At 69.9% G+C, this 112,985-nt stretch carries 106 protein-coding genes, 2 tRNA genes and 2 riboswitches (2 of these 110 cut by a window edge); of the genes, 47 read left to right on the top strand and 61 right to left on the bottom strand.

The window, feature by feature from the left end:
• Positions 1-477, bottom strand: the beginning of a protein-coding gene (locus ACWA14_RS05280) for a CDP-glycerol glycerophosphotransferase family protein (RefSeq protein ID WP_463796467.1). It extends 777 nt beyond the left edge of the window; 477 of the gene's 1,254 nt are visible here — the first part of the coding sequence; its start codon is at positions 475-477; its stop codon lies beyond the left edge, outside the window.
• A 46-nt stretch (positions 478-523) separates the two neighbouring features.
• Complete coding sequence (locus ACWA14_RS05275; protein ID WP_463796464.1) at positions 524-2,041, bottom strand: S1C family serine protease; 1,518 nt, start codon at positions 2,039-2,041, stop codon at positions 524-526.
• A 98-nt stretch (positions 2,042-2,139) separates the two neighbouring features.
• Between ACWA14_RS05275 and ACWA14_RS05270 the strand changes: the two genes are divergently transcribed.
• On the top strand, positions 2,140-3,342 hold the full coding sequence (locus tag ACWA14_RS05270; RefSeq protein ID WP_463796461.1) for an aminotransferase class I/II-fold pyridoxal phosphate-dependent enzyme: 1,203 nt from the start codon (positions 2,140-2,142) through the stop codon (positions 3,340-3,342).
• A 7-nt stretch (positions 3,343-3,349) separates the two neighbouring features.
• On the opposite strand, the gene ACWA14_RS05265 is transcribed toward ACWA14_RS05270, so the two are convergent.
• Positions 3,350-4,159, bottom strand: coding sequence for a carbon-nitrogen hydrolase family protein (locus tag ACWA14_RS05265; RefSeq protein ID WP_463796459.1), 810 nt, complete (start codon positions 4,157-4,159; stop codon positions 3,350-3,352).
• Between the two features lie 90 nt (positions 4,160-4,249).
• Here ACWA14_RS05265 and ACWA14_RS05260 point away from each other — a divergent pair.
• Positions 4,250-4,323: transfer RNA gene (locus ACWA14_RS05260), tRNA-Met, on the top strand.
• 159 nt (positions 4,324-4,482) lie between these two features.
• Here the strand turns inward: ACWA14_RS05260 and ACWA14_RS05255 are convergent.
• Together ACWA14_RS05255 and ACWA14_RS05250 are read right to left on the bottom strand one after the other, a co-directional pair.
• Complete coding sequence (locus ACWA14_RS05255; protein WP_463796456.1) at positions 4,483-7,416, bottom strand: UPF0182 family membrane protein; 2,934 nt, start codon at positions 7,414-7,416, stop codon at positions 4,483-4,485.
• 57 nt (positions 7,417-7,473) lie between these two features.
• Positions 7,474-8,559, bottom strand: a complete 1,086-nt coding sequence (locus tag ACWA14_RS05250; RefSeq protein ID WP_463796454.1) for a YlbL family protein — start codon at positions 8,557-8,559, stop codon at positions 7,474-7,476.
• A gap of 117 nt (positions 8,560-8,676) precedes the next feature.
• Between ACWA14_RS05250 and ACWA14_RS05245 the strand changes: the two genes are divergently transcribed.
• Entirely contained in the window at positions 8,677-10,116 is a 1,440-nt protein-coding gene (locus ACWA14_RS05245) for a zinc-dependent metalloprotease (RefSeq protein ID WP_463796452.1), read from the top strand.
• An 815-nt stretch (positions 10,117-10,931) separates the two neighbouring features.
• Here ACWA14_RS05245 and ACWA14_RS05240 read toward each other — a convergent pair.
• Both ACWA14_RS05240 and nudC read right to left on the bottom strand, forming a co-directional pair.
• Positions 10,932-12,653: an ATP-dependent helicase gene (locus ACWA14_RS05240; protein WP_463796449.1), complete on the bottom strand. Its 1,722-nt coding sequence runs from the start codon at positions 12,651-12,653 to the stop codon at positions 10,932-10,934.
• Positions 12,650-13,531 carry an NAD(+) diphosphatase gene (gene nudC / locus ACWA14_RS05235; protein WP_463796447.1) on the bottom strand — a complete coding sequence of 294 codons (882 nt, stop codon included), beginning with the start codon at positions 13,529-13,531 and terminating at the stop codon, positions 12,650-12,652. The genes ACWA14_RS05240 and nudC overlap by 4 nt, the downstream gene beginning before the upstream one ends.
• A gap of 64 nt (positions 13,532-13,595) precedes the next feature.
• Between nudC and ACWA14_RS05230 the strand changes: the two genes are divergently transcribed.
• A complete protein-coding gene (locus tag ACWA14_RS05230; protein WP_463796446.1) occupies positions 13,596-15,005 on the top strand; it encodes a phosphotransferase in 1,410 nt (469 codons plus the stop codon).
• On the opposite strand, the gene ACWA14_RS05225 is transcribed toward ACWA14_RS05230, so the two are convergent.
• Positions 14,951-18,436 carry a UvrD-helicase domain-containing protein gene (locus tag ACWA14_RS05225; protein ID WP_463797371.1) on the bottom strand — a complete coding sequence of 1,162 codons (3,486 nt, stop codon included), beginning with the start codon at positions 18,434-18,436 and terminating at the stop codon, positions 14,951-14,953. The two genes, ACWA14_RS05230 and ACWA14_RS05225, sit on opposite strands and share 55 nt — an antisense overlap.
• A gap of 38 nt (positions 18,437-18,474) precedes the next feature.
• A complete protein-coding gene (locus ACWA14_RS05220) occupies positions 18,475-21,708 on the bottom strand; it encodes an ATP-dependent helicase (RefSeq protein WP_463796444.1) in 3,234 nt (1,077 codons plus the stop codon).
• A 180-nt stretch (positions 21,709-21,888) separates the two neighbouring features.
• Here ACWA14_RS05220 and ACWA14_RS05215 point away from each other — a divergent pair, with 180 nt between their 5' ends.
• Both ACWA14_RS05215 and ACWA14_RS05210 read left to right on the top strand, forming a co-directional pair.
• Positions 21,889-22,113 carry a DUF3107 domain-containing protein gene (locus tag ACWA14_RS05215; RefSeq protein WP_463796441.1) on the top strand — a complete coding sequence of 75 codons (225 nt, stop codon included), beginning with the start codon at positions 21,889-21,891 and terminating at the stop codon, positions 22,111-22,113.
• Between the two features lie 7 nt (positions 22,114-22,120).
• Positions 22,121-22,408, top strand: coding sequence for a hypothetical protein (locus ACWA14_RS05210; protein WP_463796438.1), 288 nt, complete (start codon positions 22,121-22,123; stop codon positions 22,406-22,408).
• A 15-nt stretch (positions 22,409-22,423) separates the two neighbouring features.
• Here the strand turns inward: ACWA14_RS05210 and ACWA14_RS05205 are convergent, their stop codons facing one another.
• A complete protein-coding gene (locus ACWA14_RS05205) occupies positions 22,424-23,137 on the bottom strand; it encodes a ferritin-like fold-containing protein (protein WP_463796436.1) in 714 nt (237 codons plus the stop codon).
• Positions 23,138-23,333: 196 nt separating this feature from the next.
• On the opposite strand from ACWA14_RS05205, the gene ACWA14_RS05200 reads away from it, so the two are divergent.
• A complete protein-coding gene (locus ACWA14_RS05200) occupies positions 23,334-24,848 on the top strand; it encodes a DEAD/DEAH box helicase (RefSeq protein ID WP_463796435.1) in 1,515 nt (504 codons plus the stop codon).
• A gap of 19 nt (positions 24,849-24,867) precedes the next feature.
• Here the strand turns inward: ACWA14_RS05200 and ACWA14_RS05195 are convergent, their stop codons facing one another.
• Positions 24,868-25,773, bottom strand: coding sequence for a DUF817 domain-containing protein (locus tag ACWA14_RS05195; RefSeq protein ID WP_463796433.1), 906 nt, complete (start codon positions 25,771-25,773; stop codon positions 24,868-24,870).
• Between the two features lie 104 nt (positions 25,774-25,877).
• Positions 25,878-26,753, bottom strand: coding sequence for a PHP domain-containing protein (locus tag ACWA14_RS05190; RefSeq protein ID WP_463796431.1), 876 nt, complete (start codon positions 26,751-26,753; stop codon positions 25,878-25,880).
• A gap of 109 nt (positions 26,754-26,862) precedes the next feature.
• Here ACWA14_RS05190 and ACWA14_RS05185 point away from each other — a divergent pair, with 109 nt between their 5' ends.
• Complete coding sequence (locus ACWA14_RS05185; RefSeq protein ID WP_463796429.1) at positions 26,863-27,885, top strand: endonuclease/exonuclease/phosphatase family protein; 1,023 nt, start codon at positions 26,863-26,865, stop codon at positions 27,883-27,885.
• Positions 27,886-27,922: 37 nt separating this feature from the next.
• The gene (locus tag ACWA14_RS05180) at positions 27,923-29,332 is read left to right on the top strand and encodes an aminopeptidase P family protein (RefSeq protein WP_463796427.1); all 1,410 of its coding nucleotides are present in this window, start codon (positions 27,923-27,925) and stop codon (positions 29,330-29,332) included.
• A 164-nt stretch (positions 29,333-29,496) separates the two neighbouring features.
• Here the strand turns inward: ACWA14_RS05180 and ACWA14_RS05175 are convergent, their stop codons facing one another.
• Genes ACWA14_RS05175 through ACWA14_RS05165 form a run of 3 tightly spaced genes read right to left on the bottom strand, consistent with a single transcriptional unit; the run spans position 29,497 to position 31,480 of the window.
• Entirely contained in the window at positions 29,497-30,150 is a 654-nt protein-coding gene (locus ACWA14_RS05175; protein ID WP_463796425.1) for an alpha/beta hydrolase family protein, read from the bottom strand.
• Positions 30,147-30,728, bottom strand: coding sequence for a DUF4870 domain-containing protein (locus ACWA14_RS05170; RefSeq protein WP_463796423.1), 582 nt, complete (start codon positions 30,726-30,728; stop codon positions 30,147-30,149). Before ACWA14_RS05170 ends, ACWA14_RS05175 begins: the two co-directional genes overlap by 4 nt.
• Complete coding sequence (locus tag ACWA14_RS05165) at positions 30,725-31,480, bottom strand: YflT domain-containing protein (protein ID WP_463796421.1); 756 nt, start codon at positions 31,478-31,480, stop codon at positions 30,725-30,727. Before ACWA14_RS05165 ends, ACWA14_RS05170 begins: the two co-directional genes overlap by 4 nt.
• A gap of 87 nt (positions 31,481-31,567) precedes the next feature.
• Between ACWA14_RS05165 and ACWA14_RS05160 the strand changes: the two genes are divergently transcribed.
• From ACWA14_RS05160 to ACWA14_RS05150, 3 genes are read left to right on the top strand one after another with little or no spacing between them, the layout of a single operon-like run.
• Positions 31,568-32,836: a magnesium transporter MgtE N-terminal domain-containing protein gene (locus ACWA14_RS05160; RefSeq protein WP_463796420.1), complete on the top strand. Its 1,269-nt coding sequence runs from the start codon at positions 31,568-31,570 to the stop codon at positions 32,834-32,836.
• A complete protein-coding gene (locus ACWA14_RS05155; RefSeq protein WP_463796418.1) occupies positions 32,836-33,363 on the top strand; it encodes a DUF1003 domain-containing protein in 528 nt (175 codons plus the stop codon). The genes ACWA14_RS05160 and ACWA14_RS05155 overlap by 1 nt, the downstream gene beginning before the upstream one ends.
• Entirely contained in the window at positions 33,311-34,471 is a 1,161-nt protein-coding gene (locus ACWA14_RS05150) for an Mrp/NBP35 family ATP-binding protein (protein ID WP_463796415.1), read from the top strand. Before ACWA14_RS05155 ends, ACWA14_RS05150 begins: the two co-directional genes overlap by 53 nt.
• Positions 34,472-34,522: 51 nt before the next feature.
• Here ACWA14_RS05150 and ACWA14_RS05145 read toward each other — a convergent pair whose 3' ends face one another.
• Positions 34,523-34,897, bottom strand: coding sequence for a twin-arginine translocase TatA/TatE family subunit (locus tag ACWA14_RS05145; RefSeq protein ID WP_463796413.1), 375 nt, complete (start codon positions 34,895-34,897; stop codon positions 34,523-34,525).
• Positions 34,898-34,985: 88 nt separating this feature from the next.
• On the opposite strand from ACWA14_RS05145, the gene ACWA14_RS05140 reads away from it, so the two are divergent.
• Positions 34,986-35,624, top strand: coding sequence for an O-methyltransferase (locus tag ACWA14_RS05140; RefSeq protein WP_463796411.1), 639 nt, complete (start codon positions 34,986-34,988; stop codon positions 35,622-35,624).
• 84 nt (positions 35,625-35,708) lie between these two features.
• Here ACWA14_RS05140 and ACWA14_RS05135 read toward each other — a convergent pair whose 3' ends face one another.
• The 3 genes from ACWA14_RS05135 to dapE form a co-directional block, all read right to left on the bottom strand.
• Positions 35,709-35,882: a DUF3117 domain-containing protein gene (locus ACWA14_RS05135; RefSeq protein WP_017203323.1), complete on the bottom strand. Its 174-nt coding sequence runs from the start codon at positions 35,880-35,882 to the stop codon at positions 35,709-35,711.
• A gap of 94 nt (positions 35,883-35,976) precedes the next feature.
• Positions 35,977-37,194: a hypothetical protein gene (locus tag ACWA14_RS05130; protein ID WP_463796409.1), complete on the bottom strand. Its 1,218-nt coding sequence runs from the start codon at positions 37,192-37,194 to the stop codon at positions 35,977-35,979.
• On the bottom strand, positions 37,176-38,249 hold the full coding sequence (gene dapE, locus ACWA14_RS05125; protein WP_463796408.1) for a succinyl-diaminopimelate desuccinylase: 1,074 nt from the start codon (positions 38,247-38,249) through the stop codon (positions 37,176-37,178). Before dapE ends, ACWA14_RS05130 begins: the two co-directional genes overlap by 19 nt.
• A gap of 95 nt (positions 38,250-38,344) precedes the next feature.
• On the opposite strand from dapE, the gene dapD reads away from it, so the two are divergent.
• The 3 genes from dapD to ACWA14_RS05110 all read left to right on the top strand — a co-directional run bounded on the left by dapD (position 38,345) and on the right by ACWA14_RS05110 (position 42,110).
• Positions 38,345-39,289, top strand: a complete 945-nt coding sequence (gene dapD / locus ACWA14_RS05120) for a 2,3,4,5-tetrahydropyridine-2,6-dicarboxylate N-succinyltransferase (RefSeq protein WP_463796406.1) — start codon at positions 38,345-38,347, stop codon at positions 39,287-39,289.
• A 67-nt stretch (positions 39,290-39,356) separates the two neighbouring features.
• Positions 39,357-40,460: a YihY/virulence factor BrkB family protein gene (locus ACWA14_RS05115; RefSeq protein WP_463796404.1), complete on the top strand. Its 1,104-nt coding sequence runs from the start codon at positions 39,357-39,359 to the stop codon at positions 40,458-40,460.
• A 267-nt stretch (positions 40,461-40,727) separates the two neighbouring features.
• Positions 40,728-42,110 carry a DEAD/DEAH box helicase gene (locus ACWA14_RS05110; RefSeq protein ID WP_463796403.1) on the top strand — a complete coding sequence of 461 codons (1,383 nt, stop codon included), beginning with the start codon at positions 40,728-40,730 and terminating at the stop codon, positions 42,108-42,110.
• Positions 42,111-42,214: 104 nt separating this feature from the next.
• Here ACWA14_RS05110 and ACWA14_RS05105 read toward each other — a convergent pair whose 3' ends face one another.
• The 6 genes from ACWA14_RS05105 to ACWA14_RS05080 all read right to left on the bottom strand — a co-directional run bounded on the left by ACWA14_RS05105 (position 42,215) and on the right by ACWA14_RS05080 (position 46,740).
• Positions 42,215-43,510 (bottom strand): citrate synthase, encoded by a 1,296-nt coding sequence (locus tag ACWA14_RS05105; RefSeq protein WP_463796402.1) that lies wholly within the window; start codon positions 43,508-43,510, stop codon positions 42,215-42,217.
• A 199-nt stretch (positions 43,511-43,709) separates the two neighbouring features.
• Complete coding sequence (gene dapC / locus ACWA14_RS05100) at positions 43,710-44,816, bottom strand: succinyldiaminopimelate transaminase (protein ID WP_463796401.1); 1,107 nt, start codon at positions 44,814-44,816, stop codon at positions 43,710-43,712.
• A gap of 8 nt (positions 44,817-44,824) precedes the next feature.
• Positions 44,825-45,145, bottom strand: coding sequence for a ferredoxin (gene fdxA, locus ACWA14_RS05095; protein ID WP_463796400.1), 321 nt, complete (start codon positions 45,143-45,145; stop codon positions 44,825-44,827).
• A gap of 9 nt (positions 45,146-45,154) precedes the next feature.
• Positions 45,155-45,655, bottom strand: a complete 501-nt coding sequence (locus ACWA14_RS05090) for a histidinol dehydrogenase (protein ID WP_463796399.1) — start codon at positions 45,653-45,655, stop codon at positions 45,155-45,157.
• Between the two features lie 63 nt (positions 45,656-45,718).
• Positions 45,719-46,033, bottom strand: a complete 315-nt coding sequence (locus ACWA14_RS05085) for an AzlD domain-containing protein (protein ID WP_463796398.1) — start codon at positions 46,031-46,033, stop codon at positions 45,719-45,721.
• On the bottom strand, positions 46,030-46,740 hold the full coding sequence (locus tag ACWA14_RS05080; RefSeq protein ID WP_463797369.1) for an AzlC family ABC transporter permease: 711 nt from the start codon (positions 46,738-46,740) through the stop codon (positions 46,030-46,032). Before ACWA14_RS05080 ends, ACWA14_RS05085 begins: the two co-directional genes overlap by 4 nt.
• Positions 46,741-46,841: 101 nt before the next feature.
• Between ACWA14_RS05080 and ACWA14_RS05075 the strand changes: the two genes are divergently transcribed.
• Positions 46,842-47,390, top strand: a complete 549-nt coding sequence (locus ACWA14_RS05075) for a helix-turn-helix domain-containing protein (protein ID WP_463796397.1) — start codon at positions 46,842-46,844, stop codon at positions 47,388-47,390.
• An 81-nt stretch (positions 47,391-47,471) separates the two neighbouring features.
• Here ACWA14_RS05075 and ACWA14_RS05070 read toward each other — a convergent pair whose 3' ends face one another.
• Both ACWA14_RS05070 and typA read right to left on the bottom strand, forming a co-directional pair.
• Positions 47,472-48,293 (bottom strand): aggregation-promoting factor C-terminal-like domain-containing protein, encoded by an 822-nt coding sequence (locus ACWA14_RS05070; protein ID WP_463796396.1) that lies wholly within the window; start codon positions 48,291-48,293, stop codon positions 47,472-47,474.
• 283 nt (positions 48,294-48,576) lie between these two features.
• Positions 48,577-50,490, bottom strand: a complete 1,914-nt coding sequence (typA, locus tag ACWA14_RS05065; RefSeq protein ID WP_463796395.1) for a translational GTPase TypA — start codon at positions 50,488-50,490, stop codon at positions 48,577-48,579.
• A gap of 102 nt (positions 50,491-50,592) precedes the next feature.
• On the opposite strand from typA, the gene ACWA14_RS05060 reads away from it, so the two are divergent.
• Positions 50,593-51,393, top strand: a complete 801-nt coding sequence (locus ACWA14_RS05060; protein ID WP_463796394.1) for a CPBP family intramembrane glutamic endopeptidase — start codon at positions 50,593-50,595, stop codon at positions 51,391-51,393.
• 10 nt (positions 51,394-51,403) lie between these two features.
• Here ACWA14_RS05060 and ACWA14_RS05055 read toward each other — a convergent pair whose 3' ends face one another.
• The 8 genes from ACWA14_RS05055 to ACWA14_RS05020 form a co-directional block, all read right to left on the bottom strand.
• Positions 51,404-51,970, bottom strand: a complete 567-nt coding sequence (locus tag ACWA14_RS05055) for a PH domain-containing protein (RefSeq protein ID WP_463796393.1) — start codon at positions 51,968-51,970, stop codon at positions 51,404-51,406.
• Entirely contained in the window at positions 51,967-53,646 is a 1,680-nt protein-coding gene (locus tag ACWA14_RS05050; RefSeq protein ID WP_463796392.1) for a dipeptide ABC transporter ATP-binding protein, read from the bottom strand. The genes ACWA14_RS05055 and ACWA14_RS05050 overlap by 4 nt, the downstream gene beginning before the upstream one ends.
• Complete coding sequence (locus ACWA14_RS05045) at positions 53,643-54,587, bottom strand: ABC transporter permease (protein WP_463796391.1); 945 nt, start codon at positions 54,585-54,587, stop codon at positions 53,643-53,645. Before ACWA14_RS05045 ends, ACWA14_RS05050 begins: the two co-directional genes overlap by 4 nt.
• Entirely contained in the window at positions 54,580-55,506 is a 927-nt protein-coding gene (locus ACWA14_RS05040; RefSeq protein ID WP_463796390.1) for an ABC transporter permease, read from the bottom strand. The genes ACWA14_RS05045 and ACWA14_RS05040 overlap by 8 nt, the downstream gene beginning before the upstream one ends.
• A 102-nt stretch (positions 55,507-55,608) precedes the next feature.
• Positions 55,609-57,246: a peptide ABC transporter substrate-binding protein gene (locus ACWA14_RS05035; RefSeq protein ID WP_463796389.1), complete on the bottom strand. Its 1,638-nt coding sequence runs from the start codon at positions 57,244-57,246 to the stop codon at positions 55,609-55,611.
• 225 nt (positions 57,247-57,471) lie between these two features.
• Complete coding sequence (gene gcvP / locus ACWA14_RS05030; protein WP_463797366.1) at positions 57,472-60,300, bottom strand: aminomethyl-transferring glycine dehydrogenase; 2,829 nt, start codon at positions 60,298-60,300, stop codon at positions 57,472-57,474.
• Between the two features lie 61 nt (positions 60,301-60,361).
• Positions 60,362-60,739 (bottom strand): glycine cleavage system protein GcvH, encoded by a 378-nt coding sequence (gene gcvH / locus ACWA14_RS05025; protein ID WP_463796388.1) that lies wholly within the window; start codon positions 60,737-60,739, stop codon positions 60,362-60,364.
• Positions 60,736-61,923 carry a glycine cleavage system aminomethyltransferase GcvT gene (locus tag ACWA14_RS05020; protein ID WP_463796387.1) on the bottom strand — a complete coding sequence of 396 codons (1,188 nt, stop codon included), beginning with the start codon at positions 61,921-61,923 and terminating at the stop codon, positions 60,736-60,738. The genes gcvH and ACWA14_RS05020 overlap by 4 nt, the downstream gene beginning before the upstream one ends.
• Positions 61,924-61,977: 54 nt before the next feature.
• A riboswitch (glycine riboswitch) is annotated at positions 61,978-62,075 on the bottom strand.
• Between the two features lies 1 nt (position 62,076).
• Positions 62,077-62,171, bottom strand: a riboswitch (glycine riboswitch).
• A 113-nt stretch (positions 62,172-62,284) separates the two neighbouring features.
• On the opposite strand from ACWA14_RS05020, the gene ACWA14_RS05015 reads away from it, so the two are divergent.
• The 7 genes from ACWA14_RS05015 to ACWA14_RS04985 all read left to right on the top strand — a co-directional run bounded on the left by ACWA14_RS05015 (position 62,285) and on the right by ACWA14_RS04985 (position 69,681).
• The gene (locus tag ACWA14_RS05015) at positions 62,285-63,001 is read left to right on the top strand and encodes an NUDIX hydrolase (protein ID WP_463796386.1); all 717 of its coding nucleotides are present in this window, start codon (positions 62,285-62,287) and stop codon (positions 62,999-63,001) included.
• Positions 62,998-64,332, top strand: a complete 1,335-nt coding sequence (nadA, locus tag ACWA14_RS05010) for a quinolinate synthase NadA (RefSeq protein WP_463796385.1) — start codon at positions 62,998-63,000, stop codon at positions 64,330-64,332. Before ACWA14_RS05015 ends, nadA begins: the two co-directional genes overlap by 4 nt.
• Entirely contained in the window at positions 64,332-65,864 is a 1,533-nt protein-coding gene (nadB, locus tag ACWA14_RS05005; RefSeq protein WP_463796384.1) for an L-aspartate oxidase, read from the top strand. The genes nadA and nadB overlap by 1 nt, the downstream gene beginning before the upstream one ends.
• Positions 65,864-66,715, top strand: coding sequence for a carboxylating nicotinate-nucleotide diphosphorylase (gene nadC, locus ACWA14_RS05000; RefSeq protein ID WP_463796383.1), 852 nt, complete (start codon positions 65,864-65,866; stop codon positions 66,713-66,715). The genes nadB and nadC overlap by 1 nt, the downstream gene beginning before the upstream one ends.
• Positions 66,715-67,851 (top strand): cysteine desulfurase family protein, encoded by a 1,137-nt coding sequence (locus tag ACWA14_RS04995; RefSeq protein ID WP_463796382.1) that lies wholly within the window; start codon positions 66,715-66,717, stop codon positions 67,849-67,851. Before nadC ends, ACWA14_RS04995 begins: the two co-directional genes overlap by 1 nt.
• A gap of 83 nt (positions 67,852-67,934) precedes the next feature.
• Positions 67,935-68,882 (top strand): glycosyltransferase family 2 protein, encoded by a 948-nt coding sequence (locus tag ACWA14_RS04990; RefSeq protein ID WP_463796381.1) that lies wholly within the window; start codon positions 67,935-67,937, stop codon positions 68,880-68,882.
• A 25-nt stretch (positions 68,883-68,907) separates the two neighbouring features.
• Entirely contained in the window at positions 68,908-69,681 is a 774-nt protein-coding gene (locus tag ACWA14_RS04985; protein ID WP_463796380.1) for an SDR family NAD(P)-dependent oxidoreductase, read from the top strand.
• A gap of 63 nt (positions 69,682-69,744) precedes the next feature.
• On the opposite strand, the gene ACWA14_RS04980 is transcribed toward ACWA14_RS04985, so the two are convergent.
• Positions 69,745-71,799 (bottom strand): ABC transporter ATP-binding protein, encoded by a 2,055-nt coding sequence (locus ACWA14_RS04980; protein ID WP_463797362.1) that lies wholly within the window; start codon positions 71,797-71,799, stop codon positions 69,745-69,747.
• A 165-nt stretch (positions 71,800-71,964) separates the two neighbouring features.
• Between ACWA14_RS04980 and ACWA14_RS04975 the strand changes: the two genes are divergently transcribed.
• Positions 71,965-73,440, top strand: coding sequence for an MDR family MFS transporter (locus ACWA14_RS04975; RefSeq protein WP_463796379.1), 1,476 nt, complete (start codon positions 71,965-71,967; stop codon positions 73,438-73,440).
• Positions 73,441-73,470: 30 nt separating this feature from the next.
• Here ACWA14_RS04975 and ACWA14_RS04970 read toward each other — a convergent pair whose 3' ends face one another.
• Positions 73,471-73,617: a hypothetical protein gene (locus ACWA14_RS04970; protein ID WP_463796378.1), complete on the bottom strand. Its 147-nt coding sequence runs from the start codon at positions 73,615-73,617 to the stop codon at positions 73,471-73,473.
• A gap of 75 nt (positions 73,618-73,692) precedes the next feature.
• Between ACWA14_RS04970 and ACWA14_RS04965 the strand changes: the two genes are divergently transcribed.
• Positions 73,693-74,286, top strand: a complete 594-nt coding sequence (locus ACWA14_RS04965; protein ID WP_463796377.1) for a 1-acyl-sn-glycerol-3-phosphate acyltransferase — start codon at positions 73,693-73,695, stop codon at positions 74,284-74,286.
• Positions 74,287-74,390: 104 nt separating this feature from the next.
• On the top strand, positions 74,391-74,978 hold the full coding sequence (locus ACWA14_RS04960; protein ID WP_463796376.1) for a DUF6328 family protein: 588 nt from the start codon (positions 74,391-74,393) through the stop codon (positions 74,976-74,978).
• Here the strand turns inward: ACWA14_RS04960 and ACWA14_RS04955 are convergent.
• Positions 74,944-75,483 (bottom strand): Dps family protein, encoded by a 540-nt coding sequence (locus ACWA14_RS04955; protein ID WP_463796375.1) that lies wholly within the window; start codon positions 75,481-75,483, stop codon positions 74,944-74,946. The two genes, ACWA14_RS04960 and ACWA14_RS04955, sit on opposite strands and share 35 nt — an antisense overlap.
• Positions 75,484-75,571: 88 nt before the next feature.
• On the opposite strand from ACWA14_RS04955, the gene ACWA14_RS04950 reads away from it, so the two are divergent.
• From ACWA14_RS04950 to ACWA14_RS04940, 3 genes are all read left to right on the top strand, one after another.
• Positions 75,572-76,054, top strand: a complete 483-nt coding sequence (locus ACWA14_RS04950) for a GNAT family N-acetyltransferase (protein ID WP_463796374.1) — start codon at positions 75,572-75,574, stop codon at positions 76,052-76,054.
• Between the two features lie 106 nt (positions 76,055-76,160).
• Positions 76,161-76,457 (top strand): Fe-S cluster assembly protein HesB, encoded by a 297-nt coding sequence (locus tag ACWA14_RS04945; protein ID WP_463796373.1) that lies wholly within the window; start codon positions 76,161-76,163, stop codon positions 76,455-76,457.
• Positions 76,458-76,605: 148 nt separating this feature from the next.
• Positions 76,606-76,950 (top strand): LysR family transcriptional regulator, encoded by a 345-nt coding sequence (locus ACWA14_RS04940; protein ID WP_463796372.1) that lies wholly within the window; start codon positions 76,606-76,608, stop codon positions 76,948-76,950.
• A 4-nt stretch (positions 76,951-76,954) separates the two neighbouring features.
• Here ACWA14_RS04940 and abc-f read toward each other — a convergent pair whose 3' ends face one another.
• A complete protein-coding gene (gene abc-f, locus ACWA14_RS04935; RefSeq protein WP_463796371.1) occupies positions 76,955-78,619 on the bottom strand; it encodes a ribosomal protection-like ABC-F family protein in 1,665 nt (554 codons plus the stop codon).
• Between the two features lie 67 nt (positions 78,620-78,686).
• Positions 78,687-79,349, bottom strand: a complete 663-nt coding sequence (locus tag ACWA14_RS04930) for an alpha/beta fold hydrolase (RefSeq protein ID WP_463796370.1) — start codon at positions 79,347-79,349, stop codon at positions 78,687-78,689.
• 181 nt (positions 79,350-79,530) lie between these two features.
• On the opposite strand from ACWA14_RS04930, the gene ACWA14_RS04925 reads away from it, so the two are divergent.
• Entirely contained in the window at positions 79,531-80,376 is an 846-nt protein-coding gene (locus tag ACWA14_RS04925; RefSeq protein WP_463796369.1) for a transposase, read from the top strand.
• On the opposite strand, the gene ACWA14_RS04920 is transcribed toward ACWA14_RS04925, so the two are convergent.
• Positions 80,364-80,522, bottom strand: coding sequence for a hypothetical protein (locus ACWA14_RS04920; protein ID WP_463796368.1), 159 nt, complete (start codon positions 80,520-80,522; stop codon positions 80,364-80,366). The genes ACWA14_RS04925 and ACWA14_RS04920 overlap by 13 nt on opposite strands.
• A gap of 39 nt (positions 80,523-80,561) precedes the next feature.
• A complete protein-coding gene (locus ACWA14_RS04915) occupies positions 80,562-82,322 on the bottom strand; it encodes a GNAT family N-acetyltransferase (protein ID WP_463796367.1) in 1,761 nt (586 codons plus the stop codon).
• Positions 82,323-82,406: 84 nt separating this feature from the next.
• Between ACWA14_RS04915 and ACWA14_RS04910 the strand changes: the two genes are divergently transcribed.
• Positions 82,407-83,186 carry an alpha/beta fold hydrolase gene (locus tag ACWA14_RS04910; RefSeq protein WP_463796366.1) on the top strand — a complete coding sequence of 260 codons (780 nt, stop codon included), beginning with the start codon at positions 82,407-82,409 and terminating at the stop codon, positions 83,184-83,186.
• Between the two features lie 25 nt (positions 83,187-83,211).
• Here ACWA14_RS04910 and ychF read toward each other — a convergent pair whose 3' ends face one another.
• Both ychF and ACWA14_RS04900 read right to left on the bottom strand, forming a co-directional pair.
• Positions 83,212-84,285 (bottom strand): redox-regulated ATPase YchF, encoded by a 1,074-nt coding sequence (gene ychF / locus ACWA14_RS04905; RefSeq protein WP_463796365.1) that lies wholly within the window; start codon positions 84,283-84,285, stop codon positions 83,212-83,214.
• A gap of 48 nt (positions 84,286-84,333) precedes the next feature.
• Positions 84,334-85,074, bottom strand: coding sequence for a class I SAM-dependent methyltransferase (locus tag ACWA14_RS04900; protein WP_463796364.1), 741 nt, complete (start codon positions 85,072-85,074; stop codon positions 84,334-84,336).
• A 60-nt stretch (positions 85,075-85,134) separates the two neighbouring features.
• Here ACWA14_RS04900 and ACWA14_RS04895 point away from each other — a divergent pair, with 60 nt between their 5' ends.
• Together ACWA14_RS04895 and ACWA14_RS04890 are read left to right on the top strand one after the other, a co-directional pair.
• Positions 85,135-85,728: a 3'-5' exonuclease gene (locus tag ACWA14_RS04895; RefSeq protein ID WP_463796363.1), complete on the top strand. Its 594-nt coding sequence runs from the start codon at positions 85,135-85,137 to the stop codon at positions 85,726-85,728.
• A 51-nt stretch (positions 85,729-85,779) separates the two neighbouring features.
• Positions 85,780-87,072 (top strand): DNA recombination protein RmuC, encoded by a 1,293-nt coding sequence (locus ACWA14_RS04890; RefSeq protein ID WP_463796362.1) that lies wholly within the window; start codon positions 85,780-85,782, stop codon positions 87,070-87,072.
• Between the two features lie 67 nt (positions 87,073-87,139).
• On the opposite strand, the gene ACWA14_RS04885 is transcribed toward ACWA14_RS04890, so the two are convergent.
• Both ACWA14_RS04885 and glpX read right to left on the bottom strand, forming a co-directional pair.
• Complete coding sequence (locus ACWA14_RS04885) at positions 87,140-87,430, bottom strand: hypothetical protein (RefSeq protein WP_463796361.1); 291 nt, start codon at positions 87,428-87,430, stop codon at positions 87,140-87,142.
• 222 nt (positions 87,431-87,652) lie between these two features.
• Positions 87,653-88,639 carry a class II fructose-bisphosphatase gene (gene glpX, locus ACWA14_RS04880; RefSeq protein ID WP_463796360.1) on the bottom strand — a complete coding sequence of 329 codons (987 nt, stop codon included), beginning with the start codon at positions 88,637-88,639 and terminating at the stop codon, positions 87,653-87,655.
• A 185-nt stretch (positions 88,640-88,824) separates the two neighbouring features.
• Here glpX and fbaA point away from each other — a divergent pair, with 185 nt between their 5' ends.
• Positions 88,825-89,853, top strand: coding sequence for a class II fructose-bisphosphate aldolase (fbaA, locus tag ACWA14_RS04875; protein WP_463796359.1), 1,029 nt, complete (start codon positions 88,825-88,827; stop codon positions 89,851-89,853).
• Positions 89,854-89,917: 64 nt separating this feature from the next.
• On the opposite strand, the gene ACWA14_RS04870 is transcribed toward fbaA, so the two are convergent.
• The 3 genes from ACWA14_RS04870 to ACWA14_RS04860 all read right to left on the bottom strand — a co-directional run bounded on the left by ACWA14_RS04870 (position 89,918) and on the right by ACWA14_RS04860 (position 92,521).
• Entirely contained in the window at positions 89,918-90,445 is a 528-nt protein-coding gene (locus ACWA14_RS04870) for a DUF6264 family protein (protein WP_463796358.1), read from the bottom strand.
• Positions 90,446-90,686: 241 nt separating this feature from the next.
• A complete protein-coding gene (locus tag ACWA14_RS04865; protein ID WP_463796357.1) occupies positions 90,687-91,475 on the bottom strand; it encodes an IclR family transcriptional regulator in 789 nt (262 codons plus the stop codon).
• 2 nt (positions 91,476-91,477) lie between these two features.
• On the bottom strand, positions 91,478-92,521 hold the full coding sequence (locus tag ACWA14_RS04860; protein WP_463797360.1) for a 4-hydroxy-3-methylbut-2-enyl diphosphate reductase: 1,044 nt from the start codon (positions 92,519-92,521) through the stop codon (positions 91,478-91,480).
• A 148-nt stretch (positions 92,522-92,669) separates the two neighbouring features.
• On the opposite strand from ACWA14_RS04860, the gene xseA reads away from it, so the two are divergent.
• From xseA to ACWA14_RS04835, 5 genes are all read left to right on the top strand, one after another.
• On the top strand, positions 92,670-93,947 hold the full coding sequence (gene xseA / locus ACWA14_RS04855) for an exodeoxyribonuclease VII large subunit (RefSeq protein WP_463796356.1): 1,278 nt from the start codon (positions 92,670-92,672) through the stop codon (positions 93,945-93,947).
• 61 nt (positions 93,948-94,008) lie between these two features.
• Positions 94,009-94,239: an exodeoxyribonuclease VII small subunit gene (locus tag ACWA14_RS04850; RefSeq protein WP_463796355.1), complete on the top strand. Its 231-nt coding sequence runs from the start codon at positions 94,009-94,011 to the stop codon at positions 94,237-94,239.
• On the top strand, positions 94,236-94,880 hold the full coding sequence (locus ACWA14_RS04845) for a DUF4245 family protein (RefSeq protein WP_463796354.1): 645 nt from the start codon (positions 94,236-94,238) through the stop codon (positions 94,878-94,880). The genes ACWA14_RS04850 and ACWA14_RS04845 overlap by 4 nt, the downstream gene beginning before the upstream one ends.
• Positions 94,877-95,536, top strand: coding sequence for a carbonic anhydrase (locus ACWA14_RS04840; protein ID WP_463796353.1), 660 nt, complete (start codon positions 94,877-94,879; stop codon positions 95,534-95,536). The genes ACWA14_RS04845 and ACWA14_RS04840 overlap by 4 nt, the downstream gene beginning before the upstream one ends.
• Positions 95,533-96,927 (top strand): class II fumarate hydratase, encoded by a 1,395-nt coding sequence (locus ACWA14_RS04835; RefSeq protein WP_463796352.1) that lies wholly within the window; start codon positions 95,533-95,535, stop codon positions 96,925-96,927. The genes ACWA14_RS04840 and ACWA14_RS04835 overlap by 4 nt, the downstream gene beginning before the upstream one ends.
• A 138-nt stretch (positions 96,928-97,065) precedes the next feature.
• On the opposite strand, the gene ACWA14_RS04830 is transcribed toward ACWA14_RS04835, so the two are convergent.
• The 3 genes from ACWA14_RS04830 to ACWA14_RS04820 form a co-directional block, all read right to left on the bottom strand.
• A complete protein-coding gene (locus ACWA14_RS04830) occupies positions 97,066-98,448 on the bottom strand; it encodes a PhoH family protein (RefSeq protein WP_463796351.1) in 1,383 nt (460 codons plus the stop codon).
• A gap of 159 nt (positions 98,449-98,607) precedes the next feature.
• Complete coding sequence (locus ACWA14_RS04825; RefSeq protein ID WP_463796350.1) at positions 98,608-99,738, bottom strand: aminotransferase class V-fold PLP-dependent enzyme; 1,131 nt, start codon at positions 99,736-99,738, stop codon at positions 98,608-98,610.
• A gap of 52 nt (positions 99,739-99,790) precedes the next feature.
• Positions 99,791-100,570 (bottom strand): isoprenyl transferase, encoded by a 780-nt coding sequence (locus ACWA14_RS04820; RefSeq protein ID WP_463797358.1) that lies wholly within the window; start codon positions 100,568-100,570, stop codon positions 99,791-99,793.
• Positions 100,571-100,666: 96 nt separating this feature from the next.
• On the opposite strand from ACWA14_RS04820, the gene trhA reads away from it, so the two are divergent.
• Positions 100,667-101,395 carry a PAQR family membrane homeostasis protein TrhA gene (gene trhA, locus ACWA14_RS04815; RefSeq protein WP_463796349.1) on the top strand — a complete coding sequence of 243 codons (729 nt, stop codon included), beginning with the start codon at positions 100,667-100,669 and terminating at the stop codon, positions 101,393-101,395.
• A gap of 5 nt (positions 101,396-101,400) precedes the next feature.
• On the opposite strand, the gene ACWA14_RS04810 is transcribed toward trhA, so the two are convergent.
• Positions 101,401-101,685: a hypothetical protein gene (locus ACWA14_RS04810; protein WP_463796348.1), complete on the bottom strand. Its 285-nt coding sequence runs from the start codon at positions 101,683-101,685 to the stop codon at positions 101,401-101,403.
• A gap of 68 nt (positions 101,686-101,753) precedes the next feature.
• Between ACWA14_RS04810 and ACWA14_RS04805 the strand changes: the two genes are divergently transcribed.
• Positions 101,754-102,140, top strand: coding sequence for a DUF4307 domain-containing protein (locus ACWA14_RS04805; protein WP_463796347.1), 387 nt, complete (start codon positions 101,754-101,756; stop codon positions 102,138-102,140).
• A 96-nt stretch (positions 102,141-102,236) separates the two neighbouring features.
• Entirely contained in the window at positions 102,237-102,725 is a 489-nt protein-coding gene (gene greA, locus ACWA14_RS04800; protein WP_463796346.1) for a transcription elongation factor GreA, read from the top strand.
• Between the two features lie 72 nt (positions 102,726-102,797).
• Here the strand turns inward: greA and ilvA are convergent, their stop codons facing one another.
• Positions 102,798-104,027, bottom strand: coding sequence for a threonine ammonia-lyase (ilvA, locus tag ACWA14_RS04795; protein WP_463796345.1), 1,230 nt, complete (start codon positions 104,025-104,027; stop codon positions 102,798-102,800).
• On the bottom strand, positions 104,024-105,220 hold the full coding sequence (locus ACWA14_RS04790) for an AI-2E family transporter (protein ID WP_463796344.1): 1,197 nt from the start codon (positions 105,218-105,220) through the stop codon (positions 104,024-104,026). The genes ilvA and ACWA14_RS04790 overlap by 4 nt, the downstream gene beginning before the upstream one ends.
• Before the next feature lie 116 nt (positions 105,221-105,336).
• Between ACWA14_RS04790 and ACWA14_RS04785 the strand changes: the two genes are divergently transcribed.
• Both ACWA14_RS04785 and ACWA14_RS04780 read left to right on the top strand, forming a co-directional pair.
• Complete coding sequence (locus ACWA14_RS04785) at positions 105,337-106,632, top strand: winged helix-turn-helix domain-containing protein (RefSeq protein ID WP_463796343.1); 1,296 nt, start codon at positions 105,337-105,339, stop codon at positions 106,630-106,632.
• Positions 106,629-107,561, top strand: a complete 933-nt coding sequence (locus tag ACWA14_RS04780) for a hypothetical protein (protein ID WP_463796342.1) — start codon at positions 106,629-106,631, stop codon at positions 107,559-107,561. Before ACWA14_RS04785 ends, ACWA14_RS04780 begins: the two co-directional genes overlap by 4 nt.
• A gap of 21 nt (positions 107,562-107,582) precedes the next feature.
• Here the strand turns inward: ACWA14_RS04780 and ACWA14_RS04775 are convergent, their stop codons facing one another.
• The 3 genes from ACWA14_RS04775 to ACWA14_RS04765 form a co-directional block, all read right to left on the bottom strand.
• Positions 107,583-108,149 carry a LemA family protein gene (locus ACWA14_RS04775; protein WP_463796341.1) on the bottom strand — a complete coding sequence of 189 codons (567 nt, stop codon included), beginning with the start codon at positions 108,147-108,149 and terminating at the stop codon, positions 107,583-107,585.
• Positions 108,150-108,241: 92 nt separating this feature from the next.
• Positions 108,242-109,555: a D-arabinono-1,4-lactone oxidase gene (locus tag ACWA14_RS04770; RefSeq protein ID WP_463796340.1), complete on the bottom strand. Its 1,314-nt coding sequence runs from the start codon at positions 109,553-109,555 to the stop codon at positions 108,242-108,244.
• Positions 109,552-110,799, bottom strand: a complete 1,248-nt coding sequence (locus tag ACWA14_RS04765; protein WP_463796339.1) for a type III PLP-dependent enzyme domain-containing protein — start codon at positions 110,797-110,799, stop codon at positions 109,552-109,554. The genes ACWA14_RS04770 and ACWA14_RS04765 overlap by 4 nt, the downstream gene beginning before the upstream one ends.
• A gap of 133 nt (positions 110,800-110,932) precedes the next feature.
• Here ACWA14_RS04765 and ACWA14_RS04760 point away from each other — a divergent pair.
• A tRNA-Leu gene (locus ACWA14_RS04760) sits at positions 110,933-111,005 on the top strand.
• On the opposite strand, the gene ACWA14_RS04755 is transcribed toward ACWA14_RS04760, so the two are convergent.
• The 3 genes from ACWA14_RS04755 to ACWA14_RS04745 form a co-directional block, all read right to left on the bottom strand.
• Positions 110,976-111,743 carry a DedA family protein gene (locus tag ACWA14_RS04755; protein ID WP_463796338.1) on the bottom strand — a complete coding sequence of 256 codons (768 nt, stop codon included), beginning with the start codon at positions 111,741-111,743 and terminating at the stop codon, positions 110,976-110,978. The genes ACWA14_RS04760 and ACWA14_RS04755 overlap by 30 nt on opposite strands.
• Positions 111,744-111,806: 63 nt before the next feature.
• A complete protein-coding gene (locus tag ACWA14_RS04750) occupies positions 111,807-112,625 on the bottom strand; it encodes a cation-transporting ATPase (RefSeq protein ID WP_463796337.1) in 819 nt (272 codons plus the stop codon).
• A 304-nt stretch (positions 112,626-112,929) separates the two neighbouring features.
• Positions 112,930-112,985, bottom strand: partial view of an NAD(P)/FAD-dependent oxidoreductase gene (locus ACWA14_RS04745; protein ID WP_463796336.1) — the 3' portion only. It continues 1,465 nt past the right edge of the window; 56 of the gene's 1,521 nt are visible here — the last part of the coding sequence; its start codon lies beyond the right edge, outside the window; its stop codon occupies positions 112,930-112,932.

Raw genomic sequence — 112,985 nt, 5'->3', positions numbered from 1 at the left:
CCGGTACAGGACCGCGATGAGTCGTCGCAGCACCCCCGCACCAGGAACCGCGGGCACCCGGGTCGTGGCGGGTGAGTCCAGACCGATCCGCTTGAGCGGGATACCGTGCCAAAGCTGCACGAGGAGCGCTCCGGCGTTCGCGTAGCGGTTCACATCGCCGAGCCCGTGGGTGACCACGATGACGCCGGCGCGAGCGGTGGCCCACCAGCCGCGCAGACTGTTCTTGCGGATGGTCGCCACACCGATCGCCGCGGCCTCCCTGTCCTCTCGGGCGGAGGAGGTCAGCCAGACGGTGCGATGGCCTGCCTCCGTCGCCTCGCGGTGCAGAGCGAGTGCCCCGTCGCCGATCCCGGCGCCACAGCCGAACACCCAGGTGGCACCCCGCGGCACGATCGCGGTACCGATGCGCCCCGCGGCATACAGCGGGATCCGGAGCAGCTTGGCCGCATTGCCCGAGCCGAAAGAGAAGGACGCCACCCCGCGAGCCTATCGCGGGGTGGCGTCCTTCTCGGCGCGTCGCTGCTCAGCCGCCGAGGGCGCCCAGCGTCACCTCGGTCTCGTATTCCTTGCCGCCCCGGTTGTACGTGACAGTGGCTTCGCTGCCCGCGGCGGCGGCCCGCACCTGTGCGGTGAGGTCACTGGCGCTGGTGATCGGCACACCGTTGAAAGCGGTGACGATGTCATCGGCTTCGAGACCGCCGTCGACCGCCGCCCCGCCGTCCGTCACCTCGGCGATGAAGGCACCGGCGACGTCGGCTCCGTCCACGGCAGACGCGTCCCGGACCGATGCTCCCAGCAGACCGTGCGTGGCGACGCCGTCGGCGATGATCTCCTCGGACACGCGCTGGGCGATGTTCGACGGGATCGAGAAGCCGAGTCCGATGGACCCGCCCTGCTCGGAATCCCCCGAGCTCGCGATCGCGACGTTGATGCCGATCAGGTCGCCCTTGCTGTCGACGAGGGCGCCGCCGGAGTTGCCGTGGTTGATCGCGGCATCGGTCTGGATCACGGCGATCGAGATCGATTCGCTCGTCGACTGTGCGCCCGAGCCCGGAAGATCGAATTGGAAGGGTCCCTGCTGACCGTCCTGCGGGGCCTCCTGCTCGGGAGAATCCTCCGAGGAGGAGTCGGGCAGAGCGGAGGACGCGATCTGGATGCTGCGATTCAGCGCGCTGACGATGCCGGTGGTGACCGAGTTCGCGAGACCGAGCGGTGCGCCGAGCGCCACCGCGGTGTCGCCGACGTTGAGCTTCGACGAGTCGGCGAACTCGATGGGCGTCAGCCCCGTCGCATCCTCGAGCTTGATGACCGCGAGGTCGTACACGGGGTCCGTGCCGACGATCGTGGCGTCGTAGATGCGGCCGTCCGAGGTCGTGACGCGGATCGTCGGATCGGCGACCGCGCCGCCGAGCGTGACGACGTGCGTGTTGGTGAGCACGTAGCCGTCGTCGCTGATGATCACTCCGGAGCCGCTGCCGGCCTCGCTCGCCCCCGCGACCTCGATCGTGACGACCGAGGGCAGGGCCTTGCTCGCGACCGCGGTGGTCTCGTTGACCGAACCCGGGTTGTTGACGGTGACGGTCTGCGGCCCCTCCGCGACGCCGGACGACGGCGTGTTCCCGACCGCGCTCCAGATCGCGCCGCCGCCGAATCCGGCGACGCCGCCGACGAGGGCGGCCGCGACGACGAGTGCGGCGATCTTCACGCCGCCCCGTGGCTTGGAGTCCTTGGCCGCGGACGATCCGGCGGTGGCCGCTGCGGGGCTCTCCGAGGCGAGCGGGACGGTGCCGGTGAACGGCAGGGTCGGCTGCGCGTGGGCTGCTCCATCGTGCGCGGATCCGTGCGGGATGCCGAACGCGGCACCGTCGGCGCGCGGCGGGGCGAAAGGCTGCGCCGGCGCGGCGGGGGTGCCGGGTGCCGCCGACGCGAAGGTCTGCGGGACTTCATGGCCCGCCGGAGCTGCCGGGGCGGCAGGGGCGGCAGGAGCCTCGGTGGGCGGCACGTCGGGTGCCGACTGGTTCGGGGTGTTGTCTTCGTTCATGGTGTGCTCCTTCGACGACGCTCCTTCAGAATGACCCCCATGTCTGTGGGTTTCTTATGGTGAAGGTGAGTTTCCGCTATGCCCTTAGCCTGTTCTTCATGAGTGTCATTCCCGGCGCATGGAAGCGCACGGCCGCCGGTGCGGGCCTGCTGTCCGAAGACGGCTCCGTCGCCCCCACCATCTTCGCAGAGATGTCCGCCGTGGCGGCCCGAACCGGCGCGATCAATCTCGGCCAGGGATTCCCCGACGAGGACGGTCCGGCGGTGGTCCTGGAGGCCGCGCGCGCCGCGATCGCGAACGGCGCCAACCAATACCCGCCGGGTCGTGGCGTCCCCGATCTGCTGGCCGCGATCAGCGAGCACCAGCAGCGCTTCTACGGGCTGACCGTGGACCCTGCGACCGAGGTCATCGTGACCGCCGGAGCGACCGAGGCCCTGACCGCGACGCTCCTCGCACTCATCGACGGACACGACGACGAGGTCGTGGTGTTCGAGCCCTACTACGACTCGTATGCGGCCGCCGTGGCACTTGCGGGCGCCCGCCTGCGCACCGTGCCGTTGCGTGCGCCGGACTTCCAACCCGATCTCGAACAGCTCGCGGCGGCGGTCACCGATCGCACCCGCATCATCCTGGTGAACGATCCCCACAACCCGACCGGCGCGGTCTTCGAGTCACGGGTGCGCGAGGAGGTCGTCCGCCTGGCTGAACGCCACGACGCCGTCATCGTGACCGACGAGGTCTACGAGCACCTGGCGTTCTCGGCGACGCACACGCCGATCGCCACGATGCCGGGAGCCGCTGAGCGCACCCTGACGATCTCGTCGGCCGGCAAGACGTTCTCGGCGACGGGCTGGAAGATCGGGTGGGTGCATGGTCCCGCGGCGCTGATCACCGCCGTCCTCACGGTGAAGCAGTACCTCACCTACGTCAACGGCTCGCCGTTCCAGCCGGCCGTGGCGGTGGGACTGCGGCTCGGCGACGACTACTTCACCGGCGCGGCGACCGCGCTCGCCGACAAGCACCGGATCCTCGGGGCCGGCCTGCGCTCCGCCGGCTTCACGGTGCATGCCCCGCAGGGCGGATACTTCACGGTGGCCGATGCCACGGCTCTCGGCGGTTCCGACGCCGCGGCATTCTGTCGGTCTCTGCCCGAGCGCGCGGGCGTCGTGGCGATCCCGCTCACCGCCTTCGTGTCGCGGGAGCATCGGGCCTCCTACGCCGGGCTGGTGCGGTTCGCGGCCTGCAAACGTGTCGACGTGCTGGAGGAGGCCTCCGCGCGTTTGGTCGCCTCGGCCTGCTGACGACCTCTCAGCGCGGAGAGACGCGGAAGCGGCGGACCCGCAGGGACGGATTCGTCTCGCGCACGCGGTCGATCACCCCGCGCTCCACCGTCGCCACGGCGATGCCCTCGGCCGTGCCGACCCCGGCCAGCACGACGCCCTGGGGATCGATGATCTGCGAATGACCGACGCCGATCGGAGTCGCGTGGTCGGCCGCGACGACGTACGCGGTGTTCTCGATCGCGCGGGCCGCGAGCAGCGTGGTCCAGTGGTGTTCCTTGAGCGGACCTCGCACCCATTCGGCCGGCACCACGAGGGCATCGGCCCCGGCGTCCATGAGCGTGCGAGCGACCTCGGGGAAGCGCAGGTCGTAGCAGGTCATCAGGCCGAAGCGCAGGCCGCCGAGGTCGAACGTCGCGGCGTCGCCGATCTCTCCCGGCTCGACCCAGTCGGACTCGGTCTGCCCGAACGCGTCGTAGAGGTGCTGCTTGCGATACGAGGCGAGCAGCCCGTCTCCGCGCACCGCGACGATCGTGTTGCGGACTCGGCCGGCATCCGATGCCTTCTCGGCGAGCCCGGCGACGATCACGACCGCGTACTCCCCCGCCAGCGCCGTTAGTGCGATGACGAAGTCGCCGTCGAGGGTCTCGGCGTTCGCGGCGAGGCTCTCGTCCATCGGATCCACGAAGTAGCTCGAGTACTCGGGGAAGACGACCAGGCGCGCTCCCCGGGCAGCCGCGTCCGCGGTGAGCGCCGCGAGGTGCTCGAGGTTCGCCGATCGGGACGAGCCCGGGGCGAACTGGCAGACGGCGACGGGGACGGCGGCGGAGTCGGTCATGCCCTCATCATCCCTCATCGACCGGGAACGCGCCGCGGAGGGGCCTCGATTGGCCGACCTGCAGAATCCGTGATAAGTTACTTCTTGTGCCGCGGGGTGGAGCAGTTCGGTAGCTCGCCGGGCTCATAACCCGGAGGTCGCAGGTTCAAATCCTGTCCCCGCAACAAATGAAAGGCCCTCTGATCGGGAGAAATCCCAGATCAGAGGGCCTTTCTTCTTGCCCTGCACGACGGCCGCCGATGCTCGGGACTGCGTCTCCAGGGGGGACGGACGCGAATGGGCGCCCCCGGAGGGACGCCCATTCGATTCCGTTCACGCGGTGATCACTCGCCCGCGGCGGCCTCCAGCTCGAGAAGCTTCTCGACAGCCGCCGTGAGGCGCTTGTCGGCCTCCGCGAACGCCGTGAGGTCGCCCGAGGTGAGTGCCGTCTGCCGGTCGAGGAGCGCCTGCTGCGCGTCGGCCAAGGCCGCCGCCTGCTCATCGCTCGGCGTCGTCGGCGTCGTCGGTGTCGTCTCGCCCGTGTCCGGGTCGGCGTCGGGATCGGTTCCGGGATCCGTCTCCGGATCCGTCGGCTCCACCTCGTCGTCACCACCGGTCGCGCCGGCGTCGCCACCGAAGAGGGCGTCGAGAGCCTCCGTGAGCGTGTTCTCGAAGGCGACGCGATCGCCGAAGGCGACCAGCACCTTCTGCAGACGCGGCAGCTGCGTCCCCTCGGAGGACTGCACGTACAGGGGCTGCACGTAGAGCAGACCGCCACCCACCGGGAGCGTCAACAGGTTCCCGTAGATCACCTCGGACTCACCCTGCTGCAGGAGGTTCAGCTGCGGCACGACCGACGTGTCGGAGTTGTAGGTGTTCTGCACCTGGCCGGGGCCGGGCACCGTGATCTCGTCGTTGATCTCGAGCATGCGGAGCTGGCCGTAGCCTTCGGCCTTGACGCCCTTTTCCGCTCCGGCATCCGAGTCCACTGCGAGATAGCCCATCAGCACATCACGGCTGCTCCCCGCGCCCTGCGAGGACGGGATGAACGTCGAGAACATCGAGAACCGCGGCGACTCCTGGCCCGGCATCTGCATGGTCAGGTAGTACGGCGGCTGCAGCATCGCCTCGCTGCGCGGGTCGTTCGGCGTCTGCCACCGGTTGTCCTGCTGGGCGAAGGACCCGGCGGTGTCGATGTGGTAGATCCCGAGCATGTCGCGCTGCACCTTGAAGAGGTCGGTCGGGTAGCGCACGTGGCTCATGAGCTCGCCCGACATCTCACTGATCGGCTTGAGCGCGGTCGGGTAGACCTTCTGCCAGGTCTTCAGGATCGGATCCTCGTCATCCCACGCGTAGAGCGTGACGGAGCCGTCGTAGGCGTCGACGGTCGCCTTCACCGAGTTGCGGATGTAGTTGATCTCGTCGATCGCGAGCGTCGGAGCACTCGTGTTCGAGTCGGCGATCGCGTCCGACAGGCTCACGCTGGTCGAGTACGGGTACGTCGAGCTCGTGGTGTAGCCGTCGACGATCCAGACGATGCGGCCGTCGACCACGCTCGGGTACGGGTCGCTGTCGAGTTCGAGGTACGGCGCGACCTTCTGCACACGCGTCTTCGGGTCGCGGTCGTACAGGATCTGCGACTCCTCGTTCACGAGGTTCGAGAACAGGATCTGCTCGGACTGGAATTTCAGGGCGTACAGCAGCTTGGTGAAGGTGCTGCCGACCGAGGGACCGCCCTCGCCCTCGAACGTGGTCTTGGTCTCGCTCGCCCCGTCCTTGCCGCGGGGGTAGTCGATCTCGGCGGGCTCGGAGCCCTCCGGAGCGCCCACGATCGAGTACTCGGGCGAGTTCTCACCGAAGTACACGCGGGGCTCGAAGTTCTCGCGATCGGTCAGGAAGCCGGACGACGGGATACCGCGCTCGAGGAACACGGGCTCACCGTCGGTCGTGCGCTGGTTGCCCGCCGCGGCGACGAGGCCGTAGCCGTGCGTGTACACCGCGACACGGTTGTTCCAGTTGTCGCCGTCGCCGAGCTTGGTGATGTCGAGGTCACGGACGGCGACCACGGTGTCCTGGGACTGGCCGTCGATCTCGTATCGGTCGACGTCGAGCGTCTCCTCGAACTGGTAGTACGCACGGTACTGCTCCAGCTGACGGATCGTCGGGCTGATCACCTTCGGGTCCATGATGCGGATCGACGCCGTGGTCTCGGCGTCCTCACGCAGCTGACCGGCTTCGGCGTCGGTCTCCGCCTGGAAAGTCGTGGTCTCGAGGTTGGCGACGCCGAACGCCTCCTTGGTGCCGTCGATGTTCCGCTGGTAGAACTCCGCCTGGTACGCGTTCTGGTTCGGGCGCACCTGGAACGTGGTGACCACCCAGGGGTAGCCGACGCCGACGACGAGGGAGGCGACGATGAGCAGCGCGGTCGCAGCCAGCGGGAAGCGCCAGCGGCCGATCGCGGCGGTGACGAAGAACAGCACCGCCACGAGAGCCGCGATGATCGCGATGATCGCGAGTCCGGGGATCGTGGCGTTCACGCCCGTGTACGCCGCACCCGTGATGCGGTCATCCGGCGCCACGAGGGTCTTGTACCGGTCGAGCCACAGGCTCGCGGCCTGGACGAGCAGGTAGAGACCGGCGATGATCGCGAGCTGGATGCGCGCCGACTTGGAGATGCGCAGCTCGCCCTGTCCGACGCGGACGGCGCCGTAGAGGTACGACACCAGCGCGGTGACGAGCAGGCAGAGCATGAGGACCGCGGAGACGAACGCGAGCACCATCGAGTAGAAGGGCATCGCGAACATGTAGAAGCCGGTGTCGAGACCGAACTGCGGGTCGACGTCCGACGTCGCGACGCCGTTGGCCCACAGCCACACGGTCTTCCAGTTGCCGGCGGCGGCGAAGCCGGCGAAGAGGCCGAAGAAGATCGGCATGCCCCACATCGCCAGGCGACGAAGAGGTTCGATGACCTCCTGGTAGCGGTCGAGCTGGGAGCTGAGCCGCACGTAGACCGGGCGCAGACGGTACGCCAGCTGGATCGTGACGAACAGCGGCACGGCCATGCCGAGGAATCCGATCACGAACATCACCGCCGTCGCGATCCACTGCGTCGTCAGCACACCGGTGAAGCCGAGCTGGTCGAACCAGAGGAATTCGGTGTAGAGCGATGCGAAGACGAAGAAGGCCGCGATCAACGCGGCGATGATCGCCAGAGAGATGCCGAGAATACGTCGGGACGTTCGAGGCGTGGCCGGGTTCTGAGCTGAGGTCGTGGTCACGGTCCCATCCTAGGCGGGCCTCACTGGACGCGGGCTGTCATCCCGGTCACGGGGAGATCACGACGCCGCGCAGGCGGGAAGACCCGCGACGTCGCCGCCGTCGGCGATCACGGCCAGTGCGTCGAGCGAATCGGCGAGTGTCTCCGTGCGGATCACCTGCAGTCCGTCCGGCACGTGGCCGACGACCTCGTCGCAGTTCGACGCCGGGGCGAGGAAGTAGGCGGCGCCGGCATCCCGTGCTCCGAAGAGCTTCTGTCGGATGCCGCCGATCGGACCCACCTGGCCCTCTGCGTCGATCGTGCCGGTGCCGGCCACGTTCTCGCCGCCGTTGAGCTCGCCCTCGGTGAGCTGATCGACGATCCCGAGGGCGAACATCATCCCCGCGCTCGGGCCGCCCACGTTGTCGAGCTGGATCTCGACATCGATCGGGAAGTCGTAGTCGGTGCGCAGGGTGACGCCGATGACCCACGTGGAGACGTCGCCCTCGGTGCGCTTCTCCGGGGTGACGGTGACCTGTCGCTCGTCTCCCTGCCGTCGCACGGTGAGCTCCACCGGCTCCCCCTCCGCGTCCTGGATCGTCTGGCGCAACTGGGTGGCCGACTCGACCTCCGCGCCGCCGATCCCCGTGATGACGTCATCGGCCTGGAGCACTCCGGCTGCCGGGGTGTCCTCGACCGCTTCCACCACGACGACCTGGGCACCGGTGTCGTAGCCGAGTTCGTTGAGCGCCGCCGCCGTCGCCTCGTGCTGGGAATCGATCATCAGGGTGGCGTTGCGCTCGTCGCGCTGCTCCGTGGTCACCCCCGCCGGGAACACCGAGTCGAGCGGCACCACGGCGCGGGAGGAATCGGTCCAGGCCAGTGCGAGCTCGAACCAGCTGGGCGTGCGCTCACGGTTGCCGACGACCTGCACGGTGGTCAGGTCGAGCGTGCCTCCGGTGTCGAAGGTCTCCGCCCCCTCGATGCTGATCAGCGGGATCTGCTCGCCGTCGGGTCCGGCCGCGGTCCCGAGCGTGTCGTAGACGGGACCGGGACGCTGGATCACGTACGGCGTCGGAAGAAAGGTCAGCACGACGAGTGCGACGAGCGCGACGATCAGCGCCCAGACTCCCAGTCCGGGCTTTCGTGAGCGCGTTCGGTCCACAGCATCCTCCGTCGTTCGCGAGCGGCGTACAGCGATCTGCTCGCATCGGGGGCACGCGCAGAAACCTGTGACTAGCGTAGATGCCACGGCTATAGGCGTGCTGAGAGGGCGATCGACATGGCAGACAACGACCCCACCCCCGAGGACTTCCAGGAGTTCCTGCGACGGATGATGTCCGGACAGGGCGGTGACATCGACCCGGAAGCACTGCGCGGCGCCCTGGAGGGCATGGAGGGCATGTCGTTCGACCCCGCGATGATGCAGACGATCATGTCGCAGCTGCAGGGCGCCTTCGGTGGCGACCCGTGGGAGAACGCGCTGCGGCAGGCGCTGCACATCGCCAACCGGGAGGGCCAGGGCATCTCCTCCGGTTCGCGCACCTCGCTGGTCGATTCGTTCGCCCTCGCGAACCTGTGGCTCGGCGAGGCGACCACGATCTCCGAACTCTCCGAGACTCCCACCGCCATGACGCGCGGCGAGTGGGTCGAGAAGACCCTGCCGGTCTGGAAGGAGATCGCCGGACCCGTGTCGACGAGCATCGCCGACGCCCTCACCAGTGCTCTCGACACGCAGGTCCCCGACGACATGCGCGAGGTCGTGCAGGGAGCCGGCAAGCTCATGCGCGGTCTCGGCGGATCGGTGTTCGCCGCGCAGTTCGGCCAGGTGCTGGGCAACCTCGCCCTCGAGGTCGTCTCCGGCGGTGACGTCGGCATCCCCGTGCTGCCCGCCGGGACCGCCGCGGTGATCCCGCAGAATCTGACCGCGTTCGGCGAAGGACTCGAGATCCCCGAGGACCAGATCGCGCTCTATCTCGCGACCCGCGAGCTCGCGTACGCCCGCCTCTACCGGCACGCCAAGTGGCTGCACCTGCATGTGATGGCGCAGATCACGGACTTCGCGAACGGTGTGACGGTCGACGTCGACGCCCTGGAAGACGTGGCCAGCAGACTCGATCCCTCGAATCCCGAGGAACTGCGCTCAGCGATCGAGGGCGGCGCACTGCTGCCGGTGCAGACCGAAGCACAGCGTGAGGCCCTCGCGCGCCTGGAGAACCTGATCGCGACCATCGACGGCTGGGTCGACGTCGTCACCGCGGAAGCGACGGCCCGGCTGCCCGACGGCGCACGCATCGCCGAGGCGGCCCGCCGTCGACGCGCCGTGGGAGGGCCGGCGGAGGATGCTCTGGGCGCCCTCGTCGGACTGAAGCTGCGCCCCCGTCGCCTTCGCGAGGCCTCGGCGATGTGGCGGACCGTGACCGACGAGGTCGGCATCGCCGGCCGCGACTCGCTCTGGGACTATCCCGACCTGATGCCGTCCGCGGAGGACATCGACGACCCGTCGGCGCTCGTCGCACGACTGCAGGCCGCCGCCCGCGGAGAGCAGCCCGTCGCGGATGAGTTCGACGAGGCGCTCGCCCGTCTGCTCGACGGCGACGACTTCTCCGGTGGTGACGAGGAGCCGACGACCGGTGAGGGCGACTCCGCGTCCGCCGGCGAGGGTGACGACGGCGACACGCCCCCCGGCGACGATCGTCCGGAAGGGGAGCGCCCGGTCTGACGACCGCCGTTCCACTCCCCCTCCCCACGACGGCACCGGTGTGCGGATTCTCCACGGGTCCGCATCCGCGGCACCGCGGCAGGAAGAGAGTCTCCAGAATCAAAGGATGCCTCCGCTCTCGCCGACCACGTTGACCCGTCTGGACCCGGCCCTGCCGTTGCTGTGGAGAGACGAGCACACGTTGCAGATCGGAGCCGACCGCGGGATGCGGGTCACGGTGGACGCGGTGTGGGTCGAGCTGCTCGTGAGCCGGATGCGAGCGGGCTTCCCGCGCCGTGCATTCGACGTGATCGCCCATGGACTCGGAGCACCCCGTCGCGAGGCACGCGCGCTGCTGACGCGACTGGAACCGATCCTCGTCGACGATCCGCCCACACCACCCGCGGTCTGGATCGAGAGCGTCAACATCACCGACGGTCGCACCGAATACCGGCTCCGCGAGGCGCTGGCCGACGAGGGGATCCGTGACGGCGAGCGGAGCAACCCGGACGACGTCGGTCTCATCCTGCTGCAGGGCGCCGCGTCCGCCTTGCAGCTCTCGCCCTACCTCCGCGCCGATCTGACCCACGTCCCCGTGGCCTTCGAACCCGGTCGCGTGACGGTCGGCCCGCTCGTCGTCCCCGGCGTCTCTCCCTGCCTCTCCTGTCGGGACGCGCACGAGCGCGATCGGGATGCCGCCTGGCCACGGCTGCACGCTCAGCTGATCGCCCGTGCCGCGGGCCCGATCAGCGCAGCCCGGGTCGCCGAGGCGGCGGCGCTCAGCGCGACGATCCTGCGAGTCGCGCGCACGCCGGACGGAGAGACCTCCATCGGGATCAGCGCGAACGGCCACCGCGAGTGGCGCCCGCTGACATTTCACGCAGAATGCCGGTGCCGCGCGCCGTCGTCCCGATCTCTGCGAGGAAACGCGACGGCGCCCGTTCCCCTCGTCCTGCCGACCGCGACCAGGTCACAGACAGCGTCCGCGCGGCGCGCGTGACGCCGACGTACGCCAGGCGTCGCTCTTCGTCGATCGATTCGAAGCTGGTCGCGTAGGAGATTGGCAGTGCCCCCTCCGCCCACCCCGCGAGATGCACGTGAGGCCACTCCAAGCCCTTGGCGGCGTGCAGGGTCGACAGGGTCACCGTGCGCATGGTCGGCTCGTGCTGGTCCTTCGCACGGGCCATCAGGGCGTCGCTGAAGCTGCGCAGATTCGCGTCCGGGCCCGCCTCCTCGGCGAGCCGCAGGATGGCCCGTCGCGCCTCCCACCCATCGCGCTGCGCGCCGCCGGCGGCGGGCGGCTCGTCGGTGAGACCCAGTTCGCGCAGCACGCGCTGCACGCCGGGAAGGAAACCGTGCTCGGTCGGGGAGACCGCGGCCGCACGCAGGGCGAGGATCGCCTGGCGCACCTCGGGCATCGCGAAGAAGCGCGTTCCCCCCAGCACGGTGGTCGCGATGCCGTCCGCGGCGAGCGCCTGCTGCAGGGCGGCGGACTGCGCGTGCGCGCGGTAGAGCACGGCGATCTCGGCGGGCGATGCGCCTGCGGAGATCTGGGCCGAGATCGCGGCGGAGATTCCCGCGGCCTCCTGCATCTCACTGTCGTAAGCGGTGACCGTCGGGGCGTCGGCCGAGAACTGCTCGCGCGCCGGCACCAGCTCGAGCGCCCCGGGCCGCCCGTGCATCAGGGCGTTCGCCGCGGCGAGGATCGGAGCCTGCGACCGATAGTTCGTCTCGAGTCGTACCACCGTCGCGTCCGGATGCCGTCGCTCGAACTCGAGGAGGTATCGCTGCTCCGCACCGGCGAACGAATAGATCGTCTGGCTGGCGTCGCCGACGACGCAGATGTCGTGACGGTCCCCCAACCACAGCTCGAGGAGCCGGTTCTGCAACGGCGACACGTCCTGGTACTCGTCCACCGTGAAGTGCCGATACTGCTCGTGCACCGACGCGGCGACCCGGGGCTCGGCCTCGAGCATGCCGGCGCAGGCCAGCAGCACGTCTTCGAAGTCGAGCTGGTGGCGCTCGTCCTTCAGGGCCTCATAGCCCCGCTGCAGCTCGACCAACTGCGTGCTGTCGACGCCGGTCACGGAGCGTCCGAGCTCCGCATGCTTCTCGATCGAGAGCATCGAGACCTTGCGCCACTCGATCTCCGAGGCGATGTCGCGGAGCGTGGCGGTGCTGCGCTTCAGTCGGAGGCCGTCGGCGACCTGTCCCAGCATCCGCACCTTGTTGTCGATGATCGAGGGAGCGGGTGAGCCGGCGAGCGTCGGCCAGAAGAAGTTGAGCTGGGCGAGGGCGGCGGCGTGGAACGTGCGCGCGGCGACGCCTTCCACGCCGAGCATGCGCAGACGTCCGCGGAGCTCCCCCGCGGCCTTGGCGGTGAACGTCACCGCCATCACGCGCGCGGGAGAGTACGCACCGGTGTCGACACCGTGAGCGATCCGGTGCGTGATCACGCGCGTCTTGCCGGTTCCGGCGCCGGCGAGCACGGCGACGGGTCCTCGCAGCACGGATGCCGCCTGCCGTTGCCGTTCGTCGAGCGCGTCGAGCGCGCTCACCCGCGCTCCTCGTACCAGTCGAGGATCAGCGCCCGCGCGATCGAGGCGGGTCCGGGGAGACCGACCGGTCCTTCGCCGGCGAGGGCGGTGCCGATCTCGGCGCGGGTGAACCACCGGACATCGATGATCTCCTCGCCGTCGGGTCGCGCGAGCGACTCGTCCGCCACGACGGCACGGAACCCCACCATGAGCGAACGCGGGAACGGCCACGCCTGCGACGAGAGATAGCGCAGGGCCGACAGCCGCACGCCGGACTCCTCCTCCAGTTCGCGGTGCACCGTGGATTCGAGGGACTCCCCCGCTTCCACGAAGCCGGCGAAGCAGGAGTACATGCGTCCGGCCCAGTTGGCGTTCGCCCCCAGCAGCAGCCGGTCGCCGTCGAGACTCTCGACCGCGACGATGACCGCCGGATCGGTGCGCGGGAACTGGTCGCGCCCGCACACCAGGCAGCGCCGCGACCATCCGGCCTGACGGATCTCGGTCGCGCCGCCGCACCGGGGGCAGAAGGGCGCATCGCGCAGCCAGGCCGACAGGGCGATCGCCTCGACCAGCAGTTCGGTCTCGTCCGCCTCGATGCGCCCCGACAGGTCGCGAAGGCCGAGCCAGATCTCATCGGGGGCGGCATCCACCGTCTCCGGCTCCGCAGGGAGTGCGGCCAGCAGGAGCACCGTGCCGTCGGCATCCCGTCCCAGCAGCGCCCAGGTCGCCTCGCCGATCGTGTCGGCCCCTGCGCGCGACAGCGCGGATCCGACGACGCGCACGCGGCCCTCACGGACCGCGATCACGCGGGTCGACGGGTCGCTGCGAAGACGATCCAGCACCCCCGGCTCCTCGCGGAGATCGGCGGCACGGTCGAGAGATGAACGCGGATTGGTCATCGACTCCCTCTCTCACGGGCGTGGCGGAGGCGGGACCGCCCCTGAGCCGACCTACCCTGGGGGCATGGGACGCTCTCCATTCACTCTAGCCGCGGCAGTGACGGCTGCACTGCCCGGAGCGGAGGTCACCGGGGCCCGCTCCCTGAGCGCCCACGCCGACGGACGGTTCGATTCCGCTGTCGCCTCGCTTGCCGACGGCCGCGAGCTCGCGATCCGCATCGCCGACGACGATGACGCCGCCCGGGAGCTGGCCGCCGAAGCACTGGCGCTCCGAGCGCTCACCGCCGGAGCACGCGCCATGCTGCCTTTCGCCGCCCCCGATTACATCGGCGAGACCCGGGTCGGCGACGGCCGCGCGCTCGTCACCGAGCTGCTGCCCGGCTTCCAGATCGAAGCGGCTATGGTGCCCGCCGGTCGAGGGGCGGCGGAGTCCATGGGCACGGCGATCGCCGCCGTCCACGGACTGCCGACGTCGGTGGTGCGCGGGGCCGGACTTCCCACCCGCTCCTCTGAGGAGAGCCGGGATGAACTCGCCCGCCTGATCGACACGGCTGCGGCCACCGGCCGGGTACCCGCCCGTCTGACGGTGCGCTGGCGTGACGCCGTCGCGGACGACGACCTGTGGCGCTTCGAGTCCACCGTGGTCCTGGGCGGCGTGCAGTCCACGTCGTTCCTCTTCCACGACGACCCGGATCGCGGCCCGGAGGTCACCGGCCTCGTCGGATGGCATGGGCTCTCGGTGGGCGATCCCGCCATCGACCTGGCCTGGCTCTCCGCCGCCCCCGATGCCGCGCCCGATGTGCATGCGGCCTATGCGCGTGGAGTCGAGCGCGTGCCCGACGCGGCGCTCGATCAGCGGGCGCGCCTGCTCGCCGAACTCGACTTCGCCCGCTGGCTCGTGCACGGCGACTCTCTCCGTCGTCCCGACATCGTCGACGATGCGGCGGCCCTGCTCGCCTCTCTCGCGGAAGGACTCCGCTCCGACGATCTCAGCGTCATCGCCACCCGCGCCGACGGTGTGGAGTCCGCCATGGATGCGCTGGATCGGGTGCCCGAAGCCGCGAACGCGCACATCGACACCTCGATGCAGACGGATGCGTATGCTCCCGACGAGCTGTGGCTCGACGACGGCTCCCCGCGCGACGCCGATCACTCCGACGACTCCGGTGACTCGCGTGACTCCGGTGGCATCACCTCCGTCAGCCCGCCGATGCACGACGCCGCGAGACGGGATGACACGCCGCACGATGCGGCAGCCGCCCGCCGGGCCGAGATGCTGAACGTCGAGACGGAGGACCTCTCCGGTGTATCCGGCCTCTTCGGCGATCGCCGCGAGACGGCCGATCGACGGGAGGGATCGCCCTCGTCCACCGCCCCGGTCCCGCACGACGCGGACGACGCCACCGATTCCGATGAAGCTCAGCGGGCGGCGCGCGCCGCGCTCCAGCGGTGGAAGAGCTCTTCCTCGGAGTAGATCCGTTCGTCGCGGATGACCAGATCGTCCGCGACGTAGTACAGCGCGACGTCGATCTCCTCGAGAGGGACCGCGAAGCGGCGGTGATACGCCAGCCGATACAGCGCGAGCTGCAGCATGCGCTCTTCGCGCTCCTGGGCCGTCCGCGGCGCCTTTCCCGTCTTCCAGTCCACGATCTCGATCCGCCCCCCGCGATCCTCGCGACGGTACACCGCGTCGAGCTTGCAGATCACGATGTGCTCGGCACCGCGCTCCGCGATCCCTGCTCCGAGGGCGAAGTCGATCTCGATCTCGACCGCGATCGGTGCGAGCGCCCCCCACTCACTGTGCTCGAAGGTGCGCTGCAGCAGAGCGAGATCCCGGTCGTCGGCAGATCCGGTCATCGGGTCGGTCGCAGACGACTCCGCCGCGAGGTCGTCCGCATCGATCTCCCACAGCGCCTCATCGACTCGCGTCCCCGTGCCGACGAGCTCGGAGCGTCGCTCCACCCAGGCATGGAAGAGAGTTCCGAGACGGGTCTGGCGGTAGGGTCGCTCCGGCATGGGGCGGACGAGGGAGGACAGCGTTCCCGAGAAGTCGGTGACGTAGTCCTTGAAGCGTGAGGCCGGCACGCGGGTCGGCGGAACCGCATCCGCTCCGCGCAGGCGTGCCGCCCGCTCCGCGAGCAACCGGCGCAGTTCGAGGGAAGGCTCGAGCGTGTCGGCGCGCCTGCTCGCCTCATCGACGAGCGCGGCAGCACGCTGGACCGGATCGCGGCGGGCACCGAGCGGATCGAGCGGCCAGGCGAGCGTCGATCCGGGACCTTCGTACGGGTTCTCGTCGGGATCGACCGGCTCGATGTCGTCGGCTCCGAGCACCTCGATCGCCGCGACGAGGAACGGGCTCGGCAGCCGAGGCGCCTTCTGCCCCGCCCAGTGCGAGCCGCTGAGCAGCAGATCGGTCCGGGCGCGCGTGACCGCGACGTAGGCCAGACGGCGCTCCTCCTGCTGCTGATACTCGCGATAACGGTCCTTGAAGCGTCGCAGCGCGCCGCCCTGCGGATTCGCCTTCGTCACGCCGCCGGAGAGCGACGACTGGGCGAGGGCCTGCCGCTTCTTCGGGTCGGGCTCGTCCCCCATCGCCTCGACCGGATCCCAGGAGAACGTGGGGAGGGCGTCACGGTCTCCCCGGAGGGCGAAAGGCACGACCCCGAACCCGAACCAGCCCGAGGTGTCGGAGATGCGACCGGGCAGCTCGTCGACCACGAGCCGGACCACCGCCACGGCATCCCACTCGAGTCCCTTCGAGCCGTGGATCGTGAGCAGCTGCACGACTCCCGGTTCCGGAGGCTCCGGCCGCGGCATCAGCTCGTCGGTGCTCTCGGCCTTGTCCAGCCATGCCAACAGGCTGCCGATCGTGCCCCGCTCATCGGCGGAGAGGAACGCCCGCACCTCGTCGGAGAAGGCGCGCAGCTGCGTCGACGCGACCCGGGCCGGACCGCGGGTCTCGTTCGCCGCGAGCTCGATGTCGAGTCGCAGCTCGAGCTCGACCAGCCGGATCAGCTCCGGAATGGGCTGAGACGATGCGCGGCGCAGACGCTCCAGCATCTCCCCCGCGGCACGGATGCGTCTCCGCCCCTCGGCCGTGATGCCCTCGAGCAGCCGGTAGTCGTCCCGCACCGCGCGCACCACGTCGACGGCATCGACGATCGAGACCGCCTCGTCGGCACCGCGCGAGGCGCGCAGGCGCACGCGAACCTCCTCAGGAAGCGGCACCATCGCGGTGTCGCGTTCGGCGAGGGTGCGACCGAGGTCGTAGAGCGCGGCCATGTCCGCGACGCCCACGCCGAATCGTGGCCCGGTCAGCAGACGGATCAGCGCCGAGCCTGCGGTGGGGTCGTGCACGACTCGCAGCACGGAGACCACATCCACCACCTCGGGAGTCGCCAGCAGTCCGCCCAACCCGAGGATGCGATGCGGGACGCCGCGGGCGGCGAGGGCTGCGGCGAAGGTCTGCATGTGCCGCTTCGATCGGAAGAGCAGCGCCCCCGTGTGCGGACGCGTGGTCCCCGACGCCGCCTCGTGAGCGGCCCGGCGGTCGACGAACCAGTCGGCGACCTCCGCCGCCTCGTCGTCCACGGTGAACGGATAGCGGATCGCCACGGCTCCGGTGCCCGCGCCCGGACGAGGCTCGAGCGGCGGGACGTCGAGACCCGGTCGCTGCAGAGGCACCAGGATGCGGTTCGCGATGTCGAGGATGCGGGTGTCGTTGCGCCAGCTCGTCATCAGGCTGTACGTCTGCGCGCCCCCGCCCTGCCGCGTGGTTGCGGAGAACGTCGCTGAGAACGCGTAGAGGTTGTCCGCGCTCGCGCCGCGCCAGCCGTAGATCGACTGGTGGGGGTCGCCCACGGCCATCACCGCGGTGTCGCGGAACAGCTCGGCGAGGAAGCGTGTCTGGATCACCGAGGTGTCCTGGTATTCGTCGAGCAGCACCACCCGATGCTGTTCGCGCAGCTCCGCCCGCACATCGGGGGCGGATTCGACGATGTCGTACGCGCCGCTCACCTGGTCCGCGAAGTCGAGCACGCCGCGACGGTCCTTCTCGATGATGTAGTCGCGCACGAGGTGCGCGAGCGTCGGCAGGTCGAGCAGATTCGTCACCGCTTTGTCGACATCGGCGTTGCCGCGATACGGCTCGAAAGCCTGCGCCTGATCCCGGGCGATGCGCACGGCGTGATCGAGGTCGACCCGGTGATCGAGCGCCTCTCCGGCCAGCCGCTGCACGGCATCGATCACGGTTCCCAGCGCGTACTCGATGCCCTCGAGCGCGGGCAGATCGGAGCGCAGCACGACCTCTCGCGCCAGCATCCAGGAGGCCGCCTGGCTGAGCATGGCGACGTCGGGGTCGCGTCCGATGCGAGCGGCATGCTCCCGCACGATGCCGTCGGCGAAGGCGTTGTAGGTGGAGACCCGCGGCCGGATCATCAGTTCCTCGGCGGATCGGGGCAGGGCCCGCTCGCCGCCGGTCCCGAGGCTTTCGGCCAGTTCGTCGAGCACATGCGTGCGCACGAGCTCGCGCTGTCGTCCCGCCGCGGCCTCGTCGACACGGCGAAGCGCCCCGGAGCGGACGATCTCGGGCAGGTGCGGGAGCAGCCCGCGCCGACCGTACTCGTCGATCACGGCCAGACGTGCGCCGATCCGTTCGGCGAGTTCGCCCGCCGCCTTCCGGGTGAACGTGAGGCCGAGGATCTCCTCGCGGCGCACATGACCGTTCGCCACCAGCCAGACCACACGGCCCGACATGGTCTCGGTCTTGCCGCTGCCGGCACCCGCGACCACGAGCGCGGGTTCCGGCGGCGCCTCGATGACGCGTTGCTGTGCGGGCGTGGGGGGCGGCTGACCGAGCGCGGCGGCGACGTCGAGGGCGGAGATCCCGAGTGCCCCCGGCCACATCGACCGCCCCGCGTCGAGCGTCGACCGTGTGCCGCCCGTCATGCGCTCACCGGCGGCACGGTGTGGATCCGACACGGATGCACACGGCGCTGAGTGTCGGCGCAGTGCGATTCGACCTGCGCGGTGAAGCTCGATGCCGACATCCCGCGCGCGGCGTCCGCAACCCGCCGCAGGAACGCGGAACGCGCCTCGTCGTCGAGCGGATGCTGGTGCGCGATGCGATAGTCGCTCTTCGCGAGCGTCTTCGACACGATCACCAGACGCGCTCCCGCGAGCGACCCGGGCGCCGCACCCTCGATCAGTCCCTGCTGCACGGCGATCTGATACGCCGCGAGTTGGGCGTGCTCGACCACCCCGTTGTCGGACTCAGGATCGGTCTTGCCCGTCTTGAGGTCGACGACGACGGACCGCTCTCCCTCGGTGTCCCCCGACATCCCGGTCCAGCCTCTCCCGCGCGCGTGCGCGTGCTCGCCGCCGCCTGCGGGGTATGCCTCGATCCGGTCGATGTAGCCGCTCACCACCGCGCGGGGCCCGGCCTCCTCATCGACCGCGCACACCGCGGGCGGAGTCGTCTCGTCGCCCAGCGTGACCGCGAAGTCGAACCGCGCCTCGCTCCCGATCACTCGCCCGCCGTCCGCGCGCACGTCGCCGAGGTAGGTGTGCAGGCGGTCGATGAACAGGTCGGCTCGGCGGCGTTCCTTGCGTCCGATCCATTCGGTCTCGAAGTCGAGTTCGGGCCAATGCTCGGCGACGATCGCACGCATCTGCTCCAGCTCGCCGTCGGGGACCCGCTCCATCGCCTCGTGCACGATCGTGCCGATGCCGGCGGTCGGAGGCATCACGGTGTCGCCGCCGAGCGCCGAGACCACCCAGTTCAGTCCGCATTCCTCGAACGACTCCATCTTCGAGGGCGAGACCCTCGCGCCGTCGGAGGCGAGATCACGCAGCGGTTCCTCGGTCGACACGGGTAGGACGCCGTACCAGTCCGACGGTGCGGCACCGGCGACTCCTTCGCGGGCGAGCACCGCGAGTTCCTCAGCGGCCTGCCGCCGCACCGACGCCGATGACGCCGTCGTGAGCAGACGCCGATTGCGCGCGACGAGTCCCCGCAGAGTCAGGGGGTGCTCCGCAGAGACGTGCCGGTCGGGCGGGCCGGGAGGCGGGAGGAAACCGAAGAACGCACTCGGCGTGAGGTCGTCATCGTCGACCGCGGTGACGAGCAGTCGGTCTCTGGCGCGGGAAATCGCGCGCACGAACAGTCGCAGCTCGTCGTGCAGCGCCGCCCGGCGCCGATCGACGGGGCTCGGCGGCTCGGCCGTGCCGCCCGTGCGCGCGGCCGCGAGCACCTCGGGCAGACGCCACGTCTGCAGCATGCCCCCGCGCAGCCGGACGTTGGGCCACACACCGTCCTGGACGCCGGCCACGACGACCGCATCGAACTCCGTCCCCAGCGCCGTCGCCGGAGTCAGCAGGGTCACGGTGGCCGGGCGAGCCGGCGTGGAGAGCGAGTCCTCCGGCACTTCGCTGTCGAGGATGTCGCGCACGAAGACCTCGGGGCTCTCGTTCGGCGTGCGCTCGACGAACCGCTTCGCCGCATCGAACAGAGACACGAGGGCATCGAGGGCTCGTGCGGTCTCGGCACCGGTCGGCTGGAGGGACATCTCGCGCCACGCGACCTGCAGGCGTCGGCCGTCGACGGCCCTGGCCTGATCCCAGATCCGCCAGAGCAGGTCGTGGATCGTCTCCCCCGCCCCGGCCGCGGCGGCGAGCGCGTGGACGGTGTCGGCGAACCGGGCGGCCGTGCGGGACTCCGGCGCGTCGATGAGCGTGAAGTGCGCCGGCTTCTCCATCGCCTGGCGCAGGAGCTCTCGCGCCGGAGTCGACCCGCCCTGCTCGAGTTCGAGATGCCGCAGTCGTGCCCGCAGACGGCGCAGTCCGATCGCGTCCATCCCGCCGAACGGCGTGCGCAGCGCCTCTTCGAGCGCGATCGAGGTGCGCTCACCCTCCGGAGTCAGAGCGAGACGGACGATACCGACGATGTCGCGCACGATCCCCTCGCTGCCGAGGGGGCGCTGCACTCCCGCCGCGCGGGTCGGGATCTCCCGGGCCGCCAGCTCGGCCTCGAGCTGCGTCACCTGACGGGTGTCGTGGGCGATCACCGCCATGCGCTCCCAGGGGACGCCACCGGAGAGGTGCCAGTCACGCATCACACCGGCGATCCGGTCGAGCTCCTCATAGGGCGACGGGGCGATGAACGTCGACACGACGGGGTCGTCCGAGGGCTGAGCCTCCTTCTCGTCCTCGGGCACGGGCACCGGCGCGCGACGATGCTCCACGCGGCCGGAGACCCCGATGGCCTGCGTGACCGTCCGCGTGAGCGCCGTGAGCGCCGGTCGCTGACGGTGCGGCGCATCGAGCACCTGGACGTCGCCCAGGGCACCCGCGAGCTGCGCGAACAGTTCGGGGCTCGCTCCGCGGAACGCACCGGAGGAGATGTCGGGATCCCCGAAGGCGCTCACCGCGATCCCTCGCGACTGCAGCGCCCGCACGAGCGATATCCCGCCCCGGGTGAGCTCCTGCGCGTCGTCGATCAGCACGACGCGCAGCGGCGCGAGCGGGCCGAGTGTTGCCGCATCGGCCGTCCGCAGGATCGTGCCGGCCTCGCTCAGAAGGTCAGCCGCGTCACGGTGGGCGGAGCGCAACGCATCGATCACCGCCCGGTAGTCGACGAGGAAGTCGGCGGCCGCCGTCCACACCGCGTCTCCCGTGCCGCGGAGTTCGTGCGGGTGCGCGCCGAGTTCGGTGCACTCCGCGAGGAAGGCGCGCAGTTCGGAGCGGAACCCCTTCGACGCCCGCACGGAGGCACTGAGCTCCTCGGGCCAGGGGATGCTCTCGTCCTCGGCGTCCCCCGCGAGCAGCTCGGCGATGATGCGGTCCTGGTCGGCACCGGTGAGCAGCGCGGGCGGTTCGGCACCGGCGCGCACCATGGCCCCGCGCACGAGTTGGAACGCGAAGGAGCCCAGCGATCGGGCGAGCGGTCCCGGTGTGGCCCGGTCGATGCGCACACCGATGCGGTCGCGCAAGGCCGTCGCCGCCTGCCGACTCGGAGTCAGCACCAGGACCTCCTCCGGCCGCAGCCCGCCTGCGCCCAGGAGATGGACGACGCGGTCGACCAGCGTCTGCGTCTTCCCCGTGCCCGGTGCTCCGATGACGACGCCGGATGCCGAGGTCGCGGCGCCGACGACGGCGCGCTGGACGGCATCCTCTGTCATGCCCTCCACGCTAGCCGGACGCACCGACAACGCCCCGCGCGGTGCCTGCGGGTCTGTGCGCTCACGGCGAAACCGACCGGCGCCGCCGCTCTCCGACGGGAGGCCCGCGATAGAGTGAGGACAGTCCTCGAACGACCCGCTCCGAGAGCACAGGGTCGTTCCGAATCGCAAGGAGCACGCGTGGAAATCCGCATCGGCATCATCAACACCGGCCGCGAACTGAGCTTCGACACGGGCAGCAGCGCCGACGAGGTGCGCAGCCAGGTCGCTGCCGCACTCGAGCAGAGCACGCCGCACCTGAGCTTCTCCGACGTCAAGGGCAACTCCTACATCGTCCCGACCGCGAACCTGGCGTACATCGAGCTGGGCACCGAGGAATCGCGACGCGTCGGTTTCGTCGCCTGATCCGACCGTGTACATCCTCCTCGCCCTCGTCGGCGCGTGCGTGTTGGGCATCGCCGCGCACTTCCTGATCGCGGGGCGCGAGCTCCGCGGCGTGGTGATCACCCCGGCGGTCTCGACCGCCGCCGCTGCGGCGATCTACACGTCGTTGCAGTGGGCGGGGGTCGGCGAGGACAACGTCCTGCTGTGGCTGGCGAGCGTGCTCGGCGCCGTGATCATCGGCGCCGGGGTGACGATGATCATCGTGGCGGCGCGACGACGCTCGGATGCCGCGGCCAAGGCCGCGCTCGGAATCTGACGGAGCGCCCTCCCGCTAGGAGGCGAGTCCCATCGCGTCCATTCGGCGGGCGTGCGCACCCATGAGCTCCGTGTAGACGGGTTCGATGCGCTCGTCGTCCTCGGCGAGACGCTCGGGGCGCAGCGCCGAGCGGCAGACCAGGATCGTGTCGCCGACCAGGCGACGCGCCCACATCGACAGCAGCGAGCGCCACTCCTCATCACTCTCGATCGTCTCCTGGATGATCGCCACGATCTCGTGACGCGCGTCGTCCTCACGCAGGATGGCTGCCACGCGTCCGCCCACGTCGCCGTAGCTGGAGGCGAGCGCGAGGTAGAAGTCGTCGAGCATTCCCGCGGTGATGTAGACCGCGAGCAGCGTCTCCCGCGGACGGGCGCCGATGGTCTTGCGCCGGAACGCGTCGAGGTTCTCCCGGAACGGCAGCATCAGCTGCGTGGGGTCGTCGCCTCGCTCCTCGATGAGTTCGACGATCGCGCGGTGCTTGGTGAGGGTCGCACCCGCCGCCCGCGAGAGCGATTCCTTCTCGGACAGCTCGGGGGTGGCCCGGATCAGGCGCGTCAGGGTCTCGAAGTAGCCGAGCTGCAGATATGCCGCCTGCCCGAGGAATCGCGGCAACTCGGGGGCGAGCTCCGCGAAGTCGATGCGCGTCGCATCCCCCTGATCGCCACGACTCCGCAGGGCGAGCGTGCGCCGCGGTGCGTCATCGCGCTGCCAGAACCACTTAACCACGAGGCCTCCCTAGCCAGTTCGCCACGGGGTTCACATTACTCGTGCCGTCACGGACTTCCGGCGGTCCGCACCCCCTCGGGTAGGCTGGGCGTGTCCCCGCCGTCGGAGCGGGGCCCCGCGCCTGTGGCACAAGAGACGGCGTGGATCGTTTACGTGGCGGTCTGAGCAAGATCGCCGGACAGGCAATCTGAATACAGTGACTACTTTCTCTGACCTCGGTGTCGATCAGGACATCGTCGATGCACTCGCCGCGAAGGGCATCATCGACGCATTCCCCATCCAGGAGCAGACCATCCCCCTCGGCCTGCCGGGCCAGGACATCATCGGACAGGCCAAGACCGGAACCGGCAAGACGTTCGGCTTCGGCATCCCCGTCGTCCAGCGTCTGGGCACGAACCCCGAGCACGGCGTCAAGGCGCTCATCGTCGTCCCCACGCGTGAACTCGCCGTGCAGGTCTACGAGGACATCGACCTGCTCACCAGCAACCGCTCGACCAGCGTCGTCGCCATCTACGGCGGCAAGGCCTACGAGGGACAGATCGACCAGCTCAAGGCCGGCGCGCAGATCGTCGTCGGCACCCCCGGCCGTCTGATCGACCTCGCGGGTCAGCGGTTGCTCGACCTCTCCCACGCGACCGAGGTCGTGCTCGACGAGGCGGACAAGATGCTCGACCTCGGCTTCCTCGCCGACATCGAGAAGATCTTCCAGAAGCTTCCGGTCGTCCGACACACCCAGCTGTTCTCGGCCACCATGCCCGGCCCGATCGTGGCACTGGCCCGTCGCTTCATGACGAACCCCATCCACATCCGCGCGAGCGACCCGGACGAGGGCCTCACGCAGGCCAACATCAAGCACCTCGTCTACCGGGCGCACTCGATGGACAAGGACGAGATCATCGCGCGCATCCTGCAGTCCGAGGGCCGCGGCAAGACCGTGATCTTCACACGCACCAAGCGTGCGGCTCAGCGTCTGGTCGATGAGCTGGGCGACCGCGGGTTCAACGTCGGCGGCGTGCACGGCGACATGGGTCAGGAGCAGCGCGAGCGCTCGATGGCCGCGTTCAAGGCCGGCAAGCGCGACGTGCTGGTGGCCACCGACGTCGCCGCGCGCGGTATCGACGTCGACGATGTCACGCACGTGATCAACCACACGATCCCCGACGAGGACAAGACGTACCTGCACCGCGCCGGTCGTACCGGCCGCGCCGGCAAGACCGGTATCGCGGTGACCTTCGTGGACTGGGAGGACCTGCACAAGTGGGCGCTGATCAACCGCGCTCTCGAGTTCGGCCAGCCCGACCCGGTCGAGACCTACTCGTCGAGCCCGCACCTGTTCTCCGACCTCGACATCCCCCAGGGGACGAAGGGGCGCCTGACGACCGCGCCCAAGGCCGAGCCGAAGGCTCCGCGCACTCCGCGTCCGGAGCGCGCGGCCGTCGCCGCCGAACAGGGCACCGATGAAGGCGGCACGCGTCGCCGGCGTCGTCGCCGCGGCGGAGAGAACCCCGTCGGCTCCACCTTCACCGAAGGAGCCGCCTCGGATGCCTCGGGCGACGGCTCCGCGCCGTCCGCCGACCGCAGCGCAGACGGGGCCGGCACCCACGACGGGGAGGGCAAGGAGCACCACGACGGAAAGCCCGCCCCGGCCCGCCGTCGCCGCCGCCGTCGCGGTGGTTCCGGCGCCGGAACGGCCCCGGTCGTCGGGGCCTGACCGCACTCGACACGGACGATCACTCGACAGGGGACGTCTGCCGCGCCCGCGGCGGACGTCCCCTGTCGCGTGTCACGGCCGCGGGCACCTGCGGCGGGTACACCCAGGCGACGAGGACGACCGAGATGATCATCAGCAGGAACCACGACACGAGCTTGCTCGGCGAGACCAGCTGCCAGCCGTCCGCCTGATCCGGGTACATCCATGCTCCGGCCCAGGTGCCGATGTTCTCGGCGAAGTAGATGAACAGCGCCACTCCCGCGAAGACCGCCAGCAGGGGCAGTCGCAGCGTCCGACGCCACACGCGGGCGTGCATGACGGTGGGGGCCCACAGCAGCACCACGGCGGCGAGCAGCACCCAGCGCAGATCCCACGAGTAGTGGTGCGTGAAGAAGTTCAGATAGATCCCCGACGCGAGGATCGCGGTCATCCACCGGCGGGGGTACCGCGCGAAGCCCAGATCGAACAGACGGTACACGCGCACCATGTACGAACCGACGGCGGCGTACATGAACCCGCTGAACAGCGGGACCCCGCCGATCCGCAGGATGCCCTCCGCGGCATACGACCACGACCCGACGTCGGTCTTGAACAGCTCCATCACCGTGCCGGTGAGGTGGAACAGCACGATCACCCACAGCTCCCGTCCGCTCTCCAGTCGGAAGACGAGCATCGCGAGCTGGATGACCACGGCCGCGAGCGTGAGCGCGTCATTGCGCGCGACGGCGGCATCATCGGGATACCAGAGGCGCGCGGCGATGATCACCGCCAGCAGGCTCGCTCCGAAGATGCACGCCCACGCCTGCTTCAGGACGAACACCGCGACCTCGACGAGGGTCGCCCGGATGCCGTCGGCCGGAGCATCGCGGAGCACTCGGTGAGCGATCGCATCCACACGGTGTTCGAGAGAAGTCGCCCGTTGCATGCCCCGGAACGTATCAGCGCCCCCGGGAAAAATGCCGGGAGTGCACCCCCAGAAGGCCGAGTGGGTACGGCTCCGGCGCGGCAGCCTGATCCGCGGCAGGCCGATCAGGGGTAGCGCGGCGCGGTGCCCCGGGCGCGAGCGATGATGCGCGCGACCATGTCCTCCGTCGTCGTGTTCTCGCCCGGCCGGTTGGGCTTGCCCGTGCCGTGATAGTCGCTCGACCCCGTCGCGATCAGATCATGCCGCTCGACGATCTCGCGCAGCACCCGCTTGCCGGCCTCCGTGTTCTCTCGATGATCGATCTCGAAGCCACCCAGGCCCGCTGCGATCAGCTGCTCGATGAACGGCATCGGCATCATGCGGTCGCGCCCGGAGGTCACGGGGTGCGCGATGACGGCCACTCCCCCGGCATCGGTGATGAGCCGCACGGCGGTCAGGGGGTCGGGGGCGTAGTGCGGCTCGTAGTAGCCCTCGCGCGGATGCAGGATGCCGTCGAAGGCCGCGGTGCGGTCGCCCACGATCCCGCGGGCGACGAGGGCGTCGGCGATATGCGGGCGCCCGACGGTCGCGTCTCCCACCGTCTGGGCGAGCACGTCGTCCCAGTGCAGGTCGTAGTCGCGCCCGATGTTGCGGACGATTCGCTCCGCACGTCCGATCCGATCCGCACGGATCCGCTCGGTCTCCGCGCGCAGCGCGGCATCCTCGGGGTCGAACAGGTACCCGAGCACGTGCACGCTGCGCCATTCGTGCTTCGCGGAGAGCTCCATCCCCGGGAGGAACGTCATGCCCCGTGCGGTGGCGGCGTCGGCGGCCTCGTCCCAGCCGGAGGTGCGGTCATGATCGGTCAGCGCGACCGTGCGCAACCCGTGCGCGTGCGCCTGGCGGATCACCTCGGCCGGAGACTCCGTGCCATCGGAGTGGTGCGAGTGCAGATGCAGGTCTGCGGGACCCGCGAACCGGCGGAGGTGATCATCGGACATCCTCCGAGCGTACCGAGGGTGGAGCCGCCGGGCGCGATCGCCTCGAGACCCTGCGTGGACGGCACGGCGCGACAGAGACTTCACAGCCAGCCCTCCTAGGCTTGCGGGGATGCTTCGACTCCTGGGGATTCTGACCACCGTGCTGCTCGCGATCGCGACGGCCGTGGTGGTGTGGCCGCAGTTCTTCCAGTTGGAACAGACCTATCCGTTCGCTCAGCTCGTCTCCGTGCGCGGTCTGGTGATCGGGGGGATGCTGGCTGTCGCCGTGTTCGCGCTGCTGCTGCTGCTGATCCGCCCGATCCGCGGCTTCGCGGCCTCCGTGCTGATCATCGCCCTGCTCGGCGCCGCCGCGACCGGTGCGATCGGCGCCACCCGGGGATTCGGTACCGGGACGCTGCCGGAGAAGTCCGAGAGCAGCATGCGCGTCCTCACCTGGAACACGGCCGGGGAAGCCGTCGCGGCCGAGACCATCGCCCAGGAGATCCTCGATCAGGGTGCCGACATCGTGGCGCTGCCGGAGACCACGGAGGCCGTCGGCGAGCGCATCGCGGTCATGCTCCGCGAACAGGGCCATCCGATGTGGGTGCACCACGTGCAGTTCCGACCCGATGTCCCGGACGGTCCGCAGTCGTGGCAGACGACGGTGCTGGTGTCCCCGGAACTCGGTGAGTACTCCGTCATCCAGTCCGCGGAGGACGGCACGAGCAACACCGGTTCCGTGCCCAGCGTGGTGCTGATGCCGATCGACGGCACCGGACCGACGATCGTCGCCGTGCATGCGGTGGCGCCGCGCATGGAGGAGATGGAGCAGTGGAAGAGCGACCTGCAGTGGATCGCCGACCAGTGCCCGCAGGGCGACTTCATCCTCGCCGGTGATTTCAACGCCACGATCGATCACATGGCGTCTCTCGGCGTCGACGGTGGCGACATGGGCTATTGCCGGGACGTCGCCTCCCGCACCGGCAACGGGTTCGCCGGCACCTGGCCGAGTTCCTTCCCCGCGCTGGCCGGCGCACCGATCGATCATGTGATGGCCTCGTCGAACTGGACCCCCTCCGGTTCGGTCGTGCGCGAGGATGCCGGCGGCAGCGATCATCGCGCCCTCGTGGTGCAGCTCGAACCCGCCGGGTGAGCTCCCGCGTCTGCGCCACAGGTGACAGACTGGAGGGATGAGCACCGCAGAACGCGACACGATCGCCGAGCCCTCCGCCGACACCGGCACCACGAACCGCAAGCAGCCCTTCCCCCGCGGGTTCCTCGACACGATCTCCACGGGCTGGGCCGAACGCCCGGAGACCCTCCCCGCCCCGCGGGCACAGGCACCGTTCGCCGCGGCCCGTCGGGCAGCGCTGTCCGCGGCCTTCCCGGGCAAGCGCCTCGTGATCCCCGCCGGCTCTCTCAAGCAGCGCAGCAACGACACCGACTACGTCTTCCGCGCGCACTCCGCCTTCGCTCACCTCACCGGCTGGGCGTCCGACTCCGAGCCCGACTCCGTGCTGGTCTTCCAGCCGACCGAGGACGGCCACGATGTCACCCTGTACTTCCGCGAGCGCGCCGACCGCACCACCACCGAGTTCTACGCGGATGCGACGGTCGGCGAGTTCTGGATCGGACCTCGGCCTTCCCTGGCCGGGGTCGCGGCCGACCTCGGCCTCGCGACCGATCACCTCGCCGAGTACCTCCCCGTCGACGGGGAGCTCGTGCTCGATGACGACGACGACCTCACGCGGGTCGTCTCGGAGCTGCGACTGATCAAGGACGAGTACGAGATCTCCGAGCTCCGTCGCGCGGTGCAGGTCACGGCGGACGGGTTCGACGACATCATCCGCGAGCTGCCCGCCGCGGTGCAGCACGTGCGGGGTGAGCGCGTCGTGGAGGGCGTGTTCCACCGTCGTGCCCGCGAAGACGGGAACGGCGAGGGCTACGACACGATCGCCGCGTCCGGCCCGCACGCCTGCTACCTGCACTGGACCCGCAACGACGGCGCCGTGGTGCCGGGTGATCTGATCCTCGTGGATGCGGGGGTCGAGACCGACAGCCTCTACACGGCCGACATCACCCGCACGCTGCCGGTGTCCGGCACCTTCTCGGACGTGCAGCGACGCGTGTACGAGACCGTGCGCGAGGCCGCGGACGCCGCCTTCGCCGCCGCGAAGATCGGTGTGCGCTTCCGCGACGTGCACGCCGCCGCCATGGCCGTGATCGCCGAGCGCGTGGCCGAGTGGGGTCTGCTGCCGGTCTCCGCCGAGGAGGCTCTCGATGCGGACAAGGGCGGGCAGCACCGGCGGTACATGGTGCACGGCACCTCGCACCACCTCGGCATCGATGTGCACGACTGCGCGCAGGCGCGACGCGAGATGTACTACGACGGCATCCTCGCCGAGGGGATGGTGTTCACGATCGAACCCGGTCTGTACTTCCAGATCGACGACCTCACGGTGCCCGCCGAACTCCGCGGGATCGGCGTCCGCATCGAGGACGACATCCTGATGACGGCGGACGGCCCGGTCAATCTCTCGGCCGACATCCCGCGCACGGCCGACGAGGTCGAGGCCTGGATCGCGCGCGCACAGGGCTGACTCCCCCACGAGGCACGCAGGCGAGCCGACGCTCGACGACGGACTCGCCCGGACCCTGATCGCCGACTCCTTCCCGGAGCTCGGCGGTCAGGCTCTCCGACGCGCGCAGACACGCGGCACCGTCACCACGATCATCCGCATCGGTGACGAGCCACCGGTCCTGCTCAGTCGAGGAGGAAGTCGGCGACGAGAGGCACGAGCGACGCCCCGACCTCGTCCGCCGGGCGCTTGCGCCCCGCGACCTCGAAGCTGTGCCCTCCCCCGTCGATCCAGGCCACGCGTGCGTCCTGACATGTCGAGACGACGCTCTCGAACTGCGCGAGGGGCTGGATGAAGGGGTCCTTCGAGCCCTCCACGAACAGCTGCGGCACCGCGATGGCCGGCAGGTGCTCGGCGCGTGGCTTCTCCGGCTTGCCCGGCGCATGCAGCGGGTATCCGAGGTAGACCAGTCCGGACACGTCCATCCCCTCCGCCACGGCCAGGGAGGCCATCCGTCCGCCGTAGGACTTCCCCGCGGCCCAGATCCGGGTCCCCGGGTCGTTCGCCCGCACGGCAGCCACGACCGCCCGCCACGTCGCGACGGCGTGCGGGGCCGGCCCCGGCATCCGTCGCCCCTGCTCGACGTACGGGAAGTTGAACCGCAGGGTCGCGAAACCCCGCTCGGCGAGAGCGTCGGCGAATCCGATCAGGAACGGATGGTCTTTGCCGGCACCGGCACCGTGAGCGATGATCACGGTGTCTCGCCGCGTGCCCTCCGCCCAGTCCGCCGTGACACTCGTCGGTCCGGACGGAAGATCGACGGGGACCGTCGACCTCATGCGCGCAGGAACGGGATCGCGAACGGGACGCGCATGACCTTCCCCGACGAGGCGCGAACCGTGCCGATGATCACGATCACCAGGTGCGCGAGCGAGATCGCGAAGTACAGCGTGATCGGGATGCCGATCGGGAAGAACCCGGTGGCCGGAGACTCCGAGGTCAGCCCGGACAGGATCACGAAATGCGTCGCGACGAGCACGGTCGAGACCAGCAGATAGGTGAGGCCCCAGTTCAGCGCGGCTCGGGCGTTCTCCCGCGCTGTGCCGCCGAAGCGGCGCGACGAGCCACCGCTGGCCGCCATCGCGATCCCGGAGGCCAGCCCGCCCACGAACGGGAACGGGAGGACGACCAGGAATCCGAGCACCCAGGGCAGCAGGCCTCTCGGAGGAGCGGGCTGCGCGTACCCCGGAGCGGGCTGCGCGTATCCCGGAACGGGCTGCGCGTAACCCGGCGCGGCCTGCGCGTACCCCGGCGCAGGCTGTGCGTGACCCGGAGCGGCGGGAGGGGGCGGAGCGGGCTGGCCGGGCGCCGGCGGGGGAAAGCCTGCGGGAGGAGGCGTCTGCGAGGAATCGGTCATCGCTGCGTGCCCTCCTCGGTCAGAGGGTGAGTGACGGAGGCAGCGCCGCCCGCGGGCTGGGCGGGCCCGGTGGCCGGGGCGTCCGGCGACTCCGCCGTTCCGGGCTCCGGGGCCTCCGGTGCCGGCGTCGGCCCGGCCTCGGGCGTCGGCACGTCGGGGCGTGGCGGGACCACCGGCTCCCCGACCGGCGCGGGCGGGGGCGGCGGTGCGGCGGGGCCCGCCGGCGGGATGCGCTCTCCGTACCGCGGCGGTTCGTCGAGGTTGACCGGCGCTCGCACCGGCGCGGTGCGTCCGGAGCCGAGCACCTGACGCGCCTTGGCCAAGGAGCCTGCCGCGACGGTCACCTCGTAGTGGTCGGCGGCGAACTGGGTCACACTCGCGAAATCGCGTCGACGACGGACGATCGCATAGGTGATCAGGCTCAGCAGCATGCCCACGGCGACGCCGATGAAGACGAAGCCGACGAAGAGCTGGATCGGCACCTCGGGATTGCCGAGCACGAGGATCGCCGACAGGAAGAGCCCGAGGAGGACGCCGTTGATGGCGCCGGAACGCGCCGCCGCCGCATAACCGAGCTTGCCGGTCACGCGCTCGATCGTTCGCACGCTCTGGCCCACGATCGCGATGTCTCGCGCGGGCACCTCCCCGGCGATCAGCTGGGACACCGCCTTCTGCGCTGCTTCGTAGTCGCGCATCGACGCGACGATCTCGCCGGTGTCCGTGCTGTTCGCTGGTCGATTGAGCATGCTCATCCGACCATTCTTCCACGCGCCGTCCTGCCTGCGTCGGGAATGGGCGACGGGGAGACCGCTGAGACCCTCGCGCACTACGCTGGGAGCGTGAGCACACAACGGGTTTTCGCCGCGCGCCTGGCCGGATGCGCCGTCTTCGACCCCGTGGGCGACCGGCTCGGCAAGGTCCGCGATGTCGTCATCGTGTACCGGAGCAGCGCCGCGCCGCGCGTGATCGGACTGGTCGTCGAGATTCCGGGACGCCGACAGGTCTTCCTCTCGATCGGCCGCGTCACCTCCATCCGCTCGGGGCAGGTCATCACCACCGGGCTCATCAACGTGCGCCGCTTCTCGCCGCGGGCCGGAGAGGTGCGCGTGCTCGCCGAGATGCTCGGGCGCCGCGTCACCTTCGCCGACGGCTCAGGGTCCGCCGTGATCGAAGACGTCGCGATCGAACCGAACCGCCTCGGCGAATGGGCCGTGAGCCAGCTCTTCCTGCGTCGCCCCAAGACCAGCGCCTCGCCGTTCGCCAAGGGACCGACCACCTTCGCCGCGTGGAGCGAGGTCTCCGAGCAGCGCGCCCCGGGCGAGTCGCAATCGGCAGAGCAGCTGGTCGCCTCCTACTCCGAACTGCACGCGGCCGATCTCGCGAACACGCTCCTCGATCTCCCGCAGCAGCGGATGATCGAAGTCGCCGAGGAGCTCTCCGACGATCGCCTCGCCGACGCGATGGAGGAGATGCCGGAGGACGAGCAGGTGCACATCCTCGACCGTCTCGGCGATGAGCGCGCCGCCGACATCCTCGACCAGATGGAGCCGGACGACGCGGCCGACCTTCTCGCCCAGCTGCCGCCGAGCCGCCTGGAGCACCTGCTCCAGCTGATGGAGCCGGAGGAAGCCGAAGACGTCAGGATGCTGCTGCGATATGGCCCGGACACCGCCGGTGGCCTGATGACGCCCGAGCCGATCATCCTGTCCGCTGATGCCACGGTGGCCGAGGCGCTCGCGCTCATCCGTCGACACGAGCTCCACCCGGCTCTCGCGGCCGCCGTGTTCGTCACGCTGCCCCCGTTCGAGACCCCCACCGGCCGCCTGCTCGGCATGGTGCACTTCCAGCGCATGCTGCGCTATCCGCCGCACGAGCGGCTCGGCGCCATCGTCGACGACAGCCTCGAGCCCGTTCCGGTCACGGCATCCGCCGCCGAGGTGGCGCGCATGCTGGCGAGCTACGACCTCGTCTCGCTGCCGGTGATCGATGTGGCCCGCCGGCTGGTCGGCGCGATCAGCATCGACGACGTCCTCGACTACCTGCTTCCGGACGACTGGCGCTCGCATGACGACGACGAGAAGCACGAGCCGGTGAAGGAGGTGCGCTGATGGCACGCACACCCGGCCTCGACGCGCCGCTCGGGCGTGGCACGACCCGCGCCCGGCCGACCTCGCGCGACCGTTTCGGCCGCTTCACGGAGTGGGTGGCCCGGGCGATGGGCACGCCCGCGTTCCTGGTCATGCTCTCGATGTTCTGCGTGCTCTGGATCCTGTGGAACACGCTGCTTCCCGATGAGCTGCGTTTCGACGACGCCGCGCTCGGCTTCACGGCCCTCACCCTCATGCTCTCGCTCCAGGCGTCCTACGCCGCGCCGCTCATCCTGCTCGCGCAGAACCGTCAGGACGACCGCGACCGTGTGCAGATCGAGCAGGACCGCCAGCGCGCCGAGCGCAATCTCGCCGACACCGAGTACCTCGCCCGGGAGATCGTGGCGCTGCGCATGTCGCTGGAGGAGCGCAACTCCCAGGCCGTCACCCGCGATGTCCTGCGCCACGAGCTGAAGGCGCTGCTCGCGGAGCTCGATGACTCGCACGACCGGCCCGCGGCCGACGACGCTTCTCGTGACCACCGCTGAGGCCGTCACGGCGGCAGTGTCCGCCGTGACCGATCCGGAGCTGAGGCGACCGATCGGCGACCTCGACATGGTGCGTGACATCACCGTCGACGGGGACACCGCCCTGGTCGGGATCGTGCTGACGATCGTCGGCTGCCCCGCAGCGAATCGGATCGAGACCGACGTGCGCGAAGCCGCGGCATCCGTCCCCGGGATCTCACGGGTCGAGGTGCAGGTCGGCGTGATGACTCCTGCCGAGCGCAAGGCGCTGACCGAGAAGCTCCGCGCCGGGCGCCCCCCGCGCCAGATGCCCTTCGGCCCCGATTCCCTCACGCGCGTGATCCTGGTCTCGAGCGGCAAGGGAGGCGTGGGCAAGTCGACCGTCACCGCGAATCTCGCCGTCGCGCTGGCGGAGCAGGGACTCGCGGTCGGACTCGTCGACGCCGACGTGCACGGCTTCTCGATCCCCGGCCTGTTGGGCATACCGGCGGGCACGCAGCCCACGCGCATCGACGACCTGATGCTGCCGCCGGTCGCCTACGGCGTGAAGACCATCTCGATCGGGATGTTCCTCCGCGACGGAGAGGCCGTGGTCGCGTGGCGCGGACCGATGCTGCACCGGACGGTCTCGCAGTTCCTCACCGACGTGTTCTTCGGCGACCTCGACATCCTGCTGATCGACATGCCCCCGGGCACCGGCGACATCGCGATCTCGATCGGGCAGCTGCTGCCCCATGCCGAGGTGCTGGTGGTGACGACTCCGCAGACGGCCGCCGCCGAGGTCGCGATCCGCAGCGGAATCGTCGCCCGGCAGACCGGACAGCGCGTGATCGGCGTGATCGAGAACATGGCGGCATTCGCGCTGCCCGACGGCACGGTCGTGGATCTGTTCGGCGCGGGGGGCGGCGCGGCGGTCGCCGCGGCCTTGTCCGAGGGCGCCGATGTCGTACCGCTGCTGGCGTCGATCCCGTTGAGCCCCGCCCTCCGCACCGGCGGCGACGCTGGCGAGCCGGTCGTGCTCGGAGACCGGACGGATGCGGCGGCGGCTGCGATCCACGACGTCGCCCGGACGCTCTCCCGCCGGGGCCGAGGCCTCGCCGGCCGATCGCTCCCGATGTCTCTGCGCTGACGACGGCGCTCGAACGGAATCACACGGCCGGTGCGCGGGTGATGTCGCGACTCAGGTCGCTTCGGCGTCGTACGGCGGTTTGTTCGTCGCGCTGAACACCTGGGGCGCACGCGACAGCGGCGGTTCTGCGATCGTGGTCTGCGCCGCCGTGGCCGCGGCGGCCGGAGCCGGGGTCTCCAGCAGAGCCTCGCGGATGATGCGCCGCGGGTCGTACTGCCGGGGATCGAGCTTGCGCCAGTCGACATCGTCGAGCTCGGGGCCCATCTCGTCGCGCATCTTCGACTTGGTGTCGCGAAGATACTCGCCGGCCTTGCGCACGGTCCGCGCGAATCCTTCGGCGACCTTCGGAAGACGATCAGGACCGACGATGAGCACCACGATGAGACCGATGAGCAACAGCTTCTCGAAAGTGAGCCCGAACTGCATCTGTCCAGGCTACCGCCGCGCCTGCGCTCTCCGTGCACACCGACCGAATATCCTGGAAACAATCACAGGTCACCGAGGAGACGCAGGCATGAGCGAACACGACGCGAACGCGCGGTTCATCCGCGAATCCATCGCCGAACCCGACACGATCGCCCGCGCTCGCGCCCACGCCGTCGAACTCGGCGCGTCGCCGATCAGTCCGGTCATCGGTTCTCAGATCGCCGTGCTCGCTGCCGCGACCGGCGCCAAGTCGATCGTCGAGATCGGAACGGGTGCCGGGGTGTCCGGACTCTGGCTGCTCCGCGGAGCCCCGCAGGCGGTTCTGACCTCGATCGACAACGAGCCCGAACATCTGGCCGCGGCGCGCCAGGCGTTCGCCGACGCCCGCATCCCCTCGACGAAGGCGCGCTTCATCACCGGGCGTGCCGCCGATGTGCTCCCGCGGATGAACGAGGCCTCGTACGACATCGTGCTGGTGGACGCCGACGCCGAGAACGTGATCGAGTACGTCTCACACGGACTGCGCCTCGCGCGCGCCGGCGGCATGGTCCTGGTTCCGCGGGTTCTCGCGGGTGGACGGGTGGCCGACCCCGTGCAGCGCGACGACGTCACCGCGGCCTACCGCTCTCTCGTGCAGGAGACGCAGGAGTCCTCGGCCGTCCTCGCCACGGTCTCCCCCGCCGGAGAAGGACTGCTCCAGCTGATCAGTCTCGGCGAACGTCTCTGACGACGACCTCCGGACGACGAGAGAGGGCGATGGATCGGATGGCCCATCGCCCTCTTCGGACCCGCTAAGAGGGATCCGAGTACATCAGGCCGGAGCCACGACGGCGGCAAGCACGTCGTGAAGCTCCTTGGCCTCGGCGTCGTTCACGGAGACGACCAGTCGGCCGCCGCCTTCGAGCGGAACGCGCACGATGATGAGTCGTCCTTCTTTCACGGCCTCCATCGGCCCGTCTCCGGTCCTCGGCTTCATCGCTGCCATCGTGGCACCCTTTCCTCGGTGGTATGGGATGAGTTTATCGGGTGAGACGGGGCACGGATGTCCGCAGCGCATAAAATGCACCCGCTCGCCACTCTCAGGGCACCTGCCAGAACGTGTTCCCCAGCGTGTAGACGTGGTAGATCCAGAGCCACTGGCCCGCGACGCCGATCGCGAGGACTCCGCCCCGCCACCACCGGGATCGCGGCACCGCGAGCGCCCCCCAGAGCGGACTGATCGGAAGCAGGAGGCGGAAGGTGCTCGACTGCGGGAAGAACACCGCGAGCAGGTAGAGGAGATAGCTCGCGCTCCACAGACGCAGATCCGCGCCGAGCGCGGCGACCTGCGGCGAGCGCAGCAACGCCAGTCCTGCCGCGACGACGAGGAGGATCAGGCCCACGGGGCCGGCCCAGGTCGGGAGCCCCCACTGTCCGAACCAGAACTGCGAGGCCTGGATCCAGCCTTCGAACGGGACGAAGCCCTCGACACCGCCCACCACCCAGTGGCGGCGCCAGGCGAGCTCGGTCGCGAGATAGGCACCGGGGTCGCCGGTCACGAGCCCCGCGATCCCCTGCCAGGCGAAGCCCGTCGCGGTGGCGAGCGCGCCGAGGAAGACGATGTGCACGATCTGCACGGGAGGGAGGGGGTCGTCCCGTCGCTGCCTCCAGCGCAGGATGCCGTGCAGGCCGAGGTACAGCGCGAAGGCGAGGATGCCGGGGCGGGTGAAGGCCATCACCGGGATGAGCAGGTAGAGCCAGGCGTAGCGTCGCCGGGCCACCGCATCGAGCGCGAGGAACAGCAGCAGGAGGAAGAGCGTCTCGGCGTATCCCACCTGGAACAGCGCCGCCAACGGTCCGGAGGCGAAGAACGCCACCGCCCACAGTGCCGCAGACGACCCGATCCGGTCGCGGAGCAGGCGGTGCAGCGCGAGGCATGCGAGGTAGCCGGCCACGAGCGAGACCAGGAAAGCCCCGACGCCCCAGGAGCCGAAGAGCAGTCCGACGACCTTGGCCACGTATGCGAACACCGGCATGAACGCCCAGGCGTTCTCGGCGACCTCCCCCGAGGCGGTCAGCGGCAGCTCGCTCGGGTAGCCGCTCTCGGCGACGAGCCAATACCACTGCGCGTCCCACGCCAGCACGAAGTCCCCCAGGCCGGCGCCGACGCCGATCCGCGAGGCCGGGGTCGCCTGCAGGGCCGCGAACACGAAGAACAGGCTGGTGAGCGCCCGAGCGGCCAGGTAGAGGACCGCGATGCGGAATGCGATCGGACTCCGCGCCCAGCGGCGTGAGACGGTCAGCGCGCGGTGAGCCATGCGCGAAGACCCTGCTCCACGGCGTCGATCTGCGCCACGGGCACACGCTCCTCGTCATGATGCGCGAGATGCGGGTCGCCGGGGCCGTAGTTCACGGCGGGGATGCCGAGCGCCGAGAAACGCGCGACGTCGGTCCAGCCGTACTTGGGGCGCGGTTCCGCCCCGACGGCCGCCACGAACTGCTGAGCGATCGGTGCGTCGAGCCCGGGGCGCGCGCCCTCGGCGGCATCCGTGATCTCGATGTCGAAGCCGGCGAGCACCGCGCGCAGATGCGCCTCGGCGTCGGCCGCCGACTTGCTCGGTGCGAACCGGTAGTTCACCTCCACCTCGCAGGCATCGGGGATGACGTTTCCGGCGACACCGCCGGCGATGCGCACGGCGCTCAGGCTCTCCCGGTAGAGCAGCCCCTCGACCATGACCTCCTTGGCGCGGTATTCCGCCAATCGGGTGAGGATCGGGGCCGCGTGGTGGATGGCGTTCTCACCGATCCAGGCCCGTGCGCTGTGGGCTCGCACACCCGCGGTGCGGACGATCGCGCGCAGGGTGCCGTTGCATCCGCCCTCGACCTCGCCGTCGGACGGCTCCCCCAGGATCGCGAAGTCGGCCCGGAAGAGATCGGGGCGGACGGAGGCGAGCAGCCCGAGGCCGTTCTTGGAGCCCTCGACCTCCTCGTTGTCGTACCACATCCACGTGATGTCGACGACGGGGTCGGTGAGCTCGGCCGCGAGCTTGAGCTGCACCGCGGTCCCGGCCTTCATGTCGACGGTGCCACGCCCCCAGAGGAAGGGGAGCCCGTCGATCTCGATGTCGCGCGTGGGCAGGTTGTCGTTGATCGGCACGGTGTCGATGTGACCGGCGATCGCCACGCGGTGCGACCTTCCGAGGTCGGTGCGCGCCACGATCGTGTTGCCGTGACGGATGACCTCGAGGTGTGCCAGCGGCGAGACGGCGGCCTCGATCTCGTCGGCGAGCCGCTTCTCGTCCCCCGAGACGCTCGGGATGTCGCAGATCGCGCGGGTGAGGTCGAGCGAGGAGGCTGTCAGATCGAGCACCATGGCTCCAGCCTAGTTGTGCTGCTCCCTCGGACCCGCGGCCGGAATCCCGCGTCATCCGGTGGGAGGTTCCCGCGCGCAGCGGATACCGTGGAGGCATGACTGAATCGCGCAGCGTCTGGGGTATCGGACTGACCACGATCGCCGGCAACGGCACCGTCCTCGATGCCTGGTATCCCGAGCTCGGCAGTGGCACCCTGCCCACGGGCGACCGGGCCGCCGCCCTCGACGACCTCACCGGTCCTGATGAGCGTCGCGATGTCACGCTGCAGACGGTCGCGCTGCAGATCGATCTCGATGCCGCCCCCGCGTCGACCGCCGACGCCTATCTTCGGCTGCACGCGCTCTCGCACCTGCTGGTGCGCCCGAACGACCTGAACCTCGACGGCATCTTCGGCCACCTGCCCACCGTGGCGTGGACGAACGCGGGTCCCCTGCACCCGGACGACGCGATCCGCCTGCGTCCGCAGCTGCAGCGCGCCGGCATCCAGGTGCAGAGTCTCGACAAGTTCCCGCGCCTCACCGACTACCTGCAGCCGGCCGGTGTGCGCATCGCCGACGCCTCCCGCGTGCGCCTCGGCGCTCACCTCTCCCCCGGCACCACCGTGATGCACGAGGGGTTCGTGAACTTCAACGCGGGCACCCTGGGGAGCTCCATGGTCGAGGGACGCATCTCCCAGGGCGTCGTGGTGGGAGACGGCAGCGACATCGGCGGAGGCTCCTCCATCATGGGAACCCTGTCCGGCGGCGGCGCCCATCGCGTGTCGATCGGATCCCGGACGCTCCTGGGGGCGAACGCCGGCATCGGGATCTCGCTCGGAGACGACTGCGTCGTCGAGGCCGGCCTCTACGTCACCGCAGGGACCAAGATCGTCCTCCCGGACAGCCCCGCCACAGCAGACGGGACGCGGAAGACGGTCAAGGGAGCAGAGCTGTCCGGTCAGGACGGACTGCTGTTCCGACGCAACTCCCTGAGCGGCGCGGTCGAGGCCGTGCGCCGCGCCGGTGTCGGAGTGACCCTCAACGAGGCCCTGCACGCCTGACCCGCCTGCGGCCCGCTCCGCTCCCCCGTGACGGATCCCCCGCGATGCACGGGATAGCGTGGACGGCATGTCTTCTGCATCGTCCCGCGCTCGGACCGCGAAGCCGGAATCGCCGGCCCGGGTGCACCGGCAGACCTGGTCCTACGTCGGCCGCCGCACGATCCAGGAGTTCCTGCGCGACGGCTGCGTCGACATCGCCGGATCGCTGACGTTCTTCGCCGTCCTGTCGGTCTTCCCCGCCGGGCTGGCGATCGTCGCGATGGTCGGCGTGCTCACCGACAGCGAGACGGTCCTCGATCGATTGCTGTCGCTGCTCGATCAGGTCGCCCCCGAAGCCGTGACGCAGACGCTGCGCGATCCCCTGATCGGGGTCGCCGGCGCGTCCACGGCGGGGTGGACCTTCCTCGCCGCGATCGCGGCGGCGGTGTGGTCGGCATCGCTGTATGTCGGCGCCTTCGGGCGCGCGCTCAACCGCATCTACGGCGTGACCGAGGGACGCCCCTACTGGAAGCGCAAGCCGGCGCAGCTCGGCGTCACGATCGGTCTGATCCTGCTCGTGCTGATCGTCGCTGCGGTCGTGGTGCTCTCCGGACCCGTGGCCCGGGCGATCGGCGACGCCTGGGGCATCGGCGACACGGCGCTCGTGGTCTGGGACATCGCGAAGTGGCCCATCCTGGCGGTCGCCGTGGTCGTCATGGTCACCGCTCTCTACAAGGGGACGTCCAACCTCCGTCAACCGCCGCTGAGATGGCTCGCCCTCGGCGCGGTCCTCGCCATCGCGGGATCAGCGCTGTCCTCGACCGGTCTGATCTTCTACGTCGCGAACTTCGCGTCCTACAACCGCACCTTCGGCGCGCTCGCGGGGGTCGTCGTCTTCCTGCTGTGGCTCTTCCTCATCAACCTCGCCCTCCTGTTCGGGGCGGAGTTCAACGCGGAACTCGAACGCGGACGTCAGCTCCAGGGCGGCGAGGAGGCAGAGGTACAGCTTCGGCTCCCCCTCCGCGACACGACGATGAGCCGGAGAACGGAGCGCTCCGCGGCGATCACCGAGGAGCACGGCGTCCTGCTTCGGGAGGGAAAGGAGCTCCCGCCTCGAGACGACACCGTCGTGCGGCGAGCTCTGAACCGGCTCCGGCAGCTGCGAGAGCATGGGGCATCCGGCCGATCGTGACGGCAGGCCTCGAGTCACGCCGCTGTCCGCTCTCATCGGGTCCCGCACGCGCGCTCGGCCGCGCCGCGCGCCGGCTCTCAGGCTGCGCGTGATACTGTCGGCATGACGCTCTTCGCACCGCGAGGCGTCTGCGTCGTCGACACGCTCCCGCGCCACTTGCTGGTTCTGGCCATTTCGAACGGCGAAACGATGCGCGATCCCGCGCCGTCGCCCACCCTTCCCGCACCCGGCCCGACTGGTTCGTGCGTGCATTCTCGGAGATACCTCATGACTTCCTTCCTCGATCTCGGCGTGCCCGCCGACCTCGCCGCCGTCCTCTCGAAGGACGGCAAGACCGAGGCGTTCGCGATTCAGCGCGACACGCTTCCCGATTCCCTCGCGGGCCGTGACCTCCTCGGTCGCGGTCGCACCGGTAGCGGCAAGACCATCGCCTTCGCCCTGCCCCTCGTCTCGCGCCTCGCCGCCTCTTCCCGCACGAGCCGCGCCGGACACCCGCGCGGCCTCGTGCTCGCCCCGACCCGCGAGCTCGCCACGCAGATCGCCGCGACCATCGCTCCCCTGGCCGCCGCCAAGGGCCTGCGCGTCACGACCGTGTTCGGCGGCGTCAGCCAGCGCCCGCAGGAGCAGGCCATGCGCAGCGGCGTCGACATCGTCGTCGCGTGCCCCGGCCGCCTCGAAGACCTCATGAAGCAGAAGGTGGTGCAGCTCGACGCCGTCGAGGTCACCGTGCTCGACGAGGCCGACCACATGGCCGACCTCGGCTTCCTGCCCGGTGTCACCCGCATCCTCACCGCGACGCCGGCCGGCGGTCAGCGCCTGCTGTTCAGCGCGACCCTCGACCGCGGCATCGACACGCTCGCCCGCCGCTTCCTCTCGAACGCCGTCAGCCACGAGGTCGACGAGGAGAGCGTGCCGGTCGGCGAGATGACCCATCGGGTGCTGGTCGTCGATTCCACGGATGACAAGACCGCACTCGTGCGCGAGCTCGCGTCGGGTACCGGCCGTCGCATCCTGTTCACCCGCACGAAGCACCAGGCGAAGAAGCTCGCGAAGCAGCTGACCGCCGCGGGCATCCCCTCGGTGGATCTGCACGGCAACCTGTCGCAGAACGCCCGTGAGCGCAACCTGAGCGCCTTCTCGGCGGATCCCGACGAGGGTGGCGTGCGCGTGCTCGTCGCCACCGACGTCGCCGCCCGCGGCGTGCACGTCGACAACGTCGACCTGGTCGTCCACGTCGACCCGCCCATGGAGCACAAGGCGTACCTGCACCGTTCGGGCCGCACCGCGCGCGCCGGCGCCGCCGGTACCGTCGTCACGGTCGTGCTCCCCGAGCAGCGTCGCGACGTGAAGGACCTGCTGCGCAAGGCGGCCATCACGGCACCGCTGGAGAACGCCACCACCGAGGCGATCAACGGTCTCGTTCCCGAGCGCGCCGCACACGTGCGTCCGGCTCCGATCGTTGCCGCGCAGCCGCAGCGTCAGGCCAAGCAGCGCCCCGCCGGTGGCGAGCGTTCGGGTGCCTCGACTCCCCCGGCGCGTCGGCGTCGCCCCCGCTCCGGCGGCCAGGGTGGCGGCCAGGGCCAGGCCGGCTTCTCGTCGCGTCAGGGCGGCCAGAGCCGTCAGGGCGGTCGCGCGGCCCAGGGTCGCTGACCCGGCACTCGCACCGACACACAGAAACGTGGCGTGTCCCCTCGGGGGCACGCCACGTTCGTGTATCCGGTGCGAGATCTCCGTCGAGAGATGTCCCGTCGATCTCAGCGGGTCGGGAAGCTGCGCTCGGGCGAACCCGTGTAGAGCTGCTGCGGTCGGCCGATCTTGGTCTGCGGGTCGAGCTGAAGCTCACGCCACTGGGCGAGCCAGCCGGGAAGCCGGCCGATCGCGAACAGCACCGTGAACATGCGCGTCGGGAAGCCCATGGCCTTGTAGATGACGCCGGTGTAGAAGTCGACGTTCGGGTAGAGGCGACGCTCGCGGAAGTAGTCGTCCGCGAGGGCGAGCTCCTCGAGCTCCTTGGCGAGGTCGAGCAGCGGATCCGTGACGCCGAGGGAGGCGAGCACCTCGTCGGCGGCATCCTTGACGAGCTTGGCACGCGGGTCGTAGTTCTTGTACACCCGGTGCCCGAAGCCCATGAGCTTCACGCCCTCTTCCTTGTTCTTCACGCGCTCGACGAAACGCGACACGCTCTGACCGGAGTCGCGGATCTGTCCGAGCATCGTGAGCACGGCCTCGTTCGCGCCACCGTGCAGCGGACCGGAGAGGGCCTGGATGCCGGCGGAGACGGAGGCGAACTGGTTCGCTCCCGTGGAGCCCACCAGACGCACGGTCGAGGTGGAGGCGTTCTGCTCGTGATCCTCGTGCAGGATGAGGAGCAGCTCGAGGGCCTTCGACATGACCGGGTTCACCTCGTACGGCTCACTGTGCACGCCGAAGTTGAGCTTCAGGAAGTTGTCGACGAAGCTGAGCGAGTTGTCCGGGTAGAGGAACGCCTGGCCGACGCTCTTCTTGTGCGCGTAGGCCGCGATCACCGGCAGCTTGGCGAGCATGCGGATCATGTTCAGTTCGACATGCTCCGGGTTGTGCGGGTCGGTCTGGCCCTCGTAGTAGGTCGAGAGCGCGGCGACGGCCGACGACAGCACCGACATGGGGTGCGCGGTGTGCGGCAGCGCGGAGAAGAAGCGCTTGAGGTCTTCGTGCAGAAGCGTGTGGCGACGGATCTTCTCATCGAACTCGGTGAGCTCGGAGGCCGACGGCAGCTCGCCGTAGATCAGCAGCCAGGCGACCTCGAGGTAGCTGGTCGTGTTGGCGAGCTGCTCGATCGGGTAGCCGCGATAGCGCAGGATGCCCTTGTCGCCGTCGATGAAGGTGATGTCGGACTTCGTCGACGCCGTGTTCACGAAGCCGTAGTCGAGTCCGGTGTACCCGGTCTGCCGGGTCAGCGTCGAGAAGTCGATGCTGTTCTGTCCGGCTGTGCCGTGCACGAGCGGGAACTCGGCCGTCTTCTCACCGATGGTCAGCTTCGCCGTAGCCTGCTGGTCTGCCGCTGCACTCACGCGGGCCTCCTGGTCGTGTCTGACCGCCCGCGTCTCGCGTCGGTGTCAGCAATTCTCGTCTCAAGCCTGAACTGGCGATGAATCGGCACGCATGCCGCCTGGTCGGATCATGACCGGATCGCTTTTACAGCCTAGTAGGGACGCAGGCCTACTGTGACATCCGCCAACCTGACGACGTCGACGGTGAGGATTCCTACAGTCATGCCTCGCGCAGACGACGGGCGGCCTCCGCGATGCGCTCGGTGGGAGCGGTCAGGGAGAGACGGATGTGCTCGGCGGAATCCGCACCGTAGAACGGGCCGGGACCCGCGAGGACGCCGAGATCGGCGAGCCGCGAGAGCGACTCCCAGGCGTCGCGGCCCTCCGTGGCCCACAGGTACAGGCCGGCCTCCGAGCCGTCGATGCGGAACCCGGCGGCCTCGACCGCGGGGCGCAGCAGATCACGGCGCTCCCGGTAGAGCTGCTTCTGCACGGCGACATGCTCGTCGTCCGCGAGGGCGATCGCCATGGCGTGCTGGATCGGTGCGGGAGGCATCAGGCCCAGGTGCTTGCGAGCCGTGAGCAGATCCCCGACGATCCGGGCGCAACCGGCCACGAACGCCGCTCGGTAGCCGGCGAGGTTCGACTGCTTGCTCAACGAGTACACGCTCAACAGGTTCGATCGGCGTCCGCCCGTGACGCGCGGGTCGAGGATGGAGGGCACGCGCTCGCGGGCCCAGGGGCCGTCCCACCCGAGTTCGGCGTAGCACTCGTCGCTCGCGAGCACAGCGCCGAGCTCGCGCGCACGACGCACCGCGGCCGAGAGCTCGTCCACGGTCCACGTGCGTCCGTCGGGGTTGCCCGGCGTGTTGATCCAGATGAGCTTGGTGCCCTCCGGCCAGCTCGCCGGGTCGTCTGCGGGCAGCGGCGTCGCGCCCGCCGTGCGGGCGCCGACCTCATAGGTCGGGTATGCCACGCGGGGGTGCACCACGATGTCCCCCTCGCCGAGCCCGAGGAGCGTGGGCAGCAACGCCACGAGCTCCTTCGAGCCGATGGTGGGGAGGACGTTGTCGACGGTCAGGTCGGGGACCCCGCGACGCCGTGCGTACCACTCGACGATCGCCTCGCGCACGGCCGGGGTGCCGACCGTCTGGGGATAGGCGTGCGCATCCGTCGCCTCGGCGAGAGCCCGACGGATGATCTCCGGCGTGGGGTCGACGGGCGAACCGATCGAGAGATCGACCAGCCCGGACGGATGCTTCGCCGCACGCTCGCGGTACGGGACGACCGCATCCCACGGGTAGTCGGCGAGGTCGCGGACGCTCACGCTCGGGCCTACTCGCCCTGGGGCGGGAGGGCGGAGATCACGGGGTGGTCGAACGCGTAGACGCCGACCTTGGCGGCGCCGCCGGGCGATCCGATCTCGGAGAAGAACTCCACGTTCGCCGTGTAGTAGTCCTGCCACTCCTCGGGCAGGTCGTCCTCGTAGTAGATCGCCTCGACCGGGCATACGGGCTCGCAGGCGCCGCAGTCCACGCACTCGTCGGGATGGATGTACAACGAACGTTCGCCCTCGTAGATGCAGTCCACGGGGCATTCGTCGATGCAGGCACGATCCTTCACATCGACACACGGCAGGGCGATCACATACGTCACCCCACCAGTCTACGGCTCGCGGGGGTCGCTCTCCTGCGCGGAGCCGGAGCGCGCCGGGACGACGGGCACCGCCGAGGGATCCTGCGGAACGGCCGTGATCAGCGGCACGTCCGCCTCCGCAGCCGGCACGGTCGCCGTCGGGGCGGCGACCGGGAGCCGGGAGAAGGAGGGCCAGGCGACGACGATGAGGACGATCCCGGCGACGACATAGGTCCAGATCCGCCCGGTCAGGGAATCGGGGACCACGACGGAGCCGCCGGGCCCGACCCCGGAGATGACGAGCAGCATCCCGATCATGCCGAGGCCACCGGCCAGTGCTGCGCCGCGATCATGGGTCAGCGTGCGGACCGCGACGAGGATCGCCGCACAGGCGACCGCACCGACGATCAGACCGACCGGGACGGGTCCCCACATCAGGCTGTGGGCGATCGTGCCGGCGATGCCGTACACGCCGCCGACGAGGGCCGCAGAGACCCACGACAACACTCTCGACACCCAGCTGACGCGCACGTTCCGAGTCTACCGATGACGTCGGCGGTCGAAACGCGAAGACGGACGCGGAGCGGGGTCGCCTCAGCCCGCCACGCCGGCGAGGCGGAGCAGCGCGGCGACCGCCGCCGCAGCCACCACCACGACGAGGAACGACTGGCGCAGCCACAGCAGCCCGGCGGCGACCAGGAGCGCCGGCACACGGGCATCGACGACGATCGCCTGCCCGGCCCCGAACGTCTGCACCGCCACGAGGGCGGCGAGCAGCGCGACGGTCAGCAGATCCGAGATCCGTGCGGGTCGCGGCGCCTCGAGCACCTTCGGCGGAACCAGATACCCCACGGCCTTCAGCGCGACGCAGATCAGCGCCGCCAGCAGGATCGCAGTCCAGATGCTCATGACATCCTCCCCTCGCTGTTCGGAAGCGCCGGGACGGGTCGTCCGAGCCAGTTGAACCAGCCCACCAGGATCGCCACGACGGCGGCCAGGAGAACCGGGAGACCCGGCAGGAGGAACGGGGTCAGGGACGCGGCCACCACGGCGGCGGCGGCACCGACGGCGATGGCCTGGCGCTGCTTCAGACGCGGCCACAGCAGGGCCAGGAAGGCGGCGGCCGCAGCGGCATCCAGCCCCCACGCCCGAGGATCGCCGAGCACGTCACCGACCAGGGCACCCACCAGCGTGGTGATGTTCCAGCCGATGTAGATCCCGACGCCCGTGATCCAGAAGCCCACCCGGCGCAGCCGCGGATCGGTCTGCGCGATCGCGACCGCCGTGGACTCGTCGATCGTGAAGTGCGCGGCCGACGCCCTCCGGAGCACTCCCCCGCCGACCACCGGCGCCATGCGCAGGCCATAGGCGATGTTGCGCACCCCCAACAGCACGGCGGAGGCGATCGCCGACGGCAGCGCCGCGACACCGCCGGCGGCGAAGACCCCGACGAAGGCGAACTGCGATCCGCCGGTGAACATCACCAGGCTGAGCACGCACGTCTGCCACACGTCGAGGCCGGATGCCACGGCCAACGCGCCGAAGGAGACGCCGTAGGCACTGGTCGCGAGCACCACTCCGAGCGACTCGCGCCAGACCTCACGCTCGGGAGTCATCATCGGCCCGAGGCATCGTTCGATCTGCTGAACACATGCAGATCATTCTGAACATACCCTGCGGCATAGTCAAGCGAACGATCGTTTGACATGATGAACACATGGAGGATCTCCGCACACGAATCGCCCGCACGCTGCGCCGAGAGCGCGAGGCAGCGGCACTCTCGGTGTCGGAACTCGCGCGTCGAGCCGGCATCTCCAAAGCCACGGTCTCCCAGCTGGAGGGCGGAGCCGGCAACCCCAGCGTCGAGACGCTCTGGGCGCTGGGAGTGGCACTCGGGGTGCCGTTCGCGGTCCTGGTCGACCAGCAGACGAACGCGCCGACGCTGATCCGGGCTGCCGACCTCGCCGGCGTCCCCTCGTCCGCCGCGGACTACAGCGCGAGCCTGCTCTCCGCGAGCCCGCCGGGCGCGCGCCGGGATCTCTACCTGATCCGGGCCGAACCCGGCGACCCCCGCCTCTCCGACCCCCACCACCCGGGCACGGTCGAGCACGTGATCCTGATCTCAGGATCGGCCCGCATCGGACCGAGCGAGGCGCCGGTCGTCCTGCACCCCGGGGACTACCTCTCCTACCCGGGAGACGCGCCGCACATCTTCGACGCCACGGCCCCGGGCACGAGCGCCGTCCTCATCTCCGAGCTGCGCTGACCGGCCGCCCGGAGGACGACGAAGGCCCACCCCGCACGGGGTGAGCCTTCGTGACGATCGCGCCGGGGCGCCGTCCGCGGGTCAGTACCAGTTCACCGCCTGGGAGTGCGACCACGCGCTGCACGGCGAGCCGTACGCCCGGGAGATGTAGTCCAGCCCCCACGAGATCTGCGTCGTGGCGTTGGTCTGCCAATCGCTTCCGGCCGAGGCCATCTTGCTGCCCGGGAGCGCCTGCGGGATGCCGGTGGCACCGCCGTCGTCGTTGTACGCCTGGTAGTTCCAGCCGGACTCCTTGTTCCACAGCGAGGTGAGGCAGGAGAACTGGTCCGCGCCCCAGCCGTAGCGGCTGGAGGCCATGTCGCGCGCGGTCGCCTGCGCGCCCTCGACGGTGTTGCCTGCGGCCAGTGCAGCCGCGGCGGCGGCCTCCTGCTCCGCGGCGGCGCGTTCGGCATCCTCGGCCGCCTTCTGCGCCTGTGCGGCCGCGAACGACTCCTGGAGCTCAGCCGTGCGCGACTCGACCTCCCGGGTGTCGGCGACCGTGTCGTCGACCAGGTCGCTCAGCAGCAGGGCGGGGATGACCGCGCGATCACCGAGGTCGTCGATGTTCTCGCTCAACGGGGCGGTGTCGATCGTGGTCGGCACGTCGCCGAGGTCGAGTCCGGAGGCGGCGACCTCGGCCGTGAGAGCGTCGGCTGCCGCTGCCGCCTCCTGCGCGTCCGCCTGAGAGGCCTTCGCCGAATCGGTGATCTCCCGCAACGAGAGAGCCTGCGGGGCGCTGGAGGAGATCGCGAGCTCGGAGGGACCTCCGCTGACACGCTCCGCTCCGGCCGCCGGCGTCGAGACGACGCCGACCGTGAGCGTGATGCCGAGCAGTGCCCCGGTGAGAGTGGTGAGGAGAACCATCGGGCGACGAGAGCGGACGGCGGAATGGGCGTCGACCACCGCGGCGGCGCGCCGAGAAGCACGGGTGTTGTGAAGGTGAAGCAACTCTTCGACTTTCGGGTCGTCGATACGTCCGGGACCTGCGGGCAGGGCGACTCATCGGGAATCGACTCGCCGGACGCAAGTTCCCCATCCTGCACGACGAAGCTGAACGAAAACCATCCCCCACCTGGGCATTTCATGAGAAGAGGGCCCCATCACCGCTGAGATCAGCAGGATGAGGCCCTCGTCATGAACGCGTCGTTCAGGCGTTGGCGTCCTGGCGCTTGAGACGCGAGGTCTCGCGGGCACGGGTGTTCTGGTCGAGGTTCACCTTGCGGATGCGCACCACCTCGGGAGTCACCTCGACGCACTCGTCGTCACGCGCGAACTCGAGGCTCTCCTCCAGCGTCAGCTGACGCGGCGGGGTCATCGATTCGAAGGTGTCGGAGCTCGCCGCACGCATGTTGGTGAGCTTCTTCTCCTTGGTGATGTTGACGTCCATGTCGTCGGCGCGCGAGTTCTCGCCGATGACCATGCCCTCGTAGACCTCCTGCGTGGGCTGGACGAAGAACGACATGCGCTCCTGGAGAGCGATCATCGCGAACGGCGTGACGACACCCTGACGGTCGGCGACGATCGAGCCGTTCTGACGCGTCGTGATCTGCCCCGCCCAGGGCTCGTAGCCGTGCGAGATCGCGTTCGCGATGCCGGTGCCGCGCGTCGTGGTGAGGAACTCGCTGCGGAAGCCGATCAGGCCACGCGACGGGACGATGAACTCCATGCGCACCCAGCCGGTGCCGTGGTTGGTCATGTTGTCCATGCGACCCTTGCGGTTCGCGAGCAGCTGCGTGATGGCACCGAGGTGCTCTTCCGGCGTGTCGATCGTGAGGTGCTCGAAGGGCTCGTACGTCTTGCCGTCGACCTTCTTCGTGACCACCTGCGGCTTGCCGACCGTGAGCTCGAAGCCCTCGCGACGCATGTTCTCGACGAGGATGGCGAGAGCGAGCTCTCCACGACCCTGCACCTCCCACGCGTCGGGGCGGCCGATGTCGACGACCTTGAGCGACACGTTGCCGATGAGCTCCTTGTCGAGACGGTCCTTGACCATGCGCGCGGTCAGCTTGTGACCCTTGACCTTGCCCATGAGGGGCGAGGTGTTGGTGCCGATGGTCATCGAGATGGCGGGGTCGTCGACCGTGATCGCGGGCAGCGGTCGCACGTCCTCCGGGTCGGCGATCGTCTCGCCGATGGTGATGTTCTCGAAGCCGGCGATGGCGACGATGTCACCGGGGCCGGCGGAGTCGGCGGGGTAGCGCTCGAGCGCGCGGGTCTTCAGCAGCTCGGTGATGCGCGCGTTCTGGTGGCTGCCGTCGGCACGCACCCAGGCCACGGTCTGACCCTTCTTGAGCGTGCCGTTGAAGACGCGCAGCAGGGCGAGGCGGCCGAGGAACGGGCTCGAGTCGAGGTTCGTGACCCAGGCCTGCAGCGGGTGCTCGTCGTCGTACGCCGGAGCGGGCACGTGCTCGAGGATGGCCTCGAACAGCGGCTCGAGGTCGGCGTTGTCGGGCAGCGAGCCGTCGGCGGGACGGTTGCGCGACGCGGCGCCGGCACGACCGGAGGCGTAGACGACGGGAACGTCGAGGAGTGCGTCGACGTCGAGGTCGGGCACGTCGTCGACGAGGTCGGAGGCGAGTCCGAGGAGCAGGTCGTGCGCCTCTTCCTCGACCTCGGCGATGCGGGCATCCGGGCGGTCGGTCTTGTTGACCAGCAGGATGACGGGAAGCTTCGCCTCGAGTGCCTTGCGCAGCACGAAGCGGGTCTGGGGCAGCGGGCCCTCGCTCGCGTCGACGAGCAGCACGACGCCGTCGACCATGGACAGGCCGCGCTCGACCTCGCCGCCGAAGTCGGCGTGGCCGGGGGTGTCGATCACGTTGATCGTCACCTCGCCGTCCTTCGCGTGGACACCCTTGTAGGTGATCGCGGTGTTCTTGGCGAGGATCGTGATCCCCTTCTCGCGCTCCAGGTCGTTCGAGTCCATCGCGCGCTCGTCGACGTGGGCGTGTTCACCGAAGGAGCCCGTCTGACGCAGCATGGCGTCGACGAGAGTGGTCTTGCCGTGGTCGACGTGCGCGACGATAGCGACGTTGCGGAGGTCAGAGCGGAGGGCGTGCGCCATGCATGAGTCCTAAGAAGATGGTGGGATGTGTCAGGAAACCGACGTTCCAGGATAACGCACGCGCAGGTCGCGTTCCTGAACGGAGGCCGTAGCATCGAGATCGTGACCCTTTCGCCCCCGTTTCCCGAGCGAGCGCAGCGCCGTCCGGGGCGCGCCCGGCTGTGGTGGGAGATCGCCATCGTGCTGGCCCTCGGCCTCGGCCAGTCGGCCGTTTACGCCGTCGTGCAGCTGGCCTACCGGCTGACCGATGAGACGCCGCTCGCGGAGCAGACGGCGACTCTGAACCCCTCCCGCAGCGACCGCGAGGTCTTCGACCTGATCTATCAGGTGCTCTCGATCGGGTTCTCGCTGGTCCCGGTGCTGCTGGTCTGCTTCCTCCTCTGGCAGAACGCGCGCCCGCACCTGGGCCGTCTGGGCATCGACGGCACGCGCGTCGGATCGGACGTCGGGCGCGGGGTGCTGCTCGTGCTCGCGATCGGCATCCCCGGGCTCGCCCTCTATATCGTGGGGCGCGCGACGGGTCTGTTCGTCGCCGTGAACCCGGCGGGTCTCGACGCCTACTGGTGGACCGTCCCGGTCCTGCTGCTCGCTGCGGCGCGCGCGTCGCTGCAGGAGGAGTTCATCGTGCTGGGCTACCTGTTCGCCCGGTTGAAGGAGCTCGGGTGGAGTCCCTGGACGATCATCGTCACCACGTCGCTGCTGCGGGCGAGCTACCACCTGTACCAGGGGCCGGGAGCCTTCATCGGGAACTTCGCCATGGGGATGCTGTTCGGCTGGCTCTTCCAGCGATCCGGGCGCCTGATGCCGTTCCTGGTCGCGCACTTCCTGATCGACGCCACGGTGTTCGTGGGGTATCCGTGGGCGGCCGCCACCTGGCCCTCCCTGTTCGGGCTGCCGGGCTGACCGCAGACGATCAGCCGGCGGCGGCGATGAGAACGGCCGCGACGGCCCAGGCCGCGATCACGCCCAGCGCGAGAAGCGCGGGGCCGTCCCAGGTGCGGCGGATCGGCGCGTCCGCACCGCTCGCCGCCTGCCACCGATCGCGGATGTCGCTCAGATCACGCACACCCGCCGGAGCTTTCACGGCCTCTTCGGTGTCGCGCATGCTGCTGCGCCGCGGCCGTGACCGCGCCGGACCTCCGTAGCATCCGACCGTCGACTGGTCGTCGAGCGCGAACTCGAGCTGCCAGCGGAAGTCGATGTCGCGCACGCGCGACCATCCGAAGCTCGTGCGTCGTAGCATGTTCTGCACCAGGACACCCTGGTCGTCGACCCGCAGGTGCGAGACGAAGCTCACCTGGTACACGACCCAGAGGCCGAGCAGCACCCACGGTGCCACCAGGAGCATCTGCCCCCAGCTGCCTCGCAGGGCCGTGTCCCCGAGCAGGAACAGCGCGAGTGCCGCGGACAGCGCCATCACCACGGGCCCGGAGGACGCGCGATAGGTGCGCGCGTCCTCCGAGCGATCGGGCGCGGTCACTGTCCGTGACCGCCCAGGGTGATGGATGCCCCGGGGATCGCCTTGAGAAGACGATCGGTGTACTCCTGCTGCGGGTTGGCGAAGATCTCGTCGACGGTCCCCTGCTCGACGATCTTGCCCTTCTCCATGACGCAGACGAGATCGCTCGACACACGGACGACGGCGAGGTCGTGCGTGATGAACAGGTACGTCAGGTCGAGTTCGGACTGGAGCTCCGCGAGCAGCTGCAGCACCTGATCCTGCACGAGCACGTCGAGCGCCGAGACAGCCTCGTCGAGCACGATGATGTCGGGCTTGAGCGCCAGTGCGCGCGCGATCGCGACGCGCTGGCGCTGTCCGCCGGACAGCTCGTTCGGGTATCGGGTGGCGAGCACGCGCGGCAGCGAGACCTGGTCGAGAAGCTCCTCGACGCGCTCCCGCTGCGACGCCCGGTCGCCGACGCCGTGGATCTGCAGCGGCTCGGCGATCGTGTTGCCGATGTTGCGCAACGGATCGAGCGACCCGTACGGGTCCTGGAAGACCGGCTGCATGCGCCGGCGCAGACCGAACGCCTGCGCGTTCGACAGCTTCGACACATCCTGGCCGTCGATCTCGATGGTGCCGCTGGTGGGCTCCTCGAGCTTCAGCACCATCTTCGCCACGGTGGACTTGCCGGAGCCGGATTCGCCCACGAGCGCGAGGGTCTTGCCGCGCGGGATCGCGAACGACACGTCGTCGACCGCACGGAAGGCCTCGCTGCGGAAGCCGCCCTGGCGGATCCGGTAGTCCTTCGTGAGACCGGCCACGCGCACCGTCGGCGGGATCGCGGAGAGGTCTTCGCGCGACTCGATGCCCCGGTCCTCCACCACCGCCTGGATGCGCTGCGACGCCACGCTGGGTGCGGCGGCGACGAGGCGCTTGGTGTACGGGTGCTGCGGGTTCTCGAGGATCTCGCGGCTCGGCCCCGCCTCGACGATGTTGCCGCCGTTCATCACGATGATCTTGTTCGCGCGCTCGGCGGCGAGACCCAGATCGTGTGTGATCAGCAGCATCGAGGTGCCCTTGTCGCGCGTGAGCGACGCCATGTGATCGAGGATCACGCGCTGCACCGTCACATCGAGAGCCGAGGTCGGCTCGTCGGCGATGAGCAGCTTCGGGTCGGCCGCGAGGCCCATCCCGATCAGCGCGCGCTGCCGCATGCCTCCCGAGAACTGGTGCGGGAACTGGTGCACGCGCTTCTCGGCGTCGGACAGACCCGCCTGCTGCAGCACCTCGATCGTGCGCGCCTTGGCGTCGCCACGATTCTGGGCGATGCCGTTCGCACGGATCGCTTCCTTGACCTGGAAGCCGATGCTCCAGACCGGGTTGAGGTTGGACATCGGGTCCTGCGGCACGAAGCCGATGTCCCGACCGCGGACGCTCTCGATCTCGCGACGGGTGAGCGTGGTGAGCTCCCGACCCTCGAGGGTGATGGAGCCCGCCGTGACCTGTCCGGTTCCGGGAAGCAGGTTCACGATGGCCGTGGCCGTCGTGGACTTGCCGGAACCGGATTCGCCGACGATCGCGACGGTCTCGCCGGGCATGATGTCGAAGCTGACTCCGTGGAGCACTTCGCGCAGCCCTTCCTGGGTGCGGAAGGCGACGGTGAGGTCGCGGACGCTCAGCAGGGGGACCTGTTCGGTGACGCGCTCGCTCATCGGCGTGCCCTCGCCTTCGGGTCGAGGGCGTCTCGGATGAGCTCGCCCAGAGTGACGAACGCCAGCACCGCGAGGGTGAGGGCGATCGACGGATAGATGAGTGCCATCGGAGCCACGCGCAGCGAGGCCTGGGCCTTGCCGATGTCCAGGCCCCACGACATCACGTCGCTGCCGAGGCCGACCCCGAGGAACGACAGGGTCGCTTCGGCGACGATCGCGGCCGCGAGTCCGAGGGTCGACACGACCAGCAGCGGAGCGATCGCGTTCGGCACGACGTGGTTCAGCAGGATCTTGAACTTCGACTGTCCGAGCGCTTGCGACGCCATCACGAAGTCGGCCTGGCGGACCCGCAGGACCTCGGCGCGCACGACACGAGCCGTCGACGCCCAGGCGAACCCGCCGATCGCGAACGCCAGGGTCCATACCGAACGGGAATCCCGGAACACCGTCATCACGACGACCGCCGCGAGGATGTACGGGATCGCGAAGAAGATGTCACCGACACGCGAGAGCAGGCCGTCGAGCCAGCCGCCGTAGAAGCCCGCGAGGGCGCCCATGATCAGGCCGAGGAGCGATGCGATCAGCGTGGCGATGAGACCGACCGCCAGCGACGTCTGCGCGCCCCAGACGATGCGGGCGTAGATGTCGCAGCCCTGGAACGTGAACCCGAGCGGGTGCCCCGCTGTCGGACCGCCGTTGCTGTTCGACAGGTTGCAGTCGTCGTTGGGCGGTGTGGCCGTGAACAGGGTGGGCCAGACCGCCATGACGAGGAAGAACACCGCGAGGGCGACCGAGAACCAGAACAGCGGACGACGACGCAGGTCGAACCAGGCGTCTCGCCACAGGTTGCTGGGCTTGTCGGCGATGCGCACGGCGTCGACCGCGATCGACTCGGTCTCGACCGAGGCGACGTAATGCTTCGGAGTGATGGGGTCAGGCATAGCGGATCCTCGGGTCGAGCAGACCGTAGAGCAGGTCGATGAGCAGGTTCACCAGCACGTAGAGGATGACGAACACGGTCACGAAGGAGACGACCGTCGGTCCCTCGCCGCGCTGGATCGCCTGGAACAGCGTGTTGCCGACACCGGGCACGTTGAAGATGCCCTCGGTGACGGTGGCGCCCACGAGCAGCACGCCGAAGTTCGTGGCGGAGTTGGTGATGACGGGGATCAGCGAGTTGCGCAGCACGTGCACCGGGATCACGCGGTTCCGCGAGAGCCCCTTGCTGTACGCCGTGCGCACCCAGTCCTGGTTGAGGGTCTCGATGACGGAGCTGCGCATCAGACGCATGCTCACGGCATACAGGCTGAATCCGAGCACGATGGCCGGGAGCCACAGACCGCCCCAGTCGTTGTCCGCACCGACGGTCGGCTTGAACCAGCCGAGCTGGATGGCGAGGAAGTACTGGGCGAGGAACGCGACCACGAAGATCGGGATAGCGATCGCGATGAGCGCCACGACCAGCGAGACGTTGTCGAACAGCTTGCCCTTGCGCAGCGCGGAGATCGTGCCGATGATGATCGCCAGCACGAACTCGATCGCGATCGCCATGATGGCGAGGCGGCCGGTGACGGGAAGCGTCGCGGCGAGCACCGTCGAGACGGGGCGACCGGAGTAGGTCACGCCGAGGTCGCCCTGGAAGACGCCGGTGATGTAGTACCAGTACTGCACGATGAACGGGTCGTTCAGGTGATACTGCTCGCGCAGCTGCTCGAGCACCGCCGGGTTGGGGGTCTTGTCGCCGAACAGGGCGAGGATCGGATCGCCGGGCATGGCGAACACGAGGAAATAGATGAGCAGGGTGGCTCCGAAGAAGACCGGGATCACCTGCAGAAGACGTCTCAGAATGTAACCGAGCATCCGCTTGTCCCTTCTCGAGGGGTAAGAAAGCGAGGCGAACACAGGCCTGTGAGGCGGTGACGAAGAATCGTCACCGCCTCACAGGTGAAGTGCCGTCAGACTTTACTCGCCGGCCTTCGTGATCTCGTAGTACAGCGGAACCGAGTTCCAGCCGAACGTCACGTTGTCGACGCTCTCGCCGAAGCCACCGGTCACGTTCGAGTACCACAGCGGGATCGCGGGAAGGTCCTGGAACAGGACTTCCTGCGCCTTGGTGAAGTCCTCGATCTGCGCGTCGGGGTCGGGGTTGCTGATGCCGGCCTTGATGAGCTCGTCGAACTCGGGGTTCGAGTAGTCACCGTCGTTGGATCCGGCGCCGGTCGCGTAGAGCGGTCCGAGGAAGTTGTACAGACCGGGGTAGTCGGCCTGCCAGCCCGAACGCGCCGCCGTGGTGATGGTGCGGTCGTTGACCTTGGTGCGCAGGTCCTGGAAGGTCGGGTACGGGTCGCCCGATGCCTCGATGCCGAGGGTGTTCTTGATCTGGTTCGACACCGCGTCGACCCAGGCGTCATGTCCACCGTCGGAGTTGTAGGCGATCTTGAACTCGCCGTCCCACGGGGCGATGGCGTCGGCCTCGGCCCAGAGTTCCTTGGCCTTCTCGGGGTTGAACTCGAGGACCTCGCTGCCGGGCACGTCTTCCGACCAGCCGGCGATGACCGGCGAGGTGAAGTCGGCGGCCGGGGTGCGGGTACCCGAGAAGATCGTCTCGGTGATCTCTTCACGGTTGATCGCCATCGAGAGCGCCTGACGACGCAGCTGGCCCTCTTCGCCGCTGAAGTGCGGGAGGAACTGGCCGATGGTGAAGGACTGGAACACCGCAGACGGCTGGTTGACGGCGCGGTCACCGAACTCCTCGGCGAACACCGGGAGCGAACCGGTGGGGATCGCGTCGATCACGTCGACGTCGCCGCCCTGCAGGTCGGCGTAGGCCGCTTCCTGCGTGGCGTAGAACTTGATCGTCAGACCGCCGTTGGCAGCCTTGCGTCCGCCCTCGTAGTCGTCGTTGCGAACGAGGTCGATCTGCACGTCGTGCTGCCACGCGTCTTCGCCGTCGATCATGTAGGGACCGTTGCCGATCGGGTTCTCACCGAACGCCGCCATGTCCTCGAAGGCCACGTCGGGGAGCGGGTAGAACGCCGAGTAGCCGAGGCGCAGCGCGAAGTCGGAGGCCGGCTTGTTGAGCGCGATCGTGAACGTGTAGTCGTCGACCTGCTCCAGACCCGTGAGCTCGGAGTCCTCGTCGTAGCTGAAGCCCTCGATGTCCTCGAAGAAGTAGCTGGAGAGGTGGGCGTTGGACGCCTTGGCACCCTCGTTCCACGCCTTGATGAAGTTGTCAGCGGTGACCTCTTCACCGTCGGTGAAGGTCATGCCCTCCTTGAGCTTCACGGTGAGGTTCTGCGGGTCCTCGGTCGTGATCTCCTCGGCCATGTCGTTGACCGGCTTGCCGTCGGCGTCGTAGTAGATCAGACCGGCGAAGATCTCGTCGAGGATCTTTCCGCCGCCCACCTCGTTGGTGTTGGTGGGGATCAGCGGGTTCTCGGGCTCCGAGCCGTTCGTGGTGATGATGGCTTCCGGGTCGCCGGCTGCGCCGGATCCGCCGTCGCCGTCGTTGCCACTACCACCGCTCGCGCAGCCCGCGAGCGCCAGGGCGCCGATCGCGAACAGCGCGGTGCCCGCAAGGGCGATCTTGTTGCGCTTCACTTTGTGTCCTCCTGTGGACGGGTATTCATCAGACTGCGCGCTCATCGTCGAACGCGTAGGGATAGTTGACTGTAACCCGGGGTTCGACCGACTCCGCACTCGGCTAATGAACCGTTACTGAGTGGTGATCATCCGTAATATCGCGGAAACATGGGCCCGCGCGCGGAGAAGAGAGACGGCGCCGCGTCCGAGTGGACGCGGCGCCGTCGCTCGGCACAGCACACCTCAGGCGAAGGCCTCCACGGGCGGGCACGCGCAGACGAGGTTGCGGTCGCCGTACGCCTGGTCGATGCGGCGCACGGGCGGCCAGTACTTTCCGGCGACGAGAGCGCGCACCGGATACGCGGCTTCCTCCCGCGTGTACGCATGGTTCCACTCCCCCGCGATCAGCGAGAGCGCGGTGTGCGGGGCGTGCACGAGCGGGTTGTCGTCGGCGGGCCAGCGGCCCGCGGCCACGGCATCCGCCTCGGCCTTGATCATGATCATGGCCTCGATGAAGCGGTCGATCTCGCCCAGGTCCTCCGACTCGGTTGGCTCGACCATGAGCGTGCCTGCGACCGGGAACGACATCGTCGGCGCGTGGAAGCCGTAGTCGATGAGCCGCTTCGCGACGTCGTCGACCGTGATCCCGGTGGCCTCCTTGAGCGGACGCAGATCGAGGATGCATTCGTGCGCGACGCGTCCGTTCTCTCCCGCGTAGAGCACCGGGTAGTGGTCGGCCAGGCGCGCGGCGATGTAGTTGGCGGACAGCACGGCGGCCGCGGTGGCGCGGCGGAGTCCGTCGGCGCCCATCATGCGCACGTACGCCCACGAGATCGGCAGGATGCCGGCGGATCCGTAGGGCGCGGCGGAGACCGCTCCCCCCTCGAACACGAAGCCACCGGCATGCTCCGCGCGCTGCGCGAGCGGGTGCGCGGGCAGGAACGGTGCCAGATGAGCCTTCGCCGCGACCGGACCGACACCAGGACCGCCGCCGCCGTGCGGGATGGCGAAGGTCTTGTGCAGGTTCAGGTGCGACACGTCGCCGCCGAGGTCGCCGAAGCGCGCGTAGCCGAGCAGCGCGTTCAGGTTCGCGCCGTCGACGTAGACCTGTCCACCGGCCTCGTGCACCGCGGAGGTGATCTCCACGACATCCTGCTCGTACACGCCGTGCGTGGACGGGTACGTGATCATCAGCGCCGAGAGCCGGTCGGCGTGCGCGGCGATCTTGGCCCGCAGATCGTCGAGATCGACGTTGCCGAATTCGTCGCACGCGACGACGGTGACCTTCATGCCGGCGAGCACCGCGGAAGCGGCGTTCGTGCCGTGCGCGGACGACGGGATCAGGCACACCGTGCGCTCGGCATCGCCGTTCGCGAGGTGATAGCCACGGATCGCGAGGAGTCCGGCGAGCTCGCCCTGGGATCCGGCGTTGGGCTGCAGGGAGACCGCGTCGTATCCGGTGACCTCGGCGAGCCAGGTCTCCAACTGATCGATCAGGTCGAGGTATCCCGCGACGTCGGACGCCGGCGCGAACGGATGGATGCCCGCGAACTCCGGCCAGGTGATCGCCGCCATCTCGGTCGCCGCGTTGAGCTTCATGGTGCACGACCCCAGGGGGATCATGCCGCGGTCGAGCGCGTAGTCGCGATCGGCGAGGCTCTTGAGGTACCGCATCATGGCGGTCTCGCTGCGGTGCGCGTGGAAGACGGGGTGGGTGAGGTACTCGTCCTGACGCAGCAGCGCCTCGGGAAGCGCACCGTGCGAACCGCTGCCCAACCAGCCGAACGCCCGCTGCTCCTGGCCTCCGAAGACGAGGGCGACCTGGTGCAGGTCGCTGAACGTCGTGGTCTCGTCGACCGCGATGCCGATCGTGTCGGCATCCGCGACGTGCAGCAGGATGCCGTGGTCGTCGTGTGCGCGCGCGGCGTACTCCGCCGCGCGTCCGGGCACGCGCACCTGCACGGTGTCGAAGAACGCGTCATGGACGACCTCGGCACCGGCCTCGACGAGCCAGTCCCGGAGCCGGAGGGTCTTGTCCGCCACCTGGCGGGCGATCTCGCGCAGACCGTCCGGACCGTGATAGACCGCGTACATCGACGCCATCACGGCGAGCAGCACCTGTGCGGTGCAGATGTTCGAGGTGGCCTTCTCCCGGCGGATGTGCTGCTCGCGCGTCTGCAGCGAGAGGCGGTAGGCGGGAGCGCCGTCGGCATCCACCGAGACGCCGACCAGCCGGCCGGGAAGCTGACGTTCGAGGCCCGAGCGCACGGCCATGTAGCCGGCGTGCGGTCCGCCGAAGCCCATCGGCACGCCGAAGCGCTGCGTCGTGCCGACCGCGACATCGGCGCCGAGCGACCCCGGTGAGGAGATGAGCGTCAACGCGAGCAGATCGGCGGCGACCACCGCGAGGCCGCCGGCGAGATGTGCGGCATCGATCACGGCCGACGGGTTCCACACGTTGCCGGACGCGCCGGGATACTGCACGAACACGCCGAACAGCTCGGCGGGGAGCGCTTCGCCGCCCGCGATGTCGACCGCCACGAGCTCGATCCCGACGGCATCCGCCCGGGTGGCGAGCAGCGCCTTGGTCTGCGGGAGGGCGTCGGTGTCGACCGCGAACACGTTCGACGTCGACTTCGAGGCGCGGCGGGCGAGCAGCATCCCCTCGACGACCGCGGTCGACTCGTCGAGCATCGAGGCGTTCGCGGTCGAGAGCCCCGTGAGCTCGGACACCATGGTCTGGAAGTTGATGAGCGCTTCCAGGCGTCCCTGCGAGATCTCCGGCTGGTACGGCGTGTAGGCCGTGTACCAGGAGGGGTTCTCGAGCACGTTGCGCTGGATCACCTGCGGGGTGATCGTGCCGTAGTACCCGAGGCCGATCATCGGCCGGTTCACCGCGTTGCGCGAGGCGAGAGCGCGGAGCTCCGCGAGCGCCTCGGTCTCGCTGGCGGCACCGGGGATCACGGAGTCTCCCGCATCGGTGAAGATCGAGGACGGCACGGCCTGGCGCATCAGCGCGTCGACCGGGCTCCAGTCCTCGATCGGGGAGGTGACCCCGAGGGCGTCCAGCATCTGACGCTGGGCGGCATCCGTGGGTCCGATGTGACGATCGGCGAAAGAGACCACAGGCGGATCAGCCCTCCGTGAGTGCGACGTACGCGTCGCGGTCGAGCAGTCCGTCAAGCGCGCCGTCGGCGACCGAGACCTTGATCAGCCATCCGCCGGCGAACGGCTCGGCGTTCACGAGCGAGGGGTCGTCCACGACGGCGTCGTTGATCTCCACGACGGTTCCGGTGACGGGGGCGTACAGCTCACCCACCGACTTGGTCGACTCGATCTCGCCGACCACGGCGCCCGCCGAGATCTCGGTGCCCACGGCGGGGAGCTCGACGAACACGACGTCGCCGAGCTTGTCGGCCGCGTAGTCGGTGATCCCGATCGTGAGGGTGTCGCCGTCGGCGGCGATCCACTCGTGCTCGTCGGTGTAGCTGAGTGCGTTCAGGTCGGTCATTTCGTCCTCCGGTAGAAAGGCAGAGCGGTCACGGTCGCGGGGATCTTCGTCCCCCGCACATCCAGGAATACGGTGCGTCCCTCTTCCGCGGCGGAAGGGGTCACATAGGCCATCGCGATCGGATGCCCGAGGGTCGGGCTGAGAGCGCCGCTGGTGATCTCGCCGAGGACAGTGCCGTCATCGTCGACGACGGCGTATCCCGCGCGGCCGGCACGCCGGCCCTCGGCGACGAGGCCCACCAGCACCGGGGCATCGGCGTCGGCGGAGCCGAGGGCGTCCTTGCCGACGAAGCTCTCCTTGTCCGACACCACCACGCGGCCGAGACCGGCCTGCGCCGGCGTGGTGTCGCGCGTCAACTCGTGGCCGTACAACGGCATGCCCGCCTCCAGGCGGAGCGTGTCCCTGGCTGCGAGACCGGCGGGGACGAGACCGCGTGGGGCTCCCGCGGAGGTCAGCGCGTCCCAGAGGGCGGCAGCGTCGGCGGCACGCACCAGGAGTTCGAAGCCGTCTTCGCCGGTGTAGCCCGTGCGGGCGATCAGCAGCGGCTCTCCGAGGAAGCGCGCATCGGCCCAGGCGTAGTACCTCTGGGCGGACCAGGGCGTGCTGAGATCGGTGATGCCCTCGGTCGCCGCGACGATGGCCTCCGCCGCGGGCCCCTGCACGGCGAGCAGCGCGTAGGCGTCGGAGACGTCTTCGACATCGACACCCCGATCGCCGATGAATCCCGCGAAGCTGCGCTCCTCGTCGGCCCCGCGGGCCGGGAGCTCGCGCTCGAGGAGCGAGGGGAACGACCGCACGCGGGAGGCGAACGCCGCGTCGACGTATCCCCGGTTGCCGGCGTTGGCGATCACCAGATAGCGGTCATCGGCGAGGCGGTAGACGATGACGTCGTCGACGATGCCGCCGGACTCGGCGAGCAGCAGCGAGTACTTCGCCTTGCCGACGGGCATCGCGGAGAGCCGGCCCGCGAGGGCGTAGTCGAGGAACTCGGCAGCGCTCTCCCCCGTGACGAGGAACTCCGCCATGTGCGAGATGTCGAACAGACCGGCCGTCGTGCGGACCGCGTGGTGCTCGGCGAGGTCGGAGGTGTAGCGCACGGGCATCTGCCAGCCGCCGAAGTCGGTGAACGCGGCGCCGAGCGATTCATGGCGCTCGCGCAGCGGGGTGAAGCGGGGGTCGGACATGGAGTTCTCCCGTGCTCGGTCGGGTGGAGCAGCGATACGGCTGCTCCTCGGAACTCCCCCTCTGTCATGGGCCTGAGAGTTTCACCCATGCGCGGAGGCGGGGCTTTCACCGTCGGCGGATCCCACCGGAGCGGGATCGCTTTTCAGAGTGGCCGGAACCGCGCGGTACGCATACCTGAGAGATTGGCGGGGAGGCTTGCTCCTTCGGTGCCCGGCTGCGTTCGCCGGGGCTCTCCCGCGGGGGTCATTCGGCCTGTCTTCAGTTGTGCGCCCAGTCTAGCGGGATGCCCGCTCGATCCGTCACGGAGGTGCACTAAGGGTCTCGATGACACTAAGATCGTGTCAGGAGGTTAAAGTCGCCATGACACGAAGTGAAGAGATCCGCGTCGCCGTATCGACGGTGATCCTGACGCTGCGCGCCACGACCGACAGCGGACCACGGCTGTCACTGCCTCTCGTGCGGCGGACACGCGAGCCCTTCGCGGACCGCTGGGCTCTGCCCGGCGGATGGCTGACCTCGGCCGAATCGCCCGTCGACGCCGCCGCGCGCACGCTCGCGGAGACGACCGGCCTCGCCCCGAGCTACCTGGAGCAGCTCTACGCCTTCGGCGCCGTCGACCGCTCCCCCACGCGGGTCGTGTCGGTGGTGTACTGGGCGCTGCTGCGGCAGGACGACGTGCGAGCGCAGAGCGCCGCGCATCAGGCGTCCGGTCGCGCCCCGGAGAACGTGCAGTGGTTCGACGTCGACGACCTCCCGCCGCTCGCCTTCGATCACACCAAGATCGTCGAGTACGCCCTCTGGCGGCTGCGCAACAAGGTCGGCTACAGCCGTGTCGCCCACGGCTTCCTGCCGTCGGAGTTCACACTGGCCGAGCTCAGGGAGGCCTACGAGGCGATCCTCGGACGGCAGCTCGATCCGGCGAACTTCCGCCGGCAGGTCGAGTCCACCGGAAACCTCCTCCCCACCGACCGCTTCCGCACCGGAAGCCACCGACCCGCCCGCCTCTACCGTTACAACACCGACGTCGAGCTGGCCGACCGCGGCCCCCTCGGTTCCGAAGAAACGAGCACCCGATGAGCATCACCGTCGTACCGATCCCCGCCGTCCCGCCCGTGGACGCCTCCGTGGACCACGCGATCCAGGACATCGTCGCCGGGGTCTCCACCGACGCGACCTGCACGACCGATCTCGCCGCGGGACCGTGGGACTTCGACACGCGCCCCGGGTACGGCCCCGGCTCGTCGATGGGCGATGTCATCCCCACCGGCGCGCCGCGTCAGGGAGAGCTGCCGGCCGCCTACCGCGATGCCTCCGAGGACGAGCTCGACGCCCGCATCCGGGCCGCCAAGGCCACCCTCGGCGACCGCGCGGTGATCCTCGGACACTTCTACCAGCGCGAGGAGGTCGTGCGGCACGCCGACTACGTCGGCGACTCCTTCCAGCTGGCGACCGCGGCGAAGGGCCGACCGGATGCCGAGGCGATCGTGTTCTGCGGCGTGCACTTCATGGCCGAGACCGCCGACCTGCTCTCGGGGCCCGACCAGGCCGTGATCCTGCCGAACCTCGCCGCCGGCTGCTCGATGGCGGACATGGCCGACATCGATCAGGTGGAGGACTGCTGGGAGCAGCTCGCCGAGGTGCTCGGCGACATGGACGCCGTCGATGACGAAGGGCGCGTGCCGGTCATCCCGGTGACGTACATGAACTCCTCCGCCGCGATCAAGGGCTTCGTCGGCCGGCACGGCGGGATCGTCTGCACGTCCTCGAACGCGCAGACCGTGCTCGAGTGGGCCTTCGCCCGCGGTCGACGCGTGCTCTTCTTCCCCGACCAGCACCTGGGCCGCAACACCGCGAAGGCGATGGGCGTCCCGCTCGCGCAGATGCCGATGTGGAACCCGCGACGCGCCCTGGGCGGCTCCTCGCCCGAGCATCTGCGCGACTCCCGCGTCATCCTCTGGCACGGCTTCTGCTCCGTGCACCGCCGTTTCACGGTGGATCAGATCTCGGCGGCCCGCGCGGCGCACCCCGGCGTGCGCGTCATCGTGCACCCCGAGTGCCCGATGGAGGTGGTCGACGCGGCGGACGAGGCCGGTTCGACCGACTACATCCGCCGTGCGATCGACGGGGCCACGACGCCGACCACGTTCGCCATCGGCACCGAGATCAACCTGGTCCGCCGCCTTGCCGCACAGTACCCGCAGCACGAGATCTTCTGCCTCGATCCCGTCGTCTGCCCCTGCTCGACCATGTACCGGATCCACCCGGGCTACCTCGCCTGGGTGCTGGAGGAGCTCGTGGCCGGACGGACGCCGAACCGGATCACCGTCGCCTCCGACGTCGCCGACCCTGCGCGCGTGGCGCTGGAGCGGATGCTCGCGGCCAGACTTCCCGCCTCGGTGGGTGCCTGATGCAGGTCATCGTCGTCGGTGCGGGCATCGCCGGGCTCACCGCCGCGCTGCACGCCACGGAGGCGGGGCATATCGTCACGGTGGTGACCAAGGGGGCGCTCGGCGACGGCAGCACCCGCTATGCGCAGGGCGGCGTCGCCGGGGTCTACGGCCCGGGTGACTCCGCCGGGCAGCACGCCGAGGACACGCTCACCGCCGGAGCCGGACTGTCGGATCCCGCCGCGGTGAACGTGCTCGTGACGGACGGGCCGGCACGGGTCGCCGAGTTGATCGCCCGCGGCGTCGCCTTCGACCGCGACGCCGACGGCGCGCTGATGCTCGGCCGCGAGGCCGCCCACCGTCACGCGCGCATCGTGCACGCGGGGGGCGATGCCACCGGAGCCGCGATCTCGCACGCGCTGGCCACCGCCGTGCGCGCCTCGGGCGCCGCGATCGTGGAGCACGCGTTCCTGATCGACCTCATGACAGCGGACGGCGCGGTCTGCGGCATCCGCGTGCTCGTCGGCGACACCGCGACGGGTCTCGCCGCCGACGCGGTGATCCTCGCGACCGGTGGTGCCGGAAATCTCTACGCGCACACGACGAATCCCCCCGACGTGACAGGCGACGGGATCGCCGCCGCCCTGCGCGCGGGAGCCGCCGTGGAAGACCTGGAGTTCGTGCAGTTCCACCCGACGATCCTCGCCGTGGGTGCTCCCGCCTTCCTCGTCTCCGAGGCCGTCCGCGGAGAGGGCGCGACCCTGATCGACGACGCCGGCCGCCGCTTCGTCTTCGATGCGCACCCCGATGGCGAGCTGGCGCCGCGCGACGTGGTGTCGCGGGCGATCGCCCTCCGTGCCGCGGCTCAGGGGTCGCCGGTCCGCCTCGATGCCACGATGCTCGGCGCGACGACCCTGGCCCGGCGATTCCCGACCATCGATCGGGTGACACGGGAGCGCGGGCTGGACTGGTCTCGGGAGCCCGTGCCGGTCACCCCGGCAGCGCACTATCTGATGGGCGGCATCGTGACCGATCTCGACGGGCGCACCACACTGCGCGGGCTGCTCGCCGTCGGGGAGGCGGCGCGCACCGGCGTGCACGGTGCGAATCGCCTCGCCTCGAACTCCCTCCTCGAGGGCGCGGTGTTCGGCGCCCGTGCCGCCGCCGCCGCCCTCGGAGTCCCCTCGTCGGCCGCTCCCCCGCTCCGCGACCGCGCCGACACCGGGCATGCCTCCGCGGGTCCGGCATCTCCCGACCAGAGCGCGCGCAGCGCGACCCCTGATATCGACTTCACGCGCGCCGCGCTGCAACGCCTGATGTGGGACGACGTCGGGCTGCTGCGCACGGAGAACGGGCTTCTCGACGCGATCGAGACCCTCCGCACCTGGCGGATGGCAGCCCCCGCACCGCAGTCGGTGGCGGAGCACGAGGACGCGAATCTGCTCCTGCTCGCCGAAGCGACCGCCGTGGCCGCCCTCGCACGGGAGGAATCCGTCGGGGCCCATTTCCGCACCTCCGCCCCCGTGAACACCCCGCTCCTGGAGACCGTCTGATGCTCACCGCCGCCACCCTGACCCGCGTCGTCGGTGCCGCCCTCGAGGAAGACGCCCCGTGGGGCGACCTCACCAGCGACACCCTGATCCCGATCGAGGCGGCCGCGACCGCCGACCTCGTCGCCCGGGAGGCCGGTGTCTTCAGCGGGGGCGCGGTCTTCACCGCGGCGTTCTCCCTCACCGATCCCGGCATCATCGTCGATCTCCATGTCGGTGACGGCGATGCCTTCGCGCCCGGCGACGTGCTGGCGTCGGTGTCGGGTCCCGCCCGCGGCGTGCTGACGGCGGAGCGTGTCGCGCTCAACTTCACGCAGCGCATGAGCGGGATCGCGACACTCACCGCGGCCTATGTGCGTGCGGTCGCCGGCACCTCCGCCCGTATCGCCGACACGCGCAAGACGACTCCGGGACTGCGGGCGTTCGAGCGCCACGCCGTCCTCTCCGGCGGCGGCAACAACCACCGCTTCTCCCTCTCGGACGCCGTGATGGCGAAGGACAACCACCTCGCGGTGCTGACGCGCTCGGGGCTCGATGTCGCCTCGGCGCTGCGCGCGGCCCGTGCGCGCCTGCCGCACACCGCACATGTGGTCGTCGAGGTCGATCGGCTCGACCAGATCTCCGCCGTCCTCGCGGGTGGCGCGCACACGGTGCTCCTCGACAACTTCTCCCTCGACGAGCTGCGGGCGGGCGTCGCGCTGATCGGCGGGCGCGCCACGGTCGAAGCCTCGGGCGGGGTCAGCCTCGACACGGTGCACGACATCGCCGCCACGGGAGTCGATGTCATCTCCGTCGGCGCGCTCACCCATTCCGCGCGCGCGCTCGACCTCGGGCTGGACGTCCGGATCCTCTGATGCTCTACCTCGACCACGCGGCGACGTCTCCCGTGCGCGCGGAGGTGCGGGACGCCATGCTCCCGTATCTCACGGGGACGGTCGGCAACCCGTCGAGCCACCACACGGTCGGGGAGGCTGCGGCGAGCGCGCTCGCGGATGCCCGGGCGGAGATCGCGCGGATCCTGGGCATGCGGGCGAATGACGTCGTCCTCACCTCCGGCGGCACCGAGGCCAACAACCTCGCCGTCAAGGGGATCGCGCTCGCGGGCGGGGAGAACGGACGCCGTCATGTGGTGATCTCGCCGATCGAGCACGAGTCGATCCTCGAGTCGGCCGCGTACCTGCGCCGATTCCACGGGATCGCGGTGACCGAGGTGGCGGTCGACGGCCAGGGGCGCATCACCCCCGAGGCCCTGGGAGACGCGATCAGGCCCGACACCGCGGTCGTCTCGCTCGGGCATGCGAACAACGAGATCGGCACGGTGCAGGATGTCGCCGGACTCGTCGCCGTCTGCCGTGCGGCCGGCGTTCCCCTCCACCTGGATGCGGTCCAGTCGGCGGGATGGCTCGACCTGCGCGGCCTCGGGGCGGACGCGCTGTCGATCGCGGGACACAAACTCGGCACGCCTCAGGGAATCGGTGCGCTCGCGGTGCGCGGTCGTGTTCCCCTCGAGCCGCTGCTGCACGGGGGCGGGCAGGAGCGCGGACGCCGCTCCGGCACCGAGAACGTGGCGGGGGCGATCGGTCTCGCGACCGCGCTGCGCCTCGCCGAGGCGGAACGGGAGAGCGTCGCCGCGCGCGTCGGTGCCGCCACGGCACGATTCATCTCGGCGGTCCTGTCCTCCGTGTCGCGCGCGGGGCTGACCGGCGACCCGCACCACCGTCTGCCCGCGACGGCCAGCTTCACCTTCGCCGGGACGAGTGGCGAAGCCGTGCTCCTGGAGCTCGAGCGACGCGGGGTCGTCTCTTCGAGCGGCTCCGCGTGCGCCGCGGGAAGCGACGAGCCCTCGCATGTGCTGCTGGCCTGCGGCATCCCCGCGGAGGTCGCTCAGACCTCGGTGCGGTTCACGTTCGGCCGCGAGAGCCTGCCCGAGGATGCGCCGGAGCGCCTCGCAGCACTCGTGGCCGATGCCGTGCGCGCCGTGTCGGCCTGACTGCTCGGAGGGCCTCCCGGGCAGCAGGAACCCGGGCACCGCCAGGCGCCCGGGGAGATCGCCGGCCGCCCTAGACTCGGCGAGTGACTGCATCCGCTCCGATCGTGACGATGATCGTGCCGGGGCGCGACATCGCCCCCTTCGCTCCGGCCGCGCTGGCCTCCCTGCTCGCGCAGACCGAGCCCCGGTGGCGGGCCATCCTGGTCGACGACGGATCGACCGATGAGACAGGGCGCCTGTTCGCGGAGGCCGCCGCGGCAGACCCGCGCTTCCGCGTGATCCGTCACGAGGCCTCGCGCGGACTCGGAGCCGCCCGGAACGTGGCGATCGACCTGGTCGACACCCCCTATCTCGGCTTCCTCGACGGCGACGACGAGCTCACCCCGACCGCGCTCGCCCGGCTCACCGGCACACTCGCCCGGACCGGGAGCGACTTCGTCGCCGGCGCCTACGTGCGCTCGCGCCCCGAGGGCGACACCTACGTCCCTGGTCGCGTGCAGCCGTGGGTCGCCGCGGCCACCGATCCGGAGCGCCTCGGCGTGACGCTCGCCGACCACCCGCAGGCCTCGGGCAACATCGTCTCGTGGTCCAAGGTCAGCCGTGTCGAGCTCTGGCGGGACCTGCGGTTCCCCGAGGGAGTGGCGTACGAGGATCAGATCGTCGCCCAGTTGATGTACACCCGGGCGCGCGCCTTCGATGTCATCCCCGACGTCGTGGTGCAGTGGCGTGTGCGTGCCGACGGCACCTCGATCACGCAGAGCAGGGCACAGCTGTCGGTGCTGCGCGACTACATCGGGGCGCTGCGCGGCGGCATCCACGTGCTGCACGACGCCGGAGCCCACGATGCCGTCGCCGCGCGCCTCTCGCTGATCCTCGCGATGGACATCCCCCCGCTGCGCGAGATCGCCCGGTCGCACAGCGACCCCTCGTACGCGATCGAGGTCGAGGCCTTCATCGACGAGCTTCGCGGGCTTCCCGAGTACTCCGGCGCCCGCCCCGACCCGGCGCTCACCGCCGCGCTCGCGTGGTGACGCCGACCACGGCGACAGGAGACCCATGAACGACTATCTCGCGAGCCTCTTCTCCCTCGAGGGCCGGACGGCCGTCGTGACCGGCGGGAGCTCCGGCATCGGCCGCGGCATCGCGACCGCGCTCGCCCGGTCCGGCGCATCGACGGTCATCGTCGCCCGCGGCGCGGCCCGCATCGCCGAGACCGTGCAGGAGCTGAGCGACCTCGGATGCCGGGCGGCCGGGGTGCAGGGAGATCTGAGCACCCGCGCCGGGATCCACGCCGTCGCCGAGGCCGCCACCCGCCCGTTCGGCCCGCCGGACATCCTGGTGAACTCGGCCGGGATCAACATCCGCCCGCCCTACCCGGAGATCACCGAGGAGGACTGGGACGCCACGATGACCGTCAACGCCCTCGCACCGTTCCTGCTCGGCCAGCGCTACGCCGTGGGGATGGCGGAGCGCGGCTTCGGGCGGCTGATCCACATCAGCTCACAGCAGGCGCATCGCGCCTTCGTCGGGAGCGGCATCTACGGAGCGTCCAAGGGGGCGGTCGAGTCCCTGATGCGCTCGGAGGCCGAGGCCTGGGGCGGCACCGGGGTGACCAGCAACACGCTCGTCCCCGGTTTCGTGCTCACGCCGCTGAACGCGCGGCTGCAGGAAGACCCCGCGAAGGTCGCCGCCCTCGCCGCGCGCACCATGATCGGGCGTAACGGCCTCCCCGGCGACTTCGCGGCGGCCGCCGTGTTCCTCGCCGGGATCGGTTCCGGCTACGTCACCGGCCAGTCGCTGTTCGTCGACGGCGGCCTGTCGGTGCACTGAGCGGCGCGCCACCGCGAGGCGGAGCATGTCCCGCCTGCCCTCGGTTCCGAGCGCGCCCTCCCCTCACATCTGCTCGGGAGGGACCCGGTCCTGCATCGGCGGGGCGTCGAGCAGGGGGACCGCGGCCGTCAGGGTCGCCACGGCATCCGCACCCGCGGAATCCTCCGGGGCGCGGTCGGCCCGGCGGCCCGCGAACGCCGCTCGCACCCCGCCCGTCACCTGCTCCTCGACGACCGTCTCCGCCGTGAGCACCCGAGACGCGGCGACCTGCTGCGCCGCGAGCTCGGCGTACAGCCCCCCGCGCGCGAGCAGTTCGGCGTGCGTGCCCGACTCCACGATCCGTCCGGCCTCCAGCACATGGATGACATCGGCGCCCATCACGGTCGAGAGGCGGTGCGCGATCGAGAGGGTCGTCCGTCCGCGGGCGGCTTCGTCCAGCGCCTCCTGCACGACGCGTTCCGAGACCGTGTCGAGCGCCGAGGTCGCCTCGTCGAGCAGCAGCACCGGCGGGTCCTTCAGCAGGACGCGGGCGATCGCGATGCGCTGCTTCTCCCCGCCGGAGAGCCGATAGCCCCGCTCGCCGACGACCGTGTCGTAGCCGTTCTCGAAACCCGCGATGATGTGATGGATGTTGGCCGCCGTGCACGCCGCGATCAGTTCCTCCTCGGTCGCGCCCGGCTTGGCGTACAGGAGGTTCTCGCGGATCGTCGCGTGGAAGAGGTAGGTCTCCTGGGACACGATCCCCACGTCGTCGATGATCGACTCCTGCGTGAGCGTGCGCACGTCGGCACCGGCGAAGAGCACCGTCCCGCCGTGGGCCTCGTAGAGGCGTGGCGCGAGGTACAGCACCGTCGTCTTTCCCGCGCCCGAGGGGCCGACGAAAGCGACGTGCTGCCCCGGCTCGGCCGTGAAGGAGACCCCCTGCAGCGTGGGGCGGGCGTCGTCCGACGCGTCGGGATAGCGGAAGACGACGTCTGCGAACTCGATGCGTCCGCGCGGACCCGGAGCCTGGTCGACGCGGATCGCGTCCGGAGCATCCGAGATCTCGGGGACGAGGTCGAGGTACTCGAAGATGCGCGCGAAGAGCGCCGACGACGTCTGCAGGTCGAGCGACACGCGCATGAGTCCCATCAGCGGCATGAGGAGTCGGGCCTGCACGGTCGTGAACGCCACGACGGTTCCCGCGGTGATCGCCCCCGCCCCGCCCGCGATCAGGTACCCCGACACGAGATAGATCACGGCGGGGACGCTCGCCATGAGCACCTGCACGACCGCGAAGAAGCCCTGGCCGCTCATCGCCCGGCGCACCTGCAGCACGACCTGGTTGCGGTTCTCGGCCTGATAGCGGGCCGACTCGGTGCGCTGACGGTTGAACGCCTTCGACAGGAGCATCCCCGACACGCTCAGCGTCTCCTGCGTGATGGTCGTGAGCTCCGACAGCGACTCCTGCGTCTCCCCCGCGATACGCGCACGCAGCTGACCGACGCGGCGCTGCACCACGATCAGGAACGGCATCAGGAACACCGCGATCAGCGTGAGACGCCAGTCGATGAGGATCATGGCGACGAGCGAGGCGATCACGGTGACCGCATTGCCGAGGATGCTCGTGACGGTGTTGGTCAGGACACCGGAGACTCCGCCCACGTCGTTCTGCAGTCGGGACTGGATGACGCCCGTCTTGGTGCGGGTGAAGAAGCCGAGCTCCATGGCCTGCAGGTGCTCGAACAGGCGCACGCGCAGATCACCGGTCACGCTGTTGCCGACGGTCGAGGTCAGCCAGGTCTGGGCGACGCCCAGCACGGCGGAGAAGAGGAACAGTCCGATCATCGCGACCACGAGCCAGATCAGCAGCGTGATCTGCGGTCCGCCGCCGGCCACGGGGAAGAGCGCGTCGTCGAAGATGCGCTGGACGAGCAGTGGCGGGATCACGGCGACCGCCGCGCCGACCACGACCAGGACGCCGGTGAAGAAGATGCGCACCCGGTAGGCGCGGAAGAGCGCGATCACCCTGCTGCCGAGTCCGTTGATGTGCGGTGCCTCGGCGTTCTGCCGGCGCTGCGCCGCTTCGTCGACGCCGCGGAATCCCCCGCGTCCTCCGCCGCCCATCCCACCGCCCATGCTCATCTCGCCAGCGTAGTCATGCCCTCGGACGCCGGGGTCGCCGGGAGACGGCGGCTGAGAGAAACCGTGGAACCGGGAATGAAATGTCTGAGCGCCCGGTTACGCTGAGTGGTCCCCGCGCCCTCGCGCACCCTTCTCTTCTTCCCGTGCCCTGGAGGCCGTATGTCTGCCGTCGATACCGGCACGATCAAGACCCCCGCCACCGCCGACGGAACGATCTCCCGTTCCGACATGCGGGTGATCTGGCTCCTGCTGGTCGCCGCCTTCGTCGCGATCCTCAACGAGACCACGATGGGGATCGCGATCCCGCACCTGAACACCGACCTCGGCATCCCGCCCGAGCTCGGGCAGTGGCTCACCAGCGCCTTCATGCTGACGATGGCCGTGGTCATCCCGACGACCGGGTTCATCCTGCAGCGCTACACGACGCGTCAGGTGTTCATCGCCGCGATGATCGCCTTCACGGTCGGCACGCTGGTCTGCCTCGTCGCACCGGGTTTCGCCGTGCTCCTCGGCGGCCGCGTGATCCAGGCCGCCGGAACCGGCATCATGATGCCGCTGCTGATGACGACCATCATGAACGTCGTGCCGCCGCAGTCGCGCGGCCGCATGATGGGCCGCGTGGGTCTCGTGATCTCGCTCGCGCCCGCGATCGGACCGACCCTGGCCGGCGCCGTCCTGCAGTTCGCGAGCTGGCGGGCACTGTTCGCGATCATCCTCCCGATCGCCCTGATCGCCCTCGCGATGGGCGCCAAGTGGATGACGAACCTCGGCGAGACCCGCAAGGTCCCCCTCGACGTGCTCTCGATCCCGCTCGCCGCGCTGGGCTTCGGCGGCGTGGTCTTCGGGCTGAGCCAGTTCGGGGGTGAAGGCGGGTCCGGCGAGGCGGCCGGCATCACCGCTCTCGTCGTCGGCGCCGTCTCGCTCGGACTCTTCGTGTGGCGTCAGCTCCGACTCCAGCGCTCCGAGGAGGCACTGCTCGATCTGAGAGTGTTCCGCTCGGGCAACTTCACCCTCGCGGTGATCATCATGTCGATCCTGGCGCTGTCGATGTTCGGCACGCTCACGCTGCTGCCGCAGTACCTGCAGAACGTCGCGGGGCTCGAGCCGCTCGAGGCCGGTCTGATCCTTCTCCCCGGGTCGCTGCTCATGGGCCTGCTCGGGCCGGTCATGGGCCGGGTCTACGACGCGCGGGGCACGCGCCCGCTCCTGATCCCGGGCACGATCCTGGTGTCGTCCGCGCTGTTCTACTACTCCACGGTCGGCGAGAACACGGTGGCATGGGTCCTCGTGATCGTGCAGGCCGCCATGTCGGTCGGCCTCGCGATGTCGTTCACCCCGCTGTTCTCGGCGTCGCTGGGGTCGCTCCCCCGCCCGCTGTACTCCCACGGCTCCGCCGTGCTCAACACCCTTCAGCAGGTGGGTGGCGCGGCCGGAGTGGCGCTGTTGCTGGTGACCTACTCCTCGATCCTGCACGCGGGCGAGCAGGAGGGACTGTCGGCGGCCGTCGCCGGTGCGCCCGGCGCGCGGACGGCGTTCCTGATCGCGGCGATCATCTCGCTCGCGACCGTGGCGCTGAGTCCGTTCGTCCGCAAGCCCGCCGACGACGCCGGCGGAGAGTTCCACGGCGGCCACTGACCGTCGACGCGGCGCGGCGTCTGCTGCTTCCTACGGTGCCTGGGGCGCCGGAACGTGGCAGACGCCGCCGCTGCAATAGCCCGCGGCATCCTCGTCGAGAAGGTTCACGACGCCCGGCAGCGGCGGCAGCCCGATGGGCGCATGCTGCTCGGTGACGTCCTGCTCCGAATTTGTCATCCTTCGATGGTACGCCTCCCTCGGCCGGGTGGCTCCGGCTCCGGAGGTCGCGTCAGGATCGCTTACGGTTGAGGCATGCTCAGACGATCCCTCGCCCGCCTCTACTGGGCGTTCAGCCGCTGGACGCTGGTCGGACACGACGCCGTGCCGACGCGCCCGACGATCCTGATCGGCGCTCCGCACACGTCCAACTGGGACTTCGTGCTGATGCTCGCCATCTCGTGGCGCCTCGGGATCGATGTGCACTGGCTCGGCAAGAAGAGCCTGTTCCGCGGCTGGCGGGGGCCGCTCATGCGCCGCATCGGCGGCGTCGCGGTGGATCGCGCGGATCCCGGCCGTGTCGTCGCGGAGGTCGTGGGGCAGGTGCACGCGGGCGAGGTGTTCGGCCTCGTGATCACGCCCGACGGCACTCGCGGCGGGAACACCTATTGGAAGTCCGGCTTCTACCGGATCGCGCGCGAGACCGGGATGCCCCTGACCCTCGGTTTCGTCGACCGCACCACCATGACCTCCGGGCTGGGGCCGACCGTCGAGCTCACCGGCGACGTGTCCGCCGACATGGATCGGATCCGGGCGTTCTACGCCGACAAGGCCGGTCTGCGCCCCGAACGCCGCACCGAGCCGCGACTGCGCGAGGAGACCGAGGGGCGAACCGGCCTTGCCGAATGACGACTGCCGCCGTGTGACGAGCGCTCACCGCTGCGGCATCGCCGCAGCGCGGCTCGCTGCCCTCCCGGCTGGACACCGCCGATCCCTCGCACGAGACTGGCGTGATGAGCCCCGAGTCCCCTTCCGACGACACCGTCGGTGACGACGTCCGGGTGGACGGCCGCGATGAGACCCGCAACGAGCGCGCCGACCGCAACTGGGACGAGCTCATGCAGGAGTTGCGCGTGATGCAGACCGGAACGCAGATCCTGACCGGCTTCCTGCTCGCGGTCGCCTTCCAGCCGCGCTTCACCGAGACCGATGCGCTGCAGCGTCAGGGATACGTCGTGCTGGTCGCCCTGGCGTCACTCGCGACGATCCTCGCGCTGGCCCCGGTCGTGATGCACCGCACGCTCTTCGGGCGGCGGCGCAAGCCGGGCCTCGTCGACGTCGCAGCCCGCATCGTGAAGATCGACCTCGTGGTGATCGCCGCTCTCACGATCGGCGTCACGACGCTCATCATCGACTTCACCGTGAACCGCACCGCCGGCATCATCACGCTCATCGTCTCCGTGATCGGCGTGCTCCTGCTGTGGCTGGCGATTCCGCGAATGGTGCGCCGTCGCTTCCTCAGCGACGACGACACCGATCCTGGGGCCGACCGACCCCGGGGGAAGATCAGCGGCCGGCGGGGGTCCGGTTCTCGGCGCTGACCATCCACGCGAACTGCTCGAGCTTCTCGATCACCGCGTGCAGGATGTCGGCCGACGTGGGGTCTTCCTCATCGACGTCGTCATGCACACCGCGCATCGTGGCGACCGTGGCATCCAGACGCTCGGTGATCAGGTCGATGGTCTCGGAGGTCGAGACCTCCCCCGCGGGGAACTCGGGGAGCGTGGTCTTCGCGGCGATCGTGGCGCTGCGGCCGTCGGGAACCGCGTGCAGGGCCCGCATGCGCTCGGCGACCGTGTCGCTGAACTCCCGCGCCGCCTCGATGATCTCGTCGAGCTGACGGTGCGTGTCGCGGAAGTTCTGACCGACGACGTTCCAGTGCGCCTGCTTGCCCTGGAGAGCGAGTTCGAGCAGGTCGACCAGCACGATCTGCAGGTTCGCGGCGAGGTCCTTCGATGCGGTGAAACCGCGCTCGGCGTTCTGACGACGCGTGGTCTTCGATCCGCGTGCGGTGGTCGTGGAGGGGGTCTTCGTGTTCTCAGCCATACCGAGAGGGTAATGACCGGCCGGCCGGATTCCGAGGGGGTTGACAGCGTCACACGGACACCCGGAAGGTGGCACGGAAAGGAGAACGATGAGCACGGAGAACCACGACACCGAGACGAGTGTCGAGCCCTTGACCGATGCGGATGCCGGGGAGGTGCTGACCCTGCAGAGGGCGGCCTTCGTCTCGGAGGCGCAGATCTACGGCAGCACGGACATGCCGCCGCTGACGCAGACGCTGGAGCAGGTGACGGCCGAACTGCGCGAGGGCACTGCCCTGGGCGCGCGCACCGGCCACCGCCTCGTCGGGGCGATCCGGTACCGCATCGACGGCGATCTGTTGCTGATCGGCCGGATCGCGGTCGCGCCCGATCAGCAGGGCGAGGGCATCGGACGGCTGCTGCTCACCGCTGCCGAGGAACGGTCCGGGGCCTCGCAGGCGGAACTGTTCACCGGGAGTCTGAGCGAGGCGAACATCCGCCTGTACGAGCGCTGCGGGTATGCGGTGAGCGAGCGGATCCCCGACGGGGACGGCACCGAGCAGGTCTTCATGCGGAAGACCCTGCGCACCTAGGAGGTTCCTCCGAACCGGCGCGTCGGGGTTGAACTGCGTCCGCGTGTGGGGAATCGTAGCCCGGACGTGCCGCGACCGCGGCATGCCCCGAACGGAAGGAGAGCGCATGCTCACCCTCACCGACAACGCCACCGCCATCGTCACGACCCTCGTCAGCCGTCAGACCGATGCGCCGGATGCCGGGCTTCGCATCCACTCCGCTCCCGCCGCAGAGCCGGGCGGGAACGCGAGCCTCGCCGTGCTCGTCGCCGCCGATCCGGAGCCCCAGGACCAGGTCGTGGAGATCTCCGGCACCCGTCTGTTCCTGGACGAGGCCGCGGCCGTCGCGCTCGACGACAAGATCCTCGATGCCGGTGTCGACGAGGCGGGGTCCGTGTCGTTCGCCGTGCTCCCTGCCGCCTGAGCGCTCGCAGCGACAACAGGATTCCGGATGCCGCGGCCCCTCGGGGTCGCGGCATCCGTCGTGTCCGGCGGGGAGCTTCCCGACAGGGGCTCCCCACCGCGTACCCTGGAAGGCGCCGCGCAGTCCGCGCGTGCGTCGAAGGGTTTCCGTGAAGATCGCTCTGCTCCGCCGTTTCGTCGTCCTCGCCGAGGAACTCCATTTCCCCCGCGCGGCCGAGGCGCTCGGCATCCCCCTGGCCTCGCTGCACACCTCGATCGACAAGCTCGAGCAGGAGGTCGGGCATCCGATCATCCACCGCGAGAGCCCCACGCGCCTGACGCCGGTCGGCGAACTGCTGCTGGTCGAGGCGAGAGGGAAGATCGCTGCCGCCCCGGAACCGGTGAAGAACGCGCCCGCGCCCGCCGGGGGCAAGGCCAAGGCCTCGAAGGGCAAGGGCCGCGCGCCGATCGTGAAGGGCCAGCCGAAGCCGTACAAGAAGCGTCAAGGACGCTGACGGCTCAGCGCTCGACGACCTGACCCCGCTCGACGTGCCACCGGCGATCGATGCGCACCGTGTCGAGCATCCGGCGATCGTGGGTGACGAGCAGCAGGGTTCCCTCGTAGGACTCCAGGGCCTGCTCGAGCTGCTCGATGGCCGGGAGGTCGAGGTGGTTGGTCGGCTCGTCCAGCACGAGCAGATTCACGCCGCGCGCCTGCAGCAGCGCCAGGGCCGCCCGCGTGCGCTCTCCCGGAGACAGTCCGTCCACCGGGCGCGTGACGTGGTCCGCCCGCAGCCCGAACTTCGCCAGCAGCGTGCGCACCTCGCCGGATGCCATCTCCGGCACCAGTGCCTCGAACGCATCGGCGAGCGGAGCGGTACCGACCAGCAGTGATCGCGCCTGGTCGATCTCGCCGATGTCGACGCGGGACCCGAGGCTCGCCGAGCCCGCATCCGGGAGCTGCCGGCCGAGGAGTCCGCGCAGCAGCGTCGACTTGCCGGCCCCGTTCGGGCCGGTGATGCCGATGCGGTCACCCGCGTCGACCTGCAGCGACACCGGGCCGAGCGTGAAATCACCCTGGCGGAACTCGGCCGCGCTCAGCGTCGACACCACCGAGCTCGACCGAGGCGCGGCGCCGATCGTGAACTCGAGCTGCCACTCCTTGCGCGGCTCCTCCACCTCGTCGAGCCGAGCGATGCGGCTCTCCATCTGGCGCACCTTCTGGGCCTGCTTCTCGCTCGACTCCATCGAGGCCTTGCGCTTGATCTTGTCGTTGTCTGGCGACTTCTTCATCGCGTTGCGCACGCCCTGACTCGACCACTCGCGCTGCGTGCGCGCCCGGGACTCGAGGTCGGACTTCTTGTCGGCGAACTCGTCGTACTTCTCGCGCTGCTGACGCCGCAGCGTCGCGCGTTCCTCCAGGTAGGCGTCATAACCGCCCCCGTACACACGGTTCGACCCCTGCGCGAGATCCAGCTCCACCACCCGCGTCACGGCTCGGGCAAGGAACTCGCGGTCGTGGCTCACGAGCACCACGCCGCCGCGGAGTCCGCGGACGAACGTCTCGAGCCGCTCGAGACCGTCGAGGTCGAGGTCATTGGTCGGCTCGTCCAGCAGCACGATGTCGAAGCGCGACAGCAGCAGGGCGGCCAGGCCGACGCGCGCCGCCTGCCCACCCGAGAGCGCCGTCATCAGCGCCTGGTCGGCAGGCCCCCCGTCGATGTCGAGGCCGAGGTCGGCGAGCACGGCGGGAAGACGCTCGTCGAGATCCGCCGCCCCGCTCGCGAGCCAGCGCTCGAGCGCGGCGGAGTACGCATCAGCGGGATCGACTCCGGCGGGCGCGAGCGAGGGATCGCCGAGCGCCTCCGCGGCCGCGTTCATGTCGGTCGTCGCCTGTGCGCAGCCGGTTCGCCGCCCGATGTACTCGGCGACCGTCTCGCCGGCCACGCGCTCGTGTTCCTGCGGCAGCCACCCTACGAAGGCATCCGAGGGGGCGAGCGAGATCGTCCCGCCCGCCGGCGCATCCTCGCCCGCGAGAAGACGCAGCAGGGTCGACTTGCCCGCACCGTTGACGCCCACCACACCGATCACGTCGCCGGGCGCGACCGTCAGGTCGAGTCCCTCGAACAGGATGCGGTGGCCGTATCCTCCGGCCAGCTTCTGGGCGACGAGAGTCGCGGTCATCGTGTCATCCTGTCTTCCCCCGCGTCGTGAATGCGACGCCGAGCGCGGTCAATCCTGTCGAGCGCGGTCAGTCCCAGTCGAGGTAGTCCTCGATCGCCCACGAGGTCGCCCCCATGTGCGTGAACGGGAACAGGTATCCGCCGCCGTCGACCGGCACGACGCTCACGCGGTCGGGGGCGGACGCCTGCAGGGCCGTTCCGTTGGCCGCGGGCGTGATGTGGTCGTCGGTTCCCTGCACCACGAGCACGGGCAGTCCCTCGGCGAGCGGAGCGGGCGCCTCCCACGCGGCGGTCTGCAGCTCCTCGACCTCGGCATCGCGGGCGTGCGCCGGGACCTCGACCGAGGCGTCGGGGCTCGGCTCCGCACCTTCGACGCCCAGCAGCAGCACGCCGTTGACGCGGTCGTGGTGATCGAGCGCGACGACCCGAGCGATCGATCCGCCGAACGCGTGGCCGCCGATCCACGCATCCCGCACGCCGAGGTGATCCATGACGTCGATGACGTCCTGCGCGAGGTCCTTCATCGACACCGACCCGGTGGCGTCGGAGACCGGGCGGCGGGAGCCGACCCGCACGACGCGGAAGTCCTCCTCCGAGACCGAGTGCGACAACAGCCCGAGGTAGTCGATGTTCAGGCCCTTCCCGGCGATCAGCACGAGCGCGGGTCCCTGGCCCTCTGCGGCGTACGGGATCGCGCGTCCATCGGGTTCGAAGATCTGGGTGTCGGCCATTCTCGGCGGTCTCCTCGCGGGGTGGGATGTCATCGGTGTCGAGGCGCGTCGCAGAGCGTCCAGAGATGAGGGGACGCCCGAACGGGCCGCATCCAGCGTATCTTCCCGGCTCGAGGAGCCGCACCTTAGACTCGTGCCGCCGCCGTGCGCGCGGACACGGAGAAGCAGGGAGCGGAAGTCGATGGCCGATGAGACCGTGGATTCGATCGCCGCCGACCTCTACAGCGGGCCTCCCGCGGAGTTCGTCTCGGCCCGCGAGGCCCGCGCGAAGGAGACGGCGGACTCGGCCCTGTCGGCGCAGATCAAGGCCCTGCGCAAGCCCTCGGTGGCGGCGTGGGTCGTGAACGTGTTCGCCCGCGAGCGCGCCGATCAGCTCGCCGAGGCGCTGCAGCTCGCCGCAGAGCTGCGCGAGGCGCAGGACGATCTCGATGCCGCGACGCTCTCGAGGCTCGGCCGGGAACGCCGCGCTCTCACCCGACGTCTCGCGCAGGGCGCGGCGGAACTGGCGACGGCTCGCGGCGAGCGGGTCACGCCCGCCACCCTCGATGCGGTGCAGCAGACGCTCTCCGCCGCGTTCTTCGACCCGGATGCCGCCGCGGCCGTCGCCTCGGGCCGGCTCGTCCGCGACCTCGAACCTTCCGGCACCGTCGATCTCGGGGCGGTCGTCGCGGGCGGAGCGCCGAAGGCGCGGAAGCCGCCCTCCGCGCCGGCCGACGAGGTCGGAGCCCGACGCCGGCGTCGCGAGGCAGAACGCGCGGTGCGAGAGGCGGAGAAGACCCGCGACCGGGCGGAACGCGCGCACGCCAGAGCCGAGAAGGCGCACGCGGATGCCGGACGCCGGGCGGCGGAGCTGACCGCGCGGATCGCGGAGCTCGAGGCCGAGCTCACGACGGCGAGGAGCGAGGCCGAACAGGCGGAGTCCGAGGCCCGGAGCGCCGAAGAGCGCGAGGCGGCGAGCGCCGAGGAGTTGCGCGCCGCGTCTCAGACGGTCGCCGAGGCACAGGCGGCGCGCGATCAGCTCGGCTGAGACCCGCTGTGGTCACCGAGGTCGGGTTTCGCGCGCAGGGCATCGGCGATCTCCTCCTCTGGCCGCGGCGCGATGGTCTCGTCGAGTTCGAGTTCCGGGACTGACGGCTCGTCCGGGGCGGGGATGTGCTCGTTGTGGTCAGACATGGCGAATCCTTCGATGGGCGACACGCACAGCGTACGCCGCTACAGGTGCCGTTCCAGCCCGACGTGAGCGGTCTGATATCCGAGTCGGGCATAGAAGGCGCGCGTCCGATCCCGTGTTTCGTCGGTGGTGACCTGCGCCAGTCGCGCCCCACGCGCGCGACCGAATTCGTGAGCCCACTCGAGCATCGCTGCACCCAGGCCCTGTGACCGTTCCTCCGCTGCGACTCGCAACCCCTCGATCTGCAGGCGGGTCGAACCACCGCGGGAGAGGCCCGGGATCACGGTCAGGTGCATGGTGGCGACGATATGGTCGGCCTTGTCACGGACGACCCCGAGGTAGTGGGAGCCGTCTCGCGCGACCGCGCTGAAGGCCGATTCATATCGCTCGAGCTCGACGCTCTCACTGTCCGCGCCGAACTGATCATCGAACAGCAGCGCTGCGATGGCCTCGATGTCATCGCGGCTCGCCCGTTCGACCCGGAAGGTCCGCCCTGCCGCCTGCAACCGCCCACGAACCGAGGATCGCGCGTCCGCCTGCAGCCTGGCGACCAGCAGGTCGAGCCATCCGCCCACGTTCGCGCGAGCCTCAGGGGTGTCGGGATAACGGCACCTCAGATGCAGACCCGATTCGTCGAGGATGAACCACAGCATGACGCCGTCGGTGTCTGTCGCCGCGCTGACGTAGTGGGCGTCGAGCCCGACGGAGTCGATCCGCACGGGCAGCCTGCGCAGGTCCAGCCACGAGATCGCGAACATCCCGGGACCCACCGGCATGCCGCCCCACGGAGCCAGGACATCGGCGAGCGGCCACGCTCCGAGTTGCACCGCCTCCTTCACCGCGGCCGCCGCCGCCTGAGGTTCGGCGAGGTCCGACTCGAGGACCGAGTTCGTGATGAACCACCCGACCGAGTCATGCCAGTTGTCCTCGAAGCGGCTGTGCACGGGGAAGACGGCCCTCAGCGCCGTGCTCGCCACCTCACGGGTCACCGCGGTCATCGCGACCACGGCGCGCGCGAGGGTCGAGACGCCGTCGTCACGAGCTTGTGCAGCAAATGCCGCGGCATCGTCGACATCGAACACATCCCGGACTTCCACGCGCTCGCGATGCGGTTCGGGCGCACCCAGTGACAGTGGGAACCGCGGCATCACGCCACCGCTGTCCTCGATGATGTCCTCCCAGCGCTGACGCACGCGATCCGGTGCGGCATCCCGATCCAGCAGTGCCTGCGTGTGCTCGACGAACGCCGGCGCCGGCATCGGAGCCGCGCCCGCCTTCCCCGCATCGAGAGCGGACAGCAGGTCGCGCGCGATCACCAGCATCGACCACATGTCGACGTGGGCGTGATCCGCTGCGATCACGACCGTGAGCGCCGCAGCAGTCTCCAAGACGCACAGCCGATGGGAGGGACGCCGGTAGGGCGAACAGGCCTCGTCGAGGACGTCCCGCAGCGCGTCATTGACAGCCTGACCAGGGCCCACCTCATGCTCGACCCAGCCTCCGGGGCCGATCTCGATCTCGTGAAGCACCGGATCGCCGTCCGCACCGGGCGCGAACGCCGATCTCAGCGTGCCGTGCCGGGCGACGACAGCCAGCCAGGCGTCGGCGATCGACTCACGAGGAGTCGGTGCGGGCAGCCGGAAAGAGAGCGCCATCCAGGATCCTGGTCGGTCGCCGGGCCCGACGTGGAGTCGCTGATCGAACGACACGGGGAGGCGACGACCGAGCGCAGACGCGCTCACGTCGTACCCCCAGAGCCGTCCGAACGGGAGGCGGAGGTGCGTGACGTTGGTCAGTCGCATGGGTAGCACCATATCGCCCAGATATCCTGGCGACGCGACACGACTGCCCGAGCGGTGTCGATGAGTCATTGACCGAGGAGCCTGATGCCCACTGTCGAGGTACCCGGGGCCGAGCTGGCCGTCGCCCTGAGCGACGAAGGCGGACACCCGGTCGTCCAGCTGCATGGACTCACGTCGAGCCGGGCCCGAGACCGGGTGCTCAATCTCGACCTCGGTCGAGGGCTCAGCGGGACCCGACTGCTGAGGTACGACGCGCGCGGCCACGGTCGCTCGACCGGGCGAAAGGTCCCCGATGACTATCGTTGGCAGAACCTCGCTGAGGATCTTCTGCGCGTGCTCGACCGGTCGTTCCCGGGCGAACCCGTCCACGGAGTGGGCCCCTCCATGGGCGCCGCGACGCTCTTGCACGCTGCGTCGATCGAGCCGGATCGCTTCACCGGGCTCACACTCATGGTGCCGCCCACGGCCTGGCGGACAAGAGAGGGTCAAGCCGCGGTCTACCGAGCAGCGGCTGCGCTCATCGAATCCGACGGTGTGGAGGCCTTCCTCTCAGCCACCCGCGGATCGACACCGCCTCCGGCCACCGTCGGTGCGCCGGAGACCTGGCCCGACGTGCCCGACGCGCTGTTGCCGTCGTTGCTGCGCGGCGCCGCGCTCAGCGACCTGCCCGCCCCTGCGGACATCGCACGAATCGATGTGCCGACGACGATCCTGGCGTGGGTGGACGATCCCGGCCACCCTCTGTCCACCGCGGAAGAACTCGCCGCGCTGCTCCCGCGTGCGACGGTGACGGTCGCCCGCACGCCGGGAGACGTCGAAGCCTGGCCAGAGGTCCTGAGTCGGGACGTCGACAGCCGGGAATGAACCGCCCGTTCGCGCCGGCTTCGCTCTAGTTGTTGAAGCGGAACTCCACGACGTCGCCGTCCTGCATCACGTAGTCCTTGCCCTCGAGGCGCGCCTTGCCCTTGGCTCGCGCCTCCACCACGGAGCCCGTCTCGACGAGGTCGTCGAACGAGACGATCTCCGCCTTGATGAACCCCTTCTCGAAGTCGGTGTGGATGACACCGGCCGCCTGCGGTGCCTTGGATCCCTGGGGGATCGTCCACGCGCGCGCCTCCTTCGGCCCGGCCGTCAGATAGGTCTGCAGACCGAGGGTGGCGAAGCCGATGCGCGCCAGCTGGTCGAGCCCCGACTCGTCCTGTCCCGTGGAGGCCAGCAGTTCGGCCGCATCCTCCGGGTCGAGGTCGATGAGCTCGGACTCGATCTTGGCGTCGAGGAAGATGGCCTTCGCGGGCGCGACGAGAGCGGCGAGCTCGGCCTTGCGCGCATCGTCGGTGAGCACGGCCTCGTCGACGTTGAAGACGAAGATGACGGGCTTGGCGGTCAGCAGACCGAGTTCGCGGATCGGAGTCAGGTCGATGCCGGCGACCGAGAGCAGCACGCCGCGCTCGAGAGCGTCCTTCGCCGCGACGGCGGTCTCGAGCACGATCGGCTCGATCTTCTTGCCGCGCACCTCCTTCTCGTACCGCGAGATCGCCTTCTCGACGGTCTCGAGATCGGCGAGCATGAGCTCCGCGTTGATCGTCTCCATGTCGGATGCCGGGTTCACCGCGCCGTCCACGTGCACGACGTCGTCATCGGCGAAGCCGCGGACGACCTGTGCGATGGCGTCCGCCTCGCGGATGTTGGCCAGGAACTTGTTGCCCAGCCCCTCGCCCTCGCTCGCCCCGCGGACGATGCCGGCGATGTCGACGAACGACACGGCGGCGGGCAGGATGCGCTCGCTCCCGAAGATCTCCGCGAGCGTCGCGAGCCGGGGGTCCGGCAGATTCACCACGCCGACGTTCGGCTCGATCGTGGCGAACGGATAGTTCGCTGCGAGCACGTCGTTCTTGGTGAGTGCGTTGAAGAGGGTGGACTTGCCGACGTTGGGCAGGCCGACGATGCCGATAGTGAGAGCCACGGGGTAGGAGTCTACCGGTCGCGGCCACCGCCCACGCGGGCCGAGCGTTCAGTCTCGGATGCTGCGGAACGCCCGCGTGACGTACGGCAGGTCGATCGTGCCGTCGTCGTCGAGACCGAGCTCGTCGAACAGCGCATCCATGTCGCGACGGATGCGCGCCCTCTCCGTCTCCGATGAGGTGATGACGTGGCTTCGCGAACTCGCCATGCTGTGCAGCTGCGCCCGGTTGATCGGACGCACCCACTCCCACGAGTCCTGCTCGAGCAGCCCGAACGGCGCAGACACCACCGGGTCGCCCGCGGCGAGCATCTCCTCCGCCGCACTCCCGTGCATGATCGCGGTGAGGCGGCGCACCCATTCCTGGCGCTCGTCGCGGATGTTCCAGATCAGCCCGAGCACTCCCCCGGACCGCACGACGCGGCCGATCTCGGTCGATGCGGCGAGCGGCTCGACCCAGTGCCACGCCTGGCCGAGCACGACGGCGTCGACGCTCGCGTCGGGAAGCGGCAACCGCTCCGCCTTACCCACGAACGTCGGGACGCCGGGCACACTGCCGCGGAGCATCCCGAGCATCGCGGGGTCCGGGTCGATCGCGACGATCTCCGCGCCCGGTGCCGCCGTCAGCGCGCGGGTGAGCTTGCCCGTTCCCGCTCCGACATCGGCGATGCGCCGCGAGCCCTCGGGCATCGCCTCGAGCATCCAGGCCACCGCGTCGAAGGGGTATTCCGGTCGCCCGGCCTCATAGTTCCCGGCTTGTGCCCCGAAGGACGTCGCCTGTTCCTCTGCCATGTCGCCAGCCTACGGCGAGTCCTCCGCGGAGGTCCCGATGCGCGGGAGAGAGTGGACGACGTGCCCCTGGACTTCACCGCGATCGACTTCGAGACGGCGAATTCCAGCCCCGCCTCGGCCTGCTCCGTCGGACTCGTCCGCGTCCGCGACGGCGAGGTCGTCGCGATGACCGGCTGGCTGATCCAGCCTCCCGCCGGCCACGACGAGTTCCAGGAGTGGAACGTGCGGATCCACGGCATCCGGGCAGCGGATGTGCGCGCGGCCGCGACGTGGTCGGAACAGTTCTCGCTCCTGTGCGAATTCGCCGGAGACGACGTGCTCGTCGCGCACAACGCCGGCTTCGACCTCAACGTCCTGCGCCGCGCGTCGGAGGCGACGGGCGGGGACTGCCCGCCGTACCGCTCGCTGTGCAGCCTGCAGGTCGCCCGCAAGACCTATCAGCTCGACTCCTACCGCCTCCCCGTCGCGGCGGCGGCCGCCGGCTTCGCGGACTTCTCGCATCACGACGCACTGGCCGACGCCCGCGCGTGCGCCGAGATCGTGATCGACGCCGCACGCCGCGTGGGTGCGGACGACGTCTTCTCCCTCGCCGAGGCGCTGGGGATCCGGGTCACGCCCGCCCCCGCGCGGGTGCCCGAGGCCGCCGTCGCCTGAGCTGTCCGCGCGCGTCCCGGCGATGTCCGACCCCTGGGGCACCATGAGGACATGGATGCGTCACTGATCGTTCTGCTCGTGCTCGCCGCACTCGCGGCGGGCGGCGCCCTGGGCTGGCTCGTCCAGTCGGGTCGCGGAGCTGCCGCCCTCGCCCGTGCGGAGGCCGAGTTGGCCGCGGCCCGAGACGATCGCGATCGCCAGTACGACCTGTATCGCGACGCCGTCGAGCATGCGCGCATCGAGCAGCGCGCGGAAGCCCAGCGCGTACAGCAGCAGAATGCGGTGCTCACGGCGCTCGCTCCGGTGCGCGAGAGCCTGCAGCAGATGCAGAGCAAGGTCGCCGCGATCGAGCAGGAGCGACAGGCGCAGTTCGGCACTCTCGAAGAGCAGCTGCGGCGCGCGCAGGAATCCGACGAGGCCTTGCGCGCCACGACCGAATCTCTCGCCGGCGCTCTGCGCTCCACCGCGACGCGGGGCGTGTGGGGCGAGACCCAGTTGCGCCGGGTCGTCGAGGCGGCGGGGCTCACGCGGCACGTCGACTTCGATCTGCAGGCGACGATCGCGTCCGACCGCGGTCAGGGGCGTCCCGACATGGTCATCCGCCTGGCCGGGGGCGCGTCGATCCCGGTCGACGCCAAGGTGCCGCTCGACGCCTACCTCGAGGCTTCCGCGCTCCCGGGGGGCGACGCGAACGAGGCCCGACGACGCGCTCTCATGCAGCGGCACGTCAAGGCGGTCAGGGCGCATGTCGATGCCCTGTCCAAGAAGGCGTACTGGTCAGGGCTCGACGCGAGTCCGGAGTTCGTGATCTGCTTCCTCCCGAGCGAGTCGCTGCTCGCCGCGGCGATCGACGAAGACCCCACCCTGCTCGACTACTCGTTCGGTCGGCGCGTGGCTCTCGCCTCCCCGGTCAATCTCTGGGCCGTGCTGAAGACGGTCGCCTACACGTGGACGCAGCAGGAGGTCTCGACGGAGGCCCGCGCTCTGCTCACGCTGGGGACGCAGCTCTACGACCGGCTGGGCACCCTGGCCGGGCACGCCGACGATCTGCGCCGTGCGCTGGAGCGCACGGTCGACAGCTACAACAAGTTCGCGGGTTCCCTCGAGAATCGCGTGCTGGTCACCGCTCGACAGTTCCCCGGCATCGATTCGTCGACGTTGGATGCGCACCCCCGCCCGATCACCGCCCCCGCGCGACGCTTCAGTGCCCCCGAACTGGTCCTCCCGGATCCCGCGCCCGAGACGGCGATCGATGACGCGGACGACGAGGCCGAGCTGCTGCGTGCAGACGTCGGCGAGGTGCGTGCGCGGCTGGACGCGGGCGCTGACGCACGGCCGGAATGACGGCGAAGGACACCGGCGTCCGATGACACGACGCCAGAGCGTCCCGGCAAGATCGACGCGAACGGGGTCAGGCGATGCCCGGGACCCCGCTCAGCAGGAGGATCACGAGACCGCTGGTGGCGACGAAGGCGCCGACCATCCACCAGGCGCTGAGTTCGTGGCCCTCATCACGGCGCACGCGGAACAGCACGTCTGCTCGACGGGCCGGATCCATCGGCACCGGAGACGGTGCGATGGCGACGGGGGGTACGACGGCACCGGCCTCGGCATCCGCGCTCACGCGCAGGATCCGTCCGGTGTTGGTGGTCACGATCTTCGTCGGTGCGGCCTTGGAGCCACTCGTCTGCTGCGTTGTCATCTGTTCGTCCTCCTCTGCCCGCGGTACCTGGGGGCCCCGCGACGGCGACAAACCCAGTCACAATTGTCACACGGTGTCGCGCGATGGAGGGGACCGCGACTGCCAGCCGGCATACCGGGTCCATAACGATGACCGTCCGCACGGTCCGCGAACGACCCGCCGATCTGCCCTCGCCGAGGCGGTGATGACGGCTGAGCGCGGGCGTTCAGGCGGGATCGAGCGTCAGAGCCACTTGGAGACGAGGTGCTCGGAGGCGATGCGTCGGAGCGTGCCGGACGCCCCACGGAGGACGACACTCTCGGTGTAGACGTATCCCCGCTCGCGCCGCACCCCGGCGACGAGCTGGCCGTCGGTCACGCCCGTGGCGACGAAGATCGTGTTGTTCCCCTGCACGAGGTCGTCGGCCTCGTAGACCTTGTCCATGTCGAGGCCGGCATCGATGCCGCGCTGGCGCTCGTCATCGTCGCGGGGCCACAGGCGCCCCTGGATGTGACCACCCAGCGCCTTGATGGCACAGGCGGTGACGATGCCCTCCGGGCTGCCGCCCACGCCCACGCACATGTCGGTGCGCGCATCGTGACGCGCCGCGTTGATGCCGCCGGCCACATCGCCGTCGCTCATCAGGCGAGTACCGGCACCCGCGTCACGGATCGCCTGGATCAACGGCTCGTGGCGCGGACGATTGAGCACGGAGACGACGATCTCGTCGACCGGCTTGTCGAGCGCGCCGGCGAGACGGCGGATGTTCTCGGCGATGGGAAGGCGGATGTCGACCACACCGACGCCCGCAGGGCCCGTCACGAGCTTGTCCATGTAGAACACGGTCGACGCATCCAGCATGGTCCCCCGGTCGGAGACCGCGATGACCGAGAGGGCGTTCTGTCGGCCTGCGGCCGTGAGCGAGGTGCCGTCGATCGGATCGACCGCGATGTCGCAGAGCGGCCCGCGCCCGGTGCCGACGATCTCACCGTTGAACAGCATGGGGGCGTTGTCCTTCTCGCCCTCGCCGATCACGACGCGGCCCTGGAAGTCGACGGTGCCCAGGAACGCCCGCATCGCGTCGACGGCGGCACCATCGGCCGCCTCCTTCGCTCCGCGGCCGATGAACGGCACCGCGCGGATGGCCGCGGCCTCCGTCGAGCGCACCAACTCCATCGCAAGGTTACGGTCGGGATGAAGAGGGCTCAGATCTGCTGTCAGACTCACCATGGGGCCAGCCTAGCCACGCGATCGCGGAAAATGACCGGGTTTCCCCGCTATCAGCGCGAAGGAATCGCTCTTCTTAACGAAATCGCACGAGAGGGCACTCCCGGGCCGCCACCCTCCTCCGTCATGCCCGTGCGCTCACCGATAGAGTGACTGCTGTCCCGGCTCACCTATACGCAGGAGTTCTCATGCCCGTCGCCACCCCGGATCAGTACGCCGAAATGCTCGACCGCGCGAAGGCCGGCGGCTTCGCGTACCCGGCATTCAACGTCTCGAGCTCGCAGACCATCAACTCCGTCCTCCAGGGACTGACCGAGGCCGGCTCCGACGGCATCATCCAGGTCACCACGGGTGGGGCGGACTACTTCGCCGGCCACACCGTCAAGGCCCGCGCCACCGGCGCCCTGGCCTTCGCCCGGTTCGCCACCGAGGTCGCCAAGAACTACCCCGTCACGGTCGCCCTGCACACGGACCACTGCCCGAAGGACGCTCTCGCCGGCTTCGTCGAGCCGCTGATCTCCGCCTCGGAGGAAGAGGTCAAGGCTGGCCGCAACCCGATCTTCCAGTCGCACATGTGGGACGGCTCCGCGGTTCCCCTCGCGGAGAACATCGAGATCGCGAAGGACCTCCTCCCCCGGATGAAGGCGATCAACGCGATCCTCGAGGTCGAGATCGGCGTCGTCGGCGGCGAGGAGGACGGTGTCGCGCACGAGGGCTCGAACGATGCGCTCTACACGACGTTCGCCGACGTGGACCAGGCGGTTCAGGCACTGGGCCTCGGCGAGCAGGGCCGCTACATCGCCGCCCTCACGTTCGGCAACGTGCACGGCGTGTACAAGCCGGGCGGTGTGAAGCTGCGCCCCGAGCTCCTGGGCGACATCCAGGCCGAGGTCGCGGCGAAGTACAACACGGGCGCCAAGCCCCTCGACCTCGTCTTCCACGGCGGCTCCGGCTCGACCGACGACGAGATCGCCCTGGCGGTCGCCAACGGCGTCATCAAGATGAACATCGACACCGACACGCAGTACGCCTACACGCGGGCGATCGCGGACTACATGTTCAAGAACTACGACGCCGTGCTGAAGGTCGACGGCGAGGTCGGCAACAAGAAGCAGTACGACCCGCGCGCCTGGGGCAAGATCGCGGAGACGGCGATGGCCGCTCGCGTTCTCGAGTCCACGCGTCAGCTCGGCTCCTACGGTCAGTCCCAGAGCTGACACACCACGACGCAGAGAGGGCGCCCGGCTGACCAGCCGGGCGCCCTCTCTGCTGTGCTCGGCGTCATCCGCCGGCCATCTGCTCCAGATACGCCACGAAGGCGGGGTCGTTGAACATCGGCACCGCGATACAGGCCGACACCACCCCGATGGTCACGACGGCACCGACCAGCGGCAGCCACCACGTGACCTTCCCCCGTCGGAGGCGACGGATGGAGAGAGCGGCGGTGAGCGCCCAGCCGAGGACGAGCAGCCCTGCCGCGATGGTGCCCCAGAGCCGCCCCTGAGCGAAGTTGGTGAACTCCCCCGCGATCCCGAGCATCTTCATCGTCTGGCTCATGACGGCGGGCAGGTCCAGGTACGACAACCCGGTCACGACCACGTTCACCAATCCGTAGGCCAGGAGTCCGATCGTGACGAAGCGGTCGACCCGGCGGGCAGGGGCCGGGGCGGCAGCGGAAGGCTCGACCGCCGGAGGCGGTGGGGCCGGCGCCGGGGAGGCGGCGATTTCGTCGAGGGGCGGGAGACCGGCGGCGCGGCGCTGCTCCTCCGGTGTCGCGAGTTCGCCGTACTGCGGGCGGTGATCGGTCATGTCGCCATGCTAACCGCACCTGCTCTGGGCGGTTCTCAGCCGGAGGCACCCGGAAAAAAGAATGGCGGCCCCGGAGAATTGGGGACTCCTCGGGGCCGCGGATTCGGTGCGCTGGGGACGCGCCTCCTCCAAGAGGGTCGCGGAAAGCTGGGGACGATCCGCGAACCAGTAGCGCCGTTTGCACAGACCGCCACAGTTCTGATCATAGGAAGGCGCCGCCTCCGGCACCAGACCGTCTTCTTCAGATAGTGAACTGGTCTCCGGGCGAGGTCTCGAGGTCGTCCGCACCCAACTGGAGCGACAGCCGCCGCGCCGCTCGCTGCAGCTTCCTGACCAGCGCGCGATCGACAACGGCCCGGTCCGACGGCAGGGAGATCGCGAGCGATGCCGTGACCTGAGGCGCGAGCACCGGCACGGCCACGCACGTGGCGCCGATCGCGTACTCCTCGTCATCGATCACCCACCCTGGCGCGTGCTCGAGCTGGGTGAGCAATGTCCGCCGGTCGCTGATCGTGCGCGGCGTGAGCTCTTCCAGGCGATGGCGCGAGAGGTAGTCCAGACGATCCTCCCCGGGAAGCTCGGCGAGGATCTGCTTGCCCAGCGCCGTCGCATGGGCACTCGACTGCAGACCGACCCAGAGCTCGACGCGCGGATTGTGCACGGCATCCACGATGTCGACCAGGTGCATCTCACCGTCGGCGAACCGCGAGAGATAGGCGGTCGCCCCGACCTCGTCGGTCACGTCACGCAGCGCCGAGCGCACCCGGGCCAGGAACACGCCCCGGGTATCGGTCTCGTCCCGGAACACCGGGAATCGGGTGCCGAGGACGAGTCCGTCCGGCTCCGCCGCCAGATAGCCCTCATGGATGAGGGTGCGCACGAGGTTGTAGGTGGTTCCCGGGGTGAGGCCCGTGATCGCGGCCAGCATCTTGACCGGGAGGGGCCGAGCGGAGTTGGCGACGATGTCGACGAGGCGGAGAGCGCGCTGCACCGACCCGATGAGGGTCGGCTCCGCCTCCGCGGGGCTCATCGTTACGCGCCTCCTCCGGAGGGCCGGCCACCGAGTGCCCGTGCATCGCGCTGTCCGGACGAGTCCTGTCGGAGCTCCTTGGGAAGGGAGAAGAGCAGGTCTTCCTCCGCGGTGCGGATCTCCTCCACGTCGCGGTACCCCGCGTCGTCGAGAGCCGCCAGCACCTCGCGCACCAGCACCTCGGGCACCGAGGCCCCGCTGGTCACGCCGACCGTCTCGACGCCGTCGAGCCATTCCTGCTGCACCTCTTCGGCGTAGTCGACCCGGTAGGCCGCCTTGGCGCCGTACTCGAGGGCGACCTCGACCAGACGCACGCTGTTGGAGGAGTTCGACGAGCCGACCACGATGACGAGATCAGCCGCAGCGGCGACCTTCTTGATGGCCACCTGGCGGTTCTGCGTGGCGTAGCAGATGTCATCGGACGGGGGGCTCTGCAGTTCGGGGAAGCGCAGACGCAGGCGGTTCACGGTCTCCATGGTCTCGTCGACCGAGAGCGTGGTCTGCGACAGCCAGACGACCTTGGAGGGGTCCTTCACCTGCACGAGGTCGGCGTCCTCCGGCGAGTTCACGATCGTCACGTGGTCCGGGGCCTCACCTGCGGTCCCCTCGACCTCCTCGTGGCCTTCGTGGCCGATGAGGAGGATCTCGTAGTCGTCGCGCGCGAACCGCACGGCTTCACGGTGGACCTTCGTGACGAGCGGGCAGGTGGCGTCGATCGCGTGCAGACCCCGGTCCGCCGCGGCACCGACCACGGCCGGCGAGACGCCGTGCGCGCTGAAGACGACGTGCGCACCCTCGGGAACCTCGTCGACCTCCTCGACGAAGATCGCACCCTTCTCCTCGAGCTCGGTCACGACGTGGATGTTGTGCACGATCTGCTTGCGCACGTACACCGGCGCCCCGTAGCGCTCGAGGGCCTTCTCGACGGCGACCACGGCCCGGTCGACGCCGGCGCAGTATCCACGCGGGGCGGCGAGCAGGACCCGCTTCTGTCCGACCACCGGGTTATCCTGAAGCCGGCCGGACGCCGCGCGCACTCGAGGGATGCGGGGGGCGGGGAGATGTACGACAGTCGAGGTCACCCCTCGATTCTACCGGCGCTTCGCCGGGAAGGGCCTGGGCGCCCGGAGGCCGATGTCCGGGCACACCCCGGCGCCGGGACACCACGATCACGAGCAGGATGACCCACACCAGATGACAGCCTTCGAAGCCGCGACCGCTCCCGGCGAGAGCCCGCCCGCCGATGCGGTGGCTCCGCGCGATTCCACCGCGGACGCCCCGACCTCGGTCGCCCGGCTCAACGGCACGATCCGCGACTTCATCGCGCGCTGGAACACCGTCTGGGTCGAGGGCGAGATCACCTCGTGGAACGTGCGCGGGGGGAACGTCTTCGCACGCCTGAAGGACACGCAGTCCGATGCGCAGATCTCGATCCGCGTGTGGTCGAGCGTGCGCGGCCGCATCCCCTCCGACCTCGGTGTCGGAGATCACGTGGTCGCCGCCGTCAAGGCCGACTACTACATCAAGTCGGGAGACTTCAGCTTCACCGTCTCGGCCATGAAGCACGTGGGGCTCGGCGATCAGCTCGAGCGGCTGGAGAAGCTCCGCGCGCAGCTGCGCCAGGAGGGCCTCTTCGACCAGGGGCGCAAGCAACGCCTGCCGTTCCTCCCGCACGTGATCGGCCTGATCACGGGAGAACGGTCGGACGCGGAGAAGGACGTGCATCGCAACGCCGAGCTGCGCTGGCCCCAGGTGCGCTTCCGCACCGAGTACGCCGCGGTGCAGGGCGATCGGTGCGTGCCCGACACTCTCGCGGCCCTGGCCCGGCTCGATGCCGACCCCGAGGTCGACGTCATCATCATCGCGCGCGGAGGCGGCGACCCGCAGACCCTGCTCGGCTTCAGCGACGAGCGGCTCGTGCGCGCCGTGGCCGCCGCATCCACTCCGATCGTGAGCGCGATCGGCCATGAGAACGACCACCCGCTCCTCGACGACGTCGCCGATCTGCGCGCTTCCACCCCGACGGACGCCGCCAAGCGCGTGGTCCCCGACGTGGGTGAGCAGCGGGCGGTGATCGCGCAGCTGCGGTCGCGCTCCACGTCGCGTCTCACCCAGCGGTTGAGTCACGACATCGCCCAGCTGGAGCAGCTGCGTTCGCGTCCCGTGCTGCGCTCCCCCGCGCCGATCATCGACGGTCGTGCCCACGACCTCTGGCTGCTCCTCTCGCGGGGACGCGACAGCATCACGCGCCAGCTCGACCTCGCCGGTCGGCGCACCACCGAGCTCCGGGCCTCGCTGCGCGCCCTCTCCCCCGCCGCGACATTGGCCCGCGGCTATGCGATCGCCCATCTCGACGGCGGTGTCATCCTGCGCGATGCCGCCGACGCCCCGGCCGGCAGCGCTCTGACGATCACGCTCGACCGCGGCTCGGTCGCCGCGCGCTCCGAGGGCGAGATCGCGGAGCAGCCGTGAGGGTCCGACCTCCCGCTCCGCAGCATCCGACGACGACATCCGCACGCCGTAGGATGAAAGGGTGAGCGCGCTGAACGACAACCCCGTGGAGACGCTGTCGTTCGAGGCCGCCCGAGACGAGCTGGTGAAGGTCGTCGCAGAGCTCGAACAGGGCTCTCCGACCCTCGAGCACTCGCTCGCACTATGGGAGCGCGGTGAGGCCCTGGCCGCCCGGTGCGAAGAATGGCTGCTGGGCGCGAAGCGCCGCCTCGACGCTGCGCGCGCCTCGGCCTCCGACGAGAGCGACTCATGAACAAGCCCGCCCGGATCGTCGCCGAACTCGGTCGGCCGGAGACCCCGGAGGAGACGGCCGCTCGCAAGGCCGCATCGAGCAAGGCCTATCGGTCGAGCCAGACCATGCGCAGCCTGGCCGCCGCCCTTCTCGTCACCCTCGCCGTCGTCCTCGTGATCGTCCTCATCGTGCCGCGCGGCGAGCCGACGGACGCGAAGGAGATCGACGTCGCCGGCATCGCGGCAGACGTGGAGTCCACGATGGGCAGTCCGGCGCTGGTGCCGGAGCTCGGCGACTTCTGGCGCGTGAACGCCGCCGGCCTCGAGAGCGGAGCGACCGTCGTCTGGGACATCACCCTCGCCCCGGCCGCGCAGGATGAGCGTGGCTTCGTGCGCATGGCGCAGGCGTTCGATGCAGACGTCGCATGGGCGCCGCAGCGGCTGAACGGCATCGCCCCCACCGGCACCGTCTCGATCGACGGACTCGAGTGGGATGTCTTCGAGCCCGGCAGCGCGGGAGCGAGCCAGAACATCACCCACGCGATCGGCACGCAGGCCGGCGATGACTACGTGCTGCTGTACGGCTCCCGCTCCGCCGCCTCGACCGCCCAGCTCGCAGAGACCCTGGTCCCGCAGATCCGTGCCCTTTCGGAGGTCCCATGACGCACGCTCTCACGCCCGCCGCCGCCTGGACCCAGATGCAGGACGGCAACCGTCGCTTCGTCGCCGATGAGCCCCGGCACCCGAACCAGGACGTCGCACGTCGCAAACACCTGGCCGCGGCGCAGAACCCGGTCGCCACGCTCTTCGGCTGCTCCGATTCGCGCCTCGCCGCCGAGATCATCTTCGACCTCGGACTCGGCGACCTGTTCGTGGTGCGCAACGCCGGCCAGGTGATCGGCGAGTCCATCGTCGCCAGCCTGGAGTACGCGGTCGCCGTGCTCAAGGTGCCGCTGATCGTCGTCCTGGCGCACGACTCGTGCGGCGCCGTGCGCGCCGCCATCGACGGCACCGCGATCGACGCCGCTCCCCTCCCGCCGCACATCTGGAAGCTCATCGCGCCGATCGTGCCGGCCGCCCGCAAGGTCCTCTCGGAGAGCGGCGGCTCCACCGTCGACGAGATCGACGCCGAGCTCGTCGGCATCGAGCACCTGCGCAACACCGTCGCGGATCTGCTCCACTCGTCCGAGCTCATCAGCAAGGCCGTCGACGAGGGCCGCCTCGGCATCGTCGGCGCCAACTACCGTCTCGCCGAGGGCACGGCCGTGCCCGTCATCACCGTGGGCATCGACCCCGAATCTCAGGAGGCATCGGAATGACCGAGTCCGAATACCGCATCGAGCACGACACCATGGGTGAAGTGCGCGTGCCCGTGAACGCGCTCTACGGAGCGCAGACGCAGCGCGCGGTGGAGAACTTCCCGATCTCGGGCAAGGGGCTGGAATCGACGCAGATCGCCGCCCTCGCCCGGATCAAGAAGGCCGCGGCTCTCGCGAACAAGGAACTCGGCACGCTCGACGGTGCGATCGCCGACGCCATCGCACAGGCCGCCGACCAGGTCGCCTCCGGCGCGCACGACGGCGAGTTCCCGGTCGACACCTACCAGACCGGCTCGGGCACCTCTTCGAACATGAACATGAACGAGGTGCTCGCGACCCTCGCGACGGGCATCCTGGGCGCCACCGTCCACCCCAACGATCACGTCAACGCCTCGCAGTCGTCGAACGACGTCTTCCCGACCTCGGTGCACATCGCCGTCACCCAGGCACTGATCGACACGCTCATCCCCTCTCTCGACCACCTCGCGGTCGCGCTCGAGGCGAAGGCGGAGCTGTGGAAGACCGCCGTCAAATCGGGCCGGACGCACCTCATGGATGCCACGCCCGTCACACTCGGCCAGGAGTTCGGCGGCTACGCGCGCCAGGTGCGCCTGGGCATCGAGCGCGTGCAGTCGGCGCTCCCCCGCGTGGCCGAGGTCCCGCTCGGCGGCACCGCCGTGGGCACGGGCATCAACACCCCCCTCGGGTTCCCGCAGAAGGTCATCGCGCTGCTCGCGGCCGAGACCGAGCTGCCGATCACCGAGGCGAAGGACCACTTCGAGGCGCAGGCCAACCGCGACGGTCTCGTCGAGGCATCCGGCGCCCTCCGCACGATCGCGGTCTCGCTCACCAAGATCAACAACGACCTGCGCTGGATGGGCTCGGGCCCGAACACCGGGCTCGGCGAGCTGCACATCCCCGACCTCCAGCCCGGATCGTCGATCATGCCGGGCAAGGTCAACCCGGTCGTCCCCGAGGCCGTGCTGATGGTGTGCGCCCGCGTGATCGGGAACGACGCGACGGTGGCATGGGCCGGAGCATCCGGTTCCTTCGAGCTCAACGTCGCGATCCCGGTCATGGGCACGGCGCTGCTGGAATCGATCCGCCTGCTCTCCAACGCCTCTCGCGTGCTCGCCGACAAGACGATCGACGGCCTGCGTGCGAACGAGGAGCGCGCCGCCGCCTTCGCCGGCATGAGCCCCTCGATCGTGACGCCGCTGAACAAGCTGATCGGCTACGAGGCCGCCGCGAAGATCGCGAAGCACTCGGTCGCCCAGGGCATCACGGTGCGCGACGCCGTGATCGACCTCGGCTACGTCGAGCGCGGAGACCTCACCCTCGAGCAGCTCGACGAGAAGCTCGATCTGCTGTCGATGACCCACCCCGGCTGATCACCGGTCGACGACGGATGCCGCGGGGCCCTGTGCCCTGCGGCATCCGTCGTTCTCGGGGCGTGCCCCCGACACCTGCACGGGGCGATCACTCGAATCCTCGTGCCCGTGTCTGCGGGTCGCGCATCCGCCGGGGCGTCAGCTGAGCTCTCCCCCCTCCAGGAGTTCGGTGACGAGAGCGGCGATCGCGGAGCGCTCGGAGCGCATCAGCGTCACGTGCCCGAACAGGTCGTGACCCTTGAGAGTCTCGATGACGCTCGCGATGCCGTCGTGGCGGCCGACACGGAGGTTGTCGCGCTGTCCGACATCGTGCGTGAGGATGACGCGGGAGTTCTGCCCCATGCGGCTGAGCACCGTCAGCAGCACGTTGCGCTCGAGCGACTGCGCCTCGTCCACGATCACGAAGGCGTCGTGGAGAGAGCGCCCGCGAATGTGCGTCAGAGGGAGGACCTCGAGCAGACCCCGCTGGATGATCTCCTCGACGACGTTCCCGGAGACGACGGAGCCGAGCGTGTCGAACACGGCCTGCCCCCAGGGGCCCATCTTCTCGCCCTGGTCTCCGGGGAGATAGCCGAGCTCCTGCCCGCCCACCGCGAACAGCGGACGGAAGACGATGATCTTCTTCTGCTGCTGCCGCTCGAGGACCGCCTCGAGCCCCGCGCACAGCGCGAGCGCCGACTTGCCGGTTCCGGCCCGACCGCCGAGTGAGACGATGCCGACATCCGGGTCGGTCAGCAGATCGATCGCGATCCGCTGCTCGGCCGAACGACCGTGCATGCCGAAGACGTCGCGATCTCCGCGCACCAGTCGGTATTCCCCATCACCGGTGATGCGACCGAGAGCGGAGCCGCGCTCGGAGTGGATGATCAGGCCCGTGTTGACCGGAAGTCCCCGCGCGTCCTCACTGATCCCGACCTCGCTCTCGTAGAGATCGCTGATGTCGTCTCCCGAGATGTTCAGCGTCGAGATGCCCGTCCATCCGGAGTCCACTGCCTGTTCCGCGAGGTACTCCTCGGCGCGCAGGCCGAGCGAGGCGGCCTTCACCCGCATCGGCAGATCCTTCGAGACGATCGTCACGTCCTGTCCGTCCTGTGACAGGTGCATGGCGACCGAGAGGATGCGGGTGTCGTTGTCGCTCAGTCGGATCCCCGCCGGCAGGACCGAGGAGTCCGTGTTCGCGAGTTCGACGCGGAGCGTGCCGCCCTCCCCCACTTCGACCGGGAAGTCGAGGCGGCCGTGCTCGATGCGCAGATCGTCGAGGTGACGCAGCGCCTGACGGGCGAAGTAGCCGATCTCCGGGTCGTGGCGTTTGCCCTCGAGCTCGGTGATCACCACGACGGGGAGCACCACGGAGTGCTCGGCGAACCGGAAGAACGCCTGCGGATCGCTCAGCAGCACCGAGGTGTCGAGGACATAGGTCCGCAGATCCTGATCGGGATCTGCGGAGGATGCCCGCCTCGTCGTCTTACGGGTGGACTGCTGCGCGGTGCTGGTGGACTGCTGCGCTGTACGTGAGGTCACGACCCACTCCCGACCCGGGAGAAATCCCGGCTATGAGAACGAGTCGACCAGGGCCACGAGTCGCGAACCTGAAGGCCGACTCGACCGGGCTCCGTGCCCGATGCCTCGAAGTTACGACCGATCATCGAATTCCCCGCGGCTCGACACGCCAGGAATTTCTTACGTGATGGTTAACGTCTCGTTTCCGAACGCGGCGAGCGCGTCGTCGAGCAGCCGGATGGTGCCCGCATCCGTCCCCGCATGCGGGGCGACGCGCACGGCCGCGCCCCGCGAGGTGGCCACCACCCCGGCGTTCGCGAGGGCCGCGGCGAGACGGGCGGGCTCGTCGGGTGCCAGTGCGACGATGCCTGCCCGGTGGCTCCGCTCCCGCGGCGAGCTCACCGCGATGCCGTGACGGTCGGCGATCTCGAGGATGGCGTCGACGTGATCCGCGATCCGATTCTCGATCGCCGGGACTCCGGCATCTCGCACGTCGCGCGCCCCGATCGCCAGGCGGCCGGCGGCGAGCGTGTCCGGACCGCTCACGGTGTAGGCCCTGGCCGACATCGCCGCTGCCGGGAGTTCGTCGATCGCGAGCCCGTCCCTGAGCGTGCCGACGATCCCACTGAGCAAGGGCGTGATCCGCTCCCGGGCCCGAGGCGCGAAGCGCGCGAAGGCGGTACCACGACCGGCACGCAGCCACTTGTACCCGTGTCCGACCACGACATCGGCCGCCGAGAAGTCGGCGTCGACCACACCGAAGGACTGCACCGCGTCGACGATCAGCAGTCGGTCGGGCCCGAGAAGGTCACGAAGCGCCGCGAGATCCGCGCGGAAGCCGGTGCGGAAGTCGACATGGCTCACCGCCAGTGCGGTCACCTCATCGTCCAACGCATCGGCCACCGCACCCGGCGTCACGCGCCCGTCGGCCGGCGTGATCCAGCGCGGCCGGAGCGCCCCGTGGGATGCCGCTGCGGCCCGTTCGAGAGTGAGACTGACACTGGGGAACTCGGCGGTCGAGCTGATGACCGCTCCGGACAGTCCGTAGAGCGCGTGCGCGAGGCCCTGGGTGGACGAGGGCTGCAGCGTGACGTCGGCCGCCTCCCCGCCCAGCAGCTCGGCGACGATCTCCTGGGCCTGAGCCACCCGTTCCGCGACCAGGGCGAGGGACGACGGACGACCACTGCCCAGCAGATCCGCGTCAGCGAAGATCTCCTCACGCACGGAGGGAGAAAGGGGCCCGAACGCGGCCCAGTTCAGGTATCCGGGTTCGTTGTCGAACGTGGCGAGATAGTCGTCGAATGTACCCACTGCGTCATTCTGGCAGGTCACCGAAGCGTCCGCCGGGCCCTCGCTGCGGGGCTCAGCGGCCGAAGCGCCGATCGCGGTCGGAGTAGTCGCGGATGGCGCGCAGGAAGTCGACCTCGCGGAGGTCGGGCCCGAGCGCCTCCACGAAGTAGAACTCGCTGTGGGCGCTCTGCCAGAGCAGGAAGTCGCTGAGACGCTGCTCTCCGCTCGTGCGGATGACCAGGTCGGGGTCGGGCTGACCACCGGTGTACAGGTGCTCGCCGATCATCTCGGGCGTGAGGTGGGCGGCGAGGTCCTCCATGGTGCCCCCGGACGCCTCGTGCTTGACCAGGATGCTGCGCACGGCGTCCACGATCTCATGACGCCCGCCGTACCCGACCGCGAGGTTGACATGCAGCCCGGTGTGATCCTTCGTGCGCTCCTCGGCCGCCGCGAGCACGCGGGCCAGCTCCGGCGGCAGGATGTCGGCGCGGCCGACGTGCTGCACCCTCCAGTTGCCCTCCTGCGAGAGCGCATCGGCGAGTTCCGCGATGATCTCGATCAGGTCGGCGAGCTCTGCGGAGTCGCGCTTGCGCAGATTGTCGCTCGACAGCAGGTAGAGCGAGACGACACGCACTCCGAGCTCATCGCACCAGCCGAGGAACTCGTGCATCTTGACCGCACCGGCGCGGTGGCCGTGCGCGGCGGAGCTGTAGCCCAGCTGTCGCGCCCACCGACGGTTGCCGTCGATCATCATCGCCACGTGATGCGGCACCGACGCCGCATTCAACTGGCGGCGCAGTCGATTGCTGTAGAGCCGGTACAGCGGGCCGCGGCCCGAGCTCTCGCGTGAAATCACCTCCTTACGCTACCGTGCTGCGGCGTTTTCCGACGGTGGTGAAGCTGAGGGTATGTGCGTCCTCCGGCATGCGCGGCGGCTTAGAGTGGCCTCGTGAGCACTCCCTCCTCCTCGGACCCCGATCTCCCCCAGCTGCCCCTCCTCGAGGTCGCCGCGGTCGACGCGGCCGTCGAGATCAAGCCGAGCTGGCGCGGATGGGTGCACGCCGCCACCTTCCCGATCGCGCTCGTCGCCGGCATCGTGCTGATCGTGGTCGCCCAGGGCGGGGCGGCGAAGTGGGCGGCGGCGGTCTTCATGACGAGCTCGCTGCTGCTGTTCGGCATGTCGGCGCTGTATCACCGCTTCGCCTGGAGCCCCCGCGTGAAGCTCCTCCTGAAGCGGATCGACCACGCCAACATCTTCCTGCTCATCGCCGGCACCTACACACCCCTGGCGACGTTGGCGCTCCCTCCAGGAAAGGGAACCCTGCTGCTGAGCCTCGTGTGGGGCGGCACCGTGGTGGGCATCCTGTTCCGCGTCTTCTGGATCCACGCCCCGCGGTGGCTCTATGTGGCGCTGTACCTGCTGATGGGGTGGGCGGCGGTCATGTTCATGGCCGACCTGCTCGCGGCGAACGTCGCGATGATGGTGCTGGTCATCGTCGGAGGCCTCCTCTACACGGGCGGCGCGGTGATCTACGCGATGAAGAAGCCGAACCCGTGGCCCGGCCACTTCGGCTTCCACGAGATCTTCCACGTGTGCACCGTGCTGGCGTTCCTGTGCCACTGGACGGCCTGCCTGCTGATCACCCTCGCGCCGCTGTCACCGTCGCTGGGCGCCTGAGACGATCAGGTCGTTCGCGGGTCGTCGTCCCCGTCACGGACGACCGGGACGTCCGCGTCGGTCTCGGTCGCCTCGTCCGCTGCACGGGCGGCTTCCTCCGCATCGAGCTCCTCGCGCACCTCTTCGCGGTAGCGCACCCGGCGGATCCGACGGTTCATGTCCCAGATCAGCAGGATCACGGCGATCAGCACGACCACGATCGCCGCGAAGCCGACGAAGCCCGGCGTGACCGCCTCCGGGGCGACCGTCATGGTGGGCGTCGGCATCGGCGTCTCGGACAGAGCGAACATGTGTCGGCCTTTCGTGCGCAGGTCGCATAACCTGGAACCACCAGCCTAACGACCGGAAGACACCTCCCGTGACGACAGCAGCAGAGCTCGACGAGCGCTATGGCCGCACCCGACGCCGGCGCGGACCGTGGATCATCGGCACCGCGATCGCGGCGGTGCTCGTGATCGCGTTCGGCTGGATGACCGTCGCGCAGTCGATGAGCTCCGTCGACGCCGACGACCTCGGGTACGAGCTGGTCGACGAGCACTCGGTCGATGTGCGATTCCAGGTGACCGGGGTGCAGGGCGAGGACGTCGTCTGCATCGTCGAGGCGTTGGACGAGGAGTTCGGCGTCGTCGGCTGGAAGCTCGTCGAGATCGCCGCCGGAGAGAGCCATTCCCGGGCCGTCGAGGCCACCGTCCCCACCGTGGGCGAGGCCACGACAGGTTTGGTGAACACCTGCTGGGTCGCCTAGACTCATCCCAGACAGACGACGCCCTGGCACGTGCCAGGGCGTCTTGGCATATCCCCCGCGGACTGCGGCCGGGATCCGGATAGAAGGAGCTTCGTCATGTCCACCGATGCTCAGGTTCCGTTCCTCACGCAGGAGGCATACGACCGGCTCGTCGCCGAGCTGGAACACCTCTCCACCACGGGACGCGACGAGATCGCCAAGCGCATCGAGGCCGCCCGCGAAGAGGGCGACCTCAAGGAGAACGGCGGCTACCACGCCGCGAAGGATGAGCAGGGCAAGCAGGAGGCCCGCATCCGCACGCTCGAGAACCTCCTGAAGACCGCCAAGGTCGGCGAGGCTCCCGCCAGCCGCGGCATCGTCGAACCGGGCACGGTCGTCACCGCGATCGTCGCCGGCGGCGAAGAGGTCTTCCTGCTCGGCAGCCGCGAGATCGCGGCCGGCAGCGACCACGACGTCTACAGCGAGGCCAGCCCCCTCGGACAGGCCATCCTCGGTCTCAAGGTGGGCGAGAAGTCATCGTACGAGGCTCCGAACGGCCGCTCGATCACCGTCGAGATCGTGAACGTCGAGACGTACACGGGCTGATCGCGCGAGACAGCAGAGGGCCCCTCCGACCGTGGTCGGAGGGGCCCTCTGCGTTGCCGTGGTTCAGGGGGATCAGTCGGGCACGATGATCGGCTCGAAGCCCGCGAGCCGCAGGGTGTCGAGCGTGTGCTGCGAATGCTCCGGCCCGCGTGTCTCGACGCTGAGCTCGAGGATGACATCGCTGATCTGCAGACCGTGCCCGTGACGCGTGTGCATGGCCTCGATGACGTTGGCCCCCGCGGCGGCGATGAGCTCAGAGACGCGCGCCAGCTGGCCGGGACGATCGGGCAGGGGGACGCGGATGGTCAGGTAGCGACCGGAGGCCGCCAGCCCGTGCGAGACCACGCGCTGCAGCAGGAGCGGATCGATGTTGCCGCCGGAGAGCACGGCGAGCGTGGTGCCCGTGGGCGTGATCTTGCCGGCGAGGATGGCCGCGACGCCCGCGGCGCCCGCCGGCTCCACGACCACCTTGGACTGCTCGAGGAGCACCAGGATCGCGCGGGCGAGGTCGTCGTCGGACACCGTGACGATCTCGTCGACGTGCTCACGGATGATGTCGAACGGGATCGCGCCGGGACGCGAGACCAGGATGCCGTCGGCGATCGTCGGACGCGTCACGATGTCGACCGGCATCCCCGCCTCGAGCGACGGCGCCATGGCGGCGGCGTTCTCCGCCTGCACGCCGATGATCCTGACGGTTCTGCCGAGCTCGGCCGCCCGCGCCTTCACCGCGGCGGCGACACCGGCGATGAGTCCGCCGCCGCCGATGCTGAGCACGATCGTGTCGACGTCGGGGGCGTCTTCCAGCAGCTCGAGCCCGAGGGTGCCCTGCCCGATCACCACGTCGCGGTTGTCGAACGGCGGGATGAGCACGGCCCCGGTGCGCTCCGAGAACTCGGCGGCGAGCCGGAGCGAGGTGGCGACCGTCTCTCCCTCGAGCACCACATCCGCTCCGTAGCCGCGCGTGGCCAGCAGCTTCGGCACGGGCACCCCGATCGGCATGAAGATCGTGGCCGAGATGCCGAGTGCCTGCGCCGCGAGGGCGACGCCCTGCGCATGGTTCCCGGCCGACGCCGCGACCACGCCGCGTGCGCGTTCCTCGGCGGTCAGTCGGGAGAGGCGATACGCGGCCCCGCGGATCTTGAAGGACCCCGTGCGCTGGAGGTTCTCCATCTTGAGCAGCACGGGAACACCGAGCGCGTCGGACAGGGCGCGAGAAGGCAGCGTCGGGGTGTGCGAGATCACCTCGGCCAGACTCTGAGCGGCGCGGGCGAACTCGGCCAGGCTGGGGACTGCACTCATTGATTCCTCCGTCGCCGCTCCCGCGGCACTGTGCTCCAGATGAGATCTCCGCTGGGCCCGGCACCCGTGCGCCAGGACCCGGTGCTGATGGTCACCGCGGCCACGTTGAGGAACGCGGCCAGCGGCACGGCGAACAGCGCGCCGGGGATGCCGCCGATCATCGCCCCACCCGCGACCACGAGGACCACGGCGAGCGGGTGCACCTTCACTGCCGAACCCATCATGATCGGCTGCAGGATGTGCCCCTCGATCTGCTGCACGGCCAGGACCACCAGCAGCATCCACAGGGCGATCCAGGGGCCGTTGTAGACCAGGGCGAGGAACACCGCGACCGCGCCGGTCGCGACCGCGCCGACGATCGGGATGAACGAGCCGAGGAACACCAGCACGGCCACCGGCAGCGCCAGCGGGACCTGCAGCAGGAAGGCGCCCAGGCCGATGCCGATCGCGTCGATCGTCGCCACGAACAGCTGGGTCCGGGCGTAGTTGACGATGGTCGCCCATCCGTTGCGCGCGGCGCCGTCGACAGCAGGACGTGCGCGGCGCGGGAAGATCCTGACGGTCCACCGCCAGATGCCCCCGCCGTCGGCGAGGAGGCAGATCAGGATGAAGAGCGACAACAGGGCGCCGGTGACCACGTGCCCCACGGTGGTGCCGATCGCGAGCGCGCCGGTGAAGAGCGCCTGCGCCTGCTCGTCGAGGAAGGCGAGGCCCTGGTCGAGGTAGTCGGCGATCTGGGTGTCGGAGAGACTGAGGGGCCCCTCGTGGAGCCAGACCTGGAACTGCTGGAAGGCCTCGGCCGAGCTCGCCTGCACCTTGGGGAGCTCCAGCCTGACCTGCCAGACGACGAGCCAGACGAGACCGGTGACGATCGCGGCGGTGCCGAGCAGCGAGATGACGATCGCGATCCAGCGCGGGAACCGGTGTCGCAGCATGAATCCGAACGCCGGCCACAGGAGCGCGGTGATCAGGATGCCGACCATGAGCGGGATGACCAGGAGCTTGAGCAGCATCACGAGCCAGATGAAGACGCCGAGCGCGGCCGCGATCAGGAGCAGTCGCCAGGCGTACCCCGCCGTGATGCGCAGCGCGAGCGGCACGGCTTCATCCGCCTCGGTCGTGACGGTGCGGTCGGGCGAGTCCGGGCGCGGTCGGAACAGTTCCGTCAGCCAGGATCGCCGCTCATCACTCATCGCCCAAGTCTAGAGCGATCCCGGGGTCGCTCGATGCCGTCGCCGACAGCCCGAGCACGCTTCGATGACGGTCGTCGTCGGCGCCCGATGTCGCTGCCCGCGGGTACCCTGACGACGTGACCGATACTCTCAGCCCCGCGCAGGCGCGCCGTCTCGCGCTGGCCGCGCAGGGGTTCGGTCGCGCGCGTCCTGCGACCGTCTCGAGCCGGCACCTCCACCGTGCGATGGAGCGGCTCGGCGTGCTGCAGATCGACTCCGTCAACGTCTTCGCGCGGTCGCATTACCTCCCGATGTTCTCGCGTCTGGGCGCGTACGATCCGGCGCTGCTCGATCGGGTCTTCCTCTCCCGCACCACGCACTACGTCGAATACCTCGCGCACGAGGCCACGTTCATCCGGGTCGAGGACTGGCCGCTGTGGCGCTTCCGCATGGACGACTTCCGGCGTCGCTGGGCCGGCGAGGACTCGTGGATGACGCGCAACGCCCGCACGGTCGGGTGGGTGCAGGACGAACTCCGCGACCGCGGACCGCTGCGGCCCGTCGATCTGCGTGCGGATGCACCCCGTGAGCGCGGCACGTGGTGGGACTGGGACGACGTGAAGCTCGCCCTGGAGCATCTCTGGCGCACGGGCGATGTGGCGATCAGCGGACGGAAGGGCTTCGAGCGCACCTACGCGCTGGCGGAGCACGTGATCCCCGGTGCCGTCCGCTCCCGCGAGATTCCGCGCGCCGAGGCGATCCGCACGCTGATCGCGCGCGCGGCACGTTCCTCCGGCGTCGCCACCCGGGCCGACCTCGCCGACTACTACCGGATCCGCGACACCACGACCGTGTCGCAGGCGATCCGGGAGCTGACGGACGCGGGCGAGCTGCTGCCCGTGCACGTGCGCGGGTGGGAACGAGGGGGCCGCCCCCTCCCGACCTGGCGTCACCGCGACGCCGTGCTCCCCCGCGGGATCCGGGGCGCCGCACTGCTGACGCCGTTCGATCCCGTGGTCTGGTTCCGTGACCGTGCGCTGCGCACCTTCGCGCTCGACTACCGCATCGAGATCTACGTCCCGGCGGACAAGAGGCGCTTCGGCTACTACTCACTGCCCGTCCTCGTCGGCGACCGCATCGTCGCCCGCGTCGATCTCAAGGCGGACCGACAGGAGTCGACGCTGCAGGTGCAGTCCGCGTGGTGGGAGCCGCAGGCCCGTGCGGGCGATGCCGAGCCGATCGCCCGCGAGCTGGCACTGGCCGCGGCGTGGCAGGGACTCGCGCACGTCTCGGTGTCGGGGTGGGGCGATGCAGCGGATGCCGTGCACCACGCGCTCGTCGGCCTGGGCGGTGGGGCGGTGCGCCGTCACATCCACCGGCGCGAGAACCGAGGGGACGACGGCGGAGTCCGCGCGGAAGAGTCGCTGTCATGACGCGACGCCGCGGATGGCTGCTCGCGATCGGCACCGGGATCGTGCTGCTCGTCGCAGCCGGGACCGTGGCCGGGATCTGGGCCTGGCAGACCGCCAGCAGATCGCCCTCGGCGGAGGAGACCACGCGGGCCTACCTGCAGGCACTGACCGTCGGCGACGCCGATGCCGTCGTGTCGACGGGCGTGAGCGTCTCGGATGACGCGCGGGCGGTGTTCGCCGGCGCGTCATCGTTCATCGATGACGCCGCCGTGGTCGGCGTCGAGGAGCGCGGCGGCTCGGCGACCGCCGACGTGTCCTTCCGGATGGGCGATCGCGACCGCACGGCCACGCTGACGCTCGAACGCCGCGACGGCGGTTGGCGTCTCGATTCGTCCGCGCTGGCACTCCTCGACGTCCGGATGAGCACGGGATCCGCTGTGGTGATCGGAGAGGTGGCGGTCTCCGCCGAGAAGCCCCTCGCGCTGCTGCCCGCCGTCTACGACGTCGCCGCCGCCCCGTCCGCGCTGCTCGAGGGCGGGACCACCGCCGCCCTGCTGCCGGGCGAGACCACCGCGGTCGAGATCGACGTCGAGGTGCGCGCGGCCGCGACCGACGCCGCCCAAGACGTCCTCGACGAGCACCTCGAGACGTGCACGGCGGAAGGCGATTCGGCGTCGGACGGTGGCGCGACGCCCGAAGGATGCGGCATCCGCATCCCCTGGGGTGTCGATTTCCGCGAGGTCACCGACGTCGCGTTCCGCATCGAGACCCTCCCGACCGTGTCACTGACCCCGACGGCCTTCACGGCCGGCGGCGGGGTGCTGGTCGCGACCGTGGACGGGACAGGTCACGACGGATCGGCCCGCACGATCACCTATCGCACGGAGTCCTGGACCGTGCGGGGCGACGTGGCCTTCACGACGAAGGGCATCGAGCTCACGGTCTGGTGACGCTCCGCGCCCGATCCCGGGTCAGAACTGCACGCGCGGGGGCTCCGAGATCGCACCGCTGTCGGCGACCTCGAAGAACTCGCGCTCCGTGAAGCCGAGCCCCTTGGCGAACAGGTTGTTCGGGAAGACCTTGATCTTGGTGTTGAGCTCGCGCACGCCACCGTTGTAAAAGCGTCGTGCCGCCTGGATCTTGTCCTCGGTGTCCACCAGCGCCTGCTGCACCTGCAGGAAGTTCTGGCTCGCCTGGAGCTGCGGATAGGCCTCGGCGACGGCGAAGAGGCTGCGCAGCGCCTGCTGCAGGTGGCCTTCGGCGATACCGGCGTCGCCGGGACCGCTGGCATTCAGCGTCTCGGCGCGTGCGCGCGTGACGTTCTCGAAGACGGCTTTCTCATGCGACGCGTACCCTTTGACGGTCTCGATGAGATTGGGGATGAGGTCGGCCCGCCGCTTGAGCTGCACCGTGATACCACTCCACGCCTCATCGACGCGCACGTTCAGCTGCACCAGGGAGTTGTACGTCGCCCACAAATAGATCCCGACCAGCAGGATCACACCCACGACGATCAGTACCGGCACAAGCCATTCCATCAGAGGCCCCACCCTTCCTCGTTTTGTCCCATCCTATCCGCGCTGTCTGCACGTTCACCGGGCGTGACGGCCGCCGGGCGGACGGATCGGCGTCAGGCTCCCAGCACGCGCTCCAGGTGGCGGTTGCCGAAGAGGCGCTCCGGATCCATGCGCTCGCGGAGTGCGAGGAAGTCGTCGAAACGCGGGTAGCCCTCGCGCAACTGCCCGGCGTCCAGCGTATGCAGCTTGCCCCAGTGCGGGCGGCCGTCGTGCGCGCGCATGATCTCCTCGACGGCTCCGAAGTACTCGGTCGGATCCGCGCGCCAGTAGCGGTGCACCGCGATGTAGCCGGTCGCGCGCTGGTAGGCGGTCGACAGCCAGCGATCGTCGCCGGCGGCGAAACGCACCTCGATCGGGAACTCGATGCGCCACCCGCGCCGGGCGATCAGCTCCTGCACGGCCCGGAACGCCGGCTCGACGCTCTCGGCCGGCAGCGCGTACTCCATCTCGCGGAAACGCACGCCGCGATGCTGGGTCAGGACCCGGTGCGAGTGATCGGTGTACTCGCGATCACCCGTGAGCTTCACGGCGAGACGATTGAACGGCGGAGTGATCGCCGGTACGACCCGGCCCGCGGCGCACGCTGCGCGGTAGACACCGTTCGACAGCAGGGTCTCATCGATCCACCGGCCGACGACCGGGAGCGGCCGACGCACGGCGGACTCCGGCAGTCTCGTCTGCCGCTTCGTGAGCGCCACGTCGGTGTGCGCGAACCAGTAGAACTCGAAGTGGTCGTACTCGGCGACGCGGGCGGCGAGGGTCGACAGCACCTCCCCGAGGGGCAGCGGTTCATCGACCGCGTGCATGCGGAAGGCGGGAACGCACTGCAGCGTCACCTCGGTGATGATGCCGAGAGCACCGAGTCCCAGCGCCGCGGCAGGGAGGAGTTCACTGTTCTGCGTCTCATCGACGCGCAGGAGATCGCCCGACGCGGTCACGAGGGTGAGTCCGACCACCTGGCCCGCGAGTCCTCCGAAGCCGGCACCGGTGCCGTGGGTCCCTGTGGAGATCGCGCCCGAGATCGACTGCCGGTCGATGTCGCCCAGGTTCTCCATCGCGAGCCCGTGCGGCGCGAGGAGCGTGGGAATGCGGTGCAGACGAGTGCCGGCGAGCAGCGTCACACGTGCGCGTGCGGCGTCGACCTTCACGACCCCCTGCAGGTCGTCGAGTTCGAGCAGCACTCCCGGAGCGACCGCGATGCCGCTGAAGCTGTGTCCTGCGCCCACCGCCTTGATCGGGAGCCGCTGTGCCGCGGCCGCGATCACCGCGCGCTGCACGCCCTCCGGGCTGCGCGGACGCTCCACCCGTGCGGGTCGCACCGACGCCGAGCGCGCCCAGTTCTGCCAGATGCCGCCGATCCGCGTCACAGGAACGCCTTCCCTTCACCCCGGTACGTCGGCAGCTCGCCGACGATCTCCTCGCCCGAGACGAGCTGGTAGCTCGCGATCCGCTCGGCGGGTTCACCGCTCTTGGCGTGCCGGAACCACACGCGATCACCCACCCCGAGGGCGGCCGCCGCTCGGCCCTGCAGCGGCGTCTGCACCTCTCCCGCGGCTTCCCGAGAAAGCGTGCGCAGGCCCTCGGGCCACACCGGCCGTGGTTGACGCGAGGCGACCGCGGGCCCCGAGGCGATCCAGCCGCCCCCGAGGACCGTGGCGATGTCGGGCGTCGGGCGGCGCACCACGTCGAACGCGAAGGCGGCTGCCGGGGCCGGCCGGAACGAGCGGTAGCCGTCGAACAGGTGGCCGCCGAGGAGACCGCTGCCGGCACTCGCCTCGGTGAGCGACTCGTCGCTCCCGGTGAACTCCAGAGAGCCGGTGCCCCCGCCGTTGAGGAACTCCAGCGGGACGACCGCGGTGACCGCCTCGGCGATGGCGGCTCGCCGCTCCCGCAGCTCCCCGCGCGAGCGCGCCTGCACCATGCGGATGAGCGGGGCGTCGATCCCCGCGTCATCGCCCTGACCGGCGATCTGCGCGTCGTACATCTGCAGCCCGACCAGACGGAACCCCGGTCGAGCGACGATGCGGTGTGCGAACGCGGCGACCTCGCCCGCGCTGAACAGCGCCGACCGCCGGACGCCGATATGGCCGAGCATCGCCGAGCGCCACGAGGCGTCGACGTCGATCGCGACCCGCACCTCGGGACGTGCACCGGGCGCGGCCACGCTGTCGATCACGTCGAGATGCACGGGATCGTCGACCATGAGCGTGATGCGCGCGGCGGCCTGCTCATCGGCGAACAGCTCCGCGAGCCCCGCACGGTCCACGGTCGGATAGCCCAGCACGATGTCGTCGTGGTCCCGCGCGAGCCAGAGCGCTTCCGCGAGGGTGAAGGCGAGGATGCCGCGGTAGCCGGGCAGCGCCAGCACGGCATCCAGCACGGCACGCACGCGCACCGATTTCGAGGCGACGCGGATCGGAAGACCGCCTGCGCGCACCAGCAGATCCATCGCGTTGAAGCGCAGGGCCTCGCGGTCGATCACCGCGACGGGTGCGGGCAGATGCCCGGTCGCTGCGGAAAGCCGTGGCCAGTACCGCGCGGGATCCTCCCACTCGGGAGACACGGACGGCATCCCCGAGACGGGGCTCAGTTCGGCGGTGAGGTCGAGCACTCCCCCACCCTACGACCTGGGTACACCGGGAATCACCCCTCGCGGGACCGAGTGTCCGGCGGACGGGCGGTGCCCGACCACCGTCGGAACCGGATCCGGCCCGCGCTGCCCCCGCTAGGCTGGCCGGGACCACGCCCCCGTAGCCCAATGGCAGAGGCAGGCGACTTAAAATCGCTTCAGTGTCGGTTCGAGTCCGACCGGGGGTACTCGTCTCCGGCGCCGACGTTCACGGCGTCGTTCTCGGCATCATCCATCGCGTCGATCGTCGCCGCATCGGCGCGGGACGCCTCCGAGCGCGGCTCGGACCCCTCCCGCACGCGCCGGACGATCAGCACGACGACCGCGATCGCGATCGCCCCGTAGACCACGTAGTCGAGGTACCCGAGGTACTGTTCGAGCTGCTCATGCTGCGTGCCGAGTGCGGCGCCGACACCGATCAGCATCGCGTTCCAGAGACCACTGCCGATGATCGTGTAGATGCTGAAGCGCACCAGGTTCATTCCCGACGCACCGGCGGGGATCGAGATCAGACTGCGCACGCCGGGCACCATGCGGCCCACCAGCACGGTCCACCCGCCGCTGCGCACGAACCAGCTCGAGCCGCGGTCGAGATCGGAGCGGCTCACGAGTCGCGTCGCGGCGATCACCCGCACGGCGCGCTCCATCCCGATCGCGGCTCCCAGTCCGTACAGCAGCAGCGCGCCGAGCCAGGACGCCAGCGTGCTCCAGAAGATGAGCCACCCCAGATGCAGGTCGCCGCTCTGGCTGAGGTATCCCGCGAAAGGCAGGATCACCTCGCTCGGGATCGGAGGCACCAGGACTTCGATGAATACCAGGAGTCCCACCCCGATGTCGCCGAGAGAGGTGAGAACGTCGGCGGCGAAGCCGGTCAGGCCGGTGAAGCCGTGGTCGGCGTCGGTCGCGAGGGCAGCGGCGGGTCTCATGGGCTCGTCTCTGTCGGGGGCTGTGCGGTCATGCTAACCGACGGACCTGCCGTCGTCCTGTGTTCAGCGTCCGAAGAGGTCTTTGATGCCGGGGATGCCGAGATCGCCGAGACGCTCGCCCCACCCGCTCGCCGTCTCTCCGAGACCCGAGAACGTCTCGCCCGCAGATCCGAGCAGGCCCTCGGCGGCTCCGGTCACCGCCTCCGTGTCGACTCCCTCAGCGAGAGCGCCGACATCGATACCCTGCGCGAGCGACTCGATGTCGAGCCCCTGCGCCAGGGCGTCGAAGTCGACCCCGAGCCCCGCGGCCTGCTCGAGCAGCGGTGCGGCGACCGTGCTCAGCACGGCACCCCCGGCGACGGCGCCGAGAACGCCGACCGCGGCGCCGCCGACCGCTCCGGCGGCGCCGACTCCCCGCACGCGGGCGAGCAGCGCGCGCATCCGACCGGGCCTGGCCGCCTCCGTGCGGCCGGCCGCCCGGGCGAGGTCCTCGGGAGAGGCGGAGGCGGGGCGCTCACCGGGAGCGAGTTCGGCCTGCATGCGCGCCTGGACCTGAGCGCGCTGCGCGGGGGTGAGGCGCGCGAACGCCTCTCGGTGCATCTGCTCCACGCGGTGCGGATCTGCGGTCTGCAGCAGGTAGTCGTAGCGGGCGATCGCGGCACGGTCGGCATCCGACACCGCCGGCGCGGAGCCCGCAGCGGGCGGTGGGGCGTAGGCGTCCGGGGCCGCCGAGCGCGCCGGCTGCCACGACGAGGGCTGACCGTGCGCCGACCGATGCGGCGCCGAAGCGGCGGGGCGGTGCGGGGAGTCGGTGGACCCAGAAGCGGCGTGCTTCTCGATCGCCTTCGCTGCGAGTCCGATCAGACGGGAGAATGAGGCCATGGCGGTGATTCCTTCGTGTGGCGAGTGGACGGCCACGGAGTCTCCGCGAGAGCGAGTCGCGAGGGGATGCCGTGGCTGCCCGCGAGTGCGGACACCAGGTCTCCTCCACCCCGCGGGGCCGGCGAGCCGGGACACGATCTCATGTCCGTAATGACGACGTCGCCGCAGACGGGAGTACTCCCCTGCTGAGTGCGAGATTATCGGGCGGAGCTATGAATCCTGTGCATGCGCATCGCCCGTTCCTGCCCGGAGACGACGAACGGCCCCGACGCCGAGGCGCGGGACCGTTCGATCTTGTCGAGAGCTACTTCGCGGCTGCCTCCGTGGCGGCGGCGTGCTCGACCGGGTCGGTCGTCGCGG

The sequence above is a fragment of the Microbacterium sp. TW_SC_2 genome (assembly GCF_055361165.1).
The sequence above is the reverse complement of the archived record's forward strand: the minus strand, read 5'-3'. Positions and strand labels throughout refer to the sequence as shown.

Excerpts from the sequence above, each read along its gene's own strand:
- ACWA14_RS04925 (WP_463796369.1), top strand. The coding sequence starts at position 79,531 with ATGGCCGATGAGACCGTGGATTCGATCGCCGCCGACCTCTACAGCGGG.
- ACWA14_RS04755 (WP_463796338.1), bottom strand. The coding sequence starts at position 111,743 with ATGAGACCCGCCGCTGCCCTCGCGACCGACGCCGACCACGGCTTCACC.
- ACWA14_RS05270 (WP_463796461.1), top strand. The coding sequence starts at position 2,140 with ATGAGTGTCATTCCCGGCGCATGGAAGCGCACGGCCGCCGGTGCGGGC.
- ACWA14_RS04960 (WP_463796376.1), top strand. The coding sequence starts at position 74,391 with ATGAGCCCCGAGTCCCCTTCCGACGACACCGTCGGTGACGACGTCCGG.
- ACWA14_RS04840 (WP_463796353.1), top strand. The coding sequence starts at position 94,877 with ATGACGCACGCTCTCACGCCCGCCGCCGCCTGGACCCAGATGCAGGAC.
- ACWA14_RS04885 (WP_463796361.1), bottom strand. The coding sequence starts at position 87,430 with ATGACAACGCAGCAGACGAGTGGCTCCAAGGCCGCACCGACGAAGATC.
- ACWA14_RS04970 (WP_463796378.1), bottom strand. The coding sequence starts at position 73,617 with ATGACAAATTCGGAGCAGGACGTCACCGAGCAGCATGCGCCCATCGGG.
- ACWA14_RS05080 (WP_463797369.1), bottom strand. The coding sequence starts at position 46,740 with ATGACTCCCGAGCGTGAGGTCTGGCGCGAGTCGCTCGGAGTGGTGCTC.
- ACWA14_RS04790 (WP_463796344.1), bottom strand. The coding sequence starts at position 105,220 with ATGAGTGATGAGCGGCGATCCTGGCTGACGGAACTGTTCCGACCGCGC.
- ACWA14_RS05070 (WP_463796396.1), bottom strand. The coding sequence starts at position 48,293 with ATGGTTCTCCTCACCACTCTCACCGGGGCACTGCTCGGCATCACGCTC.
- ACWA14_RS04890 (WP_463796362.1), top strand. The coding sequence starts at position 85,780 with ATGGATGCGTCACTGATCGTTCTGCTCGTGCTCGCCGCACTCGCGGCG.
- nadC (WP_463796383.1), top strand. The coding sequence starts at position 65,864 with ATGCTCACCGCCGCCACCCTGACCCGCGTCGTCGGTGCCGCCCTCGAG.
- ACWA14_RS05155 (WP_463796418.1), top strand. The coding sequence starts at position 32,836 with ATGGCACGCACACCCGGCCTCGACGCGCCGCTCGGGCGTGGCACGACC.
- ACWA14_RS05170 (WP_463796423.1), bottom strand. The coding sequence starts at position 30,728 with ATGACCGATTCCTCGCAGACGCCTCCTCCCGCAGGCTTTCCCCCGCCG.
- ACWA14_RS04780 (WP_463796342.1), top strand. The coding sequence starts at position 106,629 with ATGACGCGACGCCGCGGATGGCTGCTCGCGATCGGCACCGGGATCGTG.
- gcvH (WP_463796388.1), bottom strand. The coding sequence starts at position 60,739 with ATGACCGACCTGAACGCACTCAGCTACACCGACGAGCACGAGTGGATC.
- ACWA14_RS04845 (WP_463796354.1), top strand. The coding sequence starts at position 94,236 with ATGAACAAGCCCGCCCGGATCGTCGCCGAACTCGGTCGGCCGGAGACC.
- ACWA14_RS05050 (WP_463796392.1), bottom strand. The coding sequence starts at position 53,646 with ATGAGCGAGCGCGTCACCGAACAGGTCCCCCTGCTGAGCGTCCGCGAC.
- ACWA14_RS05275 (WP_463796464.1), bottom strand. The coding sequence starts at position 2,041 with ATGAACGAAGACAACACCCCGAACCAGTCGGCACCCGACGTGCCGCCC.
- ACWA14_RS04980 (WP_463797362.1), bottom strand. The coding sequence starts at position 71,799 with ATGGGCGGTGGGATGGGCGGCGGAGGACGCGGGGGATTCCGCGGCGTC.
- ACWA14_RS05150 (WP_463796415.1), top strand. The coding sequence starts at position 33,311 with ATGACTCGCACGACCGGCCCGCGGCCGACGACGCTTCTCGTGACCACC.
- ACWA14_RS05220 (WP_463796444.1), bottom strand. The coding sequence starts at position 21,708 with ATGACAGAGGATGCCGTCCAGCGCGCCGTCGTCGGCGCCGCGACCTCG.
- ACWA14_RS04835 (WP_463796352.1), top strand. The coding sequence starts at position 95,533 with ATGACCGAGTCCGAATACCGCATCGAGCACGACACCATGGGTGAAGTG.
- ACWA14_RS05245 (WP_463796452.1), top strand. The coding sequence starts at position 8,677 with ATGGCAGACAACGACCCCACCCCCGAGGACTTCCAGGAGTTCCTGCGA.
- nudC (WP_463796447.1), bottom strand. The coding sequence starts at position 13,531 with ATGACCAATCCGCGTTCATCTCTCGACCGTGCCGCCGATCTCCGCGAG.
- ACWA14_RS05040 (WP_463796390.1), bottom strand. The coding sequence starts at position 55,506 with ATGCTCGGTTACATTCTGAGACGTCTTCTGCAGGTGATCCCGGTCTTC.
- ilvA (WP_463796345.1), bottom strand. The coding sequence starts at position 104,027 with ATGAGTGCAGTCCCCAGCCTGGCCGAGTTCGCCCGCGCCGCTCAGAGT.
- ACWA14_RS05230 (WP_463796446.1), top strand. The coding sequence starts at position 13,596 with ATGGGACGCTCTCCATTCACTCTAGCCGCGGCAGTGACGGCTGCACTG.
- ACWA14_RS05015 (WP_463796386.1), top strand. The coding sequence starts at position 62,285 with ATGACACGAAGTGAAGAGATCCGCGTCGCCGTATCGACGGTGATCCTG.
- ACWA14_RS04920 (WP_463796368.1), bottom strand. The coding sequence starts at position 80,522 with ATGTCTGACCACAACGAGCACATCCCCGCCCCGGACGAGCCGTCAGTC.
- ACWA14_RS05020 (WP_463796387.1), bottom strand. The coding sequence starts at position 61,923 with ATGTCCGACCCCCGCTTCACCCCGCTGCGCGAGCGCCATGAATCGCTC.
- ACWA14_RS05175 (WP_463796425.1), bottom strand. The coding sequence starts at position 30,150 with ATGAGGTCGACGGTCCCCGTCGATCTTCCGTCCGGACCGACGAGTGTC.
- glpX (WP_463796360.1), bottom strand. The coding sequence starts at position 88,639 with ATGGTGAGTCTGACAGCAGATCTGAGCCCTCTTCATCCCGACCGTAAC.
- ACWA14_RS05265 (WP_463796459.1), bottom strand. The coding sequence starts at position 4,159 with ATGACCGACTCCGCCGCCGTCCCCGTCGCCGTCTGCCAGTTCGCCCCG.
- ACWA14_RS05185 (WP_463796429.1), top strand. The coding sequence starts at position 26,863 with ATGCTTCGACTCCTGGGGATTCTGACCACCGTGCTGCTCGCGATCGCG.
- abc-f (WP_463796371.1), bottom strand. The coding sequence starts at position 78,619 with ATGACCGCGACTCTCGTCGCCCAGAAGCTGGCCGGAGGATACGGCCAC.
- xseA (WP_463796356.1), top strand. The coding sequence starts at position 92,670 with ATGACAGCCTTCGAAGCCGCGACCGCTCCCGGCGAGAGCCCGCCCGCC.
- ACWA14_RS05115 (WP_463796404.1), top strand. The coding sequence starts at position 39,357 with ATGTCTTCTGCATCGTCCCGCGCTCGGACCGCGAAGCCGGAATCGCCG.
- ACWA14_RS05130 (WP_463796409.1), bottom strand. The coding sequence starts at position 37,194 with ATGGCTCACCGCGCGCTGACCGTCTCACGCCGCTGGGCGCGGAGTCCG.
- ACWA14_RS05135 (WP_017203323.1), bottom strand. The coding sequence starts at position 35,882 with ATGGCAGCGATGAAGCCGAGGACCGGAGACGGGCCGATGGAGGCCGTG.
- ACWA14_RS05045 (WP_463796391.1), bottom strand. The coding sequence starts at position 54,587 with ATGCCTGACCCCATCACTCCGAAGCATTACGTCGCCTCGGTCGAGACC.
- ACWA14_RS05190 (WP_463796431.1), bottom strand. The coding sequence starts at position 26,753 with ATGTCCGATGATCACCTCCGCCGGTTCGCGGGTCCCGCAGACCTGCAT.
- ACWA14_RS05110 (WP_463796403.1), top strand. The coding sequence starts at position 40,728 with ATGACTTCCTTCCTCGATCTCGGCGTGCCCGCCGACCTCGCCGCCGTC.
- ACWA14_RS04910 (WP_463796366.1), top strand. The coding sequence starts at position 82,407 with ATGCCCACTGTCGAGGTACCCGGGGCCGAGCTGGCCGTCGCCCTGAGC.
- ACWA14_RS04985 (WP_463796380.1), top strand. The coding sequence starts at position 68,908 with ATGAACGACTATCTCGCGAGCCTCTTCTCCCTCGAGGGCCGGACGGCC.
- ACWA14_RS04900 (WP_463796364.1), bottom strand. The coding sequence starts at position 85,074 with ATGGCAGAGGAACAGGCGACGTCCTTCGGGGCACAAGCCGGGAACTAT.
- ACWA14_RS05145 (WP_463796413.1), bottom strand. The coding sequence starts at position 34,897 with ATGCAGTTCGGGCTCACTTTCGAGAAGCTGTTGCTCATCGGTCTCATC.
- ACWA14_RS04945 (WP_463796373.1), top strand. The coding sequence starts at position 76,161 with ATGCTCACCCTCACCGACAACGCCACCGCCATCGTCACGACCCTCGTC.
- ACWA14_RS04870 (WP_463796358.1), bottom strand. The coding sequence starts at position 90,445 with ATGACCGATCACCGCCCGCAGTACGGCGAACTCGCGACACCGGAGGAG.
- greA (WP_463796346.1), top strand. The coding sequence starts at position 102,237 with ATGTCCACCGATGCTCAGGTTCCGTTCCTCACGCAGGAGGCATACGAC.
- ACWA14_RS05075 (WP_463796397.1), top strand. The coding sequence starts at position 46,842 with ATGGAGGATCTCCGCACACGAATCGCCCGCACGCTGCGCCGAGAGCGC.
- ACWA14_RS05165 (WP_463796421.1), bottom strand. The coding sequence starts at position 31,480 with ATGAGCATGCTCAATCGACCAGCGAACAGCACGGACACCGGCGAGATC.
- ACWA14_RS05180 (WP_463796427.1), top strand. The coding sequence starts at position 27,923 with ATGAGCACCGCAGAACGCGACACGATCGCCGAGCCCTCCGCCGACACC.
- nadB (WP_463796384.1), top strand. The coding sequence starts at position 64,332 with ATGCAGGTCATCGTCGTCGGTGCGGGCATCGCCGGGCTCACCGCCGCG.
- ACWA14_RS04930 (WP_463796370.1), bottom strand. The coding sequence starts at position 79,349 with ATGGCCGACACCCAGATCTTCGAACCCGATGGACGCGCGATCCCGTAC.
- ACWA14_RS05085 (WP_463796398.1), bottom strand. The coding sequence starts at position 46,033 with ATGAGCATCTGGACTGCGATCCTGCTGGCGGCGCTGATCTGCGTCGCG.
- gcvP (WP_463797366.1), bottom strand. The coding sequence starts at position 60,300 with ATGCTGGACGCCCTCGGGGTCACCTCCCCGATCGAGGACTGGAGCCCG.
- typA (WP_463796395.1), bottom strand. The coding sequence starts at position 50,490 with ATGGCGCACGCCCTCCGCTCTGACCTCCGCAACGTCGCTATCGTCGCG.
- ACWA14_RS04975 (WP_463796379.1), top strand. The coding sequence starts at position 71,965 with ATGTCTGCCGTCGATACCGGCACGATCAAGACCCCCGCCACCGCCGAC.
- ACWA14_RS04810 (WP_463796348.1), bottom strand. The coding sequence starts at position 101,685 with ATGTTCGCTCTGTCCGAGACGCCGATGCCGACGCCCACCATGACGGTC.
- ACWA14_RS05195 (WP_463796433.1), bottom strand. The coding sequence starts at position 25,773 with ATGCAACGGGCGACTTCTCTCGAACACCGTGTGGATGCGATCGCTCAC.
- ACWA14_RS05140 (WP_463796411.1), top strand. The coding sequence starts at position 34,986 with ATGAGCGAACACGACGCGAACGCGCGGTTCATCCGCGAATCCATCGCC.
- ACWA14_RS04775 (WP_463796341.1), bottom strand. The coding sequence starts at position 108,149 with ATGGAATGGCTTGTGCCGGTACTGATCGTCGTGGGTGTGATCCTGCTG.
- ACWA14_RS04865 (WP_463796357.1), bottom strand. The coding sequence starts at position 91,475 with ATGAGCCCCGCGGAGGCGGAGCCGACCCTCATCGGGTCGGTGCAGCGC.
- dapE (WP_463796408.1), bottom strand. The coding sequence starts at position 38,249 with ATGGTGCTCGATCTGACAGCCTCCTCGCTCGACCTCACCCGCGCGATC.
- ACWA14_RS04950 (WP_463796374.1), top strand. The coding sequence starts at position 75,572 with ATGAGCACGGAGAACCACGACACCGAGACGAGTGTCGAGCCCTTGACC.
- ACWA14_RS04915 (WP_463796367.1), bottom strand. The coding sequence starts at position 82,322 with ATGCGACTGACCAACGTCACGCACCTCCGCCTCCCGTTCGGACGGCTC.
- ACWA14_RS05225 (WP_463797371.1), bottom strand. The coding sequence starts at position 18,436 with ATGTGGCCGGGGGCACTCGGGATCTCCGCCCTCGACGTCGCCGCCGCG.
- nadA (WP_463796385.1), top strand. The coding sequence starts at position 62,998 with ATGAGCATCACCGTCGTACCGATCCCCGCCGTCCCGCCCGTGGACGCC.
- fbaA (WP_463796359.1), top strand. The coding sequence starts at position 88,825 with ATGCCCGTCGCCACCCCGGATCAGTACGCCGAAATGCTCGACCGCGCG.
- ACWA14_RS04955 (WP_463796375.1), bottom strand. The coding sequence starts at position 75,483 with ATGGCTGAGAACACGAAGACCCCCTCCACGACCACCGCACGCGGATCG.
- ACWA14_RS04995 (WP_463796382.1), top strand. The coding sequence starts at position 66,715 with ATGCTCTACCTCGACCACGCGGCGACGTCTCCCGTGCGCGCGGAGGTG.
- ACWA14_RS04965 (WP_463796377.1), top strand. The coding sequence starts at position 73,693 with ATGCTCAGACGATCCCTCGCCCGCCTCTACTGGGCGTTCAGCCGCTGG.
- ACWA14_RS04750 (WP_463796337.1), bottom strand. The coding sequence starts at position 112,625 with ATGGCCTCATTCTCCCGTCTGATCGGACTCGCAGCGAAGGCGATCGAG.
- dapD (WP_463796406.1), top strand. The coding sequence starts at position 38,345 with ATGACTGAATCGCGCAGCGTCTGGGGTATCGGACTGACCACGATCGCC.